94 protein-coding genes, 3 tRNA genes, 1 other RNA gene, 2 pseudogenes and 1 CRISPR repeat array are annotated in these 115,343 nt (G+C 42.7%); of the genes and pseudogenes, 44 read left to right on the top strand and 56 right to left on the bottom strand.

The window, feature by feature from the left end:
* Nucleotides 1–187 precede the first annotated feature (187 nt).
* The gene (locus tag JFC08_RS00495) at nucleotides 188–1,567 is read right to left on the bottom strand and encodes a NarK family nitrate/nitrite MFS transporter (protein ID WP_198329299.1); all 1,380 of its coding nucleotides are present in this window, start codon (nucleotides 1,565–1,567) and stop codon (nucleotides 188–190) included.
* Between the two features lie 401 nt (nucleotides 1,568–1,968).
* Here JFC08_RS00495 and JFC08_RS00490 point away from each other — a divergent pair, with 401 nt between their 5' ends.
* Nucleotides 1,969–4,002, top strand: a complete 2,034-nt coding sequence (locus JFC08_RS00490) for a histidine kinase (protein ID WP_227697565.1) — start codon at nucleotides 1,969–1,971, stop codon at nucleotides 4,000–4,002.
* 74 nt (nucleotides 4,003–4,076) lie between these two features.
* Nucleotides 4,077–4,736, top strand: coding sequence for a two-component system response regulator NarL (gene narL / locus JFC08_RS00485; RefSeq protein ID WP_045447151.1), 660 nt, complete (start codon nucleotides 4,077–4,079; stop codon nucleotides 4,734–4,736).
* A gap of 197 nt (nucleotides 4,737–4,933) precedes the next feature.
* On the opposite strand, the gene JFC08_RS00480 is transcribed toward narL, so the two are convergent.
* Nucleotides 4,934–6,412, bottom strand: coding sequence for an MFS transporter (locus JFC08_RS00480; protein ID WP_045455078.1), 1,479 nt, complete (start codon nucleotides 6,410–6,412; stop codon nucleotides 4,934–4,936).
* A gap of 325 nt (nucleotides 6,413–6,737) precedes the next feature.
* Here JFC08_RS00480 and JFC08_RS00475 point away from each other — a divergent pair, with 325 nt between their 5' ends.
* Nucleotides 6,738–7,139, top strand: coding sequence for a TehB family protein (locus tag JFC08_RS00475; RefSeq protein WP_198329297.1), 402 nt, complete (start codon nucleotides 6,738–6,740; stop codon nucleotides 7,137–7,139).
* Nucleotides 7,140–7,217: 78 nt separating this feature from the next.
* Here the strand turns inward: JFC08_RS00475 and JFC08_RS00470 are convergent, their stop codons facing one another.
* Entirely contained in the window at nucleotides 7,218–8,345 is a 1,128-nt protein-coding gene (locus JFC08_RS00470; RefSeq protein ID WP_244656485.1) for an alkene reductase, read from the bottom strand.
* A 178-nt stretch (nucleotides 8,346–8,523) separates the two neighbouring features.
* Here JFC08_RS00470 and JFC08_RS00465 point away from each other — a divergent pair, with 178 nt between their 5' ends.
* The gene (locus tag JFC08_RS00465) at nucleotides 8,524–9,420 is read left to right on the top strand and encodes a LysR family transcriptional regulator (protein WP_198329295.1); all 897 of its coding nucleotides are present in this window, start codon (nucleotides 8,524–8,526) and stop codon (nucleotides 9,418–9,420) included.
* Between the two features lie 275 nt (nucleotides 9,421–9,695).
* Here the strand turns inward: JFC08_RS00465 and JFC08_RS00460 are convergent, their stop codons facing one another.
* Nucleotides 9,696–11,630, bottom strand: coding sequence for an oleate hydratase (locus JFC08_RS00460; protein ID WP_198329294.1), 1,935 nt, complete (start codon nucleotides 11,628–11,630; stop codon nucleotides 9,696–9,698).
* A 205-nt stretch (nucleotides 11,631–11,835) separates the two neighbouring features.
* Nucleotides 11,836–12,312 (bottom strand): hypothetical protein, encoded by a 477-nt coding sequence (locus tag JFC08_RS00455; RefSeq protein ID WP_198329293.1) that lies wholly within the window; start codon nucleotides 12,310–12,312, stop codon nucleotides 11,836–11,838.
* Nucleotides 12,313–12,623: 311 nt separating this feature from the next.
* Between JFC08_RS00455 and JFC08_RS00450 the strand changes: the two genes are divergently transcribed.
* The gene (locus tag JFC08_RS00450) at nucleotides 12,624–13,376 is read left to right on the top strand and encodes a response regulator (protein WP_227697564.1); all 753 of its coding nucleotides are present in this window, start codon (nucleotides 12,624–12,626) and stop codon (nucleotides 13,374–13,376) included.
* Nucleotides 13,377–13,452: 76 nt separating this feature from the next.
* Here JFC08_RS00450 and JFC08_RS00445 read toward each other — a convergent pair whose 3' ends face one another.
* The 4 genes from JFC08_RS00445 to JFC08_RS00430 all read right to left on the bottom strand — a co-directional run bounded on the left by JFC08_RS00445 (nucleotide 13,453) and on the right by JFC08_RS00430 (nucleotide 18,595).
* On the bottom strand, nucleotides 13,453–14,280 hold the full coding sequence (locus JFC08_RS00445; RefSeq protein WP_198329292.1) for a sulfite exporter TauE/SafE family protein: 828 nt from the start codon (nucleotides 14,278–14,280) through the stop codon (nucleotides 13,453–13,455).
* A gap of 88 nt (nucleotides 14,281–14,368) precedes the next feature.
* Nucleotides 14,369–16,693: a TonB-dependent receptor gene (locus tag JFC08_RS00440; RefSeq protein ID WP_198329291.1), complete on the bottom strand. Its 2,325-nt coding sequence runs from the start codon at nucleotides 16,691–16,693 to the stop codon at nucleotides 14,369–14,371.
* 467 nt (nucleotides 16,694–17,160) lie between these two features.
* Complete coding sequence (locus tag JFC08_RS00435) at nucleotides 17,161–17,751, bottom strand: hypothetical protein (RefSeq protein ID WP_198329290.1); 591 nt, start codon at nucleotides 17,749–17,751, stop codon at nucleotides 17,161–17,163.
* Nucleotides 17,752–18,244: 493 nt separating this feature from the next.
* Nucleotides 18,245–18,595, bottom strand: coding sequence for a hypothetical protein (locus JFC08_RS00430; protein WP_198329289.1), 351 nt, complete (start codon nucleotides 18,593–18,595; stop codon nucleotides 18,245–18,247).
* Nucleotides 18,596–19,173: 578 nt separating this feature from the next.
* Here JFC08_RS00430 and JFC08_RS00425 point away from each other — a divergent pair.
* A complete protein-coding gene (locus tag JFC08_RS00425; protein WP_109589307.1) occupies nucleotides 19,174–19,434 on the top strand; it encodes a hypothetical protein in 261 nt (86 codons plus the stop codon).
* Nucleotides 19,435–19,570: 136 nt separating this feature from the next.
* Here the strand turns inward: JFC08_RS00425 and JFC08_RS00420 are convergent, their stop codons facing one another.
* Nucleotides 19,571–20,278, bottom strand: a complete 708-nt coding sequence (locus JFC08_RS00420) for a hypothetical protein (protein WP_198329288.1) — start codon at nucleotides 20,276–20,278, stop codon at nucleotides 19,571–19,573.
* A gap of 260 nt (nucleotides 20,279–20,538) precedes the next feature.
* Between JFC08_RS00420 and JFC08_RS00415 the strand changes: the two genes are divergently transcribed.
* Complete coding sequence (locus tag JFC08_RS00415) at nucleotides 20,539–21,054, top strand: helix-turn-helix domain-containing protein (protein WP_193008508.1); 516 nt, start codon at nucleotides 20,539–20,541, stop codon at nucleotides 21,052–21,054.
* Nucleotides 21,033–21,881: pseudogene (locus JFC08_RS00410) on the top strand (IS3 family transposase); the annotation flags it as partial. The gene JFC08_RS00415 and the pseudogene JFC08_RS00410, both read left to right, overlap by 22 nt.
* Before the next feature lie 112 nt (nucleotides 21,882–21,993).
* Here JFC08_RS00410 and rluF read toward each other — a convergent pair.
* The 11 genes and pseudogenes from rluF to JFC08_RS13975 form a co-directional block, all read right to left on the bottom strand.
* Nucleotides 21,994–22,980, bottom strand: a complete 987-nt coding sequence (gene rluF, locus JFC08_RS00405) for a 23S rRNA pseudouridine(2604) synthase RluF (RefSeq protein WP_198329287.1) — start codon at nucleotides 22,978–22,980, stop codon at nucleotides 21,994–21,996.
* 511 nt (nucleotides 22,981–23,491) lie between these two features.
* Nucleotides 23,492–24,776: a CRISPR direct-repeat array (repeat unit 32 nt; unit sequence GTTTCAATCCACGCGCCCGTGATGGACGCGAA).
* Between the two features lie 247 nt (nucleotides 24,777–25,023).
* Nucleotides 25,024–25,314, bottom strand: coding sequence for a CRISPR-associated endonuclease Cas2 (gene cas2, locus JFC08_RS00400; RefSeq protein ID WP_198329286.1), 291 nt, complete (start codon nucleotides 25,312–25,314; stop codon nucleotides 25,024–25,026).
* A 50-nt stretch (nucleotides 25,315–25,364) separates the two neighbouring features.
* Nucleotides 25,365–26,396: a type I-C CRISPR-associated endonuclease Cas1c gene (gene cas1c, locus JFC08_RS00395; RefSeq protein ID WP_198329285.1), complete on the bottom strand. Its 1,032-nt coding sequence runs from the start codon at nucleotides 26,394–26,396 to the stop codon at nucleotides 25,365–25,367.
* A gap of 62 nt (nucleotides 26,397–26,458) precedes the next feature.
* Nucleotides 26,459–27,085 (bottom strand): CRISPR-associated protein Cas4, encoded by a 627-nt coding sequence (cas4, locus tag JFC08_RS00390; protein WP_198329284.1) that lies wholly within the window; start codon nucleotides 27,083–27,085, stop codon nucleotides 26,459–26,461.
* A gap of 419 nt (nucleotides 27,086–27,504) precedes the next feature.
* Entirely contained in the window at nucleotides 27,505–28,401 is an 897-nt protein-coding gene (gene cas7c, locus JFC08_RS00385) for a type I-C CRISPR-associated protein Cas7/Csd2 (RefSeq protein ID WP_198329283.1), read from the bottom strand.
* A 48-nt stretch (nucleotides 28,402–28,449) separates the two neighbouring features.
* Nucleotides 28,450–30,585 carry a type I-C CRISPR-associated protein Cas8c/Csd1 gene (gene cas8c / locus JFC08_RS00380; protein WP_198329282.1) on the bottom strand — a complete coding sequence of 712 codons (2,136 nt, stop codon included), beginning with the start codon at nucleotides 30,583–30,585 and terminating at the stop codon, nucleotides 28,450–28,452.
* Nucleotides 30,582–31,316, bottom strand: a complete 735-nt coding sequence (gene cas5c / locus JFC08_RS00375) for a type I-C CRISPR-associated protein Cas5c (RefSeq protein ID WP_198329281.1) — start codon at nucleotides 31,314–31,316, stop codon at nucleotides 30,582–30,584. Before cas5c ends, cas8c begins: the two co-directional genes overlap by 4 nt.
* Complete coding sequence (locus tag JFC08_RS00370) at nucleotides 31,313–31,603, bottom strand: hypothetical protein (RefSeq protein WP_198329280.1); 291 nt, start codon at nucleotides 31,601–31,603, stop codon at nucleotides 31,313–31,315. Before JFC08_RS00370 ends, cas5c begins: the two co-directional genes overlap by 4 nt.
* A gap of 246 nt (nucleotides 31,604–31,849) precedes the next feature.
* Nucleotides 31,850–34,486: a CRISPR-associated helicase Cas3' gene (cas3, locus tag JFC08_RS00365; RefSeq protein WP_198329279.1), complete on the bottom strand. Its 2,637-nt coding sequence runs from the start codon at nucleotides 34,484–34,486 to the stop codon at nucleotides 31,850–31,852.
* 133 nt (nucleotides 34,487–34,619) lie between these two features.
* Nucleotides 34,620–34,817 (bottom strand): annotated as a pseudogene (locus JFC08_RS00360) (Arm DNA-binding domain-containing protein); the annotation flags it as partial.
* Nucleotides 34,818–34,828: 11 nt separating this feature from the next.
* Nucleotides 34,829–34,957, bottom strand: a complete 129-nt coding sequence (locus JFC08_RS13975; RefSeq protein WP_276509880.1) for a hypothetical protein — start codon at nucleotides 34,955–34,957, stop codon at nucleotides 34,829–34,831.
* A 213-nt stretch (nucleotides 34,958–35,170) separates the two neighbouring features.
* On the opposite strand from JFC08_RS13975, the gene JFC08_RS00355 reads away from it, so the two are divergent.
* Nucleotides 35,171–35,383: a helix-turn-helix domain-containing protein gene (locus tag JFC08_RS00355; RefSeq protein ID WP_420825199.1), complete on the top strand. Its 213-nt coding sequence runs from the start codon at nucleotides 35,171–35,173 to the stop codon at nucleotides 35,381–35,383.
* Nucleotides 35,384–35,602: 219 nt separating this feature from the next.
* On the opposite strand, the gene JFC08_RS00350 is transcribed toward JFC08_RS00355, so the two are convergent.
* Nucleotides 35,603–35,679, bottom strand: a tRNA-Val gene (locus JFC08_RS00350).
* A 306-nt stretch (nucleotides 35,680–35,985) separates the two neighbouring features.
* Here JFC08_RS00350 and JFC08_RS00345 point away from each other — a divergent pair.
* Nucleotides 35,986–36,963, top strand: coding sequence for a glutathione S-transferase family protein (locus tag JFC08_RS00345; protein WP_198329277.1), 978 nt, complete (start codon nucleotides 35,986–35,988; stop codon nucleotides 36,961–36,963).
* A 105-nt stretch (nucleotides 36,964–37,068) separates the two neighbouring features.
* Here the strand turns inward: JFC08_RS00345 and hemB are convergent, their stop codons facing one another.
* The 5 genes from hemB to JFC08_RS00320 all read right to left on the bottom strand — a co-directional run bounded on the left by hemB (nucleotide 37,069) and on the right by JFC08_RS00320 (nucleotide 46,668).
* The gene (gene hemB / locus JFC08_RS00340; protein ID WP_109589282.1) at nucleotides 37,069–38,076 is read right to left on the bottom strand and encodes a porphobilinogen synthase; all 1,008 of its coding nucleotides are present in this window, start codon (nucleotides 38,074–38,076) and stop codon (nucleotides 37,069–37,071) included.
* A 508-nt stretch (nucleotides 38,077–38,584) separates the two neighbouring features.
* Nucleotides 38,585–40,396: an efflux transporter outer membrane subunit gene (locus tag JFC08_RS00335; protein ID WP_198329276.1), complete on the bottom strand. Its 1,812-nt coding sequence runs from the start codon at nucleotides 40,394–40,396 to the stop codon at nucleotides 38,585–38,587.
* On the bottom strand, nucleotides 40,393–43,623 hold the full coding sequence (locus tag JFC08_RS00330; protein WP_045447025.1) for an efflux RND transporter permease subunit: 3,231 nt from the start codon (nucleotides 43,621–43,623) through the stop codon (nucleotides 40,393–40,395). Before JFC08_RS00330 ends, JFC08_RS00335 begins: the two co-directional genes overlap by 4 nt.
* A 34-nt stretch (nucleotides 43,624–43,657) precedes the next feature.
* The gene (locus JFC08_RS00325) at nucleotides 43,658–45,055 is read right to left on the bottom strand and encodes an efflux RND transporter periplasmic adaptor subunit (RefSeq protein WP_198329275.1); all 1,398 of its coding nucleotides are present in this window, start codon (nucleotides 45,053–45,055) and stop codon (nucleotides 43,658–43,660) included.
* A 620-nt stretch (nucleotides 45,056–45,675) separates the two neighbouring features.
* Entirely contained in the window at nucleotides 45,676–46,668 is a 993-nt protein-coding gene (locus JFC08_RS00320; RefSeq protein WP_198329506.1) for a polyprenyl synthetase family protein, read from the bottom strand.
* Between the two features lie 584 nt (nucleotides 46,669–47,252).
* On the opposite strand from JFC08_RS00320, the gene rplU reads away from it, so the two are divergent.
* The 3 genes from rplU to lolA all read left to right on the top strand — a co-directional run bounded on the left by rplU (nucleotide 47,253) and on the right by lolA (nucleotide 49,053).
* Nucleotides 47,253–47,564 (top strand): 50S ribosomal protein L21, encoded by a 312-nt coding sequence (gene rplU / locus JFC08_RS00315; RefSeq protein WP_010199185.1) that lies wholly within the window; start codon nucleotides 47,253–47,255, stop codon nucleotides 47,562–47,564.
* 91 nt (nucleotides 47,565–47,655) lie between these two features.
* Complete coding sequence (rpmA, locus tag JFC08_RS00310; RefSeq protein ID WP_055123782.1) at nucleotides 47,656–47,913, top strand: 50S ribosomal protein L27; 258 nt, start codon at nucleotides 47,656–47,658, stop codon at nucleotides 47,911–47,913.
* 453 nt (nucleotides 47,914–48,366) lie between these two features.
* Nucleotides 48,367–49,053 carry an outer membrane lipoprotein periplasmic chaperone LolA gene (gene lolA, locus JFC08_RS00305; RefSeq protein ID WP_198329505.1) on the top strand — a complete coding sequence of 229 codons (687 nt, stop codon included), beginning with the start codon at nucleotides 48,367–48,369 and terminating at the stop codon, nucleotides 49,051–49,053.
* 183 nt (nucleotides 49,054–49,236) lie between these two features.
* Here lolA and scpB read toward each other — a convergent pair whose 3' ends face one another.
* From scpB to mrdA, 8 genes are all read right to left on the bottom strand, one after another.
* Nucleotides 49,237–49,782, bottom strand: coding sequence for an SMC-Scp complex subunit ScpB (gene scpB / locus JFC08_RS00300; RefSeq protein WP_420825198.1), 546 nt, complete (start codon nucleotides 49,780–49,782; stop codon nucleotides 49,237–49,239).
* 136 nt (nucleotides 49,783–49,918) lie between these two features.
* Nucleotides 49,919–50,725, bottom strand: a complete 807-nt coding sequence (locus JFC08_RS00295; protein ID WP_227697583.1) for a segregation and condensation protein A — start codon at nucleotides 50,723–50,725, stop codon at nucleotides 49,919–49,921.
* A 158-nt stretch (nucleotides 50,726–50,883) separates the two neighbouring features.
* Nucleotides 50,884–51,984, bottom strand: coding sequence for a tryptophan--tRNA ligase (locus JFC08_RS00290; protein ID WP_087815535.1), 1,101 nt, complete (start codon nucleotides 51,982–51,984; stop codon nucleotides 50,884–50,886).
* 155 nt (nucleotides 51,985–52,139) lie between these two features.
* Nucleotides 52,140–53,231 (bottom strand): LpxL/LpxP family acyltransferase, encoded by a 1,092-nt coding sequence (locus JFC08_RS00285; protein ID WP_087815533.1) that lies wholly within the window; start codon nucleotides 53,229–53,231, stop codon nucleotides 52,140–52,142.
* A gap of 231 nt (nucleotides 53,232–53,462) precedes the next feature.
* Nucleotides 53,463–53,849, bottom strand: coding sequence for a 30S ribosomal protein S9 (gene rpsI, locus JFC08_RS00280; protein WP_045451158.1), 387 nt, complete (start codon nucleotides 53,847–53,849; stop codon nucleotides 53,463–53,465).
* Between the two features lie 10 nt (nucleotides 53,850–53,859).
* Nucleotides 53,860–54,288 (bottom strand): 50S ribosomal protein L13, encoded by a 429-nt coding sequence (gene rplM, locus JFC08_RS00275; RefSeq protein ID WP_045447009.1) that lies wholly within the window; start codon nucleotides 54,286–54,288, stop codon nucleotides 53,860–53,862.
* 210 nt (nucleotides 54,289–54,498) lie between these two features.
* A complete protein-coding gene (rsmD, locus tag JFC08_RS00270; protein ID WP_045447006.1) occupies nucleotides 54,499–55,185 on the bottom strand; it encodes a 16S rRNA (guanine(966)-N(2))-methyltransferase RsmD in 687 nt (228 codons plus the stop codon).
* 36 nt (nucleotides 55,186–55,221) lie between these two features.
* Nucleotides 55,222–57,207, bottom strand: coding sequence for a penicillin-binding protein 2 (gene mrdA, locus JFC08_RS00265; RefSeq protein ID WP_198329273.1), 1,986 nt, complete (start codon nucleotides 57,205–57,207; stop codon nucleotides 55,222–55,224).
* 478 nt (nucleotides 57,208–57,685) lie between these two features.
* On the opposite strand from mrdA, the gene JFC08_RS00260 reads away from it, so the two are divergent.
* From JFC08_RS00260 to adk, 6 genes are all read left to right on the top strand, one after another.
* A complete protein-coding gene (locus JFC08_RS00260) occupies nucleotides 57,686–59,020 on the top strand; it encodes a DUF445 domain-containing protein (RefSeq protein ID WP_198329272.1) in 1,335 nt (444 codons plus the stop codon).
* A 534-nt stretch (nucleotides 59,021–59,554) separates the two neighbouring features.
* Nucleotides 59,555–61,585: a heme lyase CcmF/NrfE family subunit gene (locus JFC08_RS00255; protein ID WP_198329271.1), complete on the top strand. Its 2,031-nt coding sequence runs from the start codon at nucleotides 59,555–59,557 to the stop codon at nucleotides 61,583–61,585.
* Nucleotide 61,586: 1 nt separating this feature from the next.
* The gene (locus JFC08_RS00250; RefSeq protein WP_198329270.1) at nucleotides 61,587–62,246 is read left to right on the top strand and encodes a DsbE family thiol:disulfide interchange protein; all 660 of its coding nucleotides are present in this window, start codon (nucleotides 61,587–61,589) and stop codon (nucleotides 62,244–62,246) included.
* A gap of 65 nt (nucleotides 62,247–62,311) precedes the next feature.
* Nucleotides 62,312–62,806, top strand: coding sequence for a cytochrome c-type biogenesis protein (locus JFC08_RS00245; protein WP_372862127.1), 495 nt, complete (start codon nucleotides 62,312–62,314; stop codon nucleotides 62,804–62,806).
* Nucleotides 62,803–64,083, top strand: a complete 1,281-nt coding sequence (ccmI, locus tag JFC08_RS00240) for a c-type cytochrome biogenesis protein CcmI (protein ID WP_198329268.1) — start codon at nucleotides 62,803–62,805, stop codon at nucleotides 64,081–64,083. Before JFC08_RS00245 ends, ccmI begins: the two co-directional genes overlap by 4 nt.
* A gap of 220 nt (nucleotides 64,084–64,303) precedes the next feature.
* Entirely contained in the window at nucleotides 64,304–64,960 is a 657-nt protein-coding gene (gene adk, locus JFC08_RS00235; protein WP_045451169.1) for an adenylate kinase, read from the top strand.
* Nucleotides 64,961–65,202: 242 nt separating this feature from the next.
* Here adk and secB read toward each other — a convergent pair whose 3' ends face one another.
* The 4 genes from secB to rsgA form a co-directional block, all read right to left on the bottom strand.
* Nucleotides 65,203–65,658 (bottom strand): protein-export chaperone SecB, encoded by a 456-nt coding sequence (gene secB / locus JFC08_RS00230; RefSeq protein ID WP_476705443.1) that lies wholly within the window; start codon nucleotides 65,656–65,658, stop codon nucleotides 65,203–65,205.
* 165 nt (nucleotides 65,659–65,823) lie between these two features.
* The gene (gene grxC / locus JFC08_RS00225) at nucleotides 65,824–66,087 is read right to left on the bottom strand and encodes a glutaredoxin 3 (protein ID WP_045446994.1); all 264 of its coding nucleotides are present in this window, start codon (nucleotides 66,085–66,087) and stop codon (nucleotides 65,824–65,826) included.
* A 317-nt stretch (nucleotides 66,088–66,404) separates the two neighbouring features.
* Complete coding sequence (locus tag JFC08_RS00220; protein ID WP_045446990.1) at nucleotides 66,405–66,860, bottom strand: rhodanese-like domain-containing protein; 456 nt, start codon at nucleotides 66,858–66,860, stop codon at nucleotides 66,405–66,407.
* A 173-nt stretch (nucleotides 66,861–67,033) separates the two neighbouring features.
* Nucleotides 67,034–68,137, bottom strand: a complete 1,104-nt coding sequence (gene rsgA, locus JFC08_RS00215; protein WP_055123794.1) for a ribosome small subunit-dependent GTPase A — start codon at nucleotides 68,135–68,137, stop codon at nucleotides 67,034–67,036.
* 231 nt (nucleotides 68,138–68,368) lie between these two features.
* Between rsgA and orn the strand changes: the two genes are divergently transcribed.
* Nucleotides 68,369–68,956 carry an oligoribonuclease gene (gene orn, locus JFC08_RS00210; protein WP_045446983.1) on the top strand — a complete coding sequence of 196 codons (588 nt, stop codon included), beginning with the start codon at nucleotides 68,369–68,371 and terminating at the stop codon, nucleotides 68,954–68,956.
* Nucleotides 68,957–69,088: 132 nt separating this feature from the next.
* Here orn and JFC08_RS00205 read toward each other — a convergent pair whose 3' ends face one another.
* Together JFC08_RS00205 and JFC08_RS00200 are read right to left on the bottom strand one after the other, a co-directional pair.
* Nucleotides 69,089–69,943, bottom strand: a complete 855-nt coding sequence (locus JFC08_RS00205) for a UDP-2,3-diacylglucosamine diphosphatase (RefSeq protein ID WP_198329266.1) — start codon at nucleotides 69,941–69,943, stop codon at nucleotides 69,089–69,091.
* 35 nt (nucleotides 69,944–69,978) lie between these two features.
* A complete protein-coding gene (locus JFC08_RS00200; RefSeq protein ID WP_095849316.1) occupies nucleotides 69,979–70,494 on the bottom strand; it encodes a peptidylprolyl isomerase in 516 nt (171 codons plus the stop codon).
* A 273-nt stretch (nucleotides 70,495–70,767) separates the two neighbouring features.
* Between JFC08_RS00200 and JFC08_RS00195 the strand changes: the two genes are divergently transcribed.
* The 5 genes from JFC08_RS00195 (at nucleotide 70,768) to JFC08_RS00175 (ending at nucleotide 76,471) form a co-directional block, all read left to right on the top strand.
* Nucleotides 70,768–72,507, top strand: coding sequence for a glutamine--tRNA ligase/YqeY domain fusion protein (locus JFC08_RS00195; RefSeq protein ID WP_198329265.1), 1,740 nt, complete (start codon nucleotides 70,768–70,770; stop codon nucleotides 72,505–72,507).
* 146 nt (nucleotides 72,508–72,653) lie between these two features.
* Nucleotides 72,654–73,415: a phospholipase D family protein gene (locus tag JFC08_RS00190; RefSeq protein WP_198329264.1), complete on the top strand. Its 762-nt coding sequence runs from the start codon at nucleotides 72,654–72,656 to the stop codon at nucleotides 73,413–73,415.
* 240 nt (nucleotides 73,416–73,655) lie between these two features.
* The gene (locus JFC08_RS00185; protein WP_198329263.1) at nucleotides 73,656–74,294 is read left to right on the top strand and encodes a peroxiredoxin; all 639 of its coding nucleotides are present in this window, start codon (nucleotides 73,656–73,658) and stop codon (nucleotides 74,292–74,294) included.
* Nucleotides 74,295–74,533: 239 nt separating this feature from the next.
* Nucleotides 74,534–75,196, top strand: coding sequence for a glutathione S-transferase family protein (locus tag JFC08_RS00180; RefSeq protein ID WP_045446968.1), 663 nt, complete (start codon nucleotides 74,534–74,536; stop codon nucleotides 75,194–75,196).
* Nucleotides 75,197–75,490: 294 nt separating this feature from the next.
* Complete coding sequence (locus JFC08_RS00175) at nucleotides 75,491–76,471, top strand: META domain-containing protein (RefSeq protein ID WP_198329262.1); 981 nt, start codon at nucleotides 75,491–75,493, stop codon at nucleotides 76,469–76,471.
* A 130-nt stretch (nucleotides 76,472–76,601) separates the two neighbouring features.
* Here the strand turns inward: JFC08_RS00175 and ruvC are convergent, their stop codons facing one another.
* Nucleotides 76,602–77,186 (bottom strand): crossover junction endodeoxyribonuclease RuvC, encoded by a 585-nt coding sequence (gene ruvC / locus JFC08_RS00170; protein WP_045446965.1) that lies wholly within the window; start codon nucleotides 77,184–77,186, stop codon nucleotides 76,602–76,604.
* Nucleotides 77,187–77,445: 259 nt separating this feature from the next.
* Between ruvC and JFC08_RS00165 the strand changes: the two genes are divergently transcribed.
* Entirely contained in the window at nucleotides 77,446–78,066 is a 621-nt protein-coding gene (locus JFC08_RS00165) for an FxsA family protein (protein WP_055123798.1), read from the top strand.
* A 132-nt stretch (nucleotides 78,067–78,198) separates the two neighbouring features.
* On the opposite strand, the gene ssrS is transcribed toward JFC08_RS00165, so the two are convergent.
* A non-coding RNA gene (gene ssrS / locus JFC08_RS00160) (6S RNA) lies at nucleotides 78,199–78,394 on the bottom strand.
* A 260-nt stretch (nucleotides 78,395–78,654) separates the two neighbouring features.
* On the opposite strand from ssrS, the gene gpmI reads away from it, so the two are divergent.
* Both gpmI and JFC08_RS00150 read left to right on the top strand, forming a co-directional pair.
* Nucleotides 78,655–80,313: a 2,3-bisphosphoglycerate-independent phosphoglycerate mutase gene (gpmI, locus tag JFC08_RS00155; protein ID WP_198329261.1), complete on the top strand. Its 1,659-nt coding sequence runs from the start codon at nucleotides 78,655–78,657 to the stop codon at nucleotides 80,311–80,313.
* A gap of 351 nt (nucleotides 80,314–80,664) precedes the next feature.
* Nucleotides 80,665–82,167 carry a S41 family peptidase gene (locus JFC08_RS00150; protein ID WP_198329260.1) on the top strand — a complete coding sequence of 501 codons (1,503 nt, stop codon included), beginning with the start codon at nucleotides 80,665–80,667 and terminating at the stop codon, nucleotides 82,165–82,167.
* Nucleotides 82,168–82,245: 78 nt separating this feature from the next.
* On the opposite strand, the gene JFC08_RS00145 is transcribed toward JFC08_RS00150, so the two are convergent.
* The 3 genes from JFC08_RS00145 to JFC08_RS00135 all read right to left on the bottom strand — a co-directional run bounded on the left by JFC08_RS00145 (nucleotide 82,246) and on the right by JFC08_RS00135 (nucleotide 86,684).
* Complete coding sequence (locus JFC08_RS00145; protein WP_198329259.1) at nucleotides 82,246–83,961, bottom strand: sigma-54-dependent transcriptional regulator; 1,716 nt, start codon at nucleotides 83,959–83,961, stop codon at nucleotides 82,246–82,248.
* Between the two features lie 100 nt (nucleotides 83,962–84,061).
* On the bottom strand, nucleotides 84,062–85,855 hold the full coding sequence (locus JFC08_RS00140) for a sensor histidine kinase (protein WP_198329258.1): 1,794 nt from the start codon (nucleotides 85,853–85,855) through the stop codon (nucleotides 84,062–84,064).
* 193 nt (nucleotides 85,856–86,048) lie between these two features.
* Nucleotides 86,049–86,684: a response regulator gene (locus JFC08_RS00135; protein ID WP_198329257.1), complete on the bottom strand. Its 636-nt coding sequence runs from the start codon at nucleotides 86,682–86,684 to the stop codon at nucleotides 86,049–86,051.
* 426 nt (nucleotides 86,685–87,110) lie between these two features.
* Between JFC08_RS00135 and JFC08_RS00130 the strand changes: the two genes are divergently transcribed.
* Nucleotides 87,111–88,199 (top strand): serine hydrolase, encoded by a 1,089-nt coding sequence (locus JFC08_RS00130; protein WP_045451193.1) that lies wholly within the window; start codon nucleotides 87,111–87,113, stop codon nucleotides 88,197–88,199.
* Between the two features lie 171 nt (nucleotides 88,200–88,370).
* The gene (locus JFC08_RS00125) at nucleotides 88,371–89,039 is read left to right on the top strand and encodes a thiamine phosphate synthase (protein ID WP_198329256.1); all 669 of its coding nucleotides are present in this window, start codon (nucleotides 88,371–88,373) and stop codon (nucleotides 89,037–89,039) included.
* A gap of 48 nt (nucleotides 89,040–89,087) precedes the next feature.
* Here the strand turns inward: JFC08_RS00125 and JFC08_RS00120 are convergent, their stop codons facing one another.
* Nucleotides 89,088–89,417: a TraR/DksA family transcriptional regulator gene (locus JFC08_RS00120; protein WP_198329255.1), complete on the bottom strand. Its 330-nt coding sequence runs from the start codon at nucleotides 89,415–89,417 to the stop codon at nucleotides 89,088–89,090.
* A 355-nt stretch (nucleotides 89,418–89,772) separates the two neighbouring features.
* Between JFC08_RS00120 and JFC08_RS00115 the strand changes: the two genes are divergently transcribed.
* The 5 genes from JFC08_RS00115 to ruvB all read left to right on the top strand — a co-directional run bounded on the left by JFC08_RS00115 (nucleotide 89,773) and on the right by ruvB (nucleotide 95,126).
* Entirely contained in the window at nucleotides 89,773–90,987 is a 1,215-nt protein-coding gene (locus tag JFC08_RS00115; protein WP_198329254.1) for a phosphoglycerate kinase, read from the top strand.
* Between the two features lie 259 nt (nucleotides 90,988–91,246).
* Nucleotides 91,247–91,633 carry a hypothetical protein gene (locus tag JFC08_RS00110; protein WP_045446952.1) on the top strand — a complete coding sequence of 129 codons (387 nt, stop codon included), beginning with the start codon at nucleotides 91,247–91,249 and terminating at the stop codon, nucleotides 91,631–91,633.
* Between the two features lie 556 nt (nucleotides 91,634–92,189).
* Nucleotides 92,190–93,227 carry a class II fructose-bisphosphate aldolase gene (gene fba, locus JFC08_RS00105; RefSeq protein WP_045446949.1) on the top strand — a complete coding sequence of 346 codons (1,038 nt, stop codon included), beginning with the start codon at nucleotides 92,190–92,192 and terminating at the stop codon, nucleotides 93,225–93,227.
* Between the two features lie 94 nt (nucleotides 93,228–93,321).
* Nucleotides 93,322–93,942: a Holliday junction branch migration protein RuvA gene (gene ruvA / locus JFC08_RS00100; protein WP_198329253.1), complete on the top strand. Its 621-nt coding sequence runs from the start codon at nucleotides 93,322–93,324 to the stop codon at nucleotides 93,940–93,942.
* A gap of 203 nt (nucleotides 93,943–94,145) precedes the next feature.
* Nucleotides 94,146–95,126 (top strand): Holliday junction branch migration DNA helicase RuvB, encoded by a 981-nt coding sequence (gene ruvB, locus JFC08_RS00095; protein ID WP_045447074.1) that lies wholly within the window; start codon nucleotides 94,146–94,148, stop codon nucleotides 95,124–95,126.
* Nucleotides 95,127–95,218: 92 nt separating this feature from the next.
* On the opposite strand, the gene JFC08_RS00090 is transcribed toward ruvB, so the two are convergent.
* The 5 genes from JFC08_RS00090 to JFC08_RS00070 all read right to left on the bottom strand — a co-directional run bounded on the left by JFC08_RS00090 (nucleotide 95,219) and on the right by JFC08_RS00070 (nucleotide 101,359).
* Nucleotides 95,219–96,634 (bottom strand): FAD-binding oxidoreductase, encoded by a 1,416-nt coding sequence (locus JFC08_RS00090; protein ID WP_227697561.1) that lies wholly within the window; start codon nucleotides 96,632–96,634, stop codon nucleotides 95,219–95,221.
* Nucleotides 96,635–96,820: 186 nt separating this feature from the next.
* The gene (locus tag JFC08_RS00085; protein WP_198329252.1) at nucleotides 96,821–98,482 is read right to left on the bottom strand and encodes an ABC1 kinase family protein; all 1,662 of its coding nucleotides are present in this window, start codon (nucleotides 98,480–98,482) and stop codon (nucleotides 96,821–96,823) included.
* Nucleotides 98,483–98,602: 120 nt separating this feature from the next.
* The gene (locus JFC08_RS00080; protein ID WP_198329251.1) at nucleotides 98,603–99,307 is read right to left on the bottom strand and encodes a ubiquinone biosynthesis accessory factor UbiJ; all 705 of its coding nucleotides are present in this window, start codon (nucleotides 99,305–99,307) and stop codon (nucleotides 98,603–98,605) included.
* Nucleotides 99,308–99,418: 111 nt separating this feature from the next.
* Nucleotides 99,419–100,567, bottom strand: a complete 1,149-nt coding sequence (ubiE, locus tag JFC08_RS00075) for a bifunctional demethylmenaquinone methyltransferase/2-methoxy-6-polyprenyl-1,4-benzoquinol methylase UbiE (RefSeq protein WP_198329250.1) — start codon at nucleotides 100,565–100,567, stop codon at nucleotides 99,419–99,421.
* 81 nt (nucleotides 100,568–100,648) lie between these two features.
* Nucleotides 100,649–101,359, bottom strand: a complete 711-nt coding sequence (locus JFC08_RS00070; protein WP_198329249.1) for an FFLEELY motif protein — start codon at nucleotides 101,357–101,359, stop codon at nucleotides 100,649–100,651.
* A 253-nt stretch (nucleotides 101,360–101,612) separates the two neighbouring features.
* On the opposite strand from JFC08_RS00070, the gene JFC08_RS00065 reads away from it, so the two are divergent.
* Both JFC08_RS00065 and JFC08_RS00060 read left to right on the top strand, forming a co-directional pair.
* Nucleotides 101,613–103,256, top strand: a complete 1,644-nt coding sequence (locus JFC08_RS00065) for an ATPase (RefSeq protein ID WP_198329248.1) — start codon at nucleotides 101,613–101,615, stop codon at nucleotides 103,254–103,256.
* 639 nt (nucleotides 103,257–103,895) lie between these two features.
* Nucleotides 103,896–105,503, top strand: coding sequence for an inorganic phosphate transporter (locus JFC08_RS00060; protein WP_198329247.1), 1,608 nt, complete (start codon nucleotides 103,896–103,898; stop codon nucleotides 105,501–105,503).
* 120 nt (nucleotides 105,504–105,623) lie between these two features.
* On the opposite strand, the gene JFC08_RS00055 is transcribed toward JFC08_RS00060, so the two are convergent.
* Nucleotides 105,624–107,267, bottom strand: coding sequence for an aminotransferase class I/II-fold pyridoxal phosphate-dependent enzyme (locus JFC08_RS00055; protein WP_420825195.1), 1,644 nt, complete (start codon nucleotides 107,265–107,267; stop codon nucleotides 105,624–105,626).
* Nucleotides 107,268–107,913: 646 nt separating this feature from the next.
* Between JFC08_RS00055 and msrB the strand changes: the two genes are divergently transcribed.
* The 4 genes from msrB (at nucleotide 107,914) to JFC08_RS00035 (ending at nucleotide 109,494) form a co-directional block, all read left to right on the top strand.
* Nucleotides 107,914–108,339: a peptide-methionine (R)-S-oxide reductase MsrB gene (gene msrB / locus JFC08_RS00050; protein WP_045448234.1), complete on the top strand. Its 426-nt coding sequence runs from the start codon at nucleotides 107,914–107,916 to the stop codon at nucleotides 108,337–108,339.
* 161 nt (nucleotides 108,340–108,500) lie between these two features.
* Nucleotides 108,501–108,986: a glutathione peroxidase gene (locus JFC08_RS00045; protein ID WP_198329245.1), complete on the top strand. Its 486-nt coding sequence runs from the start codon at nucleotides 108,501–108,503 to the stop codon at nucleotides 108,984–108,986.
* A gap of 304 nt (nucleotides 108,987–109,290) precedes the next feature.
* A tRNA-Val gene (locus JFC08_RS00040) sits at nucleotides 109,291–109,366 on the top strand.
* A 51-nt stretch (nucleotides 109,367–109,417) separates the two neighbouring features.
* Nucleotides 109,418–109,494: transfer RNA gene (locus JFC08_RS00035), tRNA-Asp, on the top strand.
* 287 nt (nucleotides 109,495–109,781) lie between these two features.
* Here the strand turns inward: JFC08_RS00035 and JFC08_RS00030 are convergent.
* Both JFC08_RS00030 and JFC08_RS00025 read right to left on the bottom strand, forming a co-directional pair.
* Nucleotides 109,782–111,263, bottom strand: a complete 1,482-nt coding sequence (locus JFC08_RS00030; RefSeq protein WP_198329244.1) for an ATP-binding protein — start codon at nucleotides 111,261–111,263, stop codon at nucleotides 109,782–109,784.
* Between the two features lies 1 nt (nucleotide 111,264).
* Nucleotides 111,265–112,032 carry a heavy metal response regulator transcription factor gene (locus JFC08_RS00025; RefSeq protein ID WP_198329243.1) on the bottom strand — a complete coding sequence of 256 codons (768 nt, stop codon included), beginning with the start codon at nucleotides 112,030–112,032 and terminating at the stop codon, nucleotides 111,265–111,267.
* 206 nt (nucleotides 112,033–112,238) lie between these two features.
* On the opposite strand from JFC08_RS00025, the gene JFC08_RS00020 reads away from it, so the two are divergent.
* The 3 genes from JFC08_RS00020 (at nucleotide 112,239) to copM (ending at nucleotide 114,251) form a co-directional block, all read left to right on the top strand.
* Nucleotides 112,239–112,847 (top strand): DUF411 domain-containing protein, encoded by a 609-nt coding sequence (locus JFC08_RS00020; protein WP_198329242.1) that lies wholly within the window; start codon nucleotides 112,239–112,241, stop codon nucleotides 112,845–112,847.
* Between the two features lie 76 nt (nucleotides 112,848–112,923).
* On the top strand, nucleotides 112,924–113,391 hold the full coding sequence (locus tag JFC08_RS00015) for a DUF305 domain-containing protein (protein ID WP_227676449.1): 468 nt from the start codon (nucleotides 112,924–112,926) through the stop codon (nucleotides 113,389–113,391).
* 125 nt (nucleotides 113,392–113,516) lie between these two features.
* The gene (gene copM, locus JFC08_RS00010) at nucleotides 113,517–114,251 is read left to right on the top strand and encodes a CopM family metallochaperone (RefSeq protein WP_227697560.1); all 735 of its coding nucleotides are present in this window, start codon (nucleotides 113,517–113,519) and stop codon (nucleotides 114,249–114,251) included.
* 260 nt (nucleotides 114,252–114,511) lie between these two features.
* On the opposite strand, the gene JFC08_RS00005 is transcribed toward copM, so the two are convergent.
* Entirely contained in the window at nucleotides 114,512–115,225 is a 714-nt protein-coding gene (locus tag JFC08_RS00005; protein WP_198329241.1) for a GAD-like domain-containing protein, read from the bottom strand.
* Nucleotides 115,226–115,343 lie beyond the last annotated feature (118 nt).

The raw sequence follows: 115,343 nt of genomic DNA, 5'->3' as shown, positions 1-115,343 counted from the left end.
TAGTAGCGGTAAATGATAAAATTTGCTTAAAAAATCGTTAAGTATTTATGAGTTGGGCTTGTTTATAAGCAAAATATGGATTGGTAAAAATAAAAAAAGTGCTACTTACGCTGGCAAGTAGCACTATAAAGAGAGATGTTTTTAATTTAAAAATCTGTTTTTAGAGGATGATTTATACAAGGCTGCTTTAGCAAGGAATCTCAGCATTAGGGCGACTGTAATACCACCATGTCAACACAATACAGAGAACATAAAAGACAATTAAAGCGATAAAAGTACCATCAACACCCAGTCCTGAACCAAACATTTTTGGGACAAAGAATGCGCCATAGGCTGCTATCGCTGAGGTAAAGCCAACCACTGCTGCTGATTCTTTACGTATCTCGACAAACAAGTCCTCTGTACCTGCTTTTTGAGGTTCAAGGCGTTCATGAAAGGTTCTGAAGATAACGGGAATCATGGTAAAGGTAGAGCCGTTACCGATACCCGTGGTAATAAACAGCACCATAAAGGAGATAAAGTATCCGACAAAGCTGCCCTCATGAGTCTCGCTAGGCAGGAAATACATCACCGCCACTACCGCCAATACCATCACGATATAGTTCCAAAAAGTCACTTTTGCGCCACTGGTTTTGTCAGATATCCAGCCACCTAAGGGGCGAAATAGTGCACCAACTAAAGGACCCAAGAAGGCAAACTTAAGCGCATCAATGGCGGGAAATGAGTTTTTAATCAGCATCGGAAACGCGGCTGAAAAACCAATGAACGAGCCAAAGGTCGCCATATATAGGATACACATGATCCAGTTATGTTTGCGTTTAAAGATAACGGATTGGTCTTTAAAGGAAGCTTTAGCAGTGGCAATATCGTTCATGCCAAACCATGCCAGTGCTGAAAATAGCAGAATAAAGGGTACCCAAATAAAGCCTGCGTTTTGTAGATAAAACAGCTGACCGCTTGCAGAGACTTGTGGGTCACCGCCTAAGCTACCAAAGGCTGCTACTAATATAATCATCGGTACAACGAATTGCATCACCGACACGCCAAGGTTACCCAAACCCGCGTTTAGCCCAAGAGCAGTGCCCTGTTCTGCTTTTGGAAAGAAGAACGAGATATTGGACATGGAGGAGGCAAAGTTACCACCACCGAAGCCACAAAGTAGGGCAATGATGGCAAATATCATAAATGGCGTATCAGAGTTCTGAACCGCAAAGCCCATCCATAATGCTGGAATTAACAGGGATAAGGTAGATATTGCTGTCCAACGTCGCCCACCAAAGATAGGCACCATAAAAGAATAAAAAATTCGCAGCGTTGCCCCTGATAGTCCGGGCAGCGCGGCGAGCCAAAACAACTGCCCATCATCAAAATCAAAACCAATCTCTGGCAGACGGACGATGACGGCACTCCATACCATCCATACTGCAAATGCCAATAGCAACGATGGAATGGATATCCATAAATTTCTACGCGCGACTTTTTTGCCGCCTCCTTCCCAAAATTCTTCTACTTCAGGTCGCCAGTCAGTGATGAGCTTACCACCTTTGAAGTTGTAATTATTGCCCATGTTATTCCTCACTTAGTATCAGCTATGCCTAGTTATATTCAGTATTTTTTATCATCAAATGGCTGTCTAAACTTACAGTAAACCGTAGTGCTTACTCCTGTTATTGTTGATAACAAAGAGCCGCCGTAATGGCTTATGAGCGCTATGAATCACTTGCTCTATCAAAAAATGATAACTCACGGTACTGTGTTATCCCGATGAAGAGTATTCATACATAGTGGTATACTGATGACTAAAAGGGGTATATTACGGGCAGGTTTATCACTAAGGTTTTGCTTGTCGATGGAATGATAAGTGCGCTGTAGTATTTTTTATGCTGTATGTTTTTTGCTTTTGCGACGTTCAATTTTAAGGTCTCAAATCTTTTGTGCAGAAAGTGTTTGATGGGAGCGCTATTAATCATGTCTAATCTACGACGGCAGTCTTTGTTCCTTCATACTTGGATTGCTATTACGATCATCGCTACTTTGTTCTTGATGTCAGCGATAGGCAGCGGTGCGCTCGCTTGGGTCGCAAAGTCTGATGCTGAGGCGATTAATACCGCAGGCTCGATACGCATGGCAACGTATCGTATTAGCTTTCAGCTAGCGACTGACTTTGCGGATAACCATCCCTTTAGCTCAAGCCTAAATATCAAACAAGATGGCTTAGATAGTGACAATGCGCCGCAGGTAGAAAAGCAAGACAGACTGGATTTCTCCAATAAAAGTGAGTCTGAAAAAATAGACATACTGGTTGAAGACATGGAGAGTCGTCTCAACAAATTACAAGCGTATCAACTGACCAGTGCCAACAGAGATAAGGCGATCAGTGAGCAATGGAGCCAGATAAAATCACAATGGTTTCGTGATTTAAAACCAGCATTGTTGGCACAAGACAAGCAAGGCTTTTATAGTAATTCAACCAAATATATTGACGATGTTAATCGTTTTGTTGGCGCGTTACAGGATAGAAATGAGCAGCGTCAGACATGGCAGCAAAACCTACAAATACTATCATTGATACTGAGCATGATTATTATGCTGATAGGCGTACGGAGATTACAGAACTCAGTGCTAACGCCTATTCAACAACTCATTAAAGCCAATCGGGCGTTTAAAGAAGGCAAATATGATACGAGAGTGTCTATCAGCGGTTATAGAGAATTTGAAGCGCTTGGCAATTCTTTTAACGGTATGGCCAGTACCATTGAGAGGTATCAGCGCTCACTTGAGAGTGAGGTACAGACAAAGACCCAGCATCTGGTAAAAGCCAACCAAGCCTTATCATTGTTTTATGATTTCTCAAAGCAATTGACCAGTAGCCCTGTGAGCTTACATCGGCTTGATGAATTGATTGCTGGCTTTGGGTGTATATTCCCATATTTAGATTTTACGCTGTGTATCCAAAGCAATATTCTAACCAATAAAAACTCTATAGCCCTGCACGATGATAGGATGAAGGAGCTATGTACCAAACTCACTTGTGATAGCTGTTCTATTAAAGAAGACGTTTATACCAAAACGTTTCCGATTATTCATCAAGATATAGAATTTGGTGAGCTAAAGGTCAGACCAAAATCTGTCTTAATGACCAATAAAGCTTATGCAGAAGATAAGAAAAAAAGCGAGGAAGATTCAACACGCATCAAAGTAGTAGAAGTGGATAGTAGTTATTTAATTGCTAAAAACAATGAGTTGATCGTTGTGCTGACCAATCTCGTCAGCACCGCCTTATCGCTACGCAGACAAAGGCAGCAAGACCATCAGCTTATTCTACTTGAAGAGCGCTCGACCATTGCTAGGGAGTTGCATGATTCTTTAGCACAGTCATTGTCTTATCTAAAAATACAAGTCAGCGTGCTCGAAAAACATCTGCAACTGTCTGCTGATAAAGACAGTGGGCTGGTGGTATTTGATGAGCAAAGTCAAATCAAGGTTGGGCAGCATATCAGTCAAATAAAAATGGGTCTGAACTCTGCTTATCATGAGCTGCGAGACTTATTGACGACTTTTCGCTTGACGATTGATAGCGGCAATTTTGATGAAGCTTTATATGAGGCGGCTGATGAGTTTGCTGTAAAAGGGCAGTTTGACATAAAGGTCAACAATCAAATCCTATCCTTGAATCTAACGGCAACCGAACAAGTACATCTCATTCAAATTATAAGGGAGGCGCTGTCGAATATCAGTCGCCATGCCCATGCTAACAGCGTCACTATCGATTTGGTTTATGATGATGAAAGTAATTATGTAGCGATGATGGTCAATGATGACGGCATCGGCATATCAGGGACTGTCAATCAGACCCAGCATCATGGTTTAATGATTATGAAAGAGCGTGCCTATAAATTAGGCGGTGATTTGATTATCTCTAATAATGTACCCGCAGGTACCAGCGTCATCGTCAGGTTTGTACCCAGTTTCTTTACGGATTATATGGCTGAGCAAAACTAAGTGAATCGGCTTAGTAAACGCTCTTAACCACTGCATTGTGTTTTTTGTAGCATTTTTCAATTTGTGAGTATTTTATGACTACTAAGGTTTATACGTCTGCTTCTCCGGCTCGGCTACTATTGGTCGATGACCATCCTATGCTGCGCCGCGGTGTCGCAGAACTGCTCAGTCTCGAAAGTGATGTAACGGTCGTTGGTGAGGCAAATAACGGACAAGAAGCGTTGGATTTTTTGGCAAACAATCCAGTTGATCTGGTCATTCTAGATCATAAAATGCCAGTGTTGACTGGTATCGAGACCCTAAGAGAAATCAAGGCCAGAAATATTGACGTGGCTACCTTGCTATTTACAGTTTCTGACAGCGGAGAAGACGTACAAGAAGCATTGAAATTAGGGGTGGATGGTTATTTGCTAAAAGACATGGAGCCTGAGTTAATCATCGTCGATATTAGAAAAGTGTTGCGCGGCGAGCTGGTTATCAGTCCCAATTTGGCCTCAATCTTGGCGCAAACATTACGTACACCAAGCATTGAAGATATCGCTGGCAATCTCACCACTAGAGAGTTGCAAGTGATTCAAATGATTGCGGAAGGCTTAAGTAATAAAATGATCGCCAACAAACTGGATATCGCAGAATCCACAGTAAAAGTGCATGTTAAGCATATTCTGAACAAAACTGGACTACGCACACGGGTAGAGGCGGCGGTGTGGACCGTGAATCATTTGTCAAAATAGTCGTTTGTCAAAATGGTTATTTATCGAAGTGGTTGTTTTTTGAAAATATTACTTTTTAAAATCGCTACTTTTTATAAAAAAATCATGGGTCATCTGAATAACCACTATGACATGTCTAGATAGCTCTCTATATAAATCAAAAAAAAGCTACCGAGCAGTGATGCTGGGTGGCTTTTTTATTTTATAAGCTAATCAAATTAGCCTTCTTCAGCGGCAATTTGACGATCGACCGAGGACATTTTGTATTCGTCACCAAAGGCATCTTCAGGCTCTTTTAACCAGAAGAAACAAAGTACCCAAGCGATAAATGCACCTATCGCAATGATAAAAAAGAACTGATTTGGTTCGACTAACGTAAATATAAATAGGTAGAACACAGCCCCCACATTGCCATAAGCCCCCGCCATACCAGAAATTTGACCCGTTAAGCGCCGTTTAATTGAGGGGATAATACCAAAAGTTGCACCTTCTGCTCCTTGTACAAAGACTGAGCATAGAATCGTAAAGACGACCGCGATAAACAATGGCCACTCTGCATTCAGCAATCCCATCAATCCAAAGCCGATACCGATACCGAACATGTATACCAACATCACCAAGCGACGATTGCCAACCTTGTCAGAGATATAGCCGCCAAGTGGTCGCGCCCATAAGTTAACAAAAGCAAAGGTCGATGCGACTAACCCTGCGACGGTAGGGTCGAGCTTCCACGTTGCGGCAAAGAACATCGGTAGCATAGAGACGACCGCCAGCTCTGCGCCAAAGTTAGCAAAGTAGGTGACATTTAGGGCGGCAACAGAGGTAAAGGGGTATTTGTCATCCTCAGGGATACCCGCTTTGAGCATGGGTACGTTGACACTGATGGCTTTATAAATTTGGTAAATAACCACCACAGCGATGAGAGTATAAAACCCCCAAGCGCCTGTTTCGCTCAGGAATCCCATGTTTTTAGTGCGATAAACCAATACACCTAATACGCCATATAAAGGAATAATAAATAGGCAATATAATAATAAATCTCTCCAACTTGATACCTCTAAAGCACCCGCCTTACGTGCTTTTTTATGGGTATCTTGTGTAGGGCCATCGGTGATTAAAAACCAATAGGCCACCCCATAAGCGGCCATCAGTAAGCCAGATAATGCAATTGCCCAGCGCCAACCGTCATCACCACCAAAGAACTGTAGCGCAACCGTGGGAATAGTAATCGCTGCGGCAGCTGAACCAAAATTACCCCAGCCTGCATAAAATCCTTCGGCAAAGCCAATGTCTTTTGGCTTAAACCAAAGGGCGGTCATGTGAATGCCAACGACGAACCCTGCGCCCACGATAGACATAAATAGGCGAGCGACGAAAAGCTGCATCGCGGAATCACCAAACGCGAAGAACCATGTGGGTATCGCCATGACGACCATCAGTATGGAAAACACGCGACGCGGACCGAAGCGATCCAATGCCATGCCGACTACCACTCGCCCTGGAATGGTCAAAGCAACGTTGGCAATGAGAAATAATTTGATGTGTTCAGAAGTTAAGTAGCTTTCGGCCTCTAGCATAGAAGTGGCTAGTGGTGCCATATTGAACCAGACATAAAAGGTCAGAAAAAAAGCAATCCACGTATAGTGAAGCGCTCTTATATCACGGCGTTCAACCTCAAGTAGCTCTTTTGCATGCATGACAAGTATTCTCCACCGTCGAACTGGATAGTTTAGATGGAGTTAATGTAGCAATAAGTAAGCTCGCTAACCATTAGGCGAAAGCAGTATGAATGTCATTTCACATACTACTTAATGGGGATTAAAAAGTGGCTTTAATATCCTATATATTGATGGTTAACTAAGATTATATGAGGATAGCAATACATTTGAAAATATGATGCGCTATAGTAATAATAACCATTACTGTGCGTGCTTTTCTCGTTTATCAATAAAATTTTATTCTCAAGTACGCTGTTAATAAAAAGGATTGGGATACACCCATCAAATCAGCCAAGGAGTTACCATGAGTCATACTGTCGCCTCAAACCCCATCATACCCAGCCATTGGAAAATAAAGCGTTCGACCCACTTTTTCACTAAAGATAAAGTCCCAAAAGCCTTGCTGACTCATCACAATACAGCAGAGGGCGTATACGGCCAAATTTGTGTCATGCAAGGCACGGTTACCTTTTACGGCTTTGCTGATGAAGCCGCCACTGAACCTGAAAAAACCATTGTGATTAAAGCAGGGCAGTTCGCTGTCAGTCCGCCTCAATATTGGCACCGCGTAGAATTAAGTGATGATGCCCAATTCAATATTAATTTTTGGACAGAAGCGGATACTGGTAATAAGTCGCTGTTCAATAGCTCAAAGATACACAGCAAGCCTATCGAAAAGTTATTTGATCAGTCGGATGAATCATAAGGGCTATATATATGAATCAGCTATTAAAAATATCCTATTTATAAGCAAAAAAATAAGGCCACGAATGGCCTTATTGTATTAAGAGTTTTGATAGTAAGGATAATCATTATAGCCAATTTCGGTGCCACCATACATCGTGGTAGGATCTGCCTCGTTGAGTGGCCAATGATTGGCGATGCGCTCAGGTAAATCGGGATTAGCAATAAAGGGACGACCAAAAGCAAATAAATCGCCATAACCTTTAGCTAGCATATGAACCGATTTTTCCGTCGTGTATTTACCCGCATAGATAATACGTCCTGAAAACTCTGCTCTGACCGCTTGATAAAACGTCTCTGGTAAATCAGGAGCATTGTCCCAGTCAGCTTCTGCAATAGATAAATAAGCGATACCCGCTTGTTCAAGTACTTTAATCGCTTCAATATACGTATGATGTGGATCTGATTCCACTAGCCCTAAATACACGCGAGTTTCATCTGTGCTAGCAAACAGCGGTGCGAAACGTACGCCTAAGCGATCAGCACCAATCACCTCACTGACGGCAGCCACGATTTCTTTTAAGAAACGCAAGCGATTGGTCAATGAACCGCCATACTGATCATCACGTGTGTTGCTATGCTCAGAGATGAACTGATTCACCAAATAGCCATTGGCACAATGCAGCTCGACGCCATCAAAACCTGCCTCCAATGCATTGCGTGCGGCTGCCGCATACATAGCGACCAGTTCACTAACTTCATCAGTACTGAGTGCGCGTGGCTCACTAGGATCGGCTAACGCGCCTGCACCTGGTGCTGTTTCGATAAATACTTTTACATTGTCAGCAGTGATAGCTGATGGTGCAATTGGCTGAGCGCCTTGTGGTTGTAAGCTGGTATGAGACACGCGACCCACATGCCAAAGCTGAGCGAAAATGATACCACCTGCTGCGTGTACCGCTTGAGTGACCTTTTTCCAGCCTTCGATTTGGGCATGCGAATGTATGCCTGGTGTCCACGCATAACCTTGACCCCTTGGCTCAATTTGCGTGCCTTCAGTGACCATAAAACCAGCTGACGCGCGCTGTGTATAGTAGCTTGCCATTAATTCATTAGGAATATTATCCGGTTGCGTGCTGCGAGAGCGTGTCAACGGTGGCATGACAATACGGTTTTTTAACGTATATGGTCCAAGTGTGACAGATGCAAACAATGGGCTGGTATCGATAATAGATGGTTCCATAAAACTCTCTTTTAAAACAAATAGATGGGGTTATTGTTTAAACCACTGAGCTTGTTTTGATGCTTTATTACTGCGTAAGTAAGGTTGGTAAGCATAGAGTTTTATAGATACAATTGGAAACAGGATTTTGTTGTTTAAGATACAACTATAAATGGTACATATTATGAATGGAATTAACCGACTCGATATCAAGCAGCTGAGAGTGCTACATGCGTTGCTTGATCTAAAAAATCTCTCACAAGTCGCGCGCAAAATGGGGCTGACACAGCAGGCAATCAGCGAACAGTTACGTAAGCTGCGTGATTTGTTTGATGATCGTTTGTTTATTCGTCAAGGCAATAGCATGGTGGCAACCCCCAAAGCGCTATCGATGCAGCAACCCATTAGTCGCATATTAGAGCAGTTAGAAGCACTGTTAGAGCCAGATGTGTTTTCGCCGCAGACTTATAAAGGCGTATTTACGATTAGTGCGACCGACTATGCGACGCAGGCATTATTACCGCAGTTGTTTCATATAACGCGCCGCGACGCGCCTGATTTGAAGTTAATCGTGCGTGATTTTGCCTCAGACAGTATCAATCAGCTTATTGCGGCAGGCGAGCTTGATCTGCTGATTACTTTCCCAGAATTTATCCCTGATAACTTGGCTTATGTGACGCTGCTTGAAGAACAACATTTCTGCATTACTGGTTGCAATAATAGTTTGACAACAGAGCCGTTGTCACTGGCACAAATTGCCGCACACTCGCAGCTGGTGGTGTCACCTTCACGCGCTAACTTGCGTGGTTCTCATGACCAGTGGTTTGCAGAAAAAGGTCTTAAACGAAATATCGTTATGTCCGTTCCTAGCTTTTCTGCGGTGCCAGATATCCTCTATACAACCGATATGATTGCATTTTATCCCTCGCGTTTATTGCCAAACAGTCGAGTTAAAGAGCTTAAAGTGGAAGCCCTGCCACCCACATTTAAGGTGATAGCAGCATGGCACCCACGTACCAGTCACAGTGGTATACACCGTTGGCTGATTGAGCAATTACAGCAGTTGTCCAAGTCTGACTAGGGCATGTCCTTAGTTCAACCAATGAACATTTAAATGGGCTAAAAACGGCTAAAATTTGTTAAAAATCGTCAAATAGCACTGTTAGTATTCGTAACGGTGCTATTTTCCTTGTTTAACGGCAATTTATCTTATTTCTATCACCATTTTTACAATGAATGCATCTCCTAGAGCGTTATCGCTTTTATTTTTCGTCATTAGTTTTACTAAAGTTGTTTTTATCAAAGCTGCTTTTATCAAAGCTGCTTTTATCAAAACTAACATTACTGATGCCAGACCTACTTATGCCAAAGCCCTTTGATTGCTTCCCATTGCTGAGTAAATATTGAGTCATTGCCGTTGGTGGATTGATTGGCTTTTGGCAATATGTGCTCGTAATAAGTACCCTTAAGGAGCTTAGTTAATAGACCTTCGCCGATGAAACCTTTACCATCGTTGAGTGTATTCGCGGCTTTCAATAATTGACGGATATCGTATTGTAATGGGTTTATATCGGGGACTTGTTTTTGCACATCTAGTAGCTCATAAACTGCGACACGAGCAATACGAACAGAGCTCTCCATGGTAAATACCACATCATTATGTGTCTCGACGAACTGACCGACTAGACCCATATTGACACAACCATCAGGAACTATCTCAGGTCGATCACCTTTAGCACGAGGCATAAACATCGAGGTAATGTAGGGCATATAAGCCGTTCTGACGATGGTATTGGCCATGATATTCTCTATATCATCGAGGATACCAAGGTGATGACAGAGTTCGCTCAAGATCTCTTTGCCTGTACATTCTGGGATGGGTTTTTTGACATAATTGCCTTCTTTATCCATAAACAAGGCATATAGCCATACGACTAGCGTGTCTTTTGGCTGATCAGGGAAATGCGGTTGACGGTTACAAGTAAAGCTCATCAGCCAGTTTGAATCCGTAATCGTAATGATGCCACCGGTCACTGTTTTACCCGTATAAGGATCGTTGACAGACAGCGTTTTGAGCTTATCAATAAAGGCAGATGGCTGGCAGGTCAACGTCGCCGACATCCAAGCAGATTTATCCACATGCTGATTAAATTTTTCTGGGTGACCAAAGACGGCAGATTGCTTAGCCAGATTATTCCATACTTTCCAACCAGACGATTGCCCCATGCTGTCTTTTGTAAAGTCTAGCGTCGGCGCAGTATTATCATCACCATAGCGGGTATCTTCGGTCATGGAGCCAGTCGTCACGATGACGAAATCATTGCTACCCATAGGAATGGTGGTTTGCTCACCCGCTTTCTCCGTGATGATCGCTTTGACCTTTTTGGTGCCTGTTACTTTATCAGCATGCTCAAACTCAATGTCTAAATCGGTAACGAGCGTGTCATACTGAAACTGCACGCCTTTATCTTTTAAATAATTTTGTAATGGCTTAACAAAGCTATCAAATTGGTTGTATCTTGGGAATACCAGTGCAGACATGTCGTTTAGACCGTCCAATGCGTGTAAAAATCGATGCGTATAAAGCTTAAACTCAAGTAAGCTGTGCCAGTTTTCAAAAGCAAACATGGTTCGCCAAAATGTCCAGAAGTTGCTGCTCAAAAAGCTGTCATCAAAATACTCTTCAATAGTGATATCGTCTAGCTCTTCCTTGGGTTTTAATAGCAGACGAATTAACGCGAGTTGGTTGGTTTTACTCAATCCTAGCTGACTGAAGTCTTTTATCTCACCTTGCCTATGGATCAGGCGTGCAATAGAGTAATTGGGATCTGTGTCATTTGCTATGCGATACTCATCCAAGGTGCTATAAGGCGCAGGCATTTCAAGAGCGGGGATATCTTGGAATAAATCCCAAAAGTTTTCGTAAGTGAAATCCATTTCACGACCGCCGCGCACCATATAACCCGTCTCAGGATTGCCGCTACCATCTAAGGAGCCACCTGCCACGTCAAGATGCTCTAAAACGGTAATGTTTTCAGCAGATACTTTGCCATCTCGGATGCAGTAATAAGCACTGGCCAAACCCGCAATACCGCCCCCAACGATGTAAACCTTACTGTCCTGATAAGCGTCAGTGGGCGTCCCAATATTGCGCTGATAATTACCAATTTGATCAGGGAAGGGTAAGCGCTTGCCTGGTATGTTTTCTACACGGGTTTTACTGGCATCAGGCTGATGGATAAATGTGTCGTGGTCTACCGGATTATTGATTTGAGTCTTTATAATTTTCATAGGTTCATCCTTATTTAGTAAGACTGATATAAAAGGTTATTTGACTAAAATGAAGGGGTTATAGACAGACTATAGGGTGTTTTTATTAAACAAAAATGAAATCGGTTAAAAGTAATATAAGTACTTATTTGCCAAATTATGCGTTATCGATTGGCTAATGGCTGACTATTTATGATGGTTGCTAACCGCAATAAATTCTATGCAATTACGTAGGCGCTGTTTCATACGCTCCAGCAACGGCGCAACCTTGATAGCTTTTATTATCATAAGTTAACGTCACCGTAAATTCATTTTGATAGCCATTATCATCGGTACAAATCTGGCTATTTATATTCATAATAATAGGTTTGCCGCTAACGGTACTCACGTATTCCACACCTTCAGCATAGGTCGAACGAGAGACAACGATGGTCGTTGGTTTCAAAAAATCTGCTTCAATGCTAAGTTGGTTGCCATCAATTACTGTGCGCCAACTTTTTTCTGTATTACCAAAAGCGGTGAATGCTGATAACGGTTCTTCGGGGCTGGACGGCTCCATGCTTAGCTGTTCGTCAGCGTTCTCTTTTGCCGTGTTGGTAATGATAGCTGTTGATTCTTTTGCCGTGGTTGATGGATGACTACTACAAGCCATTAGTGAAAGACTGCTTGCTAAGCACAAAGTACTAAAAAACAAAGGACGCATCGCTTTTCCTTTAATAGTTAAAAGAGAAAGACTTTGTGAGCCTCTTTCTTTAGGGTTAGTTGAATAACGGTATGAGCGAGTGATATCAAGCTCTGAGTGTACAACAGACAAGCTTTGCAATCAGTGATAAGTGACGGAGATCCGCGACATTATATAAAATACAAACACGCCCTCTATATTAGTATTATTAATATAACATATGTATAAAATTTCACAGTACAGAACAAGATAAACTTGGCAGACTCTATAATCATAGAGATATTGATGACATAAATAGAAAAATTAGATACTGTTTTTCTCATTGTGTAACTATGCTATCAATAAGAAAAATCACTTTTATCGATGATGAGCTGCGTATCTTGTTAACTGGTTATGCGGATCTGAATGCCGTGATGGATTCTGTGAATGATGGCGAAATTTATCGCTATATCACTAAGCCATGGCAAAATGACGAACTTAAAAAAATTGTTAATAAAGCCACAGAAATTGCTCAGCAAACCCAAGAAATCACACAAAACACTATGAAAAATGATGCAACTCAAAATCGTGTTAATAGTGGCACGGTTAGCAATCGCCATATATTGGTACTAGACGATGATGAGAGTGTCTATCAACAAATAAAAAGTCATTTTAAGAGCGCTTATACCGTGAGCTGGGCGAGTAACCTTGAACAGGCCGCAAAGTTATTACAAAAAAAACGCTTTGGTGTCACGATTACAGATTCGACGCTCAATAAAGAAAATATTACGCCCATCGTTTATGCCTTAAAAAATATCCAGCCAGATCTGATGGTGCTGATGTTGACTGAGTTCAAAGATGCCCATATGGTTATTGATTTAATTAATAAGGGTCAGGTATATCGCTGTCTACCACGTCCGACTAACTTCTCTATCATGAGTATCAGTCTTGATCGGGCTTTTGATCATCACGAACGATTGGTGCAGCAGCCGATACTGGCAGCTCGTCATCATGTTGAAGAAGTGCCGGAGTCAGAGGCTTTTAATTTTTCTGAAAAACTAAAAGGTTTCTTTGCTAAATTCAGAGGTTGGCGCATTAGTAGATAAAAAAATAGGGCACGCTAAAAATGCCCTATCTATGATCTAAACGTATCATTCTCCCTTATTTACATGAGAGACATTTTTATTGCTCATGATTCATTTGCTCATGGTTCATTTGCTCATGGTTCATTTGCTCATGGTTCATTTGCTCATGGTTCATTTGCTCATGGTTCATTTGCTCATGGTTCATTTGCTCATGGTTCATTTGCTCATGGTTCATTTGCCCGTGTCCACCATGCATATTGGCCATGACCATCGGCACCGCTATGACGGCTAAGCCAGATAGCATCATGATTGCGCCATTCACTTGCCTTAGGCGCAAACGCCCGATTTGATTGCGCATCCAGTTGACCGTTTCGTGCGTGGCGACGAGCATGGGTACGGTTCCTAGACCAAAGACAAACATTAATACGGCACCTGTGAGCGGGTCATGACCGACGACCGCAATAAGTAATGCGCCATAAACGAGACCACAGGGTAAAAATCCCCATAATAAACCTGCTGTTAATGCTCGAGGAAAGGTGTTTAAGGGGAATACTTTCTGCCGCAGAGGTGATAAAGCTTGCCAAAAATGCATACCAAGACGTTCAAGCTTGTTTAAAAAAGGCAACCCTAGCATGGTTAATCCTACAAATACCAAGACCAAACCTAGTAGAATGCGAGGTGCGCTATTGCCAACCATCAGAGGGGTTAATACCGTGGTGCCAATCACTCCAGCAATCAAGCCCAATAGGGCATAACTGAGTAAGCGCCCCAAATGGTAAGTCGCAATGAGACCGCGTTTTTTTGCTGGACTGGTTTCTTTCATCGATAGTCCGAATGCGGTGACGATACCGCCACACATACCTAAGCAATGCGGCGAACCAAAAAATCCCATTAAGAATGCTGCAATTAATAGTGCCATAGTCATGAAGGTGCTTCCTAAAATATAAAATCAATAAAATCCGTTGAAGGTTTAATCGTTATGCTAGTCAGTTAATGACCTATCTTAATGACACCTAAAACTTATAGTTGACACCCACATACAATGATCGGCCCGCGCCAGGGACGGCAGTACCCCAGTTAGAACCGTTGCCTATTTCGCCATTCATCGACATGGTTTTGCCTTGACCCATGTATGCGCCCCCTAGAGGTAGGGCATAGTTTTTATCGAATACGTTATCGATACCAGCCTCAATCGCTACCTCTTTAAACTGATAGCCTGTACTGAGATTTAAGAGACCATAACCCGCCGTTTTAATTTCGTTGCGAGGGGTTGAGATATCATTTTTAGCCGCGACGCCCACCACTTCGATTTGGTTTGTCCAACCGTTATTTTCCCGATTCAGGGCAACACTGCCATTGAATGGCATGATGTTATATAAGTCTGAGCCGCTGTCTTTATTTTTTCCTTTGGTATAGCTTAAGGAGCCTACCATATTCCAGTACCCCCAAGCATTTGCTGCCAGCTCCCGATTGGCTGAGATATCTATGCCATATATCTCAGCATCTTGGTTGGTATAGCGCAGCACATTATATTGATTAGCTGTTTGAGTGCTGGCTGCTGTGTTTGCCATGGGGTTCCACTGTATGGCATCGACATAGTCATCAATTTTTGAATAGTAAGGAGTGGTTTTAACGCCCCAGCTATCATCAGCACCGCGCCAGTCTAGGGTGGCAGATAAGGTGTTGGATTTTTCTGGGCGTAGATTAGGATCACCAAAGTAGCCATTACCATCACCAACGGTATTATTCATGATGGCCGCCATTTTCCAAGTGGACCAGGTATAGCGTTCATATAAGCTTGGCGTGCGTTCTTTGTGCGACAGACCTAAGGCTAGATTTTTTTGTGAATCAATGTCGTACTTGGCAAGAGCCGTTGCGTCAAAGTTATGGTCGGTAGTGTTTCGGTCACTCGCATTTAGCAAGTCACTATCCCGTCTTTCGAATACTGGCATAGACATCCCCATACCCATATTAATCATATCTACATCATCATAGCCTCTGACTTCATCAGCGCTAGTACGCACGTTTTCATAGCGAGCGCCAAGCTGGGTGCTCCAGTCAGATGAGATGTCTTTTTCCCATTCGCCATAGACACCAATGCGTCGACGCTCACCATTATTGATGTTTTGAAAATCGTTTGGCGCCATCATCATCGTACCTGAGGCCGCCCACGTGTCATCAAGGGTATAGTCTTGATATTCAGCACCTATATTGATCGTGCCTTGGTTGGTTAAATCAATAATACCTTTAAGATTGGCACCGATGGTCTCGCTACTGGTGTACATCGGCATACCTTTGGCATTACCGTACACGAACTGTTTGTCTTCCCCAAAATTCATATAGTGATCGACATCTTCATGATAGGCCTGTGCTTCTAACTGTCCCCAATTTAACTCGCTTTTGTAGCGCAAATTAATGCGGTCAAGCTGATTGTCGAGCATGTCCATCCGCTGATTTGGATATAACTCTTTTGGGACGTTTTGCCACAAATAAGTGCCTTGTAGTAGATGATTGCCGTTCTTATAAGCCACATCTACTGACTGGTTTTTGCTTTCATAGGCGGTTGAACCAACTTCGTCTTTCGCTAAGGTTTTACCAGCGTTCCCTGTCTCTGTATAAGATTTAAAATCACCACCAGCTTTATAATTATCCGCCTGCGCAAAGCTGCCTTTATAGGTGAGGCTAAGCTGATCATTTGCCGCTGTGGTAGATAAATTGGCGCCATAAGCGTCACCATTACTACGATAAAATGTGCCAATTTCACTTGAAGATAATATGTTGCTATCCGTTGAAAACATAGGCTCTGCTGTTTCGACAACGATAGTACCGCCAATACTATTACCACCGACACTCACAGGCGTCACACCTGCATAGACGGTGGTCTTCTCTATAGCGCTTGGCGCGATATAAGACAGGGGTGGGTTCATACTGTTTGGACAGGAGGCGATTGAGTCAACGCCATCTACTAAGATACGCAGACGGTTGTCCGCCAAGCCTCTCATCACGGGCAAGTTTGAGATGCCACCGGCACTTTGTACATTCAGACCGGGTATTTTTGTCAGTATAGTGGCCGTATCACTGCTTGCCACTTGTTTGCTGCTAATAAATTTTCGATTAAGGCTGGCTGCTGTTCCAAGTGTATCGGTACTAGAGCGCTTATCCGCTGCTGTCGCATAAACGACGATTTCTGGCAATTGAATATGTGGCTCATCATCCGTAGTAGGCATGTGCGCCTTTACGGTTGTGGAATCCGCATAAGCGCTACTGATATGCAATAAAGACAAAGCTAAAACACTTAGTTTTAAAATAGGTACAGCGTTCATTGATGAAGGTGACATCTTACTTTCCTAGAAATTTGCAAAAATATTTTATGAAATCGGTTATTCAGTTTTTACCAAGAGGCAAGATAGGCCAAGCCACTTATGGACTTAGACTAGGCACTTACTGAATATTTTCCGATATAAATAGATAGCATTATGAGCACAATATTATGAGCACAGTTTTGAGCGCAATGTTTTAGACAAACGCATACAAGTGCCTCAATCAGAGCGTCAAATAAGCGCGTTGATTGAGAGCATTGTCACTAATGCTCTAGGGCGTGTCCTCAATTCAATCGATTACTTTCGAAATGGGCTAAAAATGGCTAAATTTTGCCAAACATCATCAAATAGCTTATAAATATCTCGATATTATTTGCGCTATTTTTCTTGTTTGACGGCAATTTATCTCATGTTTATCACCACTTTTAAAATGAGGACACGCCCTAAAAATATGGGACTATAAATGTGGATAATTATGTAGATAGTTATGTGAGTGTGACTGGTGGAGCGCGTGCGAGGGGTCGTAAAAAATTACTAGGAGAGTAGGTATGTGAGCGATACAAAAACGTGACTGAGACAGTAGACAGCTCAATCAAAGCCGAGTCAGTATGTGTAAAAACGACTGGCAATAGTGCCGCAGACATGGCAGTGCAAAGGTCGCAGCCAGTGTATTTTACGGCATCAGGGTTAGATTCAGAGCTTTCAACCTTATCTTTGCTATACAAAGCTTCTTGCGAAGGTGCGGCGTCAACCGTTATGACTGGCTCAACGGTCGCAGGCGATGCTAAAGATAAGGATGCATTATGATGAAGGAAATGACGAGCGGCACTATCAATGGGTATGCTGTGATTCGTTTGCGCAATATCAGTCTGTATTTGCTCATACTGCTTAGCTGCCGATACAATCGGTGCAAGCTCTGCACAGATACCATGACCTAAGTGGGCATTATCATCCCATAGAGGTGTGAGCAACAGCGTGATGTGCATGATCCAAGCAAAACATGCGACCAACATGCCGAACCACATCGTTACCGGTGATGAATATCGTAAAACAAGCTTGCGGCGCTTAGTAGACATGATAGGGTCATCGTATTATCAGCATGCTGATGATGCATAGGTAACATTTATAAGTAAGGAGGTGTGCTAACTTAAAACGTCAGTTTAAAGCATTTTAGAAAGAATACTTAACAAAATAGACATTATCATTAACAATGCCATTCTAAGACAAGGGGTATGCTCTTTACAAGTCTTGTATAGAGATATATCGGGTATTCTAGAGAAATCGGTCACAGCGTCGTCATGTTTGCTCAGCCTGCTATTTACCGTACTTTAATTTACCGTATCTTAATTTGCCGTATTATCCTTTGCTATATTTATATCCATCTTGTACTGAGAAGACTATATGACTGAAGTAGCTAGACGATAACCAAGCAAATGGTAAAGAGGTAATAAGACCCAGCGGAAAAGATAGGCTAATGTAATGCGGAGTGTGATTTTTTGTTTTACGTGACCAATGTTGATGGTGCTAGCGACTTAAAAATAGTGAAATTTTTAAGTAAAAAAGAGCAATTTAACAACTATTGCTCTCTATATTGTTTTTCTCGATAATATCGATTTTTCTCTCTAATTCTATAATCTGTAACTTACAGCTCTTATAGTGATCTTCTTGATTGCCCTCTATGTCCTTAAGGGTTCTTTGATAGATGCGGTCGTACAGTGAGGTTAGAGCTTTTTTAATTGCTTTGATTTCTTTTGAAGATAAATCCATTTGCTTATCAAAATCAGGTGCTTTTATTTTTGCACATAGCTCAAAAAGTGTGAGATTAAAATCTTGATAGTATTGTTGCACTGAGTTTTCTTTTGATTGATCGCTATATTGGATGTTTTTTTTCATCAGAATGAGCAAAGCACTATCAATCAAGTTTTTTTCATAATCTGTCAAACATAAGTAATGGTTCATTACATCGATTCTCAGTTATTTCAACATTGCTATTCAGAAGGCCATCAGTTGGCTACTTAAAAAAAAGCCCAACCACAACGACTCTTGCAAAATACTTATCTAGCCTGCTTAGTTTGGTCTTCACTCTTTAAAAGTCTTTATTGTGATGCGGCATATTGTCAATGGCTTTGAATAATCAACGCATTTTATAGGGTGAAAATGAAAGTATCGTGACAACGTCTACGTTTTATAAAAAATATGCCAAAGCCAGTCGCCCTAATCTATATATAAGATATCTTTTCATTCGTTATTACTTGCCCATCTAGAAAAGCGCCAATATGACGCTTATAGCGTACCACTTAAGAAACCTTTCCTCATTAAGGTTACCTTTCTTCAATCTTCATAAATCTACTTAACGTTTGAATCATTTATCATTCTCGTTGTCGATAGAGCAAATTTTTATCACGATGCTTTTTATCACGTGAATGCTTTGCTTGATATTGAGTAAGGCAGTTTCAACCACAACTCATAACTAATATGACTTTATACGAGAAAAAATAATGAAAAAAATAATGATAAGTTCAATCCTAGCCATTACTGCTTGCTTCACAATGGTTAGCCAAGCAAGTGCTGCGCCGCAAATTGCTAAACATCATGTTGCTCAAGTGAAGCATCAAAAGGTCAATGCGAAGTTTGATAATAAACATCAGCATGTGAAGAAAAAGGCAGTAGTATCAAAGCATCAATCAAAAAAACCAGCGGCTCATCTCAAAGCAAAAAGCAAATATCAAGCTAAGCATACTCATGGACATCGTTCTTAATCGTTCAGCTGACTGATATAAAAATAGCGCCCATATTAGGCGCTATTTTTTTGTTTCGTTGTTATGTAATAAATGCTATGTGACGAAAGCTATGTAACAAGGCTATATGATAAAGGGCATGTCACCATGATAATCACTACTGACTGTTTAAAGTAACTGTCTTAGTACTACCATTACTACTAGGCTGACTCAGTGTTACTTTGCTTGCTAAGATATCGCCTTTGGCATTGATCTTGTAGCATTCTGATGAAGTGCCTGCAGGGTCAAAGCTGAGTAATAGATTACTTGAGGTTTCTATACAGAACCATGCGGTATTATTCGTATCACGCGACAAAGACCAGTCTTGGTTATAAGTCCCTATCTTGTTACGCATGCTACTATCGGCATAGACATGTTCCGTCAGCAGCTTACTAGAAGCGCCCACCGTCGCCATTTTAGGAATGGTGGTCGTCTGGTTAGATAGTGAGTATTTACCTGTACCGTCTGTAAAACCATGGAATATCAGTGGATTCAGGGTGAAGTAATTGATAGCGACTGATTGATTGGTGATTTGATTATTCATCTTATTGATGGTATTTATTTCGGTACCTTGTACAGACTTATTATTAAATACCATACTGCCTTTAGGCGTCACTTGAATCTCTGCTGACACGCTTTGACTGCCTACAACCGCAACTAATTTATCATTGCGTTGTTTGGTATAGATGTTGAGCATGGCAGTCTCAACAGGGTATTGAGTGACGATACCATTGACATTATTGTTTTGACCCGTATTCCCTGTCATTCCACCAGCACAAGCGCTTAAACCCAGTCCTGCTGAAATACATAAACTTAGTGTCTTCATTATTTTGTCCTCAACTTTTAAATGTATGATTTGATATCTACTATAATCGAATTTTTAAACAATGACATCTGTTAACCGTCTTAGACTCTGCTGTTTTTAGTCGACCTATACCAACGGCACTTCGTGAAGACACATCCTAGCTATGATTTGGATTTATAATAAAAATTATTTGGTTGAGAAAATCTGCAGGCAACAAAAAAGCCAGACAACTGAAATGAACTGACCCCCATAAATTGGACATAATTTATGGGGGTTATTTTATGCGTTACGATCTAGACTTTAAGATTAAAGTCATTGCATACTATAGAAAAGGACGTACTGGAGTTTCCACAGCTAAGAAGTTTGGACTTGATGAGAAGATAGTATCTAGATGGGTCCAGCAATATCAAATCGGTGGTATCGATGCTATCAAGCCTAAAAATAGCAAAACCAGATATAGTGCTGATTTTAAGTATAAAGTGATAACAGTGATGTTGACAGAAGGTTTGAGCCAATCTGAAACGGCACTTAAATTTCATATTAGCTCACCTGCTCTCATCAGTCATTGGCATAAAGCTTATCGACTCTACGGTATGTCTGGCCTCACATCCAAACATAAAGGGAGTATCCCTATGAAGTCTCCTATCATAAGCAAACCTGACGATGAAAAGACGCCTGCTGAATTGAAGCGTGAGAATGAGTATCTACGCGCAGAGAATGCCTATCTAAAAAAGCTGGATGCCTTGCTAAGGGAAAGGGAACAAGCTGCGACAAAGCAAGGCTCATCGAAGCGTTAAGAGAGCAGCATCTATTATCTGACTTATTAACCATAGCAACCCTTGCAAGGAGTAATTTCTACTACCATAGAGCGCAGCTGTGGAATAAAGATAAGTATGCCGACTTAAAGCAGCATATCATCACCCTTTATCACCAGCACAAAGGCAGATATGGTTATCGTCGAATAACAGCTGCCTTAAAACAGCTAGGGATTCATCATAATCATAAACTTATCGCCAAGCTTATGAAGCAGTTGAAGCTCAGTGCACGGATTCGACGGCAAAAGTGGCGCTCATATAAGGGACAACAAGGCAAAATAGCAAACAATCATCTAAAGCGTCGGTTCAAGGCAAGTAGACCCTTTAAACGTTGGCTCACTGACATTACCGAGTTTAAGGTCGGTGATAAAAAATTATACTTATCACCGATACTCGATTGTTATAATAATGAGATTATTAGTTATAAGCTCTCAAAAAGGCCGACCTATGATTTAGTAAGTCGAATGCTAAGTCAGGCACTGGAAAAAACCAAAGCCAGCCGTCATAAGAAGCTAATGCTACATTCAGATCAGGGATGGCATTATCAGATGAAGCCGTTTAAAAAGACGCTCAAAAAGCATCAGCTTAAACAAAGTATGAGCAGGAAAGGAAATTGCCTCGATAATGCGCTGATGGAAGGCTTCTTCGGTACACTAAAGTGTGAGACTATTTATATTGAGAAGCCAGACTCGATTGAGGCGTTAGAGAAACAGATTCATGAGTATATCCACTACTACAATCATGAAAGAATTCAGCTTAAACTAAAAAGACTGAGTCCTGTGCAATACAGAACTCAGTCCTTGAAATAAACTTAAACCGTCTAAGATTTGGGGGTTAGTTCAAAATTGTCTGGCTTTTTGTGCAGAATCTTTTATCAGCTATCCTAATTAGCTAACCATTAACCATCAATCTATGGTTGCGCTACCGCTTAGAACTTCGACCTTTTGCAGGGCGCTTACCATTTGCAGCAGGTTTGCTATTGCCCACAGCCTTCTTACCATTACCAAAAGGACGTCTATCTTTACCTTTAGAACCCGCTGGTTTTCTAGCATCATCCTTGGCGTGTTTCTTGTTGCCCTTTGCTGCCCCCGCTGATTTTGAAGACGTTTTTGTCTTTGATGAATCATCAGTACGAGCATTTTTTCGTGACGCATTACGAGATTTCTTGCCCGGATTACTGGCATCTGAAGAAGAACCTTCTATGGACTTAAGTAAAACAGACAACTCTTTTTCGGTTAAATCTCGCCAATCTCCAACGGGAGTACCTTTAAGACTGATATTCATAATCCGCGTACGCTCAAGCTTCACCACTTCATAGCCAAAATGCTCACACATACGACGAATTTGACGGTTTAAACCCTGCACTAGCGTGATGTTAAACACGGTGGGTGCCACCTTAGTAACTGGGCATTTCTTGGTCATCTTCCCCAGCATTGGCACGCCACCAGCTAAACCCTCAATAAAGCTATCTGTTATCGGCTTGTTCACCGTCACCAAATATTCTTTCTCGTGGTTATTACCAGCACGAAGTACCTTATTAACTAGATCACCATTACTGGTCAAAAAGATTAAACCCTGAGAGTCTTTATCCAACCGTCCAATTGGAAAAATACGTGTACTATGTCGAACGAAATCAACGATATTATCTTTTTCTGAAGCTTCCGTAGTGCTCACAATACCTACGGGTTTATTCAAGACAATGAACACAAAATCATCCGCCTCTCGCGGCTCAATGAGTTGCCCGTTGACTTTTACCGTATCTCCAGCAACCACTTGATCGCCTACTTGAGCACGCTTACCATTGATGTATACATTACCTTGTTCAACAAAGCGGTCAGCGTCTCGCCTGGAGCAAATACCACTTTCGCTGATGTATTTATTTAAACGAGTTGAGGAAGCGTTAAACATAAAGCACCGTTTTACCTGATAAGCAGCATTTTTTTACTAAGAAAAAAGCCTAAATTAAAGGGGTTATCAACAAAGAGATGGTTCACATTATATAGGAAATTCAATATCCATTTTGGGAGAGAAGGGCAAAACCTTAGAAATATATCCAGTATCGTATTTGCGCCTATTAAAATCAATATTATCCTATGTTAGCTCGCCAGCCTCACTAGTACGCATATCTTTCTCGTTTTCCTCTCAAACGTATAAAATACTATGATCATCGAGTTGACGTATGTAGGGAGCTTTTTTGATGAGAATCGTATCTTTAAACTCATTACCTATCGTACGTGCAACAGGAGTCACTAAGATCACTCTGCACAATATAAGGAGATTGGCGTTTTAATCCTTGCATATAATTGAGAAAATATGAAGAATATTACCTATATTCACTAAAATCTATACTGGACTGAGTGGCAATCTTTAACATATCAAGGTAGGTCAACGAACCACCATAGAAAGCTTGAGTTATGCGGTTTCAATCCACGCGCCCGTGATGGACGCGAAGTGCTACCAAGCTATTAGAGCTTGCACAGCTTAAAGTTTCAATCCACGCGCCCGTGATGGACGCGAATAACATCAGACGCCAGCGCTTCATCTTTAGTCGGTTTCAATCCACGCGCCCGTGATGGACGCGAAGTGTAAAGCAGAGCTAACAGCTTACAGCTTTAAGTTTCAATCCACGCGCCCGTGATGGACGCGAAACGCGAAATGGCTATTCAGATGCCTAATCCTGGCACAGGGTTTCAATCCACGCGCCCGTGATGGACGCGAAACAAGAGGCTATTACCGCAGCCACCAAGGAGCGTGTTTCAATCCACGCGCCCGTGATGGACGCGAAAACTGTTTAGCTACTGCTTTAGGCGTGGTAAAATTGTTTCAATCCACGCGCCCGTGATGGACGCGAAATCATGCAGGTATATTTTTAGGTGATGGTAATTTAGTTTCAATCCACGCGCCCGTGATGGACGCGAATTATATAATAATCAACCTAGCAAATTTTTAGGTATGTTTCAATCCACGCGCCCGTGATGGACGCGAAATAAGACGTTTAACTGTTGTAGGATACTTACAGTTTCAATCCACGCGCCCGTGATGGACGCGAACATACTGTCTAACTAGATCTTTGATCTTTAGAGTTTCAATCCACGCGCCCGTGATGGACGCGAAACCATAAAAAAGTATGGCTAATAGCTTCTTATCCTGTTTCAATCCACGCGCCCGTGATGGACGCGAAATCTTCATATGTCTCACCTATTACTAGCTGCTTGTTTCAATCCACGCGCCCGTGATGGACGCGAAGGTGATAATTTATTTATACACCACCCCTATGAGTTTCAATCCACGCGCCCGTGATGGACGCGAACATGCGACCAGTACCGCTATTAGGGCTATTTTGGTTTCAATCCACGCGCCCGTGATGGACGCGAAATCATCTAATGATAAAGGAGCTAAAATATTCTTGTTTCAATCCACGCGCCCGTGATGGACGCGAAAGCTGATATAGTAGCAGCAAACACTAAAATAACTGTTTCAATCCACGCGCCCGTGATGGACGCGAAATTAATCTTAGTGTATTAATTAGCTAAAGCTGTGGTTTCAATCCACGCGCCCGTGATGGACGCGAAGACTAACATTAATGATAAAGTTACTGGTAAGTATGTTTCAATCCACGCGCCCGTGATGGACGCGAATTTAATCCAGTAAGAGTATTAGCATCAAAGGCTAGTTTCAATCCACGCGCCCGTGATGGACGCGAAAGCCCCTAGTCTAAGTCGCTAATAAGGTTAAGAAAAAACCTTGGCATTTGCGAACGTCTAAACCATAAGCGAATTTGGCAAGTAGTACACTCTCCAAATTTTTATTATAAAAAAATAAAGTTATAAAAATCATATTGTTAAATAGCATTGCGCTTCCTTTGCGAACCTTCTAGGGGTTTTGTGTATGCTATAGGTTCGCAAAGACCTTTCAAAGTTAAATATCATATTTTACGATTTACAATATTATCTAAAATAGTAGTACATCGTTTAAGTCTAGCACAGGTTTTGCTCCGACATGTTCAACTTTATGCTGCCAGTTTTTACCAAGATAATAATAACGTAAACTATCCACATCATGATTAATAATGTCCTCAAGCGTGGCTTTCAGCGTTGTCCACTGAGCCGGATTGACCTCAATCTCAAACACCGAATATTGCACCCGCTGCCCAAAGTTTAAACAGTGCTTGGCAACGTGACGTAACCGTTTTGCAAAGTTTGCGTCCTCTGAGCTAATGTCATAAGTCACCAATACCATCATAATATAAATCCTTTTTATTACGTTTATACTTACTGTTTTTATAATTATCGTTACTTCCACAAAAACGGAATATAAGCATCAATATCGCCCCTGATATGCCGCGCCATAATCGTGGCCTGCAAATGCGGTAGCAACCCAAACGGTACAGTTTCTTCAAACCATTCATGATAAATGGTCTGCTGCTTACGGTCATACCATGCCTTAAAAAAGGTTTGCCTAGCATCATCTTTAAGCCAGACCGCGCCGCTTGCCTCTGTTTTAAAATCTGACTTGCTCAGCTGCTTTTTATTGACCAGCGATAATACAAATCGATCAACAATAGGGCGGAACTCTTCGACTAGATCCAATGCTAGTGAAGGACGACCGGGGCGCAGCTGGTGAAACACACCGCAAGCAGGATCAAGGCCGACTGTTTCCAGCGCACTGCGACACTCATGGGTCATCAGTGTATACGTAAAAGACAGCAGCGCATTCATCGCATCAGTCGGCGGATTACGCGTGCGTTTGGCAAAATGAAAATCAGGATTACGAATAAAATGCGGAAACACACTGAAGTAAAGGCTTGCCATTTCCCCTTCGCGACCTAGTAGATCAGGCAAGTTTTCGGTCGCTAGAATTTTATGCAATCCGCGTTCAAGTCGTACTTGTACCGACTCTAAACGATCAACTATATTGTCATCTAACCCAGATTTATAATCCCGCAGATAGCGGCGCACCACTTGGCGCTGATTATGAACTTTTCCCAAAATAATACTATGACAAATCGGCTGCACCCGCGCCGCATCATCACTAATGCGATACTGCTCACGGCGCAGCAGCACATTACCACTGACCGCGCCCTCAATACGTGCTTGAAACTTGCCATAGCGATTGAGATGCGTAATGGTGATCGCGTTGTCGGTACAATGTGCCAAAAGGGCTGGTGAAATTGAGACTTGCCCAAAACAAACAATAGCCTCCAGCTTATGAATAGGTACACGACCTTTGACTTCATGGTCAATATTCATGACCACATTTTCGCCTTGCTTATTCAGCCATGCACCTTGGGTTTGCACAAATAGCGTATTTTTTAGTGGGCGCATGAGTATCCTTATCTAGGCTAAAAAGTAGTGAAATTAGCAGTCAATTAAATAGTGAAGCACTGCTAATTCTCTAAGCTCAGATTGATTTTTTTGTTCAACCAAGCTTGAGCATTTTTATTAAAAATCTTTGGGTGACAGATATCTTTAAGTGAACAGTTGCGGCACTTGCTAGTGCTATAGGTAGGCTTTGGCGTCTGTCCGCTCTCTATAATATGACGGCACTCGTCAATCGCATTTAAGGTAATTTGCCGCAGCTCGTCATCAAAATCTACCGCGTGACGGCGGCGCGTTTTGCCATAAAAAAGTGCGCCTTTAGAAACAATACAGTCGTGCATATCTTCTAAACACAACGCTTGGGCGCACAATTGCACCTCATCAGCGCGGTGTGATTTGGGCTTGCCGCGTTTATACTCAATAGGGAAGGGCGTCTGGGTACCAGCGTCATCAGTATGATATTCAACCACATCCGCCACGCCCTCTAATCCCAGTGCGTCATGACCTAACCGCAAGGTACGCACGGTTTTAATATTACCGCGCGTATCATGCCCGCCAGAGTTGACCTTTTCGTGCATGACTTGCCCTTCAGCGGTAAACAAGTTCTCCTCCCACGCGCACTCCAGCTCAATCAGCGCAAACTGACGCGGACAAAACAGATAGTGTTGCAGGCGAGATAGGTAGAGGATTGGCATGATTTTTGGCCCATCTATCAGTGTTGAAATGAGAAAAATAGATATAGATGTAGCCCTGCTATGTTTAACATAACAAGGCTACTAGACTCCAAATAATTATTAACAATACACTTATTTCAATCCACGCACCCTATTAAAAGTGCGAAAGTCAAAATATGAAAATACCATAATTTTGACCATCCACTCATCCGTTACGGTTGCGATACTATATTTACGATAAAAGATTCAAAATTTGAGTAACCAAAGTCTTATCTATGAGCAATATAAATATTGCTAAAACTATAATAAACTCTCTTTCAGACATTTCTATCAAGAAGTCATTAATAGATAACTTCATAGCACACAACACTCCATATAACGAATAAGCTTGTATACTCGCACTCAATTAAAAAAACTTCAAGATATATTGTTAAAAAATATTAAAACCCTTCAATAATCTCAGGCGTTAATCCTGCAAGCGCCGATGTTAACGCTACCTCATCAAACGCGCCTTTGTTATCTAACAGCTCTTTTAAACTGCGATGTACTTTCGCAGAAGAATATTGACCGGACTTGCTATTATGCTGCCACCAAATCACCTTTTTAACTTGCATACTGCCTTCAGGACGCGCAGAGGACGCATCACCTTCAAATAACTTCGGTAAAATCTCTTTTAGCTTTTCAGCATCGTTATCACTAAAGCCCGTGCGCTCAGCCAACTGCGGTGTGATAGCGCCATAAGTCACGTAAATACCTTTATCAACGCGGTGTTTCATGCCCATGGTATCGCTGCCTTTTTTGGTGCCATCGCCTTCACCGCTGACGCTTTTGGTGATTTGGGTACTGGTAATATCGACAGGTTGTAAGCTAAACGCAGATTGAATGGTGACAGGACCGCGAATTGGAATAGATACGCCATCGGCATTTTTAGTGTCTGCTTTAAAGGCAAATACTTGACCAAAAGCACGCACATCAAACCACTTATCACAGGCTTTTTTTGCGGTCTCATCACGTTTGGCTTCGATATTTTCTTTTTTATCAGCCTCAAACGCGCCTTTACCTAAGCCGACTATTTCGTCATAAGCACGGTTCTTTAGACTGGTCATGCCGTCGGTTTTTTTCTCATCAGACTGGATAAATATCGCCTCGCCAGCTTCTTGCAGACGATCACGAATTTTACGTTTTAGGCAAACGTCAGTGATTTCACCATTGCCTTCAAAGTCCGTGCGGGGACGGTTGCCGTTTAAAGGGTCGCCATTGGGGTTGGCATTGGTTACGCCCATGATGATGGCAAAGTCAATTTTATTATTGATAGGGTTTTGAGTAGAGGCGGTCATACGGTTTCCTTTTACTAGGTTTTAAATACAAATATTCAAAAGTTTAGATTAAGCCGTTGTATCAGTGTTTTCTAAATATTTTTCGTCTTCACGATTCTTTTTTGCTTGCTGTTTATCCAGTTTTATTTGCATTTTTTGGCTGTGATAACCCAGTAAAAACTCACCTGACAAGGCGGCATCATTGGTAAAGTCTGCAACATTAAATAAGCTCATGATTTGGTCCATTAAATCTTGTTTATTAGCCAAATAACCGCCACGATTGGACTTTAGGCGGTTCTCATAAGGCTTGAGAGCCAGCTCGATATTGCGCCATGTGGTAAAGGGGCGATTGGCAAACTGCTGCATGTAACGCTGTGCGGTGGTGTTGCGTTTTTCGCCTGCTATAAATAGCGCTAAGCTCTCGATATCTTCAGCAACCGCCAATAGGCGACCGTATAAATAGTCACGGCTGGTATAGTCAGTTTGTAATGCCACGGTATAGCTCCTTTTTTTAGATTCTGATTGACGCAAATAATAGCCACGGTATAAGGCACAGGCAACGCTAATAGCTTGCTCCCACTCCCAGTTGTCTAATGCCAGTGGGTTACAAGCGCGTTTGATGGACAAATCGACCAATTGCCAAGGAAACTGCCTTGCCTCTCCCTCAACGATACAAGGCAGTACTTGCGAGACGACTTGTTTTTTTAGCGCATCAGACAGACGCGCGCCATAAGCCACTTGGGAGATTTGCTTAGGGGTTGGCGCTTTGAGCGTTAATTTACGCTCACCACTTTCGGGGTCAGCGTAAGTAAAATACCACGCAAATTGTCGATGCCAAGACTCTAGCGCGTCAATATAATCGTTGGGCATACTCTCATGATAATACGTCACTGCCATACGTCCAGGGGTCGCGGCTTCCAAAGTGATGATAGAAATTTGGTCATGTGCGTCAAGCTTCTGCCGATAGCCTTGCATGGTGTTGTTTAAATGGGTCGCGAACAGATGACCTAGATTGTTACTGTGCTTAAAGGGTAAAGGCGCTTCCTTATCAGTGACAGCGATCTCTTGTTCACTGTCTTCATCATCTTCACTGTCCATATTTTCGAATTCGTCAATATCGTCCGATTCAAAAAGCATCTGCTCACTTTGTTCAGCATTTTTGACCACATCAAAAGTGGCGCTTTTATTCAAGGGTTCGGTTGGCTGTAACGTCTCCTCACCAGATATTGCCCAAGCGACAACCGCTTGTCCTGCTTCCTCGCGCCCTTGACGCGTCAGCAACCAAGAGAGCGCGGCATGGGCTTTTTCGGTGACCACAGCACTGATATTCGCGCCTTGCAAACCGTGCGCCTTGATAGAGGCTTTATTGTCCGTAAAGCGTCCTAAAAAGGTAAAGCTGTCCATGTCATTAGCGGAGATGAGCTTGGCATTGGTCGCGCTTCGCAAAATACGGTTAGGATGTTTGCTGGCAAGTGGACGGTTTTGACCCGTGATATAACAAAAGCCATCGATGCTATCAAGAGTGGCATAAAACTGCTGCCATGACTCAAATAAGCTGTCATCTTTCCACGTTTCAGCTTGGCTTGGTTTGGCTTGACTGCCCAATTCGCTATTGATGACTTGCCATGCAACAAACGCTGCGCCTTGGTCAAATACGCCTTTATTTTTATTTAATGAGGATAAAATACTGTCCGGATAGTCGCCAGCTTGTGCAGGACAAGCGAGTTTATTATTATCCTCAGGATCAGCAATCAGAACATTGGCATTTAATAAATCTTTGACCAGCGTGCCTTTTTGGATATAATTTAGCACCGCTTGGGCTTTTGGATGGGCGTATTCTGAGTGGCACCAAGTCGAAAGCACTTCTTCATATAAAGGATAAACATCTTTTTTATTGTCGCTATAACTGTAAAAGTCTTTAGCCACATATTGCAATTTGTCTGATAACGGATGGGCGACTGCGCCCGAAGTGCGGTTAGCAGAATCGTTAGTCGCAGGAATCGCAAGGTATTTAGATTTGACTTTGCCGCTATCCTCTCGGCAGATTTCTGCTCTAACAAAGTCGCCTTTATTATTGATGGTGGCGATGATTTGTATGTTTTGATTGACGTGGTAATAAGGCATCAAAGCATGATCTTGCGCTTGAATCTCTTCATTTTTACTGGCAAGCTCGTAGGTTTGATATAACCGTTGTAACCAACTCATAGCGTTGCCTCCGTTTGCATGACTGATTGAAAATTATCATCAAGCGCAAAGCTTTTGGCAGTCATCGCGCGCACAAAGCGATTGGGCATACCATTATTGCTATCGGTTTGCAAATCATCCGTCGGCTTGGGAAACTCTACGACACCATACTCCATCACTGCTCGAAAAAATCGACTGTGTAGCTCATCTATGCCAGTTTCATCAGGATAGGCAAAGCTATGAAACATGAGACCATAGCTTAACTCCGGCGTATCATCATAAGCGCCTACACCGCTACCAAATTCGCAAGGTTCTACATAGCCTTGGCACTCTCTTGCGCCTAAAAATATATCTTGGCGACCGCCTTTATTGACCATACGCTGGGCGATGCTGTAGTGCTTACCATCAATACGATCAGCGGCAAGTTCTGGGCGATGCATATTCCATTCAAAATGCGCTTGCACTTGATAAGCGACATCATGAAGGTAGGTGTAATAAGCCAAATCATTTTCATCTTTGTGAAATTTAATGGGTTTCATGCCTTTGGTTTGGGTGCGAATGGGGTTTATCACCCGTACTTTATCGACATACCAGATGATGGAGGGTTTCCAATAAATGCTTTTGCAGACCCCTTTTAGCGCTTCGTACGTTGGCAGATGATAGCTGGTTTTTTCGCCACCAATACGAGTGATGGGGTCGGTAAATAGAGCATGTCGTCCGGTGAGTAGAAATTCGATTGAGTTTTTTTTCATAAACTTGCCCTTTTATCGTAATCATATTTTATGGCTTCAAAGACAATATCTAAAAAGCGTATAAAGACGTTAATCGCTCCAATAATAAAAGCGAATGTAATAACGATCTTAGTTGAAAGCATGGATTCTCGAGCACTGATATTAGCTAGATAAAATGCAGTAATTGACATGCCTAAACTGATTATAAAAAGCACAGAAGCATGACTTGCATAAACCATTGTTTTGTCAGCATTTACATTATTTTTTGACTTATTTGAAATAAACTTATATAAAAATTTTTTTAACATAATATTTGCCCTATTAACTATTTAAGAAGAATTACTTGTTGCTATTCATAGATAATAGAATCAAAAAAGAGATAAGTCAATTTTCTCTAATGTAGATAGTTAATATCATTACTCTGTAGCCACTTATGTTATAATTTTTCTTCATCAATTTATGATGTGGATTGAAATTCTAAAGTAGATAGGGGTAACCTTATTTGCTCGGCAATGACTGTCTTACCACGGTCATTGCCATTTTCATATCAACTGCTACATCCCAAAATCTACAAAATCAAGCTTGCCTGTTCCTGCAATATCTATCCCCATATGCTCATCATAAAACTGCTCATTTAGCGTTAGAATACCCGTGTCTCTGACCATGACTATTGCCTTATCATCTTGTAATTTTTGCAGCATCCAAGGGAACACGTTGACACTATATTGCTGAGCTTTATGGACTAGTTTATAAAATTCACCATCGCTGACGAGTGTACCGTGCAAGTCATTAATCAGCTCAACACCTGCTTTATGATAAGGAACGATAATTGCTTGCGTTGGCGCATCAATCGCCTTAAATGCGCGTCCTGCATCCATAAAAGACTGCCAAAGTTTTGGATATTGACCGTTTTTAAGTCTGTTTGAATTTTCATTATTGACAACAGGGTTCGTAGTGTTGCTACTTAACCAACCATATACGGTCTCAGAACCAGAGGACTTGCCACCTTGATTTTTAATCGGATAAGCCATCTCTTTTTTCATATAGTCTGCGGTACAAAATGCATTAAAAAAACTATTCATAATGTCAGGGTCAAGTAGATGCTTACCCTCATTTTCAGGCAGTCTTAAACTGTGAAGAATATCAGACATTTTATTTCTACCCAGCTCAATAGTTGGCAATTTGCTTAGGTTTTCTTTATCAGGACGGACGATAAATACTTGTCCCCTTAAAGACACTCCTGAATCATCACTCATCTCGCCATGACGGTTACAGCGTCCAGCAGCTTGCGCGATACTGTCAAGACCTGCCAAAAACCGAATCACGGACTTAAACGAGACATCCACGCCAGCTTCTATCAATTGCGTTGAGATGACCAAGGTTGGTAAGCCTTGGTCTAACCGACTTCTAATCTTAGCTAATAAATCTTTACGGTGACGCGCGCATTGCCCTGTACTCAGGTGGAATAGCTCATTCTCAGCTATAGAGGCTGATAGCGATTGATACAGCTGCGTTGCCCACGCTTTGGTATTCACAATTACTAAAGTGCTGGCATATTTTTGAAAGTTGTCTTCAATATAAGCTGTTAAGTTGTCTAAATCTCTAGGCGTTTGAGTGTGGTCATGAATGTCCACGCGCTTTAGGGTGTCAAATAGGGTGGCTAACTGCTCACGATCACCGATGATTTCTGTTGAGGGGTTGAGACTGCCATTATGCGCGATGGGAAGATTGTCTAGCACTGGTTGCGTCGCCGTACATAGCACCGCTGTAGAGCTAGCATGACGGGTTAAAAAGTTAATGGCATTACAAAATAGATAATAGCAAATGATGGGCAAGGTTTGAATTTCATCAAAGATAAGTACCGCGTGGCTTAACTGGTGCAAACGCCTGACACCTTTAGTACCGCCGCCAAAGCAGCTTTCTAAAAACTGCACCATCGTGGTAAATACAATTGGCGCATTCCAATTGTCCATAATTAGTTTACTTTGCCATGTTTGCACGTCAGGCTCTAAGTTAGAATGTTGCTCTAACACCCATTTGCCATCAAAACTGCCATCGGGTCGCTTTTCTTCTAGCACCTTGCGAATCTCAGCGGCATTTTGCTCAATGATGCTGGTAAAAGGAATGATATAGATAATGCGCTCAAGAGTGTGTTTTTTGGCATGTTGGAGCGCAAAGCGTAGGCTGGCAAGTGTTTTGCCGCCGCCCGTTGGCACGGTTAAAGTATAGATACCTTGCGCTTGTTGGCCGCTAGCATAACAAGTATCTGCAATATGGGTGCGCTGCTCATTGATGGGGTTATGAGGACTGTTTTTTGCTTGATTGGCAAAATCCTCATACAGCGCTTCCACTTTATCTATCGCAGTCTGCCAATTTGGGCGCTGATAATCTAATAGATACGCTTGGTCTGGATGCTCAAAAGCGATGCTATTACTACGATCGGCATCAATCAGACAGCTAAACAGCAGACGCGCATAAAAGCCAATGTAAAAGTCTTTTTGTTTGTCTTTCGAGGATTTATCGTTTAACACATTGGCAATCGCTTTGCTAAATTCGCCCAGCATTTGATTGTTAATCTTGTCATCTAAGTGAGCAAATAACTCATTATCGTAGGCATTGGTTAAAGACTCTTGATAATGAGATTTGCCCTCGATTTTTTGCTTACGATTTTTAAGGTATTCATTGCCTTCTTTATCAATGACATTGACCATGCCGCTATGATGGGAGGCAACACAAATGAATAAAATATCGGCAAGCAGTTGTCCTTGACCTATTTTTATTTTTTCTTGAGTGCTGTCATTGATTCGGCTGGTAGATAAGCCTTTAAGCTGTTTATATAAATAAATTGCGCCAGCGGTAGAGTGATCGACAGAACCGCGTTTTGGTTTGCCTTTTAGCAAGATTTCGGCTTCTTCGTCCTCATCTAAATCTAGGCTTTTATAATTATCATAAGTGATACTGTCTTTAATATATTCTTGAAATTCTTGGCTATATTTGCCTAAATCATGTACCAGTCCAATCAACTCACCCGCTAATGGCAAACCAATCTTAGTTGCCAAGTTTTTGGATATTTTTGCTGTGCCTGTTAAATGGTCATAGAGAGGTTGTTCATGACCGTCGCTGGCACGAACATGCGCGATAAAAGTATTACCAGCAACTATCGAACAATTCTGCTCATTATCATTATTCATATTCAATTATTAATCCAAACAAATGTTTTTTAAACTTTACCTGAGTTTATCCTTTCTCGCAATAAGGATTTTTACGTTGATACATTCCTTGCGATCTTTTAAAGCTACCATTTCTGCCGCTTTGTCACTTTGTCACTTTGTCACTTTTTGGAAAGTACTTAGCATAGTTGAACAAACCTAGGATGATTTCTGCTTCCATTTTTTCAATCACCTTCTCAAGCTTTTTGCGATTCACTGGAGTGTCGGTCAGGTTTGTCGTCTCCCGACAGCGTTTACCCATATAGTAAAAATCCAGAATAAGCTTGCCGTATCTACTTATGATACTAACCATTCTATTTCTCCTTATTGAAGTGCCATGGCATTGATGCTATCGGCGACGCCAGTGCGCATATCTTTTTCAATCTCTTCCCAAATGTACAAGATCTTACGACCGCCAAATGGACGTATGTAATGAATACCCTCGATAAGCACACTATCTTTGAGCTCATGACGGATAGTACGAGGGTTATATTTGATGAGATCAGAAAGCGCTTGGGTAGTTAGGTATGTTAAATAATATGTTCCTTATATATAGTTTAACCATAATGGTAATTTTTAATACCACAGTTGTAATTTTCCATAAATTTATAACTGTGCAAGTAATTTTTATAATTATAATGGGGGTTTATAGGATGATAGTTAACCATCTTCCGACTTTGTTGTGAAAGAAGGCTAAAAGTAGCGGATGCCGTACGAGCGACAGGAGTAAGCAACACGACGTTGCATAAGATATACAATGATCAGTCATCAAGAATTGATTTCGACACTATAGATAAGCTTTGTGAGTATTTAGGAGTAGGAGTAGGAGATCTTTTTGAATATGTAACAGAAGTTGAGGCAGAGAATATAAAGAAATAGACGTTAATCTAAAATTCGAAGTAGAAGTCAAAAAGAGAATTTTTAGTTTAGGGATTTTTAAAGACTGGTCACGTTTTGGTCACCGTCGTCTTTTTTAGCAATTTAAAACAGCTTACATAGTGATGATTACAGGGCGTTACGAGTAAAGATTTTCCGCTACAGCTTATATTTCACGGACAAAAAAAGCCCCAATCGTGAGATTGGGGCTTTCTAAATATTTGGTAGGCATAAGCAGACTCGAACTGCTGACCTCTACCATGTCAAGGTAGCGCTCTAACCAACTGAGCTATACGCCTATTTAGGTTGAGTATTCTATCAAGTTTTTGAGATTTTACAAGCTTTATTTATAATAAATTTTTTTATTAGCATAATAATGATTATCACACTTTATATTAAGTAACTTTTAATATTTTTTTATGTAGTTATATTAAATAGTTATTGAAATTGGTTTATTTTTTATTGTCAGTAGAACTACAAATCTTAATAGCTAGGCAGTATATAACTGGTATCATTCTCAAAATAAAGTGAGGATTGTGATAATAGTTTCACAGTACTCATAGTTCACAAAAATTATATCAAAATAGAATGTTGAGGAGAGCGGAATGGGTCTATTGGTTGATGGTCAATGGCAAGACAAATGGTATGACACAGAGGCGAGCGGTGGACGCTTTGAGCGAGAAGATGCCGGTTTTAGAAATTGGGTCACGGTCGATGGCAGCGCAGGCTCATCAGGTGTTGGCGGTTTTAAAGCCGAAGCTGATCGCTATCATTTATATATCTCGCTTGCATGTCCTTGGGCACATCGTACCATCATTTATCGTCAACTCAAGGGTTTGCAAGACCTGATTTCGCTGTCAGTGGTGCATCCATTTATGGGCGATAAGGGCTGGACGTTTGCAGAGGGCGAGGGCGTGATTGCTGATCCTATTGTAAATGCGAATTACTTATATGAGATTTATACGGCGGCAAAGCCTGACTATACAGGACGCGTGACGGTGCCAGTATTATGGGACAAAAAAACCAATACCATCGTCAGTAATGAGTCCTCTGAGATCATTCGTATGTTTAACTCAGCTTTTGATGAGGTTGGGGCACTAGCAGGTAATTTTTTACCAGCAGATTGCATAGCGGAAATCGATGAGATCAATGCATTTGTCTATGATGCGATTAATAATGGGGTTTATAAATCGGGTTTTGCCACCAAACAATCCGTCTATGAAGAAGCAGTGACGGAGCTATTCGGTGTATTAGAGACGCTAGAGGCACGTTTGACAGACCAGCGTTATTTGCTAGGTAATACGATAACTGAGGCGGACTGGCGCTTCTTTACTACGCTGGTGCGTTTTGATGCGGTATATGTCGGACACTTTAAATGTAATATTCGCCGTATTGTTGATTATCCCAATCTTTGGGGTTATTTGCGTGATTTATATCAAGTGCCAGATATTGCAGAGACGGTAAGCATCGATCATATCAAGCAGCATTATTATACTAGCCATGCCAATATCAATCCCACGCGTATCATTCCTGTTGGTCCAGTGCTTGATTTTAATGAGCCACACGAGCGTACACTTTTATAATTTTTAGTGAAGTTTTAAAATAAGACCAATAAAAATCGCGCCAGCTGCTTGATCACAGTTGGCGCGATAAATTGACGGTATAAATAAAAAGCTGCTTAATTTATATTACGCATTATTCAACTGACGAGCGGCTTCTAGCGCAAAATACGTCAAAATCCCATCCGCGCCTGCACGGCGGAAACCAATCAACGATTCTAAAATGACTGCATCGGTTAGCCAACCATTTTGAATCGCAGCCATATGCATCGCATATTCACCAGACACTTGATAAGCAAAGGTCGGTACGCCAAAGGTATTTTTAACTTCACGAATAAGGTCTAGATACGGCTGACCCGGCTTAATCATGACCATATCTGCACCCTCGGCTATGTCCATCGCCACTTCGTGCAATGCTTCAGCACGATTACCGAAATCCATCTGGTACTGTTTCTTGTGTCCGCCTTTTAGGTTGCCAGCACTGCCGACGGCATCACGGAATGGGCCATAGTATGCAGAAGCATATTTGGCAGAGTAAGCCATGATAGCGGTATTCACAAAGCCTTCGGCTTCAAAGGCGTCACGCATAGCTTTGATACGGCCATCCATCATATCACTAGGCGAGATGATGTCAGCACCAGCGCGGGCATGTACCAATGCTTGCTTGACCAATACTTCAACCGTTTCATCATTAATCACATAGCCTGAATCATCCAGCAGTCCATCTTGACCGTGCGAGGTATAAGGATCTAACGCCACATCGGTCATTACTACCATTTCAGGCACAGCATCTTTGATCGCTTTTACGGTACGAGCAGTAAGGGCGTTTTCGTCATAAGCTGATTTGCCATCAGGTGTTTTTAAGGAATTATCAATAACAGGAAAGATGTCGATGGTAGTGACGCCCTCGCTTAATAATTCTTTGGCATAGTTGATCAGTAGGTCAATCGATAAGCGTTCAACGCCTGGCATACTAGCGATTGCTTCGCGCTTGTTTTTGCCTTCTAAGACGAAGACAGGGGCGATAAAGTGCTTAGGATGCAGCTCAACTTCACGAATCATCGCGCGTACGTTATCGTTGTAGCGTAATCGACGTAGACGAGTTTCAGGGAATTGACGGTTAAAGGTATAAGTCATGATTTGTCCTCATTAGATTTTAGTCATTGTTATTTATCAGCTTGATTAAATAAGCTGTTTTGAAGCATATGTTTTTTTATATCACGGACATTAGGGTCTGTTGAACATTCAAATATTAGGGCTGCTGATTGCTAAAATTGCACCAAACTAGGCGCAAACCGACGATAATGTCGAGACCTTAGCTAGGCTTGCAACAACGTTTGGGGTAATTTTAGCATCAGCCTTTCAGGGCAATACTCTTTTTTGCCAATATATGGCGAAATTGTTTAACCTAGAATGACTAGGCATCAAAAATTTCACTGCATATTGTCTAAAAAATAATGACTGCCAGCACCACATTTGAATGTTCAACAGACCCTAATAAGTGGATAAAAGTATGTGTAAGCTAATTTCTCTACTATAACTAAAAGCGCCTTACAAAAGCAAAAAGCCCTACCAAGTCGGTAGGGCTTTTTGTACTTATCGACTATCAATGTGAAGGAATTCACCTCACACTATTTATGAGTGTTTAAGGCTCAACGATCTGCGTGACCGGTACTTGCTCAACGCTGGTTTCGTTATACGTCGTCTGTTTGGTAACCACTCCTACGGCAGCATCTTTTTTGCCATCATTATTGACATCAACGACAGCGGTCGGCTCAAAGGTAGCCGTTTCCGATGGTTGCGCTTGTTTAATGGCGTTCGCTTCTTGTGCAGAAGCAACTCGCGCTGAGCTAGCCGCATCGATAGCATTTTCCGCTTTTGCTTTATTGCTACTGGCAGGTAGATTCACTAGTTGCACTAAGTTTTTATGCGGTACAGGAATCGCCGTTGGTACATCCAGATTAGCACCGCCACCCAGCACTTGGTATAGCTCGACTTGGCTCACAATTTTTTGTAGCTCTAAATCCAAAATACCTTGCTGCGTTGAGAACAATGAACGCTGTGCATCTAGCACATCTAGATAGTTGGCAATACCTGCTTTAAAGCGTGCATCTGCTATCTGGAATGTTTGTTCAAAGTTATCTTGTAGACGGTATTGTGCTTCGAGCTGCTCACCCAGTGTGGCTCGTGTCGCGAGTACGTCTGACACTTCACGGAATGCGGTTTGGATAGATTTCTCGTAGCCTGCGAGCGTTTGTTCACGCTCAATTTTAGCCACATCGTAATTGGCGTCTAAGCGACCAGCGTCAAAGATAGGCACGCTAATGCTTGGACCAAACGACCAACCGACAGCGCCGCTTTTGAATAAGTCATCTAAACTGCCGCTACTAACCCCAATGCTACTGGCTAAGCTGATAGACGGGAAATAAGACGCGCGTGCCACTTCGATATTGGCTCCAGCGGCTTTTAGGTTGTATTCTGCTTGCAGTACATCTGGGCGATAACGTAGCAACTCACTTGGTAAGCCTGCACTAAATATCTGCTGGCTAGTGATGTTGCTGACTGCTGGTGTTGGAATTAGATTGGTTGGAATCGGTCCACCCACCAAGAACTGCAAGGCGTTACGTGATTTTAAAATGCTGCTTTGTGCCCGTAGGACAGCAAGTTTGGCATTTTCTAATGACGCACTGGCTTGCAAAGATGGCAGCTTCGGATCAATGCCTGCTTCAAAGCGTTTATCAGCGATAAACAGAGACTTTTCACGACTCTCAACCGTGGCTTCTGCTAGCTTTAACTGCGCTAAGCTATAGCTTAAGTTGGCATAGCTCTGAGCGATGTTACTAATCAAACTGATTTGGGTCGAATCTTTGGCCGCTGTAGTGGCTAAGAAATTCTGTAGCGCTTGATCTTTTAAGCTAGCAATTTTGCCCCAAAAGTCCAACTCGTAATTAGCCAACCCTAGGTTGACGTTATAGCTACTGTTGGGGTTTTTGTCGGTTCTATTTTGTGCTTGACGCGTGTATCCACCATTACCATTAATCGCTGGTAGATCATTAAGATCGGTAATCTGATACTGTGCGCGTGCTTTCTCGATTGCTAAACGAGCACTTTCAAAATCTTTGTTGTTCTCTAACCCTAAAGCAATCAAGCCCTTTAAACGCTCATCGCTATAAAAATTCTGCCAGCGTTGACCCGCAATACTTGCTTGATCAGCGCTACTAACTGTTTCTTTATCGAATGCCCCATAGGTTTGTTCGATAGGGATATTTGGCTCAGCAAGCACAGGGCGCATATCTGCTTTTGGAATCGTGTTACAAGCAGCCATGCTCATCGCTAAAACGGTCAAGCCGATTAGGCGACCAGCATTTCTGCGCATATGTGAGCCCGCTGGTTGCGCAGTGATAGCAATATTTGCTACCGCTGCTGAGTTGGTGTTATATGTTTTCTGAACACTCATTGTGTATTGTCTCCAAAGCTTGCAGGCTGATAATTCTCAGAAGGCGTTGGGTTTTGCGGGTCAGGCGTACCATGACCATCATCTTTATCATTTGGTTTATTATTCTCGTATTTGTACGGGAACATACTACGTACCCAAATATAAAACATGGGAATAAAGAAGATACCTAACAATGTCGCGGTCACAACGCCACCGAGTACACTGGTACCAATGGCATTTTGACTGCCTGAACCAGGACCTGTGGCGATAAATAATGGCACAACACCCAGTCCAAAGGCGAGCGAGGTCATGATAATCGGGCGCAAACGTTGACGCGCGGCTGTCATGACAGCTTCTCTCAGACTATAGCCTTCCTCTTGGTGCTCTTTTGCAAACTCAATAATTAAGATAGCATTTTTAGCGGATAGACCAACGACTGTGAGTAGACCTACCTGCAAATAAATATCGTTATTAAAGCCACGTAGCCAAGTAAAGATGACTGCACCTAATACCCCAAGTGGAATGACCAATAGCACAGAGAAGGGGATAGACCAGCTTTCATACAAGGCTGCTAGACATAAGAATACCACCAAGATTGAGAGCGCGTATAGCATCGGCGCTTGTGCACCTGACTTTTGCTCTTCAAGTGACATACCCGTCCACTCATAGCCCACACCTTCAGGCAGATTCTCCATCATTGCTTCCATCGAACTCATCGCTTCACCCGTACTTAGACCAGGTGCAGCACTACCTTGAATATTCATCGATGGTAAGCTGTTATAACGGGTCAGACGCGGTGAGCCAGATTGCCATTCGCTGCTAGAGAACGCATCAAATGAAATCATTTCACCTACATCGTTGCGTACATACCATTTAGCAATATCTTCAGGATTGGTACGGCTGCTTGGTTCACCTTGAACAAAGACGCGTTTAATACGCCCGCGATCGACGAAGTCATTAATATAACTTGAGCCCCAAGCGGTAGAAATAACGCTATTAATGCTAGCAAGTGACAAGCCATAAGCAGCGGCCTGCTCTTGATTAATATTTACTTTTAACTGCGGTGCATCTTCTTGACCATTTGGACGAACGCCCGCGACTTTGTCGTTTTGCGCAGCCATGCCCAGCAGCATATTACGTGCTTCGAGTAGACCCTCATGTCCAAGGTTACCCGTGTCTTGAATCATTAAGTCAAAACCACTGGCGTTACCCAGTTCGGTAATGGCTGGCGGTACAATCGCAAATACTTGTGCTTCATTTAGTTGGGTAAAGAAGTAACCCATGGCGCGATCAGCGACAGCCTGTGCAGTGTTTTCTTCACCGGGACGATCAGCCCAATCCGATAAACGTACAAAGGCCAGTCCCATATTCTGCCCTTGTCCTGCAAAACTGAAACCTGCGATAGTAAAGACTGAAGCGATATTATCGCCTTCTTGGGTACTGTAATAATCACTGACTTTATCGAGCACTTCTTGCGTTTCATCAAGCGTCGCACCAGCAGGTAACTGAACCAAGGTAAACATAATACCTTGATCTTCTTCTGGTAAAAACGAGCCGGGAATACGTAAGAATACCACTGCCATAATACCGATAATGGCAGCATAAAGAATTAAGTATAGCCACTTCAAGCGGAAACTTTTGCCAACTAAATTCTCGTAACTACGGCTGACTTTATAAAACGAGCGGTTAAACCAACCAAAGAAGCCTTTTTGCTCTTCTGTATTGCCTTTATCATGGCTCTTGCTACGCTTGAGTAAGGTCACACAAAGGGCAGGGGTAAAGATAAGCGCCACTAAGGCCGATAGCACCATACTGGTAATTAAGGTGATAGAGAACTGACGATAAATCACACCTGTTGAGCCACCGAAGAATGCCATCGGTACGAATACGGCAGAGAGAATCAGCGCAATACCGATAACGATTTTACTAATCTCGCCCATCGATTGTACGGTAGCATCCTTAATAGAGATATCAGGATCTTCTTCCAAGATACGCTCGACGTTTTCGACGACGACGATCGCATCATCGACCAACAGACCGATGGATAGTACCATGGCAAACATGGTCAAGACGTTAATACTAAAACCAGCGATGTAAAGTACAGCGAAGGTGCCAAGTAGTACGACAGGTACGGCAAGAGTAGGAATGATGGTCGCACGCCAGTTCTGTAAGAAAACGAACATGACGATAAATACGAGAACAATTGCCTCAAGCAGTGTCATAACCACTTGTTCGATAGACAAGCGCACAAATGGTGTGGTGTCATAAGGGATAACGGATGTTAGACCTGCTGGGAAGTTTGCTTCCAGCTCTGCCATACGAGCCCCAACGGCTTCACGAGTTTCCAGTGCATTTGCACCACCTGCCAATGAAATACCAAGACCGGCTGCTTCTTTACCATTGTATAGCGACACTACGCCGTAGTCTGCACTACCAATCTCAACCTCTGCCACATCACCTAAACGCACTTTTGCGCCAGCAGTATCGGTTTTTAATAGAATGTTTTTAAATTCATCAGGCGTTTGTAGATAGCTTTGAACCGTGACAGTCGCATTGATAACCTGTTGACTGGTATCAGCAGGTGCTTGACCTAGCTGACCGGCAGATACTTGGGCGTTTTGTGCCCGTACTGCCTCAACCACATCAGCTGGCACCATGTTATAGCTACGTAAGCGCGCTGGATCTAACCAAATGCGCATGGCATAAGCAGAACCAAAAACTTGTACTTCACCAACACCTTCCACACGGCTTAACTGGTCAACAACGTTTGAGTTGACATAATCGGCGATATCCGCACGATCCATGCTGCCATCTTCAGAAATAAAACCTTGCACCATTAAAAAGCTGCTAGAGGATTTATTAACGTTGACGCCTTGACGCTGTACCGACTCGGGTAGTGAGCTCATGGCGGCTTGGAGTTTGTTCTGTACCTGTACCTGTGCAGTATCAGAATCCGTACCATTTTCGAAAGTGAGCGTAATGGATGCAGCGCCATTCGAGGAGCTCGATGACGACATATACATCAGCCCATCAAGACCCTTCATGCGTTGCTCAATAATCTGAACGACTGAATCTTCAACCGTCTGAGCATTAGCACCAGGATAGCTTGCGCTGACTGAAATCGTCGGTGGTGCAATACGTGGATACTGCTCAATCGGTAAGTTAATGACCGATATCACCCCGATGAGCATGACTAAAATAGCCATAACCCATGCAAAAATAGGGCGATTAATAAAAAAACGTGACATAGTATATTCCTAGTCTTCCTATCTTTGAATGGAATTAGTTAGCGGTAGACTCTGCTTGTTTCTGAGCAGTGGCATCTTTGCTAGCTGGCTTATCCATCGCTTTAGCAGCTTGCGGCGGCGTCTGGGCATTAGAGGCACCTTCTTTAGCTGGTGCTGGGTTTGGATTCTCTAATGGCTTAACGACCACCTCTTGTTCAGGCTTAACTTTTGAGCCGCCGATAACAACTATCTTGTCCCCTGCTTGTAAGCCGTCAGTGACAACCCACTGGCCTTTATAAGTGCCATTAATAGTGACAGGACGTACTTGGATTTTATTATTTTCATCAACGATGTAAACTTGCGTCTCACTTTTCGGTGTACGCATTACGGCGCTTTGCGGTACCAATGCAGCATTGGTAATCACGCTCTGTGTCAAACGTGCCGTCACATACATACCAGGCAGCAAGATGTTATTGCTGTTTGGGAAAATAGCACGCAAGGTCACAGCGCCTGTTGACTCGTCAACCTTTGCTTCAGATAAAGCAAGCTTGCCGCGTGCTGGGTAGACTGAGCCATCTTCTAATACCAACTCAACCGAATTCATACCCGGCTGTGCTTTGCCTTCAGCGATTTGCTGACGCAGCTTTAATAGCTCAGAGGATGATTGGCTGATATCAACATAGATAGGATCTAAGCGTGAGATAGTCACCAGCGGATCAGCTTGACCTGCGCTGACCAAAGTACCAGCAGTGACACTAGAGCGGTCAGTACGACCCGACAGCGGGGCACGTACGATGGTACGGTTAAGATCTAGGTTGCTAGCATCCAAACCCGCTTGAGCAGTTTGAATGCCTGCTTTTGCACTTTCGATGCCTGCTTGTGTCTGTCCAACAGCGGCGGCCGCACTTTGTACCGCTGCTTGTGCAGTACGTACTTGTGTTTGTGCTTGCTCATACTGCTGCTTTGAGATGGCGTCGATGCTGACCAAGCCTTGTAAGCGCTGTAAATCATTTTGCGCTTGTGCTAATGATGCCTGACGGCTGGCTAGCTCGGCTTTTGCATTGGCATTATTTGCTTGTGCTGTCTGGTAATTTGCTTGTGCTTGTTGCACTGCTGCCTGACCACTGGTGACAGAAGAAGCGTAGTTATCAGTATTGATACGATAAAGTGGCTGGCCTTTTTTGACGTTGCCGCCTTCACGGAACAATACTTCGTCAATAACGCCATTAACTTGTGGGCGGACGTCGGCAGTCTGATAAGCCGTGGTACGTCCAGAAAAAGTCTGTACTTGGGGTACAGTATCGAGCGTGACAGTCTGGACGTTAACAACCGCAGGCGGCATCTGCTGCTGTGCGGCATCTGCGCCAGCGGCGTCCTCGTTTTTGTCACAGCCAATCAGTACAGCTCCAGATAGTACAGATGCTATTACAAGCGCAAGAGTAGAGTGCTTCATCAATGTCCTCGGCAATAGGTATAAAATAAGTAATGACAGTATAAAAAGTTTATCAATAAATCTAAGCGTATTGAATATAAAAATGGGTGTTGATTCTAATGATCTTTACTTTCTCGGCTAAATTTGTTCTTAATAATATGAATTTAGCCAAACATCACTATTAGAATCTCTAATAGCAATATAAGTATCAAGTATCGGTGTAAGAATCTTAAGCATCAAAGCTGTAGCCAAACCACAACCTTGATTAGTAAAGTTAACGAGTAATTATAAACTATCGGGATAACCCCACAGTCAAGTAGTTGAGCGCAGGATTTATAGTTAGAAATCGTAATATCAGCTTTCGTGAATGCATTAAATGCTGTCATGGCAAGCGCCATCTTCACTAACAGCTAATGTACAGTCATACAACGGCCAATGAGAAATAATTGTAAACTTTTGTGAAAATGGCATAACCATATAGATTGTAAGGTCTTTAATGAATGATAAATAAGGTTTGCCAACAAAACAAAAACTTTAGCAACTATTAACTGTGACCATTAACACAATTACTCATCAATGGTCTTTACCAACAGCTAATGGCTGCTAGCCGCAAGTATTGACAGCTGTTACGACCATACTGACTACAGCAAGCGTGCGCTAGCCAATTCAGTCAATTGATATAAGCCTGTGCGATAACGATTGTCAGGTAACGTACTCAGTGCTTGTTGCGCCAGCTTGGTTTCTTCCCAAGCTCGCTGCTTACAGTAATCTAATGATCCTGAGCGGCGCACTAACTCAATAAGTTGTTCAGCGTTCGGTGTCTTTCCAGTTTGTACGGCGACACGCAACTGTTCATAGCCTTCGATGTCGCTGTCTTTGAGCAGCTCAAGCGCTTTGATGGTCGGCAGGGTTGGCTTGCCTTCAGCGAGGTCGTCTCCTAAATTTTTGCCCATTACCTCACTATCACCACTATAGTCGAGCACATCATCGATAATTTGAAAAGCATTGCCAAAGTGCTGACCAAAATCGCCTAAAGCCTGCATATGCTCTATTCTGTCTTGTAAAATTGCAGCGCCTTGAGTCGCCATCATAAACAGCCGCGAGGTTTTACCATCAATAATGCGCAAGTAATCCTCTTCTGTCGCAGCAGGGTTGTGCTGATGCTGGAGCTGCAATACTTCGCCTTCAGCGATATCGCAGGTGCCATCTGAGAATACTTGCAACAGTGGTAAGCTTTGGAAGCCAACTAATAAATTAAAGGCGCGAGCAATCAGATAGTCACCGACCAGTACCGCGGTGGCATTATCCCATGTGGCATTAGCAGTCGGCTTACCACGGCGCTGTCCTGACTCATCAATCACATCGTCATGAACCAAGGTCGCTGTATGCAGCATTTCAGTAATAGCGGCTAGATGCATGGCTTTTTCTGAGGGCTTGTCCTCAAACATGCGTGCACATAACAAGGTAATCAGCGGGCGCATGCGCTTACCACCAGCATTGATTACATGCTGTGAGACGCTCATTACCAGCTGAACTTTGGAATTAAGACTACCGAATACTTGCTTGTCCATAATCTCAAAATCATCCGCCACGATACTTTGAATATAAGCATAATTAGGCGTTGATTGAGTCATTGAATCTGTTTTATGTGAAGGGATGCTGGTCATAATAAATAGTCATATTAATAAGAATAAAGAGAATTTTTTATAGCCTTAGTTTTATAGATAGGTAAGGCATTATTTTCTATAATAGCATAGCTATGCCTTTAGATTGTGGGTTAAAACGTGCCTAAAACATCGCGCCTATCTTTTAAATAAGATTTACTATATATAGAAATTGACATAAAAACTGTAAAAGTTGGCTGAAATTTCACTAGAATTAATGGTCATTTATCGGCGACATTTAAGCTCATTTAAGAGATGTATAAAAGGCTGTAAGTCGCTGATTATATAAGTTATAATAGCCGCTATTATTATATAGTGTTTTTTTGTTGGAGTAGCATCTTGGATGCGCTCTTAATCAGCAGTAGATATAATAAAAAGTGAGGTGGTTATTCGTGTAACTGCCTTACAAAAACCAGTCAAACAAGTGAGATAGACGGCTTGCTTTTATGAGCAAAAAGCCGTAAAATCTTGCCTTTAATTTTTCCCTGTCGTGTTCGTCGTAAAAGCGTTGGTATAACATCAGCCACGGCACACGGGTTAAACGGAGTCATACAATGTACGCAGTAATCAAAACTGGTGGTAAACAGCACCGTGTAGTTGTCGATGAGTTGCTTAAAGTTGAACTACTAAAAGCAGAAACTGGCGCAACAATCAAATTCGAAGATGTATTGATGATTGTTGACGGCGAAACTGTCAAAATCGGTCAGCCTATCGTTGAAGGTGCTAGCGTTGAAGTTGAAGTGGTTGAACATGGTCGCGGCGAAAAAATCCGTATCGTTAAGCACAACCGTCGTAAGCATTATCACAAAGAGCAAGGTCACCGCCAATGGTATACCTTGTTAAAAATCAAAGCCATTAATGCCTAATTATCCACTTAGCAATTACTGCTAAATAGTGCACTAAACGCTTAAGAGTTATCGCATCAGCGATAAGTCAAATTAACAAGGAGATTTTCCCATGGCACATAAGAAAGCTGCCGGTTCAAGCCGTAATGGTCGTGATTCAAACCCAAAAATGCTAGGCGTTAAAATCTTTGGTGGCCAAGCTATCACAGCTGGTAACATCATCGTTCGTCAACGTGGTACAGAATTCCACGCAGGCGAAGGCGTTGGCATGGGTCGTGATCATACTTTATTTGCACTGAATGACGGTGTGGTAAAGTTTGCGACCAAAGGTAAGTTCAACCGTCGTTATGTAATGGTTGAAAGCGCATAATTGCCCATCTAGGTTGTTTTAGTCAAAGACTAAAATAATCCGATGACTAAAAAGCCTCTATTACCGTTTGGTAGTAGGGGCTTTTTTTAGTTATTTTCGTAGGGGTTATGGATACTAAATTGGCTTTATGCTGCTAAACAATATTAGTAAATAACGTTAGGAAATAATGAATAGTTAAAAAACTCACCATCCATGCGGTTTATTATTGTGTAGCCACTTATGATCACAAAAATGGTCAAAAGAGTAGTTACAAGCGTGTATGGCAGCGGTAGTAAAGATTGCAAATCATGACTAGGCGTGTAATAAAAAAACTGGCACACTGTTGTCATTGTTTATGAGCACCCGTTTTATGGTTGCTAGATAAACATTTATGGAAAACAAAAATTTTAATAAGATGTCTTATTTTTAAGCGACAATTTTTAAGCGATTATGCATTTTTAGAGAGGATTTATGATGACTTTATCAACCAACAAAACAACTTTAAAACAAAAAATGATGGGCGGTGCTTTAGCTGGTGTATTAATGACATCGCTTGGTGTTGCAGCCCCGATGATGGTATTGACACAATCAGCTACTGCTGCACCAGCTGATAACTTGACCGCTGCCAAACGTTTAAACAAGCTGCTGACAAATACCAAAAGCATGACGGCTAACTTTAGCCAAACGACCAAAGGTGCCAACAGTGGTACTTTTACGGGTACGATGAGTGTACAACGCCCAAATAATTTCCGCTGGGAAACAAAGTCGCCATCACAGCAACTGATCGTCGCTAACGGTAACTCCATGTGGGTTTATGACAAGGATTTAGAGCAAGCGACCAAGCAAAACGTTGACAGCCAAGTTGGCAATACACCAGCACTGCTGTTATCAGGCGACCCAAGCCAAATTGACAAGAATTTTAAAATTACCCAGCCATATGACAATAAAAATTACTACGTGCTGTACCCAAAATCAGACAGTGCCAGCTTTAAGAGCTTGTCAATGAGTTTTAGCGGTGGTAAGCCAGTGATGATGGTGCTAAATGATAGCCTTGGTCAAACCACCTCCATCAAATTTAGTGGTATCAAACTGAACCCAAGCATTAGTAGCAGTCAGTTTAAGTTTACGCCACCAAAAGGCGTTGATGTTATTAATCAATAACAGGTCGTTATCAAGAGCCAATTATTAATGGCTAATCAAAGACTTTATTGATTAAATAAAAAAGACAGATCCTATGCGGTCTGTCTTTTTTTGAATAAAGGTTCTCTGGAAAATAATGCTAAATCTCTTCTATACTATGTTTTAAATGCTTAATGATTTATAAAGGGTTCACGCTCTAAAGGCTTAAGACATTGCTTTGATGGCGCTTATATCTGGCATCGGTGGTAACTCGCTCAACTCACTCAGTCCAAAGGCATCTAAAAATTGTGGCGTGGTATGTAGCAATGCTGGGCGACCCAAGGTTTCTTTGTAACCTTTCTCTTCAATCCAGCCTTTATCAAATAGTTGACGCAGTATATTGCTTGATAGCGTCACACCGCGCACGTGTTCTATGTTGCTACGAGTCACTGGCTGCTTGTAAGCAATCACACTAAGCGTCTCAAGTAAGGCTTGGCTCAGGCGTTCTTGGCGCTGCGGGAAGACGCGTTGAATTAAAGCACTATAGTTATTCGCGACTTGCAGTCGATAACCGCTGGCAGTTTCGTGCAAGCTTAGCACGCCCATATCCAAGCGCTGTCTTAGTAGCGCCAAAGCCTGTGTTAGCTCTTTAGCCGTTAAAGACAGGTGTTTTCTTAAGACAGTGGCGGTTAGGGGCGTCTCTGACGCATGTAATAGCACTTCGATATGCTTGCTTAAGTCTTCTAGATGCTGTCGCTGTTCATCGGTCAATGACAGTAAAGCGGTAGATAATGAGGATGGTTTGTCATGATCTTGCTTGGTATTGTCAGTATCTGTCATTAGAAAGCGACTCTTTTTAAATGATAATGTGTATCGATATTTATAGGAATAGACAGATGGATAATAACTATGCCAACCACTGTAACGTTAAGGGTTTAATATGACTGTCTTCAGCATCATTATTGTCAGTAGTAGGATGACTTTTTAAATCAGTATTTACGATACCAACCAACTGTCGTTTTATCAGCTCTAGTATGGCGACGAAGCTGACAACCACACCTATTTTACCTTGTGTTTTATCTAGTAGCTCATAAAAAGAGTGCTCACCATCCGTGCTGAGCTGTCGGCTAATACTGGCAATACGATCAGCAAGGGGAACAGCATCGACTTTGATGGTATGCATTTGATAATCGGGCTGCAGTTGCATTTTAAATAGGCTGTCAATCAAAAGGTTTGGCGAATAGCTAGGTAGTTCAGCATTCATGACGTCTTGACCGGGCATACTGACCATGGCCAAAAACACATCACGCTCAAGACGCACCAGATTATCTAAGCGTTGACTGGCTACTTTGATTTGCGCATATTCTTCAAGGCGCTCAATCAGCTCTGCTTTTGGATCACGTTCATCGCTCGGAGTTTCAGGCTTGGGTAGCAACAGCTCGGTTTTAATGGCAATCAACGTGGACGCCATCAACAGATAATCGCCTGCCAATTCAAAATGCTCGGTATCTAATTCGCTGATGTAAGCCAAATACTGCTCAGTAATGGGCAATATCGGCATTTGGGTCAGATCAACATTATTTTTTTTGACCAAATATAGCAAGAAATCTAATGGTCCGGCAAACTGCTCAAGCCAAATGGCAAAGGCTTGCGGCGGCACATAGAGATCTTCTGGTAGATGTTGTACGGATGTCTGGTAAATGCGCAAAGACATATCATTAATAAATGAGCCGTCTTGTGCGCGCTTAGTATCTAAAGAATCAGAGGCTTGAGGTACAGTTAGAAGAAGAGCGGCTTTTGGTAAAGCCGATTGTTCATTTTTTAGCTTAGTCTGCACGCTTAATATCCATCTTGGCTAACATAATCAAATGATTATTTAATTTTGGCAAGTGGACGGATACCAATCGCACGGCGCGCTTTATCTAGTTGCTTACGGCTATGACGACGGGCTTTTTCTGCACCCATTTGTAAGATTTCTTCTAGCTCTTTTGGGTTAGCCATAAGATGCTCATAACGCTCGCGGAAGGGTGCTATTTCCGTATTTATTTTCTCAAACAACGCTTGTTTGGCATCGCCCCAGCCGATACCAGCGGCGAACTGCGCGCGCATATCAGCAATTTCTGTAGGAGTAGCAAAGGCTTTATAAATCTCAAAAATAGCAGAGTCATCAGGGTCTTTTGGCTCAGCAGGTAACTGTGAGTTGGTCACAATTTTCATGATGGCTTTATGCATCTGTTTTTCGGCGCTAACTTGTGGATTAGAATCACCAAATAGCGGAATGGTATTGCCATAGCTCTTACTCATCTTGCGACCATCCAAACCCGTTAGTAATGGGATATCGTCATCTACGACCGCAGATGGTAAGGTAAAGAGCGTTTTATAGCGATGATTAAAGGTACCAGCAATATCACGTGCCATTTCAACATGTTGAATTTGGTCGCGACCGACAGGTACATGTGTGGCATTAAACATCAAGATATCTGCTGCCATGAGTACAGGGTAGCCAAACAACCCCATATTAATACCTTGGTCAGGATCGACGTCTTCTTTTTTCATATTAATATCAACAGCTGCTTTATAAGCATGAGCACGATTCATTAAACCTTTGGCACATGAGCAGTTCAAAATCCAAGCAAGCTCTGGTATTTCCGGCACATCTGATTGACGGTAAAAAGTGACGCGTTCAGGATCCAGACCACAGGCAAGCCAAGTCGCTGCAATGGCTTTGGTCGATTCATGAATAATAGCAGGATCATAACAGCCGATAATGCCATGGTAATCTGCTAAAAAAAAGAATGCTTCGTCATCACTGTTTTGGATAGACTGAATGGCTGGACGAATCGCGCCAACGTAATTTCCTAAATGCAAGGTACCCGTCGGTTTGATGCCCGTCAAAATGCGCTTGGCTTGCGTTGAGTGATCAGGAGCTTGGTTATTAGAACTTTGGTTATCAGAAATATGAGTGTTATTCATGGTAAATCCATTATGTGGTTCATCAAGGTTTTATTTATAAAAGTTTTGTTTTTCAATTTGTTATAAATTCATTGTTATTTATATGTAAGTAATATAAAAAATATAAGCTGCAAAGTATAGCAAATTTTCTGGCGATCTTTCGTAGCAATACACGCTTACTTATAGATATCAGTACGACCATCAGGACCATTTTTGAAACGACGATGGAACCACATCCACTGAGTGGGATCAATACGAATCAACCCCTCTAGCAACTCATTGACTCGCGTCGCATCAGCCAATTCATCGTTACTTGGATAGTTTTTAATTTCTGGGGTAATCGTTAGATGATAGTGCGGGCGTTTGCCTTTGGGTAAGCTGTCTGGTGTCTGCCGGTAAGTATGCAGCGCCATCAATGCGGGTGGATGTGCCTTGTCACCCAATTTTGCCATGCGCCGTGATGCTGTAATAGTCGCTGCTGGCACACCGAAGAATGGTGCCATGACGCCTTGTTTTAGACCATAATCTTGGTCAGGTGAGTACCAAATCACGTGACCAGCTTTAATTGACTCAACAAAACTGCGCATGTCACGACTGGCTATTTGCTTGCTAAGAATACTGGCACGACCATTGTAAATAAACCAATCAAGTAGCGCGTTATTCTGCGGACGATACATCCCATCCATCGGAAAAAATTGCGTACAGAGCATGCCGCCCAGATCAAGCATCGTATAATGAGCGCCCAGTAAAATGACAGGACGACCCTCATTCTGTGCATTGACAACGTGCTGTAATCCTGAAATTGAAACGGTACGAGTAAAAACATTTGGACGATACCAAGCACATAAGGTTTCAAACACACCAATGCCCTGATTGACAAAGACTTGTTTTGCCATCAATTCGCGCTCGACGTCTGGCTTTTCTGGAAAAGCCAGTTTCAAATTGATAAGCGTATCACGCCGACGTGAGCCTGCTATTTTATAGATAAATATGCCAAGCTGACGTCCCAGCCAAAACTGCCAACGTAGCGGCAAATATATGATGGGTAAGATCATTACTGCCAATAGCCAAATGCCCCAATATTTAGGCAACAAAAACTGCCATTGAAAAGGCTTTTTTTCGATAGGTGCTGTGCGCTTATGATTTTGGGTAATCGTTGGCATGCCAGCAGGTATCGCTGGAGACTTAGCAGGCTGCTGCGTACTTGATGGTGGCAGGCTGCTTTTGGTAGATGGTTTGCTGGGATCGTATTGTTCAGGCGCTTTCATAAAATTGTTACTAATAATGAAAAGTTATCATCATGATGGGGTAGTCAGCATTGCTTTGCAAGGTAAGTTACGCACAAAATCACGAGCAAATGCAAAAGTCATCAGCCATAAAAAAACCTTATAAGCTGCGGACAGCTTATAAGGTTTTGCAAATCTACTCTTTTCTTTAATATTGTGACTGTCGCTCTGAGATAAAGACAACAGCCGCAAAAAGATAAGAGATAGCTTTGATTAACGTTTCGAGAATTGTGGACGTTTACGTGCTTTACGTAGACCCAATTTCTTACGTTCAACTTGACGTGAGTCACGAGTAACAAAGCCAGCTGCTTTTAGTGCAGGTTTGTTGGCTTCGTTTAGCTCAATCAATGCACGCGTGATGCCGTGACGGATTGCGCCAGCTTGACCACTAATACCGCCACCTTTTACAGTGATGTAAAGGTCATAAGCAGTAGGTGAGTCAAGTAATTCTAGAGGCTGACGAACAACCATACGTGAAGTTTCACGGCTAAAATACTCATCAAGTGGCTTACCGTTAACAACGATGCTACCAGTACCTTTAGCTAAAAAGACACGAGCAGTAGACGTCTTGCGGCGACCAGTTCCGTAATTGCGTTCCATAAGTATATCCTTAGATGTCTAGTTCTTTAGGTTGCTGTGCAGTATGTGGATGTTCAGTACCCGCATATAGCTTCAGCTTCTTGATCATCGCATAGCCAAGAGGGCCCTTTGGAAGCATACCCTTAACTGCTTTGTGTAGAACATCTTCAGGCTTATGTGCAAGCAACTTACTGAAGTTGGTTTCCTTGATACCACCTGGGTAGCCACTGTGACGATAGTATTTTTTATCTTGCGCTTTTTTACCCGTTACCGTGATTTTATCAGCATTGATGACAACAATGAAGTCACCAGTGTCAACGTGCGGCGTAAAAGAAGGCTTATGCTTGCCACGTAAGCGACTAGCGATTTGAGTGGCTAAGCGACCAAGGGTTTTGCCGTCAGCATCTACGACATACCAGTCATGGGTCACTTCAGCTGGTTTTGCACTAAGTGTTTTCATGATAAAACCTTAAAATTAGAATTCGTTGAGAGTTTAGCTGGGAACGGGGCTCTCAAAAAACAGACTGCACATTATAAGCAGTAGTGCCTACGCTTGCAAGCTGCATTGGGGTTTATTTTCGCCTTATATACATTAAACTGCAGCGTTGGCCAGTTTTTAGCGGTTCTAAACATTTGTAAAATTTGTTAATGGCAGGCATTAACCCGACAATTATGACGATGATAAACGATAAAGTCCAGCAACAACTTGTCCAACCTTAGTCTGTTTCACACATTCAAAGCGGATTATTTGCTGAATAGTACCTGATTGGATATCTGGATTTTTATTAAGCGTCTCTTCCATTTGCTTTAATTGGCTCTCTAAATCTTTATCCGCTTCTAGATAAATCAGGGTTTCACTATCAATTAACGACTGGGTAATCAATGCCATTAAAATAGGTTGCCACAGATCTTGAGCATACGGTGGATCGATGAATACAATATTGAAAGGGCGCGGAACAATCTGCTCTTGCATCAATACTCTTTCTGCAGTGCCTTGGATAATTTGATGGGTATCAGTGCTCAGATGCAACTGTTCAGCACTTTGACGCAGCATATTACTTTGCGCAGGATTTATTTCGATAAAGGTGGCGTGCGCGGCACCACGAGACAGTGCTTCAAAACCTAAGACACCGCTACCAGCACAGCTATCAAGCACATAAGCGCCATGAATATCAGGAAGTAGCCAGCTAAACAGCGTCTCTCGCAAGCGATCTGGGGTCGGACGTAGACCCTCTGCGTCGATAAAACGTACAACACGGCGTTTAAACTGACCACCAATGATCCGCACGTCGCCCGCAGCTATATTTTTGCTTTTATGATTGTTCCTATGCTCGCGGCTGCTTATAGATTTTTTCATAATATTTATATTTACCGTATCTCGTTTAGCGTATTTTTACTCAGAGGTCGTGGTGGCTGTGGCTGCTTCCAACTCTGCCTTTTCTTCTAGCGCTTTTTCTTCTTTTTCACGCTGGGCATCAAACATCAATTTTTCAAAAGCTTTTTGGCGTTTGATGACTTTTAGTTGATCAGCTGTTGGTGGCAAGATAGGGTCGTTTTTGCGCTGTAATATCCAGTAGTCAAATAGTGCGCGACCGATGGGTGCAGCAACCACACTACCACCGCCACCATTTTCGACCAGTACTGCGAGCGCAATCTCAGGATTTTCTACGGGTGCAAAACCATTGAACCAAGCATGATCCCAGTGACGTTTGTCTATGGCAGATTTATCATAGCGTTTGCCTTGCGCAATGGACTTGACTTGCGCAGTACCCGTTTTACCCGCAATACGATAGCGCGGCGTATAAATCCCACGTCCGGTACCTGCCTTGACGGTTTCTTCCATCGCATCGTGCATACGTAGCCAGTCAGATGGTTTGCCGTTATATTCGATTTTACCATCAGGTTTGGTGATTACATTAACTTGTGCTGCACCATCGCTACTTTTTAGTAGATGCGGAGTAATGTGATAGCCTTTGTTCGCTGTCATGGCGGTTGCATTGGCAATCTGTAATGGTGTGGCTAAGAAATAACCCTGCCCGATACTGACTGAGATGGTTTCGCCCGGCAACCAACCTTTATCATAGGTATCTTTTTTCCATTTTGGTGACGGCATAATTCCTGATTTTTCATTGGGCAAATCAATACCTGTTGGTTCACCAAATCCAAAACGTGCCATCCAATCGTGTAGGCGCTGGATGCCCATCTCATAAGCCAATTTATAATAATAGGTATCCACTGACATCACGATAGATTTTTTAAGATCTACCGTACCGTGACCACCGCGTTTCCAGTCACGAAATCGATGTGAGTCTCCTGGTAAGCTAAAGTAACCGGGATCATAGATAGTGGTTTCCCAATTGCGCAGCCCATAATGAATGCCGCCTAAGCCTTCAAAAGGTTTAATCGTAGAGCCGGGTGGGTATGTCCCTTGTAGCGCACGATTATAGAGCGGCTGATCCAGATCTTCACGCAGATTGCCATAATCTTTAAAGGAGATGCCTGAGATAAAAGGGTTGGGGTCATAGCTTGGATTACTGACAAACGCCAAGACATCACCATTTTTTGGATCGATTGCCACGATAGCGCCGCGACGACCGTCTAGCTGCTGCTGGGCGACTTGCTGTAAGCCATAATCTAAGCTCAGCGTAATGTCATTACCAGCTACGGGTGGTTTAGTGTCTAATTGACGCAAAATATTGCCAAGAGCATCGGTTTCTACCGACTGATAACCCGGTTGCCCTAGCAATATGTCCTCGTAATAATCTTCGATACCGATTTTACCGATAAGGTCAGTGCCAGCGTAGCGATCTTTGTCAATGCGTTTGGTTTCTTTATCATTGATACGCCCAACATAGCCGATGACGTGCGCAAATAGCTCGTCATAAGGGTATGAACGTGTCAGCTTACTTTGAATGGTCACACCGCGAAAAAAGGGTTTGCGCTCACTAAACTGCGCCAATTGGGCATCGGTTAAGTCAATTTTGATGGTCACAGGATCGTTTTTGCTTTTACTCAGTCGCGCTAAAATATCGGTAATATTCTCATCTGTTAGCTCAAAAATAGGCGCAAGCAAATTTAGCGTACGCTCTGGATTTTCGACTTCATCAGGGCTTAACATGGCCGTAAATACGGGCTGGTTGTCTGCCAATATGATCCCATTGCGATCATAAATATAGCCGCGGCTGGGCGGTGCAGAGATCAGTTTAATACGGTTATTGTCTGCTTGCGTCGTATACTTATCGTGCGCATAGACTTGCAGGTAACCATAACGCACGATCAAGCCGCTCAATCCAATAAATATCAGAATTCCAAGTATAATAATACGACTGGTGAAAACACGATTGACCTGTTCAGTATTGGGGGTTAGCGGTTTATTCATAGAAAGTAAGAGCCCAAACGGTCAGTGAGTCAATAAAAGAGAGTAAAAGGGCAGGGTCGTTCACCAAAGTGCGGCGAGCATAAAGGATAATAATAAGAATTTCAATTACATGGACTGATATGAGTTGAAATAATAATCCCTCAATCTATATACAGCGATGTGTGGTCATACAATCACAAATTATAACAGAACAAATGAGCCGCCGCAGTACACCGCCATTTATTTTGTGGTCGTTATTATCTAAAGCGCCTGTAGATGATATTAATATTGTTACTATCGAAAGTAATAGTAAAACGTGTCATCCCTAGTCACAACTTACCTAGGCTCGACGTGTGCTAATGAATGGCAAGTATGCTAAAATCAGGCGATTTATTTGATAATAATTATCATGGGCAGAGCGGCTTTTTGTTAAGCGTTCTAATTTGCTAATCCTTTTTAATTAGCGACGACAATTAACCTGTCAGGGGCAAGATAAGTCATGGATGCAACTTCATTGTGGCAGACAATAGCTGAACACCCAGAGTTTTTTGCCATGCTGACTATTCCGCCTGTGACTGCATTTGTCACATGGATACACGTGTGGATGGCGCTTAAAATGCTGTTCTATCCGATTAAGTTTCGGGGTATTCGTATTCCAAACTTTCCGTTTTTTGGGTTGCCGGGTATTGGCTGGCAAGGTATCGTCCCACGAAAGGCTGGCAAGATATCAGGCGTTATCGTAGATCAAACGCTGTCAAAGCTTGGCTCGCTTGATGAGTTTTTTCAGGCGATGGAGCCTGAGCAGATGGCGGTATTCATCACGGATACCGTGGACAAAAACCTTGAAGCATTGATCGATGAAATTATGCTGGACCATTCGCCAGCGCTGTGGGGTAATCTGCCTTATGCGTTGAAGCGCCGTGTCTATGCTCAAGCGCATCAAGAGCTGCCCAATATCATGCAGTCTTTGGTGACTGACTTGACCCATAACGTCGAAGACTTGGTTGATATGCGCAAAATGATTGTTAACACGATGGAAAGTGATCGTCGTTTAATGGTCAATATGTTTTTGAAGGTTGGTCAAAAAGAGATCGATTTTATTTGGCATATCAGTGCTTTGATTGGTTTGGTCTTCGGTATTATCCAAATGTTTATATTTTTGGTGGTGCCGCAGCATTGGACAGTGCCGTTTTTTGCCGCGATTTGGGGCTTTCTTACCAATTGGATTGCTATTTGGATGGTGTTTAATCCTGTAGAGCCGCGATTTATTCCTTATGTGAAGTTTTTTGCTGTCCAGAGTCGCTTTCCCTTTATTAGACCGCAATTACCACATATCGCCCAGTATCGTTTGCAAGGCGGTTTTATGAAACGCCAAGAGGAAGTTTCTGAGGTTTTTGCTGAGATTGTCGTAAAAGATTTGGTGACGCTTGAAAACATCATGAATGAGATGATGTATGGCGACCGTGCTGCACAAACGCGTGAGTTGATGAAGTCGCATTTATATAAAGTGTTAGAGTCGCCAGTGATTAGTACGACACTACGCCTAGGCTTGGGTCGCCGCGAATATGGACAGCTAAAAAACACCATCATTGATAAGTCGATTGTTGCGACAATGGTGCCATTGCGAGATCCTGAGCTCAATGAAAGCCGTGCCAGTAAAATATTTGGGCTGTTTCGTGACCGTATTCGCGCGCTGACGCCAAATGAGTTTCAGAACTTATTACGTCCCGCTTTTCGTGAAGATGAGATGACATTAATCGTGTTGGGTGGTTTGACAGGGTTTTTAGCAGGCTGGTTGCATTTGGTCTTAGTGTTTTTTCCTGCGATTCAGTAATGACATATTTTTTATATCTTTATACACATCGCATACAGAGTGGATACAGAAACGTGACAAGTTGACGCTAATGTACCTTGCTGTAAGCGCCCTCAGCTGCAATGGCTAATGGCGCTTTTATAATAAATAATACTAGGGCGTGTTGAATATTCGACCATGGCACTGATAGAGACTATTTTTTTAGACAGTTCGACGTTAAAAATAGTAAGTTTAGTCATTCTAAGCGTCTATTTTTAACCATGAAATGGTAAAAAAGAGTCCTGTCTCTTCGAGCTGATGTGAAAACTGCCTCCCAGATCTATATGAGCAGTGCGTTATAAACCTAGTTAAGGCACGAGCATTACTGTCGTTTTACGCTTTGTCTAGAACAGTTTTCGCAATCAGCAGTGCCTATTTGTGAATGTTTAATACGCCCTGATAAAGACCAGCAGTATAAATACTCGTAGTAACGATTACTGGATGCTTTCGAATATCCTAAAAAACCAATCCCTAGAATAAACAATGACCGTATTAAGGTAAACAAGGTTAGACCGTATGTTAATCACAGAATTGGGTTATTTTGCCTTGCTAGCCGCCTTTATATTGGCGATTTTGCAGGTGGTATTACCAACCGTCGGTATTATGCGTGACCACGTTGCGTGGCAGCGTTTGGCACCAAGTCTGGCGTGGGCACAATTTGCTGCCATGATCACATCATTTGCCGCGCTGATGGCAGGCTTTTATTACAATGACTTCAGCCTCGTCTATGTCACTCAGCATTCTAATACGCTGTTGCCTTGGTATTATAAGCTGTCGGCAACTTGGGGTGGTCATGAGGGTTCATTGCTGCTTTGGATGACCATCATGGCTACTTGGTGTGCGCTGGTCTCTTACTTTAGCCGTGGTTTGCCACTGTCTATGCGTGCGCGAGTGTTGGTCATTTTGGCTGGCGTACAGATGATGATGCTAGCGATGCTGATTTTTACCTCGTCGCCATTTGATCGTACATTGCCAAATTTACCTGTTGATGGTGCGGATCTAAATCCTGTGCTACAAGATTTCGGTTTGATTATTCACCCACCGATGCTGTATATGGGTTATGTGGGTTTGGTCGTGCCGTTTGCCTTTTGTATGGCGGCATTGTGGGAAGGTCGTTTAGATGCAGTGTGGACACGCTGGTCGCGTCCGTGGGCATTGGCGGCTTGGGGCTTTTTGACCGTTGGTATCGCGCTTGGCTCATGGTGGGCCTATTATGAGCTTGGCTGGGGTGGTTGGTGGTTCTGGGATCCAGTAGAGAACGCTTCATTGATGCCATGGCTGGCTGGTACCGCGCTGTTACATTCGCTTGCCGTCACAGAAAAACGTGGTGTCTTTAAAGCATGGACGATTATGCTGGCGATTTTTGCTTTTGCACTCAGTCTATTGGGCACCTTTCTCGTGCGTTCTGGCGTTATTACCTCGGTGCATTCGTTTGCCGCTGACCCAACGCGTGGTCTGGTCATTCTAGTCATTCTCGGTGTGATCATCGGCGGTGGCTTGTTGATGTTTGCGGTACGTGGTTGGCGTTTAACGGTCGAAAGTCAGTATCAACTGATCTCACGCGAGTCATTTTTAGTCATTAACAACGTTATTATTTTGATTTCGACTTTGGTCGTGCTACTCGGCACGCTGTATCCTATCATTGCTGACTCCTTTAATTTAGGTCAGGTGTCTGTCGGCCCTCCTTACTTTAATGCGCTATTTGTACCGCTAACGTGGCTGATATTAGTGGCAATGGGTATGGGCTCGAACATTCGCTGGAAAAAAGACAGCCGTCCGTTATTGGGCGCTGGTATGGTCATTGCAGCCAGTAGTTTAGTGCTTGCAGCAGTTATCACGTATTTTGTGAGCCCGTCTGCGATGCTTAATATTGGCGTTACCTTGGCGGTCAGTTTTTGGGTACTGCTATGGATGGTGGTTGATTTCAAAGACAAAACCAAAAACGCACCCAATTTTGTTAAAGGGTTAAGCCAGTTACGTCTGAGCTATTGGGGTCAACAGATCGCTCATATCGGTGTCATTATTGCCGTCATCGGCGTCGCATTTACCAGTACGTTAAGTATTGAACGTGATGTCGCGCTTGGACCAAACGATAGCGTTCATGTCCAAGGCTATGACTTTACCGTTAAAGGCTTTCGTGAAGTCAAAGGCAGTAACTTTGATGCCACCCAAGCTGAGGTTGAAATTAGCAAAGATGGCCGTGCTGTGACCACTCTGTATCCTGAAAAACGTAATTACATCATTAGTATGATGCCAGTCACAGAAGCCGCGATTGATGCTAGCCTCATGCGTGATGTTTATGTGGCACTTGGCGAACCTATCGCCGAAGATAGCAATGAATGGGCAGTACGTATTTATGTGAAACCGCTTATCCGCTGGATATGGCTAGGCGCTCTGATTATGGCGTTTGGTGCAGTATTGAGTATTCTTGATCATCGCTATCGTATTAAGAAAACCAAGACACCTGCACAAATTGCGGCGAATAAAGCAGGCTTTACCACCGTTGCCGATTTGGATGCGTCAGCATTAAAGACAGGGGATAATTAATATGAGCACATCAAAGCAATCCCCTGAGCAAAATGCAAAGCAAGATAAGGTAGGTGGCACGAAAACCATAAACAAAAAGCAACTTAAGCTATGGTTTTTGATTCCACTGATCGTTTTCATTGGCTTAATCATCATGCTATATCTGCGTTTGGGTAAGCCGACGGATATCGTTACCAATACGGCACTTGAGCGCCCAGTGCCTGCTTTTGAGCTGCCGTTATTATCAGATACCAGCCGTATCATGACCAATGAGAATTTACCTGATAAGCCCTTTTTGATGAACATTTGGGGCTCTTGGTGCCCAACTTGTATTATTGAGCATCCTTTTCTTATGCAACTAGAGGAGCGCGGTGTCAATCTGGTCGGGGTCAACTATAAAGATGACATTGGTGATGCTCTAGGCTACTTAAACCGAGGTGGCGATCCGTTCTCGATGTCTATTCAGGATTTATCTGGTCAGTTTGCTTTGGACTTAGGTTTGACGGGTGCGCCTGAGACTTTCGTAGTCGATGGTAATGGCATTATTCGTCAGCACATCATTGGTGAGATCAATGAAAGCAACTGGCAAAGTCGTATTACGCCTTGCTTGATGGTGCTCAATGAAGCCAATAATAATGACGTCAGTCCAGATCCGACTCAGGTTGCGGAGGCGTGTAAATGATAGCCAAAAAAATAACAGCCGTTACGTTAAAAGTCTCGAGCTTATTAATAGCTTGTCTAATAAGTATGGCAAGCTATGCTGCTATTGAGGTCTATGACTTTGATTCTGTGCAGCAAGAAGCCCAATATCGTGGTCTCATCGAAGAGCTGCGTTGCCCAAAATGTCAAAACCAAAATCTTGCAGGATCGGATGCGCCCATTGCTCAAGATCTAAAGCAAAAAACCTATGATTTGATAAAAGACGGTCGTAGTGATGGCGAGATTCGTGCTTATATGCAGGAACGTTATGGCGATTTCATCACTTATAAGCCGCCTGTCCGTCCATCAACGTGGATTTTGTGGTTTTTTCCACCACTATTACTCATCAGTTTACTCATAGGCTGGTTCTGGCAAAGCAAACGACGTCAGCTTGTCGCTAGTGGTGAAAGCGGGGTAACGGTCAATAGTACGGCTGCTGCTCTGTCTGCTGCTGAAAAAGCCGAGATTGATCGTCTGTTATCACGTGCTTCGAGCGATGACAAAAACGACCATGATATTACAAGCCTCAAGGACAAAAAATGACCATATTCTCTACTGTGGGCTTATTTATTGCTCTAAGCTTACTCATCGCCTTAATACTCGCTGTTATTACCATCATGCCTTGGCTGCGAGCGTCACGCTCGCCAGAAAAGTCTATGGACAATCAGCTGTTGGATATCAACGTTGCTGTGTTCCGTGAGCGTTTAGCAGAACTAAAAACAGATAAAGACAATGGCACTATCGATGACAGCCATTACCAGAACCAAAAACTGGAGCTTGAACGCCAGTTATTGGATGCTCAGCGTGAAGTCACACCGATGGTCGCGCCTGGTATCAAAAGCCGATTGATCATTACTGTCTGGGTGCCAGTCCTCGCGGCGATGGCGTATTTGATGGTCGGCGATCGTACGCCTGTGTTCGAGCTTTGGGCAGCTGAAGACAAAGTGGGTCAAGTGGCTGATGATTTATTAACGGGTAAGATTGATCAGCCGCCTGCTTGGGCGATTGAAGATGGTCAACAGCTGATTAGTGCCATGCAGACCAATGTCTATCGTCACGCTGATGATCCAGATCGCTGGATGCGTTTATCAGAATTATTCTTATCATTAGAAGCCACTGACTCCGCAATTGAAGCCTTGTCGCGTGCTTATCGTTTGTCACCAGATAATGAAGAGATTGCAACCACTTATGCACAGATTAGCTTCTTTGCCAATAAAGGCCAATTAGACGCTAATAGTCGCCGAGTGCTACAAGATGTGTTGGCTAAAAATCCAGAGCATGAGGGCGCGCAAATGCTCATGGCAATGGGTGAGGCACGGAGTAGTAATTTCGATCAAGCACAAGGCTGGATTAAGCGTCTACGTGACAGTATTGCGGCTAAACCTGGTGATCATACCAAAGCATTGGCGAGTCTAGATGAGCTAAGTGCTAATGTCACCGCTCAGCAACAGCAAGCCTCTGAAGGTGTTGAAGTGACTGTTACGATTAATGCTAGCCTGCTGCCGTTAGTCAAAGCCGACGATGTGTTATTTGTCGCCATACGTGATGTCAATGGTGGACCACCATTTGCTGCCAAACGTTTGCCGATCAGTGTTATCAAGCAAGGTGAAGCCAGCATTAGCCTAAGCGATTTGGATGCCATGATGCCTGAACGTACTTTGAAATTGGCGAGAGCGGATAAAGTTCAGTTGGCTGTCATCGCTCGTATCAGCCATAGTGGTACTGCCAGTGCAGAGTCAGGGGATTTGTCAGGTAATCCTGTGGTAATTAGTGCGGAACAAAATCAGGTCAATGTTGAAATTAATCAACAAATTCCATAGTATTTATATCTGTTGTTGTCAGCACCTCTGACGTAAGCGCTGTTGTCCGATACAGCAGCGCGCAATAGCATTATATGAACAGATAAGTCATGACAACTTATCACTGCAAATAATGAAAATACTTGAGCTTTGCCAAGCCACAAGGTAAGGTAGCTTGGCAAACAACCAATCCCTGAGTTTTATTAGTCCCAAAATCCTATCTATTAAGGAGAATCGTGTAATGATGCGTATTATTTTGCTAGGTCCACCAGGCGCCGGTAAAGGTACCCAAGCCCAGTTTATTTCTAAAGAATATGATATCCCGCAGATCTCAACTGGCGATATGCTGCGTGCAGCAATCAAAGAAGGCAGCGAGCTTGGCAAAAAAGCCAAAGACATCATGAATGCTGGTGGTTTGGTTTCTGATGACCTCATTATTAACCTAGTGAAAGAACGTATCGCTAAGCCTGATTGTGCCAATGGCTGTATTTTGGATGGTTTTCCGCGTACGATTCCACAGGCTCAAGCACTTGCAGATGCTGACGTTGCTATCGATCATGTAATCGAAATCAGTGTGCCGGATGACGAGATTGTCAAGCGCTTATCTGGTCGTCGCCAGCATCCTGGTTCAGGTCGCGTTTATCACGTTGATCACAATCCACCTAAGGTCGATGGTATCGATGATGTGACTGGTGAAGCGCTAATCCAGCGTGAAGATGATAAAGAATCTACCATTCGTGATCGTCTAGCGACTTATCATGAGCAAACATCAGCGCTTGTTGGTTTTTATCAAGACAAGGCCAAAGAAGGTGCCGATGCCCCTAATTATGATAAGTTTGATGGCACGCAAGGCATCGATGATGTTAAGCAACAAATTTTATCAGCGTTAAAAGGCTAATCATCGATTTCGAATAATTGATGACGCGATTAAAGACCCTGTTTATTAGCAGGGTTTTTTTATGTCTGACGGTTTTAACTGTATGTCTCACAATATTACTCAGTAGAACTCTCATTGCTCAACGATTTTTTTGAATAAGCGCTTAAATAGCATTCACAAAAAAAACCGCTCACTCGTAATGAGTAAACGGCTTTTTTATCAAAATATACTGCGAATAAAGCTAGCAAATTTTTGCTTAAAACTTATGCATTACCTTCAGCATCAACTTGTGCTTGTTGCTGGCTTTGCGCGTAAGCTTGGTCAAAGTTCACAGGGGCTAGCAATAACTGCGGGAAGCTACCACGCGTTACGATGTCGCTGATGACTTCACGAGCATACGGGAACAAAACATTAGGACAGTATGCACCTAAGATTTGACCGATTTGGTCTTCTGGGATGTCTTTTAATAAGAAAATACCTGCTTGATGCACTTCAGCGATAAATGCCGCTTCTTCCGCATTTTTTGCTGTAACGCTCACCGTTAAGATGACTTGATAATGATCGTCATCCAGTTTTTCAGCGTTGCTAGACAAATTGACATCAAGCTCTGGGTTCCACTCTTTGGTGAACACACTAGCGCCTGGGACTTCAAGTGACATGTCTTTTACGTAGATACGCTCTAGTGCCAATTGTGGTTGTGCTTGTTCTTCAGCCATGATAAATCCTCTAAAAGTTGATCAAGTAGTTGGACAAACTGTCATTTTAATAAAAGTTCATTGTAATATAAATCGAGACAAAATCTGGATGTTTTTATTACTCTCTTTTATCTTTGCCGCTGTCTATCATTGCACAGGCAAAGACAGACAGCAACGAAAAGTAGCAGATTAACCTGCTAATAGCTCGTCAAGTTTGCCTTGTTGGTTCATTTGATTGAGCTCATCAAAACCACCGACAAAGGTCTCACCGACGAAGATTTGCGGCACAGTGCGATAGTTATTGGTTTTTTTCATTAATTCTTGACGCTCTTCGCGGCTCATATCGTGCATGCCAATTTCTTCGTAGTCAACGCCTTTAGTTTTTAAGAGTTGTTTGGCGTTTGAGCAATATGGGCAGATAGGCGTCGTATAAACTTTAACAGCGACAGTCATGGTAAATCCTTATTTATAAGTTTAGAAGGTAACCGTTTTATTATAAAAAGTATTATAAATAATTATTTGATAAAAATTCTTATAATCCGTTACCAGCAAGTAAATTGAAGATAGATTCGGTGATGCTCGTTATTAAAGTGGGGATGAGCAGAGCAAATTCAAGATGCTTGAGTATAAAAGCTCTGACGGTAGCACAAATGCCACAAACAAAAAAACACCTATCGATAAGGTGTCTTTTTTATTTGTGAATATTCAACGCCCCTCAATCATATATCAATTGATACGGGCTAAATATTTTTAAACAGCAGTATAGCGGACTACTTATGTAGACTTGGTTTGGCTTTGCCTTTATTTTTAGGCTTTGCGTCTTTTAAACCAACCAATGGCATGCCCGCTGCTTGCCAGCCGCCGATACCACCTTCTAAGCGATAGACACTGTCCTTGCCGATCATCTGAATCGCCGCGCCTGCTTGCACACCCATATCACAAATGATAATCACTGGCTGCTCAATTGCACGGATTTCTTCTAAGCGGTCTTTAAGCTCAGTGAACGGTATGTTACGGCTGCCTTGGATGTAACCGGTCTCAAACTTCTTTTTGGCACGAATATCGATTAGCTGCGCGTTTTGCGAGTTAACCATCATACCTAAGGTATTGGGCGATATTTTTCTGCCACTACGTTTGTTTTCAATCGTAAAAAATAGCACGGCAAGTACGGCTAATATACCAAATAAAAACGGGTGGTTGCCCACAAATTCCAGCGCACGATCCAAACCATACCTCCAAAAAAATAAGTGTTCGGTTAAGCTGAGAAGACAGCCTAACGATACTGAACAAGGCGCTATTATACCGATTAGACCATCCATAGTAAACGGGCGATGGTCAACCAAGCGATTAACGAGCTATAAGACAGCGATTAATAAGGCGGATACTAATAATGCCAATATTAATAGGGCTTAGTATCGGCCTCTTCTCTTAGGGTAACGAGGTTTTCTACACGGCGCTGCAATACCACGCCGTCAGCAACCGCTTGCCATAATGCGCAGCCTTTGCTGTTGTGAGTATGACGACAATCACGGAACTGACAGTTGCCAGATAACGGCGCAAGCTCCACAAATCCTGAAATGATATCATCGGGTGTGAGATGCCAAATGCCGTACTCGCGGATACCTGGCGTATCGACGATACCGCCTTGGGTCAAGTCGGCTGGATTAAATGGTAATAAGCGACTGGTGGTAGTGGTGTGTTGACCAAGTTTTGAGTTATCAGAGATGATATTGACGCTTTGTGCCGATTCAGGTAGTAGGGCATTGATTAAACTGCTTTTACCGACACCAGATTGCCCAGCAAAAATAACCAGTTTTTTATCGATATAACGTTTTAATTCATCCAGCCCTTCTTGCTCATCACTATCCGCGACGTTTTCAGGGCAGTCGACTGAGGTCAAGACGCTCTCATAACCGAGAGAAGCATATTGTGCGAGTAATTCTTTGGTATCGACGCCGTTTTCTTCTGCCAACAAATCGGCTTTATTAAGCACCAACAGCGGCTTTACGCCAGCATGATGACAGACGACCAAATAACGATCGATGAGGGTTGGCGCGGCAGCAGGTAGCGGCGCAAATACAATCGCTAAAATATCGACATTGGCGGCGACAGGTTTAAGTTTATGATAACGATCAGGACGCGAGACCAGAGAGGTACGCGGCTTGACCGATTCAATACGTCCAAAGCCAGTGTTAGGATCAGCACTCCAGCGTACTTGGTCGCCAGCAGCTAGCATCGGTAAGTTGGTACGCACATGACAACGCCAAATATCGCCTAATGCCAGCTCTTGCCAAAACGGCTCAGGATCATCGGGTGCAATCTCCGGCTGCACAGGTATCACCGCAGGCAAGCTGGTCACTTGTACTTCCAACTGCTTGCCATAATGCGCCATGACCACGCCATCCATCAAACTGTCATCGATGCTGTCTTGACTTGCCAGCTGTTGTTTGTCGATGCGACGAATCTGTTGCTTAGTCAGTTTGCGTTGCCGAATTAATGCCATGGGTTTTGAACCTATTAAAAAAATATTGCTAAGTGTAGCGTGAAAGTTTGATAACATACAGCCTAAAGCGCCTGCTGCAGACAGAGATTTTGTAACGTTTTAAGGGTTATAAATCAATAGATGCTAAGTTTTGCTACAGTTTTACTACTTAGGCATAAACATTGACAGACGATTTATTTAATTAATATTGCTCCAAAGTTGTTCTAAACTTTATTGACCATAGGATATTTTATGAGTACCGGTGACCACCCCAACAAGATTAAAATCAGAAACCAAGGCAAAAAAGGGCTGGTATGGATTGACCTAGAAATGACCGGGCTGGATACCTTGAATGACGAGATTATCGAGATTGCTACCGTTGTCACTGATGAAGATTTGAATGTCCTTGCCGAAGGGCCAGTGTTCGCTATAAAAGTATCGGATCAAACGTTAAATAAAATGGATGATTGGAATACCAAGCAGCATGGTCAGTCAGGATTGGTCGACCGTGTCCGCCGTAGTACCGTGACATTGGCAGAGGCCGAAGCTGAGACCATTAAGTTTCTCAATAAATGGGTCGATAGTGGTAAGTCGCCAATGTGCGGCAATTCCATCTGCCAAGATCGCCGCTTTATGGCGCGTCAAATGCCGGAATTAGAAAAATTCTTTCATTATCGCAATCTGGATGTGTCGTCAATTAAAGAGCTTTGCTTCCGCTGGCGTCCTGATATTCTTAGAAACTTTGAAAAAGGTGGCAGTCACTTAGCGTTAGATGACATCCGTGATTCTATTCGTGAGCTAAAGCATTATCGTCAGCATTTCTTTAAATTAATACCGTAAAGTAAGAGTTGAGCGATCAATAGTTTGACACTTAGATGCACGTCAATCATGCACTGTAATTTATATAAAAAGAGGTCTGTTGATAACTCAACAGACCTTTTTTATTGTTCAGAGGCGCTCAAAAAAATGACATTAAATGAGTGATTTAAACTCAACCAATCTAAATTCAGCAGCATTACTACTAAAACTGTCATTTGAATCCTCGTTGCCTGTCACTGTGCCAATCACCGCACTGACTTTTGGCTGGCGAGTATCTTTATCTAACAATCGCCAGTCGCCGAGCACGTAGCGTTTTTTATCAGTGGTCACTTGATGTGTATCTGGACGGTGGGTATGTCCGTGTAACAACGCATCGCTAGCAGTGATTGCTTGACGCACGGCTTCATCGTTCACATCCATGATATGCGCCGCTTTATTGGCATTATTCTGCTGGCTTTTTTGCCGCATTTTATCGGCGATAGCCAAGCGTTTTTCTAATGATTTATTGAGCAAATACCACTGAGTCAAACGATTACGCATGATTTTACGAAAAAACTGATACTTTTTATCATCAGTACACAAGGCATCACCGTGCTCTAGACGATAATTTTGCTGACCGACAGTCAAAGTATACGGCTCGTAAATAAGCTCGCCACCAAATAGATTGCAGAATGGCTGACCTAAGAGGAAGTCACGGTTGCCATGCATGACCAAAATCTCACAACCAGCTACCCGTAGTTTTTTTAATTTAACGATAAGCGGAGTGAGCCAATGACTTTGTCGTTCCTCGTCGGATAAAGACAAATAAAAATCATCACCGAGCCAAACTTCAAACCAATCACCTAAGATAAACAAGCGTTTGAGCGCAGGCAGAGCCAGGCAATCATCAAGCAGCGCCAAAAAAGCCTGCACTAAGGCAGGCTCTTCAGGCGATAAATGCAAATCGCTAATCAAAACTTGCCGTACCTCATGAGGGCGGGTCGTTATTAAATGATTAAAACTTTGCATTTATCTTTATCCTCGTCATTTATAATGAGTAACGATTATTCAGAAATAATAGTCGCTGATTTGATAACCACTGGCTCTTTTGGCACATCAGCATGCATACCGAAACGACCAGTAGGTACGCCGCGCATTTTTTCGATGACGTCCATACCGCTTGTTACTTTACCAAATACAGTGTAGCCCCAACCTTGCATGTTTTTGCCAGAATGGTTTAGGAAATCGTTGTCTTTTACGTTAACGAAAAACTGGCTGGTTGCTGAATGCGGATCTTGCGTACGCGCCATTGCAATCGTACCAGCGTCGTTTTTTAGACCGTTGTCTGCTTCGTTTTCAACTGGAGCATTGGTCGCTTTTTCATTCATTTCAGCGTCCATTCCGCCGCCTTGAATCATAAAGCCGTCAATAATGCGATGGAAAATCGTACCGTCATAATGACCAGATTTTACATAGTTTAAAAAGTTTTCAACGGTTTTTGGTGCTTTTTCTTCATTGAGTTCGATAACGATCGCACCCATATTGGTGTCTAGTTCTACTACTGGTGGCATGTCTACCATGTGATATTCCTCTTTGATTGCAGCGCCTAAAATGACGCTGTTAAGTGGTGGCTAAAAAGTTGGTGATTAAAAAGTTATGGCTAGTCTAACGGCTTTTTTATCTCGTGTCATGTATCAGGCTGTTAATGCGTTCGCAAAAGCTGATAGAATAACGCAACTTTAGCTTTTTATTATCATTTTTAATAACTTGTTTTTAATGATTTGGTTTGAATTTTCCATGCTACGTGATGGCACGTAGCATGAACTGACAATTTGCGTTAGGAGCAATGCCCGATGAGTGAGCACTCAAGCAACAATGCACAAAAAGACGAACAAAAAAATGATTTTATTCGCAATATCATTCGTGACGATGTCAAGGCGCAAAAATACCCACAAATCGTGACGCGTTTTCCGCCAGAGCCAAACGGTTACTTGCACTTGGGGCACGTAAAATCTATCTGTCTAAACTTTGGCGTGGCCGAAGAGTTTGGTGGTGTTTGTAACCTGCGTTTTGATGACACCAACCCAACCGCAGAAAAGCAAGACTTCATCGACAATATCGAAAATGATGTGAAATGGCTTGGATTTGAGTGGGCAGGAGAGGCGCACCATGCGTCAGGCTACTTTGACCAACTTCATGCTTGGGCGATTCAGCTTATCAAACAAGGCGACGCTTATGTAGATTTGCAATCGCCTGAGCAAATTAAAGAAAACCGAGGCTCATTCAATGAGGCAGGCACAGCGTCACCACATCGTTCTGCCAGTGTTGAAGAAAACTTGACCCTCTTCAATGACATGAAAGAAGGTAAGTTTGCGGGAGGAAAAGCGGTGTTGCGCGCCAAGATTGATATGGCAAGCCCAAACATGAATATGCGTGACCCTGTTATCTACCGCGTTATGCATCAAGCGCATCACCAAACGGGTGATAAATGGTGCATTTATCCGATGTATGATTTTGCCCATCCGCTCTCTGATGCACTCGAAGGCATTACCCATTCATTGTGTACGCTGGAGTTTGAAGATCATCGTCCATTTTATGATTGGGTCATTGACAAAATTGGCTTTGATGTACCACCGCACCAGTATGAATTTAGCCGCTTAAATGTCGATCATACCTTGACCAGCAAGCGTAAGCTTAAACAGTTGGTTGACGAAAATATCGTTAGTGGTTGGGATGATCCGCGTATGCCGACGATCGCTGGCATGCGTCGCCGTGGTTATACACCAGAGGGATTACGTGATTTTTGTGAGCGTGTTGGTGTAACCAAAGTAGACAGTGTCGTTGACTTTCGCTTATTAGAATTTAGCATTCGTCAATCATTAGAGACGACCACAGGTCGTGGTATGGCGGTACTTAAGCCATTAAAAGTGACCATTACCAACTTTGCTGAAGCGGTCAGCAGTTGGGAGTCGCAAAAAGCGGACAGCGTCAACGCTCGCTTTGATGATGCTTCGCAAACCTTATGGCTCACGCAGCCAAACCATCCTAATGTCGACATGGGTGAGCGTGAGATTCCATTCACCGAGACTCTCTATATCGATCAAGGCGATTACGAGATTGAGCCCCCAGCAGGGTATAAGCGTCTATCGCCAGAAAAGCCAGAAATCCGCTTGCGTAATACCTATGTATTGGCAGTGACTGAGCACATTACGGATGAAGCGGGCAATGTGGTCGAACTAAAAGCGACGATTGATCCGACGACATTGGGTCAAAATCCTGAAGGTCGTAAGGTTAAAGGCGTGATTCATTGGGTATCAGCTAGCCAAGGCATTCCAGCAACGGTTCGCATGTATGAGCAGCTATTTAGTGTTGAAGACCCAAGTGGCGTCGCTGACGTCCATCAAGCATTGAATCCTAACTCGTTGACTGAACTCAATGCCGTGGTGGAACCGTCATTGGTGAATGCGGACGCTGGCACACGCTTCCAGTTTGAGCGTGAAGGTTACTTTATCTCTGATAGCGAAGACCATAGCACTGACAAACCAGTCTTTAACCAAATCGTCAGCTTGCGTGACAGCTATAAGCCAGCTTAATTTATCACTATTAGCGGCATTAGCGCTTATTTGAAAAACTACTGAACAATAGTAGTTTGCAAGCTTGCCCATTTCTAGTACGCTAGGGATGGGCTTTTTTGTGCATGATTATAAAGTGATTGATCGTAAGACTTGAGGAAATAATAATGGCAAAATTTTTAAACAGCAGTGGCACGACTTACCATTTAGAAGAATTGATTAAAAATGCGTCTGATAGGTTGATTATCATCAGTCCCTATTTAAAGCTGAATGAGCGTATTAAAGAGCTATTAGAAGACCGTAATCGCCTAAAAATCGATATTCGCATTGTCTATGGCAAGAATGATTTGCACCCAGAAGAAATAAACTGGCTCAAAAATCTGACTTTTATTCGTACCAGCTTTTGCAAAAATTTGCATGCGAAGTGCTACCTCAATGAAAACGAATGCATCATTACCAGTTTGAACCTTTATGAATTTAGCCAAGTCAATAATAATGAAATGGGCGTGCTGATTTATCGTAATGAAGATGCCAAACTATATGCCGATACTTATGAGGAGGCACAGCGCATTATTCGTATCAGCGATGAAGTGCGCATGTCGCTTGAAAAAGTGACTGAATCTGATGGTAGGACTGATAATACTGCTACTGCCAGTCATACAATGTTTAGCAATAATGCTAATACAACGGTCATACCTACTGCTACAGAAGCGGCAACGCCTAATTACTCTAAATTAACGACGGCGAAGCTTGCCAAAGAGCTGGGTTTTAAGACACAAGAGTTAAATGATAAGTTGCTTGCAGCGGGATATTTACAAGAGCAAGAAGGTGAGCTTACATTAACAGATGCTGGGCGTGCAGCAGGTGGTACCAGTAAAAAAGGTAAATTCGGTGATTTCTGTTTGTGGGATTCTGGAATGGTGATTTGATTCATTCGTTAAGTCTATGCTAAATTACTTAGTAATAAACAGAATAACCGCATTACAATCCTTCACAAGACAGTTATAACCAGTTTGCTAAGATAAAATAGAATTTTTGCTGACGTGCTTTGAGTTATTGTGTAATATCTGACAGGGCACGTTGATAATAAAAAGTACGTTGATAATAATAGAGCACGCGAATATCTTTGGATATTAGTGCTCATCACTAACATAGCTAAGGAATTAAGCATGGCACATTTACGTTTAGGCGATACCGCACCGAATTTTGACGCTGCAACCACAGAGGGTAATATCAATTTCCACGAGTGGGCAGGCGATAATTGGGTGGTTTTTTTCTCCCATCCAGCTGATTTTACGCCAGTGTGTACGACTGAGCTTGGTCGTGCAGCGGCACTGAATGGCGAATTTCAAAAGCGTGGTGTCAAGCCAATCTGTATCTCTGTTGATGGTATCGATGACCATCATGCGTGGGCAAAAGACATTGGTGAGACGCAAGGTACTGAGCTAAATTTTCCAATCATTGCTGATCCGCACAAAGAAGTCGCTGAGCTATACGACATGATGCATCCAAATGCAGATAGCACGCATACGGTACGCAGTGTCTTCATTATTGATCCAAATAAAAAAATCCGCTTAACGCTGACTTATCCTGCGAGCTGTGGTCGTAATTTTGACGAGATTATCCGTGTCATTGATGCTCTGCAACTGTCTGATGAATATAATATTGCGACGCCAGTTGACTGGAAAGACGGTGATGATGTCATCATTCCACCAAGTGTCAAAAACGAAGATATCGCGGCTAAATACCCTAAAGGTTATACAGAAATTAAGCCTTATTTACGTACCACGCCTGCACCCAATAAATAAGTAGCATGATTGGATGATTAGAATAAAACAAAGCCTCATGACGTAAAGTCGTGGGGTTTTATTTTATTTAGTTTCTGATCAAAAAAGCAAGCTCAATAAGGCTTTGCTATGATGAGCAGAGTAGGATATAACTGTTGTATAGAGTACGGCTATTCTTTATCTATCATCAACAGCGTAATAACCATAATAAAACCAGATAGCGTTGAATCGCTTTTGTTCAATCTTACAAGGAGTTTGCCATGAAAAAACTATACGTCACCCGTACTGCACCCAATCCACGTAAAGCCCTTATTTTGTTAGCATCAAAAGGCATCGATGTCGATGATATGGATGATGTGGACGTGATTGACATTGATTTTGCTGCCAATGAGCAAATGTCAGACGAGTTCACCAAAATAAATCCAATGCAGACCGTGCCAGTTCTCATACTAGGGGATGGCACGGTACTTAATGATTCACAGGCTGTATGTGAGTATCTCGACCGTGTCTATGGTGAGCGTTCGGTGATGGGTAATGATGTAATACAACGTGCGCAAGTGTGCGCTATGCGCCGCATTGCTGAGTTTGAGGTATTATATAATTTTATGCTGGCCTTTCAGCACAGCCATCCGTCCAAAGCCCAACGTGTTGAGCAAGTCCCAGAGTTTGTCGCGCCATCTGTTGCACGGGCTGTTAAAGCCCTTGCTTATTTTGAGAATATTTTAGAAGGTCGTGAGTATTTGGTTGGTGAACAATTAAGCTTTGCTGATATCGTCCTATATCTCGGTTTGGATTTTGGTAAAGTCCTGAACGTAAATCCGAATGAGCAGGGCGAAAATCTTGCGCGTTTTTATCAAATGATGAATGAGCGTTTCAGTATTAAAAATATGGCAAAAGCCAAAATTGCTCATACAAACGAGTAAGACTAGGGCGAAAAATTAAAAATGTGACATCATTGATGGTCTTGAATAATTGATGAAATTTTCAATTATCTGAGACCATTGATTTTTTATGGTACTTTTAAATATTAAAATAGCAGTTACGATGAATCCATAAAAATAAACACTTTGTTACAACCATGGTAATCAACGGCGCTATAGTGGTGAATTGTGACGCTTTAATAAAGTGGATATCATCAGCCCCTTATTGTTAAATATTTAACCTGATTTTTTAAATACTTTGACTTAAAAAAGGGATAACCACAAGGTATGACTGCTATGACCTCATCTGTTAAAAAACGGCCAATTCGATTCACTTTACTACCAAGTTTGTTGGCACTAAGCTTGGCATTAAGTGCTTGCCAAGATGCTTCTTTACCCAATGAAAGTGACGTACAAGAAGGCACTCAGACAAGCGCTGATGCAATAAATGGTGATGGCATAGAGATGAACGCTGATGCAGTAACGGAGGATACTCAGATGGATAAGATGAGCGATGAAGAGAAAATGATTGCCAATCTTTCACGTTATCGTTGGATATTGATGTCTGTAATGGACAAAGGCGAACAGCCATTAAACATGCTGACGGATATTAAAGACCAAGTGCGTTTGTCTTTTAATCAATACCAAGGTGAGAATACGTTAAGTTATAGCGTTGGCTGTAATACTATGAGCGCCGGCTACCAATTGCAAGGTCACACTTTGACTGTTGAAGAGGGTATGAGTACGAAAATGTCTTGTGGTGAGCTTGATAAGGCTGAAAATAGTTTAAGTCAGCTGATGCAAGGTGAAAGCCAGTTGATATTAGTGAAAGCTAACAGTGTCAAAGATGGTGACGCTAAAGACAATAACTCTCAGGATGATAGTCTCAAGGGTGATAAGCCAATATTAACCCAAGTGACCAGTGTCGGAGCAACGTTGATTTGGGAAGGCAGGCTTACCTCACAAGCCAAGTATAATAGTAAAGGTGAGACCGTATTCTGGGCAGTAAGCTCGAAAATGATACCTTGCACCGATAATGGCTCAGAGATGTGTCTACAAGTGAAACCCATTACCTATGATGACCAAGGTATTAAAACGAGCGAAGGCAAGTGGGCAGTCTTTACGGGTGAAATCGATGGCTATCAGCATGATGGCATGCACGATGAAGTATTACGTCTACAGCGTTACCCATTAGACAGTGACGATAGCAATAGTACAGAAGGCGAAGCATATGCTTATGTGTTGGATGCAGTGATTGAAAGTGCCGTCGCAGAGTAGTCGGTTTAAGCCGTTGCATTTTTATAGTAAAGCTATTTTATAGCAAAACGATAGTATAAATAACTTAGATAGTTCGAAAAACACGCGGCATTTGAACGCGTGTTTTTTTATGCTTGTTTTATAAGCGTTCTTAACGCAAATTGCCTAGATCTTCTTCTGTCAAACGCCAGCGGCCTTTTTTCTTAGATGCACCGCGCCCACGCATGGCGCTGTTTAATATTAATTTATTCATAGAATGGCTTGAATGCGCATGACAGATGGCGCAGGCAAGACCATCGGCGGCATCTTGCTGTGGCACGACATCCAAAGATAGTATGCGGCAGACCATCTCTTGCACTTGCTCTTTTGCCGCTGCGCCATAACCGCAAACAGCTTGCTTAATCTGGCGTGCAGTATATTCTGATACTTCTAAGTCTAGAGCAACCATGGCGGCAATAGCAGCACCTCGCGCTTGCCCAAGTTTCAACGCTGAGTCAGGGTTTTCTGCCATAAACACTTGCTCGATAGCCGTATAAATAGGCTCATCTGCATATTTCAAATGATGCTGTGTGATGCGCGTTAAGCCATTAAAAATCCGCTTTAGACGTTCAGGCATCTCTTTGGTGTCGGTACGTATGGTACCTGCATCGATATAGGTGAGTTTGTCGCCTGTTTGCTGCACGATGCCATAACCGGTCATGCGCGAACCAGGATCAATTCCAATAATAATTGCCATAATATCCTATCTTGCTTACATTTTATTTTATATTCAATACTATATAAATTGGATACGGTGTCAGACTCGCTCAGCCTACTACTCGTAGTACTTTTACTCATCTTCCTTGTATTCAAATTATATTGTACCGACTATATGGCTTAAAAATCAGCCTTAAGTTTGATAGTATAGCAATCAATCCCCATATACATCATATGTTAGCCATCTTAATTTGCATGGCGCTCAATTTATTGGTTTTTATTTTATAGGACGACACTTTATGGGTCAGATAGTTGGTATTGCCATTGTTTGGTTTATTATCGAGATGCTACTTTGGTATTTGCTTGCTCAGTTTATGAGTGGTTGGTGGGTATTTATGTGGTTTATTATCGCCGCAGTCATTGGTATCTCCCTCTTGCGTAAAGGGATGGCTGCCCTCAATCCAATGGCACAGCAGATGAAAGCAGGTGGCATGATGAACCCATCAATGCGTCCGCAAGAATCAACCATGATGAAAAGTGTGGCCATGGCAGCGGCTGGTATTTTGCTACTCATTCCAGGTGTGCTGAGCGATTTACTCGCATTATTGGTGATATTGCCACCCGTGCAAAAGAAGCTCAAAGACTTTGCTAATAATTATGTCATGAATAATCAGCAAAAAATGATGGAAATGATGGCCAAGCAAATGGGTGGACAGATGGGCGGCGGACAAAATCCGTTTGGTGGCATGGGCGGTCAAAACCCATTCGGCGGCGCAGGTGGTATGAATAATCAAAATCCGTTCGGTCAACAACAAAACCCGTTTGGTGATGGGTTTAAACAGCATACAACGATTGATGGGACAGCAAAAACCATTCCCAAGGATGTGAAAAAAATCACCAAATCTGCTAATGACGAATAGTTAAATTAATCGGTAACATAGAAAAAGCCCCTTTTATCAATGATAAAAGGGGCTTTTTAATGGTTATTACTAAGTCTTTATGAGTTGATAAGTAAACCTACCGAATATAAATAAGATAATAATTAACCGAATAGAACAACCGAAGTGCCGCTGTAAGATGGTGACCCATGAACCGTGAAGTTCAGGGCGGATGCGTCACTGCCTCTGCAGGTTTCCTGATACACCGCAAGCGGTGCAGGCATACACAATGAAGCAATAGGTACCACATCCTGGTAAAGCATTATCGGCTCAGGGAATAAACATCTACTAGCCAACACTTCAGAATATAATTATCTTAACGAATGGTTTGAATGATTGCAAGTATGATTTACAGATTGATACGTAGATTTAGAGAGTGGCATTATAGCTATTAAGTTTTAACTGCCTTTTCTACTGTATAGATGTGTTTTAAATAAGTATGCTTTAACGCTTAAGGGTGGACGTAAAATGACGATTTTTCAGCTATTTTAAGATGTGTGTTAATATAGAGGGCTTTAAACATCCTAATATAGCATTATAGGCGTTCATTCACTTGAGGAGCGGTAATCCATGACCAATACCCAGCAACAATCAGCATTTATCGATGATAATCAGGCTCAGCTCAATAGTAAGCAGGATGGCGATCAAAATAAGAAAGTGCCGCATGTCTTAATGATATTAGATGGTTTTGGGCATCGTGAAGACGATAAGGATAATGCGATTGCTGCCGCCAATATGCCAAATTTGGATAGGATTTATCAGCAATATCCGCATGGATTGATATCTGCTTCTGGAGAAGATGTTGGTTTGCCAGATGGGCAGTTTGGCAATTCAGAAGTTGGGCACATGAACTTGGGCGCGGGTCGCGTTCTGTATCAAGATTCGACTCGTATCTCAAGTGAAGTGGCCAATCGTGAATTTTATAAAAACGAAGCCTTAGTCAATGCGGTAAAAGTCGCGAACGAGTTGGGTGGTAACGTCCATATCATGGGTTTGCTGTCAGATGGTGGTGTACATTCGCATCAAGATCACATCGAAGCAATGTGCCACTCGGCGTTAGTGCACGGCGCCAAAAATGTCTTTGTTCATTGTTTTTTAGACGGACGCGACACCCCACCTAAATCGGCGGATAAGTATATTAATCGTCTGCGCGATCATATCAATAAGCTTAATGCTCATTATGAAGGCGGCCGCGTACAGATTGCCAGTATCATTGGGCGCTATTATGCAATGGATCGTGACAATCGTTGGGATCGCGTCCAAAAAGCCTATGAGCTTATCACTGAAGGTAAAGCTGATCGTCTGTCTACGCGTGCAGATGGCGCAGTACAAGCTGCTTATAAGGCACGCGAGACCGATGAGTTTATTAACCCGACCGTAGTCATTGGCCGTGATGAGGTGCCATATACCGTTGATGACAATGACGCGCTTATCTTTATGAATTTCCGTGCTGACCGTGCCCGTGAGCTGGCGCAAGCTTTTGTCTTGCCAGATCATGAGTTTTCAGGGTTTGCCCGTAATAAGCAGCCAAAACTTGCGGCATTTGTGATGTTGACCAAATATTCTGATGTTTTAGCAGACAATCCAAAAACTAGCGTTGCTTATTATCCTACGTCGTTGACCAATACGCTTGGCGAGTATTTGCAAGACAATGGTAAAACTCAGCTGCGTATCGCTGAAACTGAAAAATATGCACATGTGACGTTTTTCTTTAGCGGTGGTCGTGAAGAAGAGTATGAGGGTGAAACACGTATTCTCGTACCCTCTCCAGATGTGGCGACTTATGATCTGAAACCAGAGATGAGTGCGCCTGAAGTGACTGATAAATTAGTGGCTGCCATCGAATCAGGCAAATATGACGTGTTAATTGTCAATTATGCCAATGGTGATATGGTCGGGCATACAGGGATTTTTGATGCGGCTGTAAAAGCAGTAGAGGCGCTAGATGTCTGTGTTGGCCGTATTGAGTCAGCGGTACGCGCTGCTGGCGGTGATATGCTTATCACAGCAGATCATGGCAACTGTGAGCAGATGCAAGATTACGAAAGCGGTCAAGTACATACTCAACATACCACTGAACATGTGCCACTCATTTATGTGGGTGAGAAAAAGCTACAAGTACGTAGTCGTGGTAAGTTGAGCGATGTCGCACCGACTATTTTGGCGCTGATGGATATTGAGCAGCCTGCTGAAATGACGGGCGAAAGCTTACTGGTTCCAGCGTTGTAAGTCAGGCATTTAATACTATTATATTGACAACTTACTAGCGTTGTTAGAAGTAATAGAAAGAGGAGAGATATTTATTGTCTCTCCTTTTTTTGATCTGTTTTTTAAGAGATATTTGGCTGACTTTATTATCTTTAAATGTTTGGATAGTGAGAAAAATAAGGGTAAGCATGATATTTCGCCTGCTAAACAAACTTGACACCGCTACTCATCATTTGATGAAATCATATCAGTTATCGTGAATGTTACTTGCAATACTCTCCTAGTCTTAGACTGGCTCTTGATGCTATCTTATGAGATAAATATTCATCCATATATCTATAAAAATAATTCTATTATTAAACGAGTTCTCTTATGCGTTCTATTTATTTTATGCGCTTACCAGTGACGAAGCGATTGGGCAAACAAGCAATGAAGGTATTCACTGCGCCGACTATTTTTAAACCTGCATTGATGATAGGTCTGCTTGGGCTCAGCACTGCCAGTATGTACGCACAAGCAGCGATGTCACCAGCTAATGCGACCATCAATAATCCCACCGCCAGTCTACAACTGATTAGCTTAAATAACGATGAGATAGCCACAGAAGATGACGCTAATAATTTATCAGATGTCGCTGATATGCTTGAGTCGGCCGACCAAGTTGACGATTCGATAGACAGTGTCGCAGATGAGAGTGCCTTGACCGATGACACGAACGAGATCGATGTCAGTATTCCACCTGAGGTTGCGCAAGTATCATTGAATGCCATTTCTCCAGAAACGCTCAAGACGTTTGTTGCGGTAGTAGATTTGGTACGCCGTGAATATGTAGATGCGGTCAACGATGAAGAGCTGTTCAATAATGCGTTGAGTGGTATGTTGACTAAGCTAGATAGTCATGCTGAATTTTTAGATGCTGAGGCTTATGAAAATCTGCGTGCCTTTACCGAAGGTGATGTGGGTGATGTGGGTATCAAAGTCAATTATCAGCCTACAGATGGCTATTGGGTGATTACAGAGGTTATTGATGCATCGCCTGCAGATAAAAAGGGCATTGCGGTTGGCGATTATTTGCATCAAGTCGGTGATTTCAAGCTTGATGAAGATAAAGAAAGTAACGATATCGAGCAACTTTTGACAGGGATTGCGGGTACGCAAGTAGATGTTATCACCTCAAAAGCTGGTCGCCGCAAACATACCACCACCTTGCAGCGTAATAACAGCCACCCTCAAACGGTCGAGGCAAGTCTCATTGACGGTATCGCTGTTATCAAGTTACCTGCCTTTCAAAATAATAGCCGTGAAAAACTCTTGGAAGGCTTGATAGATCTAGACGCACCTATTACAGGTATCTTGCTCGATATGCGTGATAATCCAGGCGGGGTGCTAACGTCGGCGGTGAGCGTGGCCAGTTTGTTTATGAGCGACACTGATGTGGTACAAGTAAAAGGTCGTCAAAGTGACACGCGTACGCTATCCACTCAAGGTCTGGCGATACTTGAATCATTGCCAGTGGTGGTGCTGCAAAATCGCTATTCGGCGTCAGCGGCAGAGGTGCTGGCCAGTAGCTTACAAGCACAAAAACGTGCCACAATCGTTGGTGAAGTCAGCTATGGTAAAGGATCTGTACAGTCGGTCATCCCACTGAATGATGAGCAGGCTGTCAAACTAACCGTCGCCAACTACATGACAGCGTCAGGCAATAAGATCGATGGAATCGGGGTAGAGCCTGATATGACCTTGTCAGGAAGTGAAAGTACATGGGAGCAGCAAGCGCTTGCTTTACTAAAAACAAAAGCACTTGATTCGGGCATTCGTTTTGTCCGAAAACCTGCCAAAGTCGATAAAGCAGTGGCAGGCAATAGGGTTCAGTAAAGCTCGCTTAAAGATAGGCTATCGCAATATATCAACGTTAAAATATCATCATTTAACGTTATTCAAAAATGGCGAATGCTATGGCTCGAATTGATCCTCAGCTATCTCTAGTTTTTTCATGCGATAGCGTAACGAGCGAAAAGTGGTGCCTAATAGTTCAGCTGCTTGCGTTTTATTCCAAGCCGTTTGTTTTAGCGCGGTAATAATCAACTGTTTTTCTTGTTCTTGTAGGTAGTGCTCTAACCCTTGAGAGGGTAACTGACCATCCTCTAATTTACTTAGAATTGCTTTTTCATCACTTTCTTGCAGAGTAGATCGATTAGTGATAGATTCTTCGTGATTGTGACGGGCTGTATGGTTGGGGTTTTCTGCATGATGGCTTTCTGAACGCTGTATCATAGAAGGGTAGTGCTGAGCGTTAGTACGATAAGGGTGCAAGTTGGTCGTCACTTGCTTGACCTGTGGCGCTATAGTCTCATCCATAGATTGAATGACTTTTTCTCTATTTTCTATCGATTGAGCGACCATTTGGTTGTTTGTTTGACGCTCAGAATGTTGAGTATTATTGACAACCGCTGGCTCACTCTTCTGATCTTGAGAGACTGCGCGGTGATGGGTTATATCAATATCAGGCAAACCCAAGTGGCTGATGTCAATGTGCGGTGTCTCTGCTAGGGTTACTGCACGTTCAAGGACGTTACGCAGTTCACGAACATTGCCCGCAAAGTTATGATCTTGCAAACGTTCGCATGCCTCAACAGTGAGTATCGGTGGGTTCTCTAACTGCCATTCATCAGCAATTAATGCTAAAAAGTGCTTGGCTAATACAGGGATATCATCACGACGTGCATTGAGTGTCGGCAGTTTTAACTCAATCACATTGATACGGTAGTACAAATCTTGTCGAAACGCACCGTCTTGTACCAATTGGTTTAGATTTTTGTGGGTGGCGGACAAGATACGAATATCTACGGGAACCTCTTTGGTATCACCAATGGCTCTCACCGTTTTTTCTTGAATGGCGCGCAGTAGTTTTACCTGCATGGCTAAAGGCAAATCAGCCACTTCGTCTAAAAATAACGTGCCGCCATTGGCTTGCTGAAACAGCCCTTGTTTGTCAGCGACAGCTCCCGTAAAGCTGCCTTTTTTATGACCAAAGAACTCTGACTCCATTAGCTCTGATGGTATTGCTCCACAGTTTACTGGTACAAAGCTACCATCACGGCGTGGGCTTAAATCATGAATCAATCGGGCAACCACTTCTTTACCAGTACCCGAAGCGCCTGACAAAAATACAGGTGCTTGTGAGCGTGCCAATTTTAAAATAGTATTTTTCAGTGGGTGCATCACCGCAGAATCACCAATGAGTCTACTGTCCAGCAGTTTTTGTTCAGGTGAGCATTCGGCTGTGGCTTTTGCTTCATTGTCTTGATGAATAACTTTTAAAGCATTTTCTACCAGTTGACGTAGGCGCGGTAACTCAAGAGGTTTATTCACAAAGTCGAAAGCACCAAGCTTCAATGCCTCAATGGCAAGATCCATACTGCCGTGAGCAGTAATCACGGCAATGGGCGTACTAGAGCTATTGCTAATTTCTTTTACCAACTCTAGTCCTGACCCATCAGGCAGCTTTAAATCGGTCAGGCAAAAATCGTAATCATTGTCTTGCCAGTATGATCTTGCTTGTGACAGAGTATATGCTACATCACTTTTAATGCCCATTTTGGTCAAAGTAATTTGCATCAATCGGCACAGATCCACTTCGTCATCAACGACTAGCGCGGTTGTTGTCATACATCATCTCATCGTATTCAATAGCTATAAAATGGTAAAAACCAAGAGGCCTTAATGGCAAAGTATTCGATATAACGTTAATACTTGGTAACGTTAATATTTATAAAATAGTGGTATTAACATTATATTCAGTTTTATTTACATAAGTATCAGCGCCAATAGCAGGTGCTATCAAGCGAAAACAGGTTTTTTCATGTTCAGGAATATAAAGCAAGCGAGTTTGGTTGGCCTCACAAAAAGCTTGTGATAAATACAGTCCTAAGCCTGTCCCTGCTTGGTCTGTCGTAAAAAATGGATTAAATAAATGTTCTAAGTCTTTGGTGCTAACCCCACGACCAGCATCCAAGATATCAATTATAACATCGTTATCCGCACAATAAATCTCGATTTCCACATAGGCATGAGGGTGGGCGAAGCTACTGTAGCGCAAGCCATTGTTAATCAAATTGATTAAGACCTGTTCTAGTTGATGTGTGTCGAATGATATGGTCGGTTGTGTTTTTACGTGTAGAAAAATATCGTGTCCTTGAAAGTAGTTCTCTAAAAATGTTGGCATCCAGTCTGCCAATATAATCGCCTGCTGGTTTGCAGTTTGCTGGCGAGACAATTTTAGTACATCTTCGATAATGCGATTCACGCGTTTTGTTTGTGAAAATATCATTTGATAAAGCTCATGATTCGCTGCCATATCATCATTTGAGATAGTCGCCGTTATCGTATTATTTGCTGTATCGACTTCTAGATTGGCTTCTATAACATCTTCCATTAATAATTGGCTGGCTTGTGATATCGCTGCCAAAGGATTCCTTATTTCATGGGCGATGCTCGCCGTCAATTGCCCTAAAGAAGCCAGTTTTAATTGTTGGGCACTGGCTTGCTCGCGGCGTAAGTCCTCTAACATTATCAGTTTGCTGTCATCCTTTAATGGAATGATTTGTACGCGCAGTTTACCAAATATGGAAGCGTTTGCGACTGCAGGCAAATCATAAATAAAGGTGCGTGATTGGCCTGCCGCTACTGACAAACAGGCTTTAAATAGCTGCGTATGTTGTTGACCAAGCTGCTGCTGAAAGTTAGATAAGAGTGCACTGCGAGTATTGTTTCGAGTATCTTTTGTATCAATAGAGGTGTTATGCAATGATGCGGAAGGGGTCGGCGAAAGGCTAAGTAAGTGGTGAGCGGCAAGGTTTGCTAAAACGATATGCTGTTTATCGATGACGATGACACCATTAACCATTTGCGTGATGACTTCTTGGTTGATGACGTTTAATCGTTCAACTTCTTTAGCGTGACTCGCTGCTACTTTTTCAAGTTGTACCAAACGCTGTGAGATGGACCAGCTCAAACCACCAACCGCCAAAAAGCTGGCTGACATGAGCAATGCGTCCCCTAAATTTGTTAAGCTCATGCTATTGGCAATGGCATAAAAGAATTGCTGATAAATGACAAAAATAATAGCGAGTAAGGTAATAATTAAGGCTTGTGAGCCGTGTAGCAACATAAAACTCGCTGCGACGACCACCATATATAGCATGGTCAACTGTAAATCAGGCGCACCCGCTGTATATAGCAATAAGCTTAATATAATGACGTCTAATACTAAACCAAAGGCCAACTGCCGCCGCATTTGCTGATTAACGGCATAAAACAAGCCAAGTAAAATAAGGCTAAGCAGGAAATAAAAGCTAAGCGTTGTTTGTTGTAAAAAGCTTGGTAGAGAGAGGCTGTTGTCAGAGTGAGCGGTGATATACACCATCAGGAAAGAAAACAGACTAACAGCAAAGCGGTAACTGCTATAAATAAGCCCTAACCTGCGCAATTGAGGTAGAGATAGCGTGTCATCACGATGCAAATAGTGAGTAACAGCAGAGACGATATTAGTAGCAGGCTTCATAGATTGACCGCAATAAGGGAACAGTTGCTAGGGCGTGTCCTCATTTTAAAAATAGAGATAAAATGAGATAAATTACAATCAAGCAAGGAAGATATCGCCATTAATATCAGGATATTTGACGATACTTGATAAAATTTAGCCATTTTCAGCCCATGTAGGTCCATCAATTGAATTGAGGACACGCCCTAATGAGTTAGGGCTGAATTAGACCATGACGAATGGCCAAATGTGTTAACTTCACATCGCTATCAACCCCAACTTTTTCATAAATACGATAGCGGTAAGTGTTGATGGTTTTGACACTCACAAATAGTTGGTCAGCGATTTGCTGCGGGCTTTGACAGTTAACTACCATCATTGCCACCTGTTTTTCGCGATCACTCAGTAAGTCAAAAGGTGAGTTGGCATTATCTGACAGCAAAACATCAGCCAGTTGCTCAGCGACATCTTGGCTAAAATAACGACCACCTTGATAGATTTTTTTGACAGCGCGAATCATCTCATCGAGCGGCGTGCCCTTCGTGATATAGCCATTGACCCCCGCTTTGATAAGCATAGAAGGGTAAGGCTGCGCTGACATACTGCTGACGGCCAATATTTTGATACCTATATCCAGCTGAATTAAGCGTTTGGTTGCTTCAAGCCCACCAATATTAGGCATATTGACATCAAGCAAAACCACATCAGGGCGCAATTGTTTGGCCAATTTGATGGCCATGTCACCGCTGTCCGCTTCGCCGATTACTTCGATATCGATACTATCTGACAACATGCGGCTAATACCCATTCTCACCAAATCATGATCATCTACTACCAGTACTTTAATCATAACGATACTCTTTGTTGTTTGTCAGAATGAAGGCTTTTATTGACGCTAAATGACAAAAAATAAAATCATTAGAGTCGTTTTTTTAGTTTTTGAAAAAATAAAATATTGCTAATCTTTTAGATAGATACCATTGTTTAATATAACAAAAAACGAATAATTGCAGTGTTCAAAGTTAAGATATATTGCTGAAATGTGAGTCAATGTTTCTGTAATATAAAGTGGTTGTAGTAAAATTTGAATTACACCAAAATAAATTATTAAATCAGCTTGATACATTAAACTTAAATGCAAACCATGATACACTAAAAATACAAAAACTCTATACGAGTACTTATAAACCCATTCATAAACGCTACGTACGTTGTTGCTATTGGTTAGTATGTAACTGATTCTCTAATTAACAGCATCGTGACAGCAGGAGGCATAATGAAGCAACTACCATTAACCAAACAGCAATTAATCGCTGCTATGATTTCATTGAGTTTGGGCAGTGTTGCACAAGCCGCACTTACTATTAATGGTAGCGCTGACACTAGCTCTAGTGCTCGCATGAGTTGGGGCGGTGCTGATAGTTTATCTGAAGCACGCAATATTATGTATAAATCCAAAGGCTCAGCTATCAAGAAAGTTGATAGTGGCAATGGTACGACCAGTATCACTAACGCCAATAGCTTCGGTAGTAGTAATAACAGTTACAATAGCAGTAATAGCTATAATACAACGTATCGTGGCTCATTTGGTAGCAGTAACATGATACCGATCAGCACTGATTCGCGTAGTGTCGCGGTCATCGATGCTGAAACGGGCGAATCTATTTATGAAAAAGATGCTGACATTGCGCGTCCAATGGCCAGTATCTCTAAAGTGATGACGGCCATGGTCGTATTGGATGCTGGTCTCGATATGCGTGAAGAGCTCACACTCGATCCAGAAGATTTCGTCGGTCCTAAGCGAGCCAGCTCTAACCTTAAATCAGGTGATCGTTTGAATCGTGCTGAGATGTTGCTCATGGCATTGATGAAATCAGAAAATCCAGCAGCAAAGAGTTTAGCGCGTAATTATCCAGGTGGCTATACTGCCTTTATACGTGCCATGAATCGCAAAGCTCAAGATCTGGGTATGACCACTGCTTTCTTTGGTGATCCAACGGGTCTTGATAAGCGCAACGTCGCTTCATCAAACGACTTGGTTAAAATGGTTCGCGCGGCGGGTAACTATGACGTGATTCGTCGTTTCTCGACCACCAAGAGTTATGACTTTTATGTGTCTAACTACTCAAGTGGTAACCGTACTTATAAAGCCAATAACACCAGTAGCTTGGTTCGTGCCGGTGATTATCCAATTGGTATCTCAAAAACAGGTTTCATCAATGAAGCTGGTCGTTGTGTGGTAATGGAAACACGTGTGAATAACCGCCCAGCAATTATCGTCATCTTAGGAGCGAACAGCTCAGCCACACGTTGGGGTGATGCCAAAAATATTCTAAACAGTTTAGCGACACGCCGCACGGTATAACTTTACTGTTTTAGCATTTATAAAAAGGCTGTTATTCGATATAACAGCCTTTTTATTGTGTTGAATTTAAGGTATGTCTTTAATTTAATCAATGGACTTTTACATGGGCTAAAAATTTATCTTATTTTTATCTCCATTTTTAAAATGAGGACACACTCTAGGAAAAATAACATGACTCAAATATCGACTGTTATATCAGTGCCAAAGCTATATTTACTGACCAATGACGATGAGTTTGCGCTGCTGTATCGCAAATTAGAAGCAGCACTAGCAACAGGATTCATTGCGCTGTTACAAATTCGTCGCAAGCAGATATTGGCGCTACCTGATGGTGAGTCTCGTCTATACGAAGAGGCTAGACAAATAGTTGAGTTGGCGAAAGCGTACAGCGTACCAGTCGTCATCAATGACAATATTAAACTGGCTGCCAAGCTCGGCGTTGGTGTGCATTTGGGTCAACAAGATGGCGAAGTTGCCGATGCTAAGCACGAACTACAACCAAACCAAGTGATCGGACGCACTTGTCATGGCAAGATAGAACTGGTTGAAGAAGCAAAAAATGAGGGCGTAAGCTATGCCGCTATGGGTGCGATTTTTACCTCAAATACAAAACCTAACGCCAATATTATCACGCGCCAGCAGCTTATAGATGGCTGTCAGCAAAATATAGCGATATGTGTCATAGGTGGCTTGACGGCAGAAAATGTCACCGAACTGGCAGGTTTGCCCATTACTTACGTGGCGGTCGTTGGGGATATTATGGATTTACCTGTGGATCAAATCGCGATGCGCTGTAAACAATGGCAGCAGGCATTCTCTCAATGGAAAATGCCTACTTGATCACTAGAACTTTGATTTGGAATGGCTGTCTTAGAGTAAAATGAGTCGTTATTCAGCGTGTTCCATACATAGGGTAGCGTAAGGCAGAGCTTGTAAGCGCTGTTCTTCAATTTGCTCACCGCAGACTTCACATTTACCATAAGTCCCGTTTTCAATACGGCTTAGTGCATTTTCGACATAGATCAAACTTTGACGGGCTTCACCCATCAAATTTGTACGCATGTCGTTTTGACGATAAGAGATGGCTTGGTCTTCCCAATGCTCATTGAGGTCGTCTTGCGGGTTTTGGATATGATCTTCGATTTTATCGATACGAGTCTCATATTCTTCTTTAAGTGTTAGTAGGTTTTGTTTGGCGGCTTGAAGGTCGATACTCATTGGGTTCTCCTAATGGGTTATTTTTATTGTAGGTATTATTTATTATCAGTGCTAATAGCATCTTAAACAGCCTTATTACTAAGTGCCACCACGAAATGTTACTGATTTTTATTAAAATTCAGCCATTTGTCTTATTTTTATCCCCATTTTCAAAATGAGGATACGCCCGAGTAAAATTTAATAGTGCGTTCTTTATGAGCACTTGCTAGAAAACTGCTAGAATACACCGCCTCAAATTCTTGCTTGGTTACTTTTATAAAGCCACAGACAAGAGCAGCCGATTTGATAAATATTTTCAGCAATGAGTAAAAAGCCAACCGATAGATTAACAAGAGATAATGCATAGGAGCAGGTAATGAATTTTTTGCGTATGAGTGAGCTGAGCTTAACGGATAAAGTGGTGTTGATTCGTGAAGATCTCAATGTGCCTATTAAAAACGGTAAAGTCGCCAGTGATGCACGCCTGCAAGCCAGTTTGCCTACGATTAAGATGGCGTTAGAAAAAGGCGCGGCCGTTATAGTTTGTTCACATTTAGGTCGTCCGGCTGAAGGCAGTCCTGAGTCGATATATTCGCTAGCACCAGTTGCTGAGTATTTAAGCGATAAATTAGCCACACAACTTTCAAAGCCCGTTAGCTTAAACAATGACTACCTTACTGAAGGCGTGGCAATTAAAGCAGGCGAGGTCGTGCTATTAGAAAACGTGCGCTTTAATCAGGGCGAAAAGAAAAACGATGCGGATTTAGCACAGAAGTACGCTGACTTATGCGATGTATTCGTGATGGATGCATTTGGCACCGCACATCGTGCGCAGGCCTCAACAGAAGGCGTTACCCAAGCTATGCATCGAGCAGGAAAAACAGCTTGTGCAGGACCTTTATTGGCGGCTGAGCTTGATGCGTTAAGCTTGGCACTTGAGACCCCAGCACAGCCAATGTTGGCAATCGTTGGTGGTTCAAAAGTATCGACAAAGCTAGAAGTGCTGCACAGTTTGTCTGAATTATGCTCGCAGATTATCGTTGGTGGCGGTATTGCAAATACATTCCTAGCCGCGCAAGGTCATAGCGTTGGTGCGTCACTGTATGAAGCGGACTTGGTTAAGACAGCTCGTGACATTATGACTAAGACTGAGATTTTATTACCTGAATATGTTGTCGTTGCTGATAAAAATGAGATTGATTTTTCTGACTTCACAGGCTCATTACAACAAGCCACTGCGACCATCAAATCTGTCGATGCGATTGGCGAAAATGACATGATATTGGACATCGCTCCAGAAAGTGCCAAGCAATTAGCGGATGCTATTATCAACGCAAAAACCATTTTATGGAATGGTCCGGTCGGTGTTTTTGAAGTCGATGCTTTTGGTCAGGGCACACAAATCATAGCAAATGCCGTTAAAAACAGCGAAGGATTTTCGATCGCTGGTGGTGGTGATACGCTTGCTGCAATTGATAAATATCAAGTGGCAGATGGCGTTAGCTACATGTCAACAGGGGGTGGCGCATTTTTAGAGTTTGTAGAAGGCAAAGTATTGCCTGCGGTTGCTGCTCTACAGATTGATGCGTAACGCTTTAACGATATTTAGCAGATGAGTAACATTAGCCGTACAATTTAGCCTCACCATCTCATGTACGCTGTATCAATAATATTTTGGCTACTATTCTTATGTTACTGTTTTAAGAGAAATAAGAGTCAGTGGCCACTCATTATTATTAAGTAGTAATTATTTGTTTCTATACTGAAAATTATGATTGCATGTCTAATTTGCACTCTATAAAATAGCGCAAATCATGTATTTGACATGCTTTATTTATGAGGGATTTATTATGTTAAAACGCCATTTATTACTTGCTAGCGTACTTGCTGGTACTTTTGCAATCACTGCATGTAGCCAACAAACAGAAGAGAACGCCGAAGCTGCTGTTGAGTCTGCTGGTGATGATGTTGCCGCTAATGCTGATACTGCCGCTGCTGAAACAGAAGCCGCCGCTGCTGAAGCTGAAGTTGCTGCACAAAATGCTGGTACTGAAGTTGCCGAAGGCGCTGAAACTGCCGGTGTTGCTGCTACAGATGCACTAAAAAACACTGGTGAAGCAGTTGTGGTAGGCGCAAATGAAGCCGTTGCCAAAACTGCTGAAGTGGTTGCCGATGGCGCATCTGCTGTTGAGAATAAAGCCAGTGAAAACGCAGTAGAAGCAGAACAACAGTACTAATCATCAATACATAAGCAACTGAACCTAAGCCATTGAGCTATTAATTTATCGATTGATGAATAGCTTATTAAGCTGTTGGTTGCAGATATTGATTGCTGTATAAGCCCTCAAAATATTTAAAAAGCTTTGGTGATAGCCAAGGCTTTTTTGTATTTAAAATCATAATCTAGAGGTTAGGGTGTGTCCTCATTTTTAGCCCATTTAAATATCCATTGATTGAATTGAGGGTAGGCCTTAGTCAGTCAAAAATATGGTGCACAAGGTTTATCCATTTTTTTCAATTAGCTGCGTATCATATGGAACTTATCAAATTGTTTTATGAAACTCGCTATCATTCTGTTTTATGAATCAAGCAAAGAAAGAAATAGTCGGTTAACCGCTACGAAGCGCTGGCAATTTTTGCTATAATCACGGCGTAATAATTACGATCAAAAAACACCGGTTTTTTGCTGGTCTGACTATTATCAGGCTAGGGTTTTAGGGCAATTGTTGCAACATCGTATTTTTAAGAATGATTTCTTAATATCATATTCAAAATTTAATCAGAGAGCGTCTTATGGCTTTAATATCGTTACGTCAACTTCTAGATCATGCCGCCGAAAATAACTACGGTGTCCCTGCTTACAATGTTAATAATTTAGAGCAGATGCGTGCAATCATGATGGCAGCCGACGCCTGTGATTCTCCTGTTATCGTACAGGCTAGTGCTGGTGCACGCAGTTATGCAGGCTCTGCATTTTTGCGTCATCTGATTATTGCTGCTATCGAAGAATGGCCACATATTCCAGTCGTTATGCATCAAGATCACGGTATGTCACCAGCGATTTGCCAACGCTCAATTCAGCTTGGTTTTTCATCAGTGATGATGGACGGCTCGCTCGGTGAAGATGGTAAAACGCCAATGGATTATGATTACAATGCCAGCGTGACTCGCGAAGTTGTCAAGATGGCACACGCGTGCGGCGTCTCTGTAGAAGGTGAAATTGGTTGCTTAGGTAGCCTTGAGACCGGTATGGCTGGTGAAGAAGACGGCTCTGGCGCAGAAGGCGTCTTAGATCACGAGCAGCTATTGACTAGTGCTGATGAAGCAGAACAGTTCGTTAAAGACACCAACGTCGATGCGTTAGCCATTGCTATCGGTACCAGTCATGGTGCGTATAAATTCACCCGTCCACCGACAGGCGACATTCTATCGATTGAGCGCGTAAAAGAGATTCATGCGCGTATTCCTAACACGCATTTGGTCATGCATGGCTCGTCATCAGTGCCGCAAGAGTGGCTAAAAGTTATCAATGAAAATGGTGGCAACATCGGTGAGACTTATGGTGTACCGGTTGAGCAAATCGTTGAAGCGATTAAGCATGGTGTGCGTAAGGTAAATATCGATACCGATTTGCGTTTGGCATCAACGGGCGCTATTCGTAAATTCCTTGCAGAAAACCCTAGCGAATTTGATCCGCGTAAATACTTCAAAGCCTCTATGGTTGCAATGTCAGATATCTGTACCAATCGTTTTGAAGCCTTTGGCTCAGCTGGGCAAGCGCATAAAATTCGTCCAATCAGCCTTGAAGGTATGGTCGATTTTTATAAATAAGCGTTGCCAACAAGATATGCTTATTTAATAGCATTTATAATTAAATAGCAGCTCAGTTTATTTTTTATATCAGCTCTAATAGAGGTAGTGGATTATGATTGGATTGATTAGTGGTCAAGTGCAGTATTTGATGGCACCGACTGCCTGTGTCATGACTACCTCTGGTGTCGGCTACGAAATAGAGCTGCCGCTACCGTCATTTTGCCAGTTGCGTCTCAATGAGCAGGCGAGCATTTGGACGCACTTTCATGTACGTGAAGATGCGCAACTGCTTTATGGTTTTATCGATCGCAAAGAGCGTGATGTCTTTCGGCAATTGATTAAAATCAATGGTGTTGGCGCAAAAATGGCGTTAGCAATGCTATCTGCGATGTCAGCTGCTGAGCTAAAGATGCATGTCGAGCAAGAGTCAGAGATGGCATTAACCCGTATTCCGGGTATCGGTAAAAAAACAGCGCAGCGCTTATTGATTGAGCTAAAAGATAAGCTGAAAAATATCGAAGTCGATAGCAGTCATTTAGAGTTTGCCATGCAACCTGCTGAGGTGTCTCACGAGGGCAGCATCATCGCTGAGGTAGAAGGCGCGTTGATTAGCTTGGGCTATAAAGAAAGAGAGGCACAGCAAGCGATTAAAGCCGCTAAGAGTAATGGTAATACCTTTGCCGATACGCAAGGTTTACTAAAAGCCACATTGCAACAGTTGTCAGGATTTTGATTCATTCAGCTCACTATTATTAATAAGTATCAATAACTCTTAAACAGATAAGCGACATTCATTGTCGCTTATTTTCGTTTTAGGCTGTGCTTTATTTGGTAGCTGCTTTATGATGTTTTGCATGACTTATACGTAGCGTTTGGTTATGCTATTTACTACCTATTCTTTAAAAATAATGATTTAATATAATGATAAAACCTATGATACAAGATCGTTTGATTAATCCATTCGAAGGGGCAGGCGATGCGCCTGATTCTAATATTCGACCGGCATTATTGGCTGAATACATTGGTCAGCCAGTGGTACGTGAGCAGATGGAGGTATTTATTGGCGCAGCGCGTGGTCGGGGTGAGGCATTAGATCATACTTTGATTTTTGGTCCGCCTGGTCTTGGAAAAACGACGCTTGCCAATATTATTGCTCGTGAAATGGGTGGTAACTTGCGTTCTACCTCAGGACCTGTGCTTGAGCGTCCCGGTGATTTGGCAGCCATGTTGACCAATCTAGAAGAGGGTGATGTGCTATTTATCGACGAAATTCATCGATTGAGTTCCGTTATTGAAGAAATACTTTATCCCGCCATGGAAGACTTTCAGCTGGATATTATGATTGGTGAAGGGCCTGCGGCACGCTCTATCAAGCTTGATTTACCGCCGTTTACCTTAGTCGCGGCAACCACGCGAGCAGGATTATTGACCTCACCATTGCGTGATCGTTTCGGCATTGTGCAGCGGCTCGAATTTTATAATATTGCTGATTTGACCACGATTGTGAGTCGTGCCGCCCGTTTGATGCGTGTACCGATGAGTGAAGATGGCGCGGTGGAGATTGCTCGTCGCGCGCGTGGTACGCCAAGGATTGCCAATCGTTTATTACGCCGTGTACGCGATTACGCTGAAGTGAGAGGCGACGGTAGCATCAATGGCGCGATTGCGGGCAGTGCGCTCGATATGCTGGCAGTTGATAGACGTGGTCTTGATCATTTGGACAGACGTTATATTGAGATATTGCACGAACGTTTTGATGGTGGTCCAGCTGGCGTTGAAGCGGTAGCAGCAGCAATGGCTGAAGATCGCGGTACGCTTGAGGATGTGATTGAGCCATATCTTATCCAGCAAGGCTATGTATTACGCACCGCTCGTGGACGCGTACTGACCCAAATGGCGATTGACCAGATGTTATGAAATTAGTCTAAAAAATACCACTACGTTTAATACTCTAGTTAAACGTAGTGGTATTTTTTAGGCTTTGATCTCTTATAAGCACCATTCGACAGTTAAACAGCGGGTAAAGGTTCAGGCCATATTTTACCCGGATTTAAGATGTTTTTAGGGTCAAGGGCTGATTTAATCGCTTGCATCAGCACTAAGGCGTTACCGTGCTCTTGCTGCATATATTTTTGTTTGCCTTGCCCGATGCCATGCTCACCTGTACAAGTGCCATCCATCTCAATAGCGCGGGTAGCTAAGCGGCTAATAATGCCGTCAGCGGTAGCAACTTCTTCAGGATTATCGGTATCGACCAATAACAAAACATGAAAATTACCATCGCCGACGTGACCGACGATAGGTCCAATCATACCTGACGCTTCGATGTCTTTTGCTGTTGCACTGACGCATTCAGCCAAGCGTGAAATAGGCACACAAGCATCCGTCGATAAGGCGCTGGCTTCAGGACGTAGAGCAGAGCTGGCATGATAAGCGTTATGCCGTGCTTGCCACAGACGTTTGCGCTCGGCTTCATTGGTGTCCCAAGCAAAGTCACGACCGCCGAATTCTTCGATAATATCCGTAAACAGTTGAGCTTGTTCAGCGACGCTGGCATCTGTGCCATGAAACTCTACAAATAGGGTAGGTGTCTCATCCAGATCAAGATTGGCATATTGATTACAGGCTTTAATTTGCATGGCATCAAGTAGCTCAATGCGCGCAATCGGCAAGCACATTTGAATGGTCAGCATCACTGCCTGACAGGCATCCTCAATCGTTGTGAAATGGCAAATACCGCTACCAATACACTCGCTGATGCCGAATAGTTTAAGCGTCACCTCAGTAACAATACCAAGTGTCCCTTCTGAGCCGATCATTAATCTCGTCAAATCATAACCGGCTGCAGATTTTTTGGCACGGGTACCAGTGCGGACAATCTCTCCACTCGCGGTGACTATCTCAAGCGCCAGTACCACATCTTTCATCGTGCCATAACGTACCGCATTGGTGCCTGAAGCGCGAGTGGCGACCATACCGCCGATACTGGCATTGGCACCCGGATCTATTGGAAAAAACAGTCCTGTATCACGTAAGTAGTGATTGAGCTGCTCACGTGTGACGCCTGGTTGTACGGTCACCGTCAGATCTTCATTATGTACCTGCAATATTGCATCCATCGCATGCATATCGATGCATAATCCACCATATGGGGCATTTAATTGCCCTTCTAAGGATGAGCCAATACCAAATGCAATCACTGGCATTTGATACTGATTGCAAATCTCCACCGCAGCTGCTACCTCGTGCTTATCTTGTACTGTCAAGACGGCATCGGGTGGCTGATTGGCAAGCCACGTCATCGTATGCCCATGCTGCTCACGTACCGTTATATTGGTAGTAAGTTGTTTATCGAAACGGGTTTGTAAGGCAGCAATAGCCTCGCTGTGGTCTTTTTTAGCCATTGATATTTTAGAGGTAGACATGGGTGACTCCTATACAGAGTGTCTTTTTTACCGAGCCAATGAGGCAATGAGGCAATGTAAAAACTAAGCTCTCACTCACTTTAAATGTCACTAAAAAGCAATAAAAGTGAGTGGAGGTCTATTGAATAAAAATTAGATAGTAATGGCTATTAACCAATACTTATTTTTATTAAAAATAACAGAGCGTTAGGCTAAAATACGCCAAACGACAACCAAAATAGCCAATATATAAAAGATAGGCGAGAGCCAGCCAACAACCTGTGTTGCAATGGCAATGAAAATGGCAAAACCTGACAGTGCTAACCAATCTCGGCGGCGATCATTAAGCATATCCGCACGAATTTGTTGTATTTCTCGCAGTTGACTGTCTTGGCGTGATCCTTGGGAAGCAAGGCTTTGTAAGCCTTGATCCAGTAGCTTTGGAATATCAGTGGTCGATAATAAAATCTCTGGTAACTGCTGACGCAAGTGTTGCAAATTACGCATCGGATCGAGCTGCTCTTTAATCCAACTGCTTAAGATCGGCTTGGCAAGTGACCAGATATCAAGGTCAGGATACAAGTCGCGACCGAGTCCTTCGACATGAACCAAGGTCTTCAATAGCAGCATGAGTTGCGGCGGGATACTCATATGGTGACGACGGGCGATATCTAAAATTTGCATTAAGACACCGGCAAAGTCGATATCATTAATAGACTTTTGTAGCATTGGACCAACCGTGCGTTTCATATCGCGCATCAGTGCATGCTTGTCTGTATTTGGTGGAATCCAGCCAGCTCTACTGACGATATCAACCATCGCCGTAAAGTTGTTATTCATCACCGCCAATAGCATGCGTGCCACAATGAGTTGATCGTCTTTTGATAGCGTACCCATGATGGCGCAATCAAGCCCGATATAGCGCGGCTCGTGCCCTAAGTCAACCGCTGCCATATCGGCAGTGAGCGTTTTAACCGGCGGCGTCTCTACAAAGACATTACCCGGATGCATATCGGCATGAAAAAAGTTATCGCGGAATACTTGGGTAAAAAATATCGTTAAGCCTTTTTCTGCTAGTGCTGCTCGGTCATAACCTAGCTTATCAAACACTGCAACTTGCGAGATAGGAACGCCTTGGATACGCTCCATGACCATCACATTTTTGGCAGAATCATAGACTTCTGGTACATACATCAATGCGGAACCCAAGAAGTTGTTGCGCATCTGAGTGGTATTGTCTGCCTCTAAGGTCAAATCCAGCTCGTTTAACATCACTTGGCGATAGTCTTCGACAATATCGACGATATGGATGGCACGTGCCGCTTCAATACGCGCTGATGCCCAATCGGCCAGCTCGCGTAGTAGCTCAAAATCAGCAATGATGGTGGTACGAATATCAGGACGCACCACTTTTACCACCACTTCACGACCATCATGCAGCGCAGCAGTATGTACTTGGGCAATAGAAGCCGCCGCTAGAGGTTTGACATCAAAGCGTGCGAACAAGGTGCCAATCGATTGACCAAGACCGTGTTTAGGGTCTTGGATTTGGGTAATGGCCACATCAGAATTGAAAGGTTTGACTTTGTCTTGTAGTTGAACCAATTGCTCGATAATCTCAGGCGGCACTAAATCGCGACGCGTTGACAGCAGTTGGCCAAGCTTTAAAAACAGCGTGCCCATGTCTTCAAGCGCATATTTAATCGCATTGGGTTGGTGTTTTTTACCCCACGCCGCTGGATGTAGGCGAATCAAACGCGCCAAAGGTTGCAGCTGTGGCGCGTCTTCGATAGAAAGATGAGTATCGATGCGATAAGTTGCGGCGATACGCCAAAGCTCAAGTAAACGGGCGCGATGAGATAATAGCATGAGGTATGGGTACTCTAAAAAAAGTCGAAAATAGGATGGGCATTGCACTTATTTATAAATTGCACTTATCTATAAAAAGCGCTATCGATAATAGGATTTAGCGATCATCGACGACAACAGTTATTGATGAAATGAGTTATTGAGAAAACGTGCCTGTTCATCTTTGATAGCAGCAAGTTTGGCCTCTTCACGTTCGACATCAGCCCGCAGCTTTAACAGTTGCTGCTTAAGATCGTTTACTTCTGCTGCCTCGGTAGGATCAGGAGCACTATTACCTGCCACCTCATTAGCCCAGTCGCTGACATCGTCAAAAGCGCGTTTAGCACTATGACGCCAGCTACCTTTTAGCTGTGATATAAGTAGATGTAACTGACTGGCCATCGGCTTACCAATAAATGGCTCAAGCTGTCCTGCGACGTCTGGATCAAAGCCTGCGACCAGTTGTTTGAGCTGCATCAGCACCTTGTAATCACCCGCGATAGGCAAGTTGCCCTCGGTACCGCGCATCAGATTCAGCAGTTGCGCTGGGTTATCTACAGTAATGGTACAGTCTGGGCGACTATGACCAATCCGTGCGCGCTCCATACTGGCCTGTTGGTGCTCGTTCATCGCGCCACTTTGCTCAAACACGCTGTCTGTTGTCACCGGCTCAAAACGCAAACGCTCATGAGTGAATAAAATATCCAAACGAATCTCAGGCATGGCCATATTGAGTCGCAACACTTTGCCAGCAAGCGGTGCCAATCCTGATTTGGTAATTTCATCACTCGCAATAGCAAGGTTAATCAGCTTTTCGGCACCCGCCAAAAGTAGAACAGTCAGCATAAGGCTCTCGCATAGTCAGTTGAGCGCCTTAAAAGAGCGCATCATTTGTAAAGGTGAGTTGCCACCACTTTACGTGATGGCATGTCTATTACGATGGTTTTTAACTTAATATTACGCTTTAAAGCCGCGATGGACAGCGACAATACCAGCCGTCAAGTTATGATAATCACAATTTTCAAAGCCCGCTTGCTGCATCATTTGTTTCAACGTCTGTTGATCAGGATGCATACGAATCGATTCGGCCAAGTATTGATAGCTCTCAGAATCATTGGCAATCAGCTTGCCCATAATAGGTAAGGCGGTAAATGAGTATAAATCATAGGCTTTAGACAATGGCTCAAATACAGGTTTTGAGAACTCCAAAATTAATAAACGTCCACCTGGCTTAAGCACGCGATACATCGATTTGAGCGCTGCGTCTTTGTCCGTGACATTACGTAGACCAAAGCTGATAGTGACCAAATCAAAGCTATTGTCATCGAATGGCGCGAGTGTTTCTGCATTGGCAAGTACAAAATCGACGTTGTTACAGCCAGCATTGATTAAGCGTTCACGACCGACTTCTAGCATGGCGGCATTGATATCTGATAACACTACATGGCCATTTCTACCGACTTCACGACTAAATACTTTGGCTAAATCACCCGTACCGCCAGCGATATCAAGTACATGCTGACCCGCACGCACGCCTGATAAGCTAATGGCATAACGCTTCCATAGGCGATGAATACCAAATGACATTAAGTCGTTCATGATGTCGTATTTTTTGGCAACTGAGGTAAATACGTCCGCAACGCGCGCTTGCTTTTCAGCCTTGTTGACAGTCTTGTAGCCAAAATGCGTTTCTTCATTACCATCGGTATCAGGCGTATGTGGGTTATTGATGTCATCACGCTGATTAAAAAGTGTTTGTTTGGCGGTTTGTATTTGTGCAGATGCATTGTCTACAGTGTTGTTATTGGCGTTGTTGCTGGTAGTATTATTTGGCATAGTGGTTTGTTGGCCTTGTGGCGTTCCCGTTGGTAGGTCTTGGACTTGTGTAAAGTCATTTCTCTTGCTGTTTTCGACGCCAGCATCAATACCTGTATTAAGCGTAGTATTAGTTTCATAGCTTCGACGTGCTTGTACTTGTGACGTAATATTTTGATTGTGGGTGATGCTATCTCTGACCAATTTATCTTGCAGGTGACCATTAGTTGTGGTGTTGAGCGCTGGCTTTTGGTCAGAGTGAGCGGTGTTGTTATTGGTGTTATCGGTCATAGCATTATCCTGTTATTCACTTTTATGATTATTGGTTTGCAAGGTATAAAATAGCAGCTAACCAAGCAAATGATGCGTCTATCATACACCAAACGTCATTGGCTTACCGCCATTATCCGTCTCATGAACACGGTCAATAATCTCAAGCTCACGCTCACAAAACGGTTCAATAAAGCCGCTGACACTTTTTAGTGGTTTCATCGCTTTAAAGCCTGAATCGATAAATTCATACAAAGGCTGATAGTTGTAACGGTAGGCGGTGCCTTTAGCCAAGGCAAAGGCTTTTTGCAACATAAAAGAGTTTATATATTTATCGGTACGATAGCACACCTCTTTTAAATGACCGATTTGGATACGTCTGGTGTCGGCTTCATTGACCGCACGATAGGCGTTCAGCATGTTGTCTTCGTTAACGGCTAAATCTTGAGCCAATAGCCATTCTGCTAAATGTAAATCCAGCTCTATCGCCAAGATAGCTGCTTGTATCGCCATGCTGCCGGTTTCTAAAGCCGCTGCTGGCGCAAAACGTTCAACTTTTTGCGCTTTAGGTACAATGCGTTCTAACTGTTTGGCCAACAATTTAAACTCATCGCCGCCATACAACTGTGTCAAAAAATAATCTGCCATCAGCTGATTTTGAGGTTGCTCAAACAAGTCTTTGTGAGTGTTCTGAATACGATCTCGTTGCCAAGCTTGCACCTCGCTAAGTTTATCGTTTAATGCCAAATCTTCATGATAAGGCAGTGCCCAAAAACGGTTCAAATGTTGTTGTAAATCGGCTAAAGAGGCCATGGTCAGTAAACCTGCATAAAAGTAAAGAGGGTTAAAAGGTTGCAAATAAAAAGCTCAGGATAAACCATGTTTTATACTTTCGGTTTTTGTATTTATAGAGCGTGATTACAGCATGTGTCTGAGATTGTGTTCACCTTAAAAGAAAATAAAGCAGAATACAAATGTCAAACTGTTACATAGCAGCGTTATTTACCGAATTGCTGCAATGCTATGATGGCGCTAACACGCTTTCAATCATAGGATGATGACAGTTATGAGCAAAAATAATAAGACGACTGAACCCACCGCACCACAAGCGCTAAGTGCACAATTTAGTGAGCAGATTATCGATGAACGCTTAACCCCCAATCCCCTGAGCCAGTTTTCTATGGACAAAGATGCACTGAGATTGTCACTGGTCACCGCCCAATATGCTCTACGAGCAACGCGGCAACAGACGCCACCAACTCTCAATAAACCAACAGGGCTATTGGTATTGGTCAATGGTATGGAGCAGGCAGGCAAGGGCACTGCTGTCAAGCAATTGCGCCAATGGGTAGATCCTCGACTACTTAAAGTTGAGGCAACCGTTGGTGATTGTCCCTTAGCGTATCAGCCGATTTGGCAGGCACATACCAAGGCATTACCCCGTCATGGCGATGTGATGGTTTATTTTGGCAACTGGTATGCTGACTTGCTTTATAACGTCATGCGTATGGCAACATCAGACAATGACAAGTCTGACAACGACAAAGCGTTACCTATTGCGCAATGGCAAGCCTATTTACAGCAGCAGCTTATCAAGCTACAAGCATTCGAACAAGACCTCGCTGCCAATCAAACCCGACTGCTTAAATGCTGGTTCCATGTCGATATCGAAACGTTGCAAGCGCGACTGAATGACGATGAAGCCGATCCGCAGTTTTTATACCAAATTGACTGGAATAGTAAAAAAGTTATCGAAACCTTTAATCAAGTGGCTACCGTTCTGCTACGCCAGCAAGATGATTGGATCATCATTGATGGTGATGACAAGTCAGATGCGGCTGACCATTTTTGCCATGAAGTGCTACAAGAGATGCAAACCGCGCTAATGAGTAGTAAAAGAAATACAGTACAAACCTCTGATAAGTCAAAGGCTAAGAAGCAAGCTCAGCAATCACTCAAATCAGAAAAGTTTGAACCTGTAAAAATCCCTAAATGTTTAAAAGATATCAATGAGGCAGAGATTGATAAGTCGGACTACCGTGATGCGTTGGTAGAAAAACAAGTTCGCCTTGCTCAGTTGCTGCGTGCGCGCAAAGGGCGTCATATCGTTTTTGCCTTTGAAGGAATGGACGCTGCTGGCAAAGGCGGCGCGATCAAAAGATTGGTTGCGCCGCTCGACCCACGCGAGTATCAAATTTATAATATCAGTGCGCCAATGCTATATGAGCTGCAACATCCTTATCTATGGCGTTTTTGGACCAAACTTCCGAACGAGCAAACCGACCGTATTAGCCGTATTGCCATTTTTGATCGGACTTGGTATGGGCGCGTTTTGGTTGAGCGCATTGAGGGGTTTGCCACTGATGAGGAATGGCAGCGTGCTTACGATGAAATCAATCGTTTTGAGGCGAATTTAGCCGCGGCGGGGACAATCGTTATCAAATACTGGTTGGCTATCGATAAAAAAGAACAGCTTAAACGTTTTGAGGCACGTCAAAAGACACCGCACAAGCAGTTTAAGCTGACGGACGATGACTGGCGTAACCGTGATAAATGGTCGGATTATGTGCAGTCTGCGGCGGATATGCTGGCACGTACCGATACAGAGTACGCACCGTGGTACGTCATCGCGGCCAATGAGAAGCGTCAAGCACGTTTGGATGTTTTAGATCATGCGATTAAGCAACTATCAGCGGTGTGTGGCAGCTGATATGTGATTGGTCATTCAATTAGGTAGCTGTTTACAAAGCGCCATAATTATATATTTAACGTTAAATAAATTTAGGGAAAGAGAGTATAATGCGGCGTTACAGCAGGATGTTTTCTAACACATATGCTGGCAGTTACAAATCTTGCAATATCATCATGCATTATGCGCTTATATTTAATATAATAGGCGCGTAATAGCTCCTGCTGTGCACGAAACTCACTGAGTGAGTAGCGTGTTTTTACCCTTTGACACAGACATTTTAATCACTCTGGTTAATAAGTTTAGCAAAGGTTCTTACAATAGCAGTTATTAGAACCAAAATTATTACTACGACATCTCTAAGCCGCAAGCTGCTGTAATCAGACGATTTGGCAATATTCCTTGCGGCTTTGTGACATATTGAGTGATGTGTTTTACCTTATTTACTGCCTTTACGTAAAATAAAATACGAGTAAATAAAAGGTAAGCGCTAGGGTAGAGCGCCAAGATAGCAGTAAGAAAAACCGTTTTTTAGCAAGCATATTGCGCGTTTTATATACGTTATATTAATGTCAGAAGCTATCATGAGCATTATTAATAGCCGCGCAATGTCATCAACCGCCTATAATTTCAATCAGCTTACGCAGGACGTATCAACGTATGGGTATTAGCAACAGTTCTACAGAGCCAGTCAAATCAGTCGGTTCTATGAGAATAAATCTATTTTTTGCCATTTTACTGATTGCGATGACCGCCTACTTTTTGTGGTGGGGTCTAGATTACACGATGCGTCAACAGACGACGCTATTTATTGTGGCCACCGCTTTTGGTGTCTTTATGGCATTCAATATTGGTGGTAACGATGTCGCCAACTCCTTTGGTACCTCAGTAGGTGCGGGGACGTTGACCATTCCACAAGCATTGGGTATCGCAGCGATATTTGAAGTGTCCGGAGCCGTACTGGCAGGTGGTGAAGTCACCGATACCATTCGAAGCGGCATTGTCGATTTAGATGGTCTTTCAGTAACGCCCAACCAATTCATTTATGTCATGCTGTCAGCGCTCATCGCTGCCGCATTTTGGCTGTTATTTGCCACCAAAAAGGGTCTGCCCGTTTCGACCACGCACGCTATTATTGGCGGCGTTGTTGGTAGCTCTGTTGTATTAGGTATCACGTTAGGTGGTACTGAAATGGCATTATCAACGGTGAATTGGAGTACGATTGGCACCATCGCGATTTCTTGGGTATTATCACCGCTATTGGGTGGCGTTTTGTCCTATGTATTATATGGACAGATTAAGAAAAACATCATTGAATATAATGATAGAACAGAGGCGCACATTGCGACTTTGAAAGGCGACAAAAAAACCTTAAAACAAAACCACAAAGAATTTTTGGACGGTTTAACAGAATCAGAACAACTTGCCTATACGTCAGCGATGTTGCGTGATCAAGAAATCTACAAAGATGATGATTGCGATGTTGAAGATTTAGAGACTGATTATTATAAACAGCTTTATGAGATTGAAAATGAACGCAGCAACCTTGATACGCTAAAAGCGTTGAAGCAATGGGTTCCTATCATTGCGGCTGCAGGCGGCGCGGTCATGGCCTCTTTGGTCATCTTTAAAGGTCTAAAGAATGTCAATAATGGCATGACGACGCTGCAAGGCTTTTTAATCATGGGTATGATCGCGGCGCTAGTGTGGCTTGCGACCTTTATCTATACCAAGAGTATCCGCGGTAAACATAAAGAGGATTTGACCAAAGCGACGTTTATTATGTTTAGCTGGATGCAAGTCTTTACCGCCTCTGCTTTTGCCTTTAGCCACGGCTCAAACGATATTGCCAATGCAGTCGGTCCTTTTGCCGCGATTATGGATGTTATCCGTACCAATAGCATTGCGACTGAAGCTGCTGTACCGCCTGCGGTTATGCTGACCTTTGGTGTTGCGCTTATCGTTGGTCTTTGGTTCATTGGTAAAGAAGTCATTCAAACGGTTGGTACCAACTTGGCAAAAATGCATCCCGCTTCTGGTTTTTCAGCTGAATTGGCTGCGGCTGCAGTGGTTATGGGCGCATCAACTATGGGGCTGCCTGTCTCAAGCACACATACCTTGGTCGGTGCAGTACTGGGTATCGGTATTGTCAATAGAGACACCAATTGGGCGTTGATGAAACCTATCGGTTTGGCATGGATCATTACTCTTCCTGCAGCAGCGGCAATGTCTGCAATCAGTTATATCATTTTGGTCAATATTTTTTAAAACGTATGCTTATTAAAGTTTTTGTTTAAGTCTTATTTAACGTTATTTATAAGCACATTTCAAATAAAAAACGCTTATCAGCATCATGCCGATAAGCGTTTTTTTATGTCAAATTAAGGTCTATTCGGTACCAAATTGTTTGCGTTTTTTGGCAAAGAAGCGATCTAAGCGATCCATGGCATCTTCTAAATCATGTAGGTTTGGCAAAAATACCAAGCGGAAATGATCGGGCTTATCCCAGTTAAAGCCTGTTCCTTGCACCATTAAGACATTTTCTTCAACAAGCAAATCCATCATAAATGCCATATCATCTTCGATAGGGTAAATATCAGGATCCATCTTTGGAAAGCAATAAAACGCGCCTTGTGGCATGGTACAAGAGATACCTTTGATCGCATTAAGCCGTGACACAGCCATTTCACGCTGCTTATATAAGCGCCCACGCTCTGACGTGAGCTCTTTCATGCTTTGATAGCCACCCATCGCCGTTTGAATGGCATACTGACCTTGGACGTTGGAACACAAGCGCATAGACGCTAACATGTCCAAGCCTTCGATAAAGTCAGTGGCATGGTGTTTTTTGCCAGACACCATCATCCAACCTGCCCGGAATCCCGCGATACGATGCGATTTTGATAATCCATTGTATGAGAGCACCAGCACATCATCAGTCAACGTACTCATTGGGGTGTGTACCATATCATCATAAAGAATACGATCATAAATTTCATCGGCCATGATGATTAAATCATGCGCTTTAGCGACCTCAATAATTTGTTTCAGCAATTCATCACTATAAAGTGAACCCGTTGGATTATTAGGGTTAATCACTACGATACCTTTGGTTTTAGAGGTGATTTTAGATTTAATGTCTTCGATATCAGGATGCCAATTGTCGTCTTCATTACAGCGATAATGTACCGCTGTGCCGCCAGCTAGGTTCGCCGCTGCCGTCCAAAGCGGGTAGTCTGGCATTGGGATAAGCACTTCGTCACCATCATTCATCAAAGCCTGCATGGTCATTACAATCAGCTCAGAAACTCCGTTGCCCAAATAGACATCACGGACATCAACTGCCGATAGCAACCCCTTTGATTGATAGTACTGTAAGACGGCTTTGCGCGCTGAAAAAATCCCTTGCGAGTCGGAATAACCGGTCGCGTCTGGTAGGTTCATCGCCACATCGCGCAAAATCTCATGCGGGGCTTCTAAACCAAAGGGGGCTGGGTTACCGACGTTCAGCTTTAATATACGTTTGCCTTCTGCTTCCATCTTATTGGCTGTTTGTAGTAGCGGACCGCGAATGTCATAGCAAACATTTTGTAATTTATCCGATTTTTTTATTGTGTTCATAGTGTGACCACTCATAGGGTTATTTTGTGAGTTTGTATCTATAGTAGGAGTTGTAGTCGTTTGATTGGCTTGGGAGTCATGTATCTTGTCAGTTTGAGCAGATGACGTATTTTGACTATTCTTATTATGAGAATGAGCGCTCTTACTCACCTCTTTATTATTATTACTGTCGTTTTTTAGTTCACCGCGTAACAGATAGCCTTCGCTGCAGCCTAAAATGTGTGCGAGGGTTGGCAGCTTAGATGACACAATACCGTTGGTGCCACGCTCCCAATTTGAGATAGCCCCGCGACTGACTTTTGCGCCTGCTGCGGTCATGGCTTGCGCTAATTGTTCAGCAGTCAGCCCTTTATCACGACGTAGCTGTACCAGTCTTTCGGCTTGTGAGCCTTTATTCTTGTCATCAGCCATAGTCATTCAAACCTTTATTCAGTAGTTGGTAATCGAGAGAAGGAAAGCAGGCATTTGTTTTAATTAAGCCTTAATGCAAGATATTATTGCATTATCAGTATCAATGCAAGCTGTTTTTAAGGGTGGTATATTTGCTAATGCAAGAATAACTTGCATTAGCAGTATTATCGCTGCCTCATTGCTGCTCTACTAGGCCGTGTCCTTATTTTAAAAATGGTAATAAAACTGAGATAAATTGTCGTTAAACAAGGAAAGTAGCGCAAATAATATCGAGATATTGATAAGCTATTTGACGATGTTTGGCAAAATTTAGCCATTTTTAGCCCATTTAGAAGATAATCGATTGAATTGAGGACACGCCCTAGATATCAAACTTCTTTCTGAGAATCATTGTCGTGGCTACATCTATATTCATTGATATGTTAAGAAAATTTGCTGTATTTTATTTATCATAGCTTTTTCAATACCTTACGCTATCACTTGTTTATGATAGTTTTCTTGTAATGTATGCCTTGAATATTGAATAGATAAACAATAGATAAGGCCCATCGTTTTTATAAAAATATGGCGATAAAGTGTTAGTTAATAGCAGATAAAAGCTAATGCTAATGGACGAGATAATACATACCCAAATTAAGGATACATTATGCAAGACAATCAACTTAGCCAAGAAGAGATCAGCCAATTAACAGAAGCTGATTGGAAAGAGCGTTTGAGTGCTGATGAATATCACGTGATGCGTGAAAAGGGTACAGAACGCCCATTTACGGGCGTCTATAACGATGCGACTGATGACGGTATTTATCGCTGCAAAGGCTGCGGTGCGAGCTTATTTGACTCAAGCAATAAATTTGATGCCAGCTGTGGTTGGCCAAGTTTTGACCAAGGAGTTGATAACAGCGCTATAGAGGAGCATGTAGATAATTCGCTTGGCATGACGCGGACAGAAGTGACCTGTAGTAACTGCGGCGCACATTTAGGTCATGTCTTCCCTGACGGCCCAAGCGAGACGACAGGCATGCGCTATTGCATCAATTCTGTGTCTATTGATTTAGATAAATCTGAAAAGTAATTGTTAAAAAAATTGCTTAGAGTATTTTAGAGTCATGGCAGGGAAGCGCGAGATGCTGCCTTGCCAGTGATTAGCATTATTAATGTTTTCACTGTTATTGAAAAATGAGCACGGCTTAAAAGAATATCAAAATAATAACTTAATCGACTTAAGGATAAATGATGAGCACGATTTACGATTTTACTGCTGAGCACATGGACGGAACTGTACAAGCCTTTGCTGATTATCAAGGTAAGGTGTTATTAATCGTCAATACCGCCAGCAAATGTGGGTTTACACCGCAATTTGAAGGCCTAGAGGCAATATATCAGCAATATAAAGATCAAGGATTGGTCGTTATTGGTTTCCCCTGTAATCAATTTGGCGGGCAAGATCCAGACAGTAATGAGGAGATTGGCGCATTTTGTCAGAAGAACTATGGTGTCAGTTTCCCAATGATGGCGAAAGTTGATGTCAATGGCAAAGACGCTGATCCTATTTTTGATTGGCTCAAAGAGCAAAAGGGTGGTGTATTGACAGACGGTATCAAATGGAATTTTACTAAGTTTTTAATTGGTAAAGAGGGACAGGTCATTGACCGCTACGCGCCAACCACCAAACCAGATGCCATAAAAATGGATATCGAACAAGCATTAGCCAGTAAATAGGGTCATGCTTGAAAATTTATTGGTTTTTTATAAAAATATAAATCCAATGAAAACATAGGCTTGTCAGATTAATAAATAAAAACCTATAAAATAGGTTAAAAAACTGAAAATACTGTTTGACAGCCATGTGTAAATCTATATAATACACACCCACAGCAAGGGGACTTAATTAAGTTCAATGTTGTTAGAATTTTTACTGACTTAGAGCGTGACAACTTTAAAGATTAAACTTTCTATAAAATTCCCTTTAAGGAATTTTAACTTGCGAAGTTAAAATTGCAGTGCAATTTTTTAACGCTTCTCAGGGTGATTAGCTCAGTTGGTAGAGCGTCTGCCTTACACGCAGAATGTCGGCGGTTCGAATCCGTCATCACCCACCACTCTTTTTAGCGAGTGTCTCTGTAATAAGAGAAGATGCTAAGACGACCTAAGCAGCGGTAGTTCAGTTGGTTAGAATACCGGCCTGTCACGCCGGGGGTCGCGGGTTCGAGTCCCGTCCGCTGCGCCATATTTAGTAAAAAGCTAAAACAAATTTAAACTCTCGAGTTTAAGCAAGTTTCGCCTCAAACATAATTTTGTTTGGGGTTTTTTTGTGTCTAAAATTCTTCTTACGGCCTTTATCTATAAAGGTTGGCTTTTTTTCCCTTATCAACTCTTAGGGACTAGTCTATCTTAGATAAAGTATTCTCTATAAGTTTGGTTGCATACATTCTATCTTTTGAAAATCGCTGATCACCTCCTTGCTGACCACCTGCTCGGTGACCAAAAGGTGACCAATTCTCGATCAAACCCGCCCTATGATTCTTTTAATAACTGTACGTTAACTTGAAAGTAATACTCATCCTTAATGGTAATACTGACTTTGCCGTTATGGGCATTGACGATTGCTTGTACGATGGCCAATCCTAGTCCTGTGCCCGAGTGCTGATTATTGGATTTGTCATGACGATAAAAGCGTTCAAACAGTCTATCTGCTTCCGCCTGAGTTAGAGGCGTCTGCAAGCGATTAGTGATGGTGATGTTTAGCGAGGGCTGCTGAGCCGTTTCTCTAAGGGCGTGAGCGTTATGTTTTATGAGGCTAGCAGTCTTAGAAACGGCGGTAATAGTAATGATACTGTCGCTGGCGGCGTAGTAAACCGCATTGGATATCAAGTTGGCAAACAGCCTTTGTAACAAGCTCTCATCCCCTAATACCACATCAAATGCCCCTTTTTTCTCAAAAGAGATACCGCGCTCTTCGGCTATCAGTTCAAAATAATCGATGAGCTTAATTATCAGTGAGTTGGTATCGACAAGATGACGTTGTGAGTCGTAGAGACCTTTTTGAGTTTTTGCCAGCAATAGCATATTGTTAATTAGCAGGGATAGTTGCTTGAGCGTGTCGTGTTGATGATGTAGCTGCTCAACATATTCTTGATGGTCTCTAGGTTTACTGAGCATCACTTGAGTTTGGGTGCTTAACGTTGCCAGTGGTGTGCGCAGTTCGTGAGCAATGTCATCTGAAAACTGTGATAATGAGGCAAAGTTGTGTTCGAGTTTATCCATCATGGCATTATAAGCGTCAGCCAAGGGTCGCAGCTCGCTTGGCATTTCAGAGACGATGATTCTATCGTCTAACTGCTCGGCGTTGATACGTGCCATTTTTTGACTGATGGTCGCTAAGGGAGCGAACCCTAAATAGACGCTAAAAGCCGCCACTGATACCAAGATAAAAGTAATCGCAATAAGTATCAGAATAAGATGGTGATTAAACTGGGCAAGGTATTGATGATGCACATCAATCGGTAGCGCGATTAATGCCAAGCGATTATAGTGCTCAATGACCAGCGCGCGATAATGACGATGATTAAGCTGCAAGTCAAAGGGTTGATCGCGGTGCTGCTGCCATAGTTTTTCGACCAATTGGGAGTCATTGAGTTTATCAATAAAATCCTTTGGCTGACTATTGATGACTTGTCCATTATGGTCAGTGATAATTGTTTTGACTTCATAGTCTGGTCGAAAGATATCTACCACGGATGATGCTGTATTGGCGAGATGAGCAGGGTCGGCAAGGTTGTCAGAGCGCTGATCATCCGATGTCACCTCTGTCATGTACTGTCGTAAATTAAACGCAGCGTGAGTCAGGATCTCTGAGTCCATTTGTTCAAAATGATCATTGACCGAACGCTGTATCCATATGTACAAAAAAGCTTGAGATATCAGCACGCATACCGTTAATACTAGGGTCGTGCGCCACAGTAATGATAGGCGTCGATGCTCCGATTTATATGCCATGCTATTTCACTTCAACGTGATTGAGTTTAGAAACTGTATTAGCCTCATTATTCACATCAGTGTTGGTGTCATTATTGACTGTAACGGCGCTATTGTCCGCTTCTAGTTTATAGCCCATACCGCGTACGGTATGAATGAGCTTATTTTCAAAGCCATCGTCGATTTTACTTCGTAAGCGTCTTATTGCCACATCAATCACATTGGTATCGCTATCAAAATTCATGTCCCATACTTGTGAAGCGATGACAGAGCGGGGCAATACTTCGCCTTGATGCTCAAGTAAAAACTGCAATAGCGCAAATTCTTTGGCCGTCAATTTGATAGAACCTTTATCTCGATGCACGCTACGTTTAGCGATATCCAGTTTTAAATCAGCCATTTGAAGCACTGTGCTGGCGTAATCTGCTTGATTGGCACGGCGTAGTAAGCTTTTGATTCTGACCAGCAGCTCAGCGAAGGCAAAAGGCTTGGTGAGATAATCGTCACCGCCAATCTCAAAGCCTTTTATGCGGTCGCTAAGGTCATCTTTTGCGGTCAAAAATAATACAGGGGTGGTATTACCAGCCGCGCGATAGTTACTGACCAGCTCAAAACCACTGACATCAGGCAGCATCACATCCATTACCACGACAGTGAAGTCCTCAGTCATCAGAGCATGATAACCATCTAAACCGGTGGTTTTATGCTCAACGATAAAACCTGCCTCACTTAAACCTTTTTTAATGTAGTCGCCAAGCGATAACTCATCTTCGACTAACAATACTTTCATAGCATACTCGCGCCAATTATTTAGGATGAGATCAATATAAAATGTCTCTATTGTTATCAATCATAGAGGAATACTGGTAATAAACCTATGCTCAGTCTAGAAGATGACAAAATTGTCATCTTGGCGTCATCTGACTGTCAGAGTGGCTATGCTAGTTTGGCATCAATACATCCTAATTTTAATATTCAACACCATGAGAAGCCTCTATGATTCCTTTTACCGTTAAGTTTGTTCGAGGGACAGCGGTCTTATTAACCGCTGCCATATTATCAGCGTGTGGGCAATCTGACAGCAATGCTTCTAATGCTAGTCTCTCTACTGCCAATGCCGCTAACGCCAGCAGTGGTGAGGCAAACGCTATACAGAGTATGCAAACAGTGACAGAGACACCAGCCAACAACCCAGACCTGCTCAAGAACGTGTCAGCCACTGTCTATAAAGATGCCAATTGTGGCTGTTGTAAAGAATGGATAGGGCACGCAGAAGATAATGGGTTAACGACAACTGCACATGATGTTGCAGACTTGTCATTATTTAAAGAGCGTTACGGTGTGCCTGCTGAGATGCGTTCTTGCCATACCGCCGTTACCAGTGATGGTTATGTCATCGAAGGTCATGTTCCTGCCAAGTATGTGGCTGAGTTTTTGCAAAATCCATCAAAGCAAGCCATTGGTTTGGCGGTACCGGGTATGCCCGTCGGTAGCCCTGGTATGGAATATCAAGATAAGTTTATGCCATACCAAATTATGCAAATCAATAAAGATGGCACAAACCAAGTATACGCTGAGATTGAGTCCGCAGAGCAGCAGCTATAAGACAATACTTTAGATAGTTTTTTAAATTTCAGCTGCTCATTGTAGTACTGATAGCAGCATTGATGGAGACTGACTGATGAATCATACAGAGCAAAAACAGATGAACCCTTATGTAAAGTTCACCCTCATGATTCTGACGTCTACCGTGGTGATGTATATCATGATGTACTTCAATACTTATGAGTGGGATCATATTTATTTTAGTGAGACCAGAGCCTATATGGCGCTATATATGGGCGCAGGCATGGCAGTGATTATGCTCGCCTTTATGAGCAATATGTACAAGAAAACTAAGGTCAACTTAATGATTTATGGTCTTAGTGTGCTGATGTTTGCCGTAGGTATCTGGGGCGTCAGATCTCAAGCAACCGTCGATCAAGTGGATTGGATGCAGGCTATGATACCGCATCATTCAATTGCGATCTTAACCAGCTCAAGAGCCGATATAGAAGACCCTAGAGTACAGCAACTTGCTGACGACATCATCGAAGCACAAAAACGTGAAATTAAAGAGATGCAGGCACTGATCGAAGCATTAGAATAAATAGCCTTAAAACACACTGCTCTTAGTACATAAATTAAATGATTTTTCCAACTGGTGGATCTTAGCTGATTTGCCAGTTTTTATATGAACCATAACTACCAAACGATCGTAATTAAGGATCTACTATGAAAATGATAAGAAACTCACGTCTTGCCATGCTTGCAGTTAGTGTCAGTGCCATGATGATGCTTGGCGCTTGTCAGCCGACGAATGACGTAACAGAGGCTACTGTCAAAGACGAGGCGGCTCCCGTTAATAATGCTACAACAGACACTAGCGCGATGGATGCTCATGCAGGTCATGATATGTCAGGCGATGCGATGACGGGCATGCATGGAGAGTATAATGACTCTATGACTAAGATGCATGATGAGATGATGGCAGGCATGGCATACAACGATCCCGATGCTGCCTTTGCCCAAGGAATGCTCGGTCATCATATAGGTGCTGTTGATATGGCAGAGATTCAGCTAAAGTATGGTAAGGATGCAGAAATGCGTCAGTTGGCACAAGAGATTATTGACGCTCAGAAAGCTGAAATTGAGCAAATGCAGAACTGGCTTGCCAACCATCCTGATGCTGCTGAGCCAACGTCTGATACTGAAGCCATGCAGACAGCTTATGCTAAAGGTATGGATACGATGCATAGTGAAATGATGGCAGGTATCGCTGACCCTAACCCAGATATGGCATTTGCTCGCGGTATGTTGCCGCATCATATTGGCGCAGTAGATATGGCAAAGATACAGTTAAAGTATGGCAAAAATGAAGAAATGCGTCAATTGGCACAACAAATAATTGACGCGCAGCAGCCTGAAATTGAGCAAATGCAAAACTGGATAGCCAAGCATAATAGTTAAATAATGAGTGCTTAAGAATGGATGTATTTTAGATAAAAAGCAGTGTCTTATATTTATTAAGGTACTGCTTCTTCTACTTTACATTTCTTAATCTTCTCTAAAATTCCGCCATTGCCTGTATCAATATTCACGTCGCCACCTTTGTCTACCATAAGCCTTAAAAGGCTGAGTCTCCTAGGTACGCCATTGATATGAGTAAGACTTGCTAGGATAATATAACTGTGTTTAAACCACCCGAAGGTGGCTTATGTCATTATGAATCATTTCAAATTATCTAAATCAGGCAAAGTTGAAGTATCTTCAACGCCAAATGCCATTTGTCCCAACTTCTTAAAGTCTATGTATTGGATTTCAATCAAGTCGGGTAAAAGATTGAGATGTACAAAGATATTCATCTTATCTATATTTTTGATAGAAGCATTGTCACTAATCGCAAGGACAGGGACAAAGCCAAACATTTCATCGTATTCAAGTGCTCCAAACTTTTTCACGCAACGGTCAAATAGTGGTTTGTCGTTGTTGTCATATATATCTGTATGATCTAGCTTACTAAAACCAAAAAATAGCTCTAACTTTTTATCTGCGTACCCTTCTGCAATATCTTTTTTTTCTCCTTCTTCTTGATATACCCAACCACGAGTCGGAGTGATTGTATAGGCATGACCTGTTTTTTCTCCCCAAACGTAGAGCTTGCCAAAGCCACTACGAGCGATCACATAATAGTTATCTTTCCGCGTGATTTCTTCATCTAGCCAGATAGCTAATTCATCTTCATAATCAGCAGGATTAACCATCCAAAACAGCCCTTGTTTAAAGCGACAAAAACCAAACTGCTGCCAATAGAATAGAAGTCTATTAGGTAATTTACCCTGATAGTAATTTAAGGTAGCTTGATCAACCGGTTGTTGCCAATCAGGTTGACCGAATTTTTCTAAAAAATAATCAAATCCTTCATTAATAATAAAGTGACTCATTTTGTAATCCTTTAGATGTTTATTTGTACATATTAGGGCGTGTTGAACATTCATAATTTCAGTCAGATATAGGCACAAGCGAGAGCCACTGTGTTCTCATAACTTTGTTTGAGCTTAT

The organism is Psychrobacter cibarius (assembly GCF_016107535.1).
Classification (GTDB): domain Bacteria; phylum Pseudomonadota; class Gammaproteobacteria; order Pseudomonadales; family Moraxellaceae; genus Psychrobacter; species Psychrobacter cibarius.
This window is presented reverse-complemented; position numbering and strand designations above follow the sequence as displayed.

What these genes read in the sequence shown, in the direction of transcription:
- JFC08_RS00065 (WP_198329248.1), top strand. Translation starts at nt 101,613, where the DNA reads ATGAGCAAAAATAATAAGACGACTGAACCCACCGCACCACAAGCGCTA.
- JFC08_RS00420 (WP_198329288.1), bottom strand. Translation starts at nt 20,278, where the DNA reads ATGAAGACACTAAGTTTATGTATTTCAGCAGGACTGGGTTTAAGCGCT.
- JFC08_RS00455 (WP_198329293.1), bottom strand. Translation starts at nt 12,312, where the DNA reads ATGCGTCCTTTGTTTTTTAGTACTTTGTGCTTAGCAAGCAGTCTTTCA.
- JFC08_RS00135 (WP_198329257.1), bottom strand. Translation starts at nt 86,684, where the DNA reads ATGATTAAAGTACTGGTAGTAGATGATCATGATTTGGTGAGAATGGGT.
- JFC08_RS00345 (WP_198329277.1), top strand. Translation starts at nt 35,986, where the DNA reads ATGGGTCTATTGGTTGATGGTCAATGGCAAGACAAATGGTATGACACA.
- JFC08_RS00120 (WP_198329255.1), bottom strand. Translation starts at nt 89,417, where the DNA reads ATGAGTATCGACCTTCAAGCCGCCAAACAAAACCTACTAACACTTAAA.
- JFC08_RS00450 (WP_227697564.1), top strand. Translation starts at nt 12,624, where the DNA reads ATGCTATCAATAAGAAAAATCACTTTTATCGATGATGAGCTGCGTATC.
- JFC08_RS00080 (WP_198329251.1), bottom strand. Translation starts at nt 99,307, where the DNA reads ATGCTGACTGTTCTACTTTTGGCGGGTGCCGAAAAGCTGATTAACCTT.
- JFC08_RS00285 (WP_087815533.1), bottom strand. Translation starts at nt 53,231, where the DNA reads ATGAAAGCGCCTGAACAATACGATCCCAGCAAACCATCTACCAAAAGC.
- JFC08_RS00085 (WP_198329252.1), bottom strand. Translation starts at nt 98,482, where the DNA reads ATGCTATTATCTCATCGCGCCCGTTTACTTGAGCTTTGGCGTATCGCC.
- JFC08_RS00070 (WP_198329249.1), bottom strand. Translation starts at nt 101,359, where the DNA reads ATGGCCTCTTTAGCCGATTTACAACAACATTTGAACCGTTTTTGGGCA.
- fba (WP_045446949.1), top strand. Translation starts at nt 92,190, where the DNA reads ATGGCTTTAATATCGTTACGTCAACTTCTAGATCATGCCGCCGAAAAT.
- JFC08_RS00045 (WP_198329245.1), top strand. Translation starts at nt 108,501, where the DNA reads ATGAGCACGATTTACGATTTTACTGCTGAGCACATGGACGGAACTGTA.
- cas4 (WP_198329284.1), bottom strand. Translation starts at nt 27,085, where the DNA reads ATGCCAATCCTCTACCTATCTCGCCTGCAACACTATCTGTTTTGTCCG.
- JFC08_RS00290 (WP_087815535.1), bottom strand. Translation starts at nt 51,984, where the DNA reads ATGAATAACACTCATATTTCTGATAACCAAAGTTCTAATAACCAAGCT.
- JFC08_RS00030 (WP_198329244.1), bottom strand. Translation starts at nt 111,263, where the DNA reads ATGGCATATAAATCGGAGCATCGACGCCTATCATTACTGTGGCGCACG.
- JFC08_RS00370 (WP_198329280.1), bottom strand. Translation starts at nt 31,603, where the DNA reads ATGTTAAAAAAATTTTTATATAAGTTTATTTCAAATAAGTCAAAAAAT.
- lolA (WP_198329505.1), top strand. Translation starts at nt 48,367, where the DNA reads ATGACTTTATCAACCAACAAAACAACTTTAAAACAAAAAATGATGGGC.
- JFC08_RS00475 (WP_198329297.1), top strand. Translation starts at nt 6,738, where the DNA reads ATGAGTCATACTGTCGCCTCAAACCCCATCATACCCAGCCATTGGAAA.
- JFC08_RS00150 (WP_198329260.1), top strand. Translation starts at nt 80,665, where the DNA reads ATGCGTTCTATTTATTTTATGCGCTTACCAGTGACGAAGCGATTGGGC.
- JFC08_RS00435 (WP_198329290.1), bottom strand. Translation starts at nt 17,751, where the DNA reads ATGTCTACTAAGCGCCGCAAGCTTGTTTTACGATATTCATCACCGGTA.
- JFC08_RS00440 (WP_198329291.1), bottom strand. Translation starts at nt 16,693, where the DNA reads ATGTCACCTTCATCAATGAACGCTGTACCTATTTTAAAACTAAGTGTT.
- JFC08_RS00445 (WP_198329292.1), bottom strand. Translation starts at nt 14,280, where the DNA reads ATGACTATGGCACTATTAATTGCAGCATTCTTAATGGGATTTTTTGGT.
- JFC08_RS00415 (WP_193008508.1), top strand. Translation starts at nt 20,539, where the DNA reads ATGCGTTACGATCTAGACTTTAAGATTAAAGTCATTGCATACTATAGA.
- ruvA (WP_198329253.1), top strand. Translation starts at nt 93,322, where the DNA reads ATGATTGGATTGATTAGTGGTCAAGTGCAGTATTTGATGGCACCGACT.
- grxC (WP_045446994.1), bottom strand. Translation starts at nt 66,087, where the DNA reads ATGACTGTCGCTGTTAAAGTTTATACGACGCCTATCTGCCCATATTGC.
- orn (WP_045446983.1), top strand. Translation starts at nt 68,369, where the DNA reads ATGAGTACCGGTGACCACCCCAACAAGATTAAAATCAGAAACCAAGGC.
- ccmI (WP_198329268.1), top strand. Translation starts at nt 62,803, where the DNA reads ATGACCATATTCTCTACTGTGGGCTTATTTATTGCTCTAAGCTTACTC.
- JFC08_RS00005 (WP_198329241.1), bottom strand. Translation starts at nt 115,225, where the DNA reads ATGAGTCACTTTATTATTAATGAAGGATTTGATTATTTTTTAGAAAAA.
- cas8c (WP_198329282.1), bottom strand. Translation starts at nt 30,585, where the DNA reads ATGAGTTGGTTACAACGGTTATATCAAACCTACGAGCTTGCCAGTAAA.
- JFC08_RS00205 (WP_198329266.1), bottom strand. Translation starts at nt 69,943, where the DNA reads ATGCAAAGTTTTAATCATTTAATAACGACCCGCCCTCATGAGGTACGG.
- rplU (WP_010199185.1), top strand. Translation starts at nt 47,253, where the DNA reads ATGTACGCAGTAATCAAAACTGGTGGTAAACAGCACCGTGTAGTTGTC.
- JFC08_RS00125 (WP_198329256.1), top strand. Translation starts at nt 88,371, where the DNA reads ATGACTCAAATATCGACTGTTATATCAGTGCCAAAGCTATATTTACTG.
- JFC08_RS00110 (WP_045446952.1), top strand. Translation starts at nt 91,247, where the DNA reads ATGTTAAAACGCCATTTATTACTTGCTAGCGTACTTGCTGGTACTTTT.
- rsmD (WP_045447006.1), bottom strand. Translation starts at nt 55,185, where the DNA reads ATGAAAAAATCTATAAGCAGCCGCGAGCATAGGAACAATCATAAAAGC.
- JFC08_RS00190 (WP_198329264.1), top strand. Translation starts at nt 72,654, where the DNA reads ATGGCAAAATTTTTAAACAGCAGTGGCACGACTTACCATTTAGAAGAA.
- JFC08_RS00260 (WP_198329272.1), top strand. Translation starts at nt 57,686, where the DNA reads ATGGATGCAACTTCATTGTGGCAGACAATAGCTGAACACCCAGAGTTT.
- JFC08_RS00245 (WP_372862127.1), top strand. Translation starts at nt 62,312, where the DNA reads ATGGCAAGCTATGCTGCTATTGAGGTCTATGACTTTGATTCTGTGCAG.
- rpmA (WP_055123782.1), top strand. Translation starts at nt 47,656, where the DNA reads ATGGCACATAAGAAAGCTGCCGGTTCAAGCCGTAATGGTCGTGATTCA.
- JFC08_RS00490 (WP_227697565.1), top strand. Translation starts at nt 1,969, where the DNA reads ATGTCTAATCTACGACGGCAGTCTTTGTTCCTTCATACTTGGATTGCT.
- JFC08_RS00325 (WP_198329275.1), bottom strand. Translation starts at nt 45,055, where the DNA reads ATGAAGCACTCTACTCTTGCGCTTGTAATAGCATCTGTACTATCTGGA.
- cas5c (WP_198329281.1), bottom strand. Translation starts at nt 31,316, where the DNA reads ATGAAAAAAAACTCAATCGAATTTCTACTCACCGGACGACATGCTCTA.
- hemB (WP_109589282.1), bottom strand. Translation starts at nt 38,076, where the DNA reads ATGACTTATACCTTTAACCGTCAATTCCCTGAAACTCGTCTACGTCGA.
- JFC08_RS00165 (WP_055123798.1), top strand. Translation starts at nt 77,446, where the DNA reads ATGGGTCAGATAGTTGGTATTGCCATTGTTTGGTTTATTATCGAGATG.
- JFC08_RS00330 (WP_045447025.1), bottom strand. Translation starts at nt 43,623, where the DNA reads ATGTCACGTTTTTTTATTAATCGCCCTATTTTTGCATGGGTTATGGCT.
- JFC08_RS00200 (WP_095849316.1), bottom strand. Translation starts at nt 70,494, where the DNA reads ATGGTAGACATGCCACCAGTAGTAGAACTAGACACCAATATGGGTGCG.
- ruvC (WP_045446965.1), bottom strand. Translation starts at nt 77,186, where the DNA reads ATGGCAATTATTATTGGAATTGATCCTGGTTCGCGCATGACCGGTTAT.
- rplM (WP_045447009.1), bottom strand. Translation starts at nt 54,288, where the DNA reads ATGAAAACACTTAGTGCAAAACCAGCTGAAGTGACCCATGACTGGTAT.
- JFC08_RS00115 (WP_198329254.1), top strand. Translation starts at nt 89,773, where the DNA reads ATGAATTTTTTGCGTATGAGTGAGCTGAGCTTAACGGATAAAGTGGTG.
- gpmI (WP_198329261.1), top strand. Translation starts at nt 78,655, where the DNA reads ATGACCAATACCCAGCAACAATCAGCATTTATCGATGATAATCAGGCT.
- cas7c (WP_198329283.1), bottom strand. Translation starts at nt 28,401, where the DNA reads ATGACCGCCTCTACTCAAAACCCTATCAATAATAAAATTGACTTTGCC.
- cas1c (WP_198329285.1), bottom strand. Translation starts at nt 26,396, where the DNA reads ATGCGCCCACTAAAAAATACGCTATTTGTGCAAACCCAAGGTGCATGG.
- cas2 (WP_198329286.1), bottom strand. Translation starts at nt 25,314, where the DNA reads ATGATGGTATTGGTGACTTATGACATTAGCTCAGAGGACGCAAACTTT.
- cas3 (WP_198329279.1), bottom strand. Translation starts at nt 34,486, where the DNA reads ATGAATAATGATAATGAGCAGAATTGTTCGATAGTTGCTGGTAATACT.
- JFC08_RS00185 (WP_198329263.1), top strand. Translation starts at nt 73,656, where the DNA reads ATGGCACATTTACGTTTAGGCGATACCGCACCGAATTTTGACGCTGCA.
- rsgA (WP_055123794.1), bottom strand. Translation starts at nt 68,137, where the DNA reads ATGGCATTAATTCGGCAACGCAAACTGACTAAGCAACAGATTCGTCGC.
- JFC08_RS00025 (WP_198329243.1), bottom strand. Translation starts at nt 112,032, where the DNA reads ATGAAAGTATTGTTAGTCGAAGATGAGTTATCGCTTGGCGACTACATT.
- mrdA (WP_198329273.1), bottom strand. Translation starts at nt 57,207, where the DNA reads ATGAATAAACCGCTAACCCCCAATACTGAACAGGTCAATCGTGTTTTC.
- JFC08_RS00495 (WP_198329299.1), bottom strand. Translation starts at nt 1,567, where the DNA reads ATGGGCAATAATTACAACTTCAAAGGTGGTAAGCTCATCACTGACTGG.
- JFC08_RS00295 (WP_227697583.1), bottom strand. Translation starts at nt 50,725, where the DNA reads ATGTCTTTGCGCATTTACCAGACATCCGTACAACATCTACCAGAAGAT.
- JFC08_RS00090 (WP_227697561.1), bottom strand. Translation starts at nt 96,634, where the DNA reads ATGTCTACCTCTAAAATATCAATGGCTAAAAAAGACCACAGCGAGGCT.
- JFC08_RS00015 (WP_227676449.1), top strand. Translation starts at nt 112,924, where the DNA reads ATGAATCATACAGAGCAAAAACAGATGAACCCTTATGTAAAGTTCACC.
- rpsI (WP_045451158.1), bottom strand. Translation starts at nt 53,849, where the DNA reads ATGGAACGCAATTACGGAACTGGTCGCCGCAAGACGTCTACTGCTCGT.
- narL (WP_045447151.1), top strand. Translation starts at nt 4,077, where the DNA reads ATGACTACTAAGGTTTATACGTCTGCTTCTCCGGCTCGGCTACTATTG.
- JFC08_RS00055 (WP_420825195.1), bottom strand. Translation starts at nt 107,267, where the DNA reads ATGGCTGATGACAAGAATAAAGGCTCACAAGCCGAAAGACTGGTACAG.
- JFC08_RS00320 (WP_198329506.1), bottom strand. Translation starts at nt 46,668, where the DNA reads ATGACTCAATCAACGCCTAATTATGCTTATATTCAAAGTATCGTGGCG.
- rluF (WP_198329287.1), bottom strand. Translation starts at nt 22,980, where the DNA reads ATGTTTAACGCTTCCTCAACTCGTTTAAATAAATACATCAGCGAAAGT.
- ubiE (WP_198329250.1), bottom strand. Translation starts at nt 100,567, where the DNA reads ATGACCGATAACACCAATAACAACACCGCTCACTCTGACCAAAAGCCA.
- JFC08_RS00250 (WP_198329270.1), top strand. Translation starts at nt 61,587, where the DNA reads ATGAGCACATCAAAGCAATCCCCTGAGCAAAATGCAAAGCAAGATAAG.
- JFC08_RS00140 (WP_198329258.1), bottom strand. Translation starts at nt 85,855, where the DNA reads ATGAAGCCTGCTACTAATATCGTCTCTGCTGTTACTCACTATTTGCAT.
- JFC08_RS00480 (WP_045455078.1), bottom strand. Translation starts at nt 6,412, where the DNA reads ATGCATGCAAAAGAGCTACTTGAGGTTGAACGCCGTGATATAAGAGCG.
- JFC08_RS00145 (WP_198329259.1), bottom strand. Translation starts at nt 83,961, where the DNA reads ATGACAACAACCGCGCTAGTCGTTGATGACGAAGTGGATCTGTGCCGA.
- JFC08_RS00175 (WP_198329262.1), top strand. Translation starts at nt 75,491, where the DNA reads ATGACCTCATCTGTTAAAAAACGGCCAATTCGATTCACTTTACTACCA.
- JFC08_RS00425 (WP_109589307.1), top strand. Translation starts at nt 19,174, where the DNA reads ATGAAAAAAATAATGATAAGTTCAATCCTAGCCATTACTGCTTGCTTC.
- adk (WP_045451169.1), top strand. Translation starts at nt 64,304, where the DNA reads ATGATGCGTATTATTTTGCTAGGTCCACCAGGCGCCGGTAAAGGTACC.
- JFC08_RS00180 (WP_045446968.1), top strand. Translation starts at nt 74,534, where the DNA reads ATGAAAAAACTATACGTCACCCGTACTGCACCCAATCCACGTAAAGCC.
- JFC08_RS00255 (WP_198329271.1), top strand. Translation starts at nt 59,555, where the DNA reads ATGTTAATCACAGAATTGGGTTATTTTGCCTTGCTAGCCGCCTTTATA.
- JFC08_RS00060 (WP_198329247.1), top strand. Translation starts at nt 103,896, where the DNA reads ATGGGTATTAGCAACAGTTCTACAGAGCCAGTCAAATCAGTCGGTTCT.
- JFC08_RS00020 (WP_198329242.1), top strand. Translation starts at nt 112,239, where the DNA reads ATGATTCCTTTTACCGTTAAGTTTGTTCGAGGGACAGCGGTCTTATTA.
- copM (WP_227697560.1), top strand. Translation starts at nt 113,517, where the DNA reads ATGAAAATGATAAGAAACTCACGTCTTGCCATGCTTGCAGTTAGTGTC.
- JFC08_RS00195 (WP_198329265.1), top strand. Translation starts at nt 70,768, where the DNA reads ATGAGTGAGCACTCAAGCAACAATGCACAAAAAGACGAACAAAAAAAT.
- msrB (WP_045448234.1), top strand. Translation starts at nt 107,914, where the DNA reads ATGCAAGACAATCAACTTAGCCAAGAAGAGATCAGCCAATTAACAGAA.
- JFC08_RS00465 (WP_198329295.1), top strand. Translation starts at nt 8,524, where the DNA reads ATGAATGGAATTAACCGACTCGATATCAAGCAGCTGAGAGTGCTACAT.
- JFC08_RS00130 (WP_045451193.1), top strand. Translation starts at nt 87,111, where the DNA reads ATGAAGCAACTACCATTAACCAAACAGCAATTAATCGCTGCTATGATT.
- JFC08_RS00335 (WP_198329276.1), bottom strand. Translation starts at nt 40,396, where the DNA reads ATGAGTGTTCAGAAAACATATAACACCAACTCAGCAGCGGTAGCAAAT.
- JFC08_RS00460 (WP_198329294.1), bottom strand. Translation starts at nt 11,630, where the DNA reads ATGAAAATTATAAAGACTCAAATCAATAATCCGGTAGACCACGACACA.